This window comes from Pseudomonas sp. BF-RE-22 (genome assembly GCF_019956155.1).
Taxonomy (GTDB): domain Bacteria; phylum Pseudomonadota; class Gammaproteobacteria; order Pseudomonadales; family Pseudomonadaceae; genus Aquipseudomonas; species Aquipseudomonas migulae.
The window spans coordinates 225004-338958 of record NZ_JAHBDD010000011.1 but is presented as its reverse complement, the minus strand read 5'-3'; the positions used below and the strand labels follow the sequence as shown (position 1 = coordinate 338958).

Sequence of the window (113955 nt, the reverse complement as noted above, 5' to 3'; positions counted from 1 at the left end):
GATGCGGTACGGGATGCGCTCGCGCAGCAAGGCTTCTTCCAAAACGCGGGATTGGGCGTTGGAGCGGTACAAAATCGCAATATCGCTGCGAGCCAAGCCGGTTTTCAGCGCGCTTTCGATGGTTTCCACCACGTAGCGTGCTTCATCGTGTTCGTTGAACGCCGCGTACAGATTGATCGCTTCGCCTTCGCCGCCGTCGGTCCACAGCTCTTTGCCCATGCGCCCGGTGTTGTTGGCGATCAGGGCGTTGGCCGCCTTGAGGATACCGGCGGTGGAGCGGTAGTTCTGCTCCAGACGAATGGTTTCTGCGTCCGGGAAATCGTCGGAGTACTGATAGATGTTCTCGATTTTCGCGCCGCGCCAGCCGTAGATCGACTGGTCGTCGTCGCCCACCACCATCAGGCTGTCGCCGCCCTTGGCCAGCAGTCGCAGCCAGGCGTACTGCACGGCGTTGGTGTCCTGGAACTCGTCCACCAGGATGTGCCGGAAGCGCTTCTGATAGTGCGCCAGCAAACCCGGGTGATCGCGCCACAAGTCGAGGGCTCGCAGCAGTAATTCGGAGAAATCGATCACGCCAGCGCGCAGGCACGCGGCCTCGTAGGCCTCATAAATGCTGCGCATGGTGGCCAGGAACAGGTCGCCGCTGGCTTGAATGTGTTGCGGACGCAGACCTTCGTCTTTCTGCCCGTTGATGAACCATTGGGCCTGACGGGCCGGCCAGCGTTGCTCGTCCAGACCCAGTTCGCGAATAACGCGTTTGACCAGACGTTGCTGGTCGTCGCTGTCGAGAATCTGGAAGGTCTGGCTCAGGCCGGCTTCCTGCCAGTGCGCCCGCAGCAAGCGGTGCGCCAGGCCGTGGAAAGTGCCGACCCACATGCCGGCCGGGTTTATACCCATCAACTGCTCGATGCGATGACGCATCTCGGCAGCGGCCTTGTTGGTGAAGGTCACCGACAGGATTGAGTGGGGCGAGGCGTTTTCGACCTGGATCAACCAGGCGATACGGTGCACCAGCACTCGGGTTTTACCGGAACCAGCACCGGCCAGGACCAACTGACGACCCACGGAGGCAGCTACGGCCTGGCGTTGGGCATCGTTGAGGGAGTTCAGCAGAAGGGAGAGATCATCGCGCATCGGGGCATTCTAGGGGGCGGCGCCACACCGGGCAAACCCCGCTTTGCTTTAGCCGATGAAAGATACGCGAAGGACGACCGGTCGGTCACTGGCTGCAGGCGTTGGCGGGGCTCGCTTCCAGCGTTTTCAGGGGGTAAAAGGGTTCCGGGCTTTTGCAGAAATTATGATCTGGAGCAGTTTGGTAAGGGCATTGGCTTGTGTATGCTCCGTCCACGTTTCGGGCTCATGCTCATCATTATAAGAACAAGAACATTGCCTATGACCCTCAGCTCCGACCTGTCGGGCCCCACTGTGGAGCCCCGGGTTATCCGCAAACAGTACGCCATGGAAATGGCGGTCGAGCGCACGCGCCTGCTTTATCAAGGCTCGCTGCTGCCGACGCTGTTCATGCTGATCAATGGCCTGGTGTGTGCGGGATTGCTCTGGAGTCCGCAGCGCTACTTCCTGGTCAGCGTCTGGCTGGTGTGGCTGTTGTCGCTGGTAGCGTTGCGGGTGATTCAGGTCGCCGCTTTCGATTCGGCCATTCCCAACCGCCAGGCCCATCCGGTCTGGCGTCGCATGTTTTTGCTCGGTTCGGCCATGACCGGCCTGACCCTGGCCGGCGCCGGCATTGCCCTGGTGCCCGCCGACAATTTCATCCAGCAAGCCTGGGTGTTCGGCCTGATCGGCGCGGCAGCCCTCTCGGCCAGCGTCGCTTATGCCGTCAGCCTGCCAGCCTTCCTGTCCTTCACCTTGCCGTGCCTGTTACCGGCCATCGCCTACCTGTTCTGGGGCGGTGACGAGCAGGAGCAGGGCTGGGGCTGGTTCGGCCTGATTTTGCTGGGAGCGTTGAGCGTGGTCGCCTGGCAGGTCAATCGGCTGATTGATCGCGGGTTGTTGCGCCGCTTCCAGAATCAGGCATTGATCGAGCACTTGCAGCAGGCCCAGAGCCGCAGCGACCAGCTGAACCATGATCTTGCCAAAGAAATCGATCAGCGCCGTCGTGCCGAAGACGAGTTGCGAGAAATTCAGATTGGACTGGAAAGCCGCGTCGCCCAGCGCAGCCTGGAGCTGGATGCTGCCAACCAGGCCCTGAGCAAAAGCGAGGCGCGCCTGGCGCTGGCGTTGAAGGCCAGTGAACTGGGGCTGTGGGACTGGAACCTGCAAACCGACGAAGTCCATCACACCCATATTCAAGAGTTGTTCGGCCTGGAGCCGGAATTCGTGACGGCCATGCTGCGTCACCTCAAGCCGCGCCTGCATCCCGAGGACTTGCCATCGCTGAGGCGCGCACTGGTCGAGCACCTGAAGGGCCGCAGCGAGGACTATCAGATCGAATACCGCGTGCGCCATGGCGATGGCCATTGGGTCTGGATCGAGGACCGCGGTCGAGCGGTGGAGCGCAGTGACGGCGGTCGGGTGATCCGCATGGTCGGCACCCGCCGCGACATCAGTGCCAGCAAGATGCTGGAAGCCCAGCAGCAACTGGCGGCGACGGTGTTCGAGGCCGCCAGCGAAGGCATCATGATTTTCGATCCGAATTACGCACTTATCGCTGTAAACCAGGCGTTCAGCCGCTTAACGGGCTACGACATCGACGACATGCTCGGGCGCAATGTCGTGGAGCTGCCGTGCAGTCGCGATGCCCGTCGCCACTACGGGGCGATTCATCAGGCGCTGGAGCAACACGGCAGTTGGCAGGGCGAGCTGGTGGAAACGCGCAAGAACGGCGAGCTGTATCCGCAATGGCTGCAATTGAACGCCGTGCGCGATACGCGGGGAAATGTCAGCCATATCGTCGGCTTCTTCGCCGATCTCTCGGCGCGGCGCGAATCCGAAGAGCGCATGCGCTACCTGACTCACTACGATGAACTGACTGGCCTGGCCAACCGTTCGTTGTTCCGCGAAAGGTTGCGTGAAGCCCATCAGCGCGTGCGCCAGGGCGGGCGCAGTCTGGCGTTGTTGCACATCAATCTTGATCGCTTCAAGTTGCTCAACGACAGCCTTGGCCATGAAATCGCCGATCAGCTGTTGCAGAAAATGGCCCGGCGGCTGGTCAACGCACTGCCGGAAGCAGACACCATCGCCCGATTGTCCGGCGATGAGTTCGCCGTGCTGTTCGACGCTTACGGCAACCTTTCGAGCCTGGCGCGGGTGGCGACTCGCCTGTCGGCCAAGCTGCGTTTGCCGGTGACCGTCGAGGGGCATGAGCTGGTGGTCAGCGCGTCCATGGGCATCAGCATGTTGCCGGACAACGCACGGGAAATCTCCGCGCTGGTGAGTCAGTCGAACATGGCCATGCAACATGCCAAACACTTGGGCGGCAACAATTTCCAGTTCTACACCGACAGTCTGCAAGCCAGCACGCTTGAGCGCTTGCAGCTGGAAAACCAGCTGCGTAAAGCCATCGAAGAAAATCAACTGAAAGTGTTTTACCAACCCAAGCTTTGCCTCGCCACCGGCCGGTTGAATGCCGCCGAGGCATTGGTGCGCTGGGATCACCCGACCATGGGCCGCGTGCCGCCGTCGGACTTCATCGGCCTGGCTGAGGAAACCGGGCTTATCGGCCCGATCGGCGAATTCGTGTTGCGTCAGGCGTGCTGGCAAGCCTGCGAATGGCAGCGTCAGGGGCTGGAGCCGATCCGGGTGTCGGTCAATTTGTCGGTGCATCAGTTGCGCCAGGGCAAGCTGGTCAGTCTGGTGCGTCAGGTATTGGAAGAAACCGGCCTGGCACCGCACTACCTCGAACTGGAGCTTACCGAAAGCCAGTTGCTGGACAGCGTTGAGCACATCATCGCGACGTTCCAGCAGCTACGTGATCTTGGGGTGAAGCTGGCCATCGACGATTTCGGCACCGGCTATTCGTCCCTGAGCTACCTCAAGCGCATCCCGGTGGATTACGTGAAGATCGATCAGGCATTCATTCGCGGCCTGGGGGAGGGGAGCGTGGATGCGGCGATCACCCGGGCGATCATTGCGATGGCCCACGGGTTGTCGTTGAAGGTGGTGGCTGAAGGCGTGGAGCGGTCGGAGCAGCTTGAGTTTTTGCAGGCTGAGCGCTGTGATGAAGTGCAGGGGTATTTGATCAGTCGCCCGATAGAGGCGAGTGGGCTGGCGGACCTTCTGCGAGCGCAATCCGCCTACTGAAGGTGTGTCGCACAATCACACCTTCCCGCCACTAAAATGACGGGAAGGTGTTTATAGACTTAGTTTGTAATCAGAACTTTATCGATGTGGTGAATTTTTTCACCTTTATAGAAAATGCTCACGCCGGAAACATTGGAGTTGCCCAGTTCTTTATATTCGACAACTTTGTCTGTTTCAACTTGCAGCGAAATTTCGTTGGAGTTTTCAAGAATCAACTCCAGTCGCAGATCAAAGGATTTATCCTGAAGATCGGTCATTACCAGCTTGGGGGTAATGCCTGTGTGTGCAACGGTTACGGTGCCGAAAGCGCGGAAAGAAGCTGCGCCAGGCATACGGTCAATTTGTGCGGTCCAGTCTTTGGTTTTAATGCTCATAGTGTGTAACTCCTTTAATTAAGTTTGATTGCTTCCTGCACGATCAAGGTAACTAGGTGAAGTTGTTTTTGGAAGAGGGTTGTTATTTGCATTTGTAAGTTTGAGTGTTTTGTTTTTTGCACTTGTAGCAACTAAGACCCTGCTGCTTTGAGTGAGTCGATCAGGGAGGGTTGTTAGCCTAAGGGTGTGCTTCGGTTGCGCTGCGGCTCTGATAATGAGTGCTACATGAAGCGCGCACGCCTGAAAACGAGGGATTCGGTTGCGCATTGAGCAGGCAAAAAGCCAATTCATGTAGTATAACTACAAGCTTGCTACATCCCCGGCGCCTGCCAATAACAAAGAGTCCAGCCCCTTGAATCTGCTGCAACACATCGCCCAGTCACGCCACCTGTTACGCAAGTCGGAGCTCAAGGTCGCCGACCACGTGCTGCTTGACCCGGCGGCGGTGATGCACAGCTCCATGGCCGACCTGGCCCACAGCGTGGGCATCAGCGAGCCGACCATCGTGCGGTTCTGCCGCGCCATCGGTTGTTCCGGGTTTCAGGATCTGAAACTGAAGCTGGCGCAAAGCCTGGCGGCCGGTGCGAGCTTCGGCCAGTTCGCGATCCATGAAGACGATTCGGTCGCCGATTACAGCCTGAAAATTTTCGACACCACACTGCACACCCTGATGGAGGTTCGCGAGAAGCTCGACCCGGTGGAGTTGCAGCGCGCGGTATCGCTGATGTCCCAGGCCCAGCGTGTCGAGTTTTATGGCTTTGGCGCGTCAGGTGCGGTGGCGGCGGATGCCCAGCACAAATTCTTCCGTTTGCTGCTGACGGCAGCCGCGTATTCCGACCCGCACATGCAGGCGATGTCGGCGGTCACCTTGAAGCCGACTGACGTGGCGATCTGCATTTCCCAGTCCGGGCGTTCCAAGGATCTGTTGATTACCGCGAATCTGGTGCGTGAAAGCGGTGCCTCGCTGATCACCTTGTGTCCGAGCCAGACACCGTTGGCCGAGCTGTCGACCGTCAACCTGGCCATCGACGTGCACGAAGACACCGAAATCTATACACCGCTGACCTCGCGCATCGCTCATTTGGTGGTGATCGACGTGTTGGCGATGGGCGTAGCCATGGCGCGCGGGCCGAGCCTGGTCAACCACCTCAAGAGCGTCAAGCGCAGCCTGCGCAGCTTGCGGTTGTCGCCCAAGTCGGTGAAAGCCCTCGACGACTGATTCGTCTTGAGGGCGTCTTCGCGGGCAAGCCTCGCTCCTACGGGTATGCGCTGTCTGTAGGAGCGAGGCTTGCCCGCGAAGGCGTCCTCAAACATGACAACTTTCATCTGCCTGTAACGCACAAGCCGCCAAACCGTCATCCCTCGCGCCCATCCTGTAACTCCCGTAATCGCCTTGGGAGACTCGAAATGGCCCAGCCCTACGAAGAACGCAACAGCGCCGTCAAAACCCGTCGTCAGCAAGAAGACCAGCGCCGCATGGAATTCCGCCGCGCTATCGAAGATCGCTGCGAACGCCGCCAGTTGCTGGCCGAGATCGGTGATTTTCCCGAGCTGGAACTCAACTACTGGCAGGCAGCTCCCGCAACTTCCCGTCGAAACGCTCAACCAGGGCGCTGATCTGCACCCGTTCGCTGCGGATAAACGCAAGGAATGCGTGGGCCACCGGCGACAGCCGTTTGGCCTTGGCCTGCACCAGGCACCAGCTGCGAAACAGTGGCAGTTCTTCGACCGGTAACTCGATCAGTCCGCCGGTCGCCAACTCCAGGTTCAGGGCGTGGCGCGTCAACAGCGCGACGCCCAGACCCGCCAGCACACATTCACGCTGGGCTTCGGCCGATGCGACCTCTTGGGTCTGGTTGAAATGCACGCGCTTCTCTTTGAAATACTCTTCGCACGCCAGTCGCGTACCCGAGCCGGGTTCGCGCAGTAGCAGCGTGTAGGGTTCGAGGTCCTGCAAGCGCAACGGTCCCATATGGCACAGCGGATGATCCGGCGGCGCCACGGCCACGATCGGATTGTTGAGGAACGGCAGGAACTCCAGCCCCATGTCCTGCGGCACCATGGACATGATCACCAGGTCGTCGCGGTTGTCGGAGAGACGGCGGATCACTTGCCCACGGTTGACCACGGTCAGTTGCAGGTTCACTTCCGGATGCTGACGCTTGAACGCGGCAAACAGATGCGGCACGAAATACTTGGCGCTGGATTCCACCGCCAGTTTCAGTTGCCCCTGCAGTGATCCCTGCATGTCCGACAGCTGCATGTCGAGGTTTTCCAGGCGCCCGAAAATATCCCGGCTGGCCCGCTGAAGCGCTTCAGCCGCTTCGGTCATGTAGAGCTTTTTGCCGACGTAATCGAACAAAGGCTGACCAATCAGCTCCTCAAGTTGACGAATCTGCAGGCTCACGGCAGGTTGTGTGAGCGACATTTCGTCCGCCGCACGGCTGTAAGACCGTAAATCACAGACCTCATTGAAGATCTGCAATTGACGCAATGTCATACGCATCAATGACTTACGCATTATCTGAAAGCTCCCGCCGCAGGCTGATGCATCAACTATAAGTCTTTACTTATGCCTGACCCAATAATTAATCATTTTTGTTAATCCCTTGCGGGGGCTAGTGTGGGCCTGCGACTGAATTGAAACATTTGGTCACGCGTCGACCTGGTCTAGCAGGTCGTGGGTACCACCGGCTCAAGGGAAACTCCAAGTGATAACAAAGATCCTGATCGCCAACCGTGGTGAGATTGCCGTACGAATCGTGCGAGCCTGCGCCGAGATGGGCATTCGCTCGGTTGCGATCTATTCCGACGCCGACCGCCATGCCTTGCATGTGAAGCGTGCGGATGAAGCCCACAGCATCGGTGCCGAGCCACTGGCCGGTTACCTGAATGCGCGCAAGCTGGTGAATCTGGCGGTAGAAACCGGTTGTGATGCGTTGCATCCCGGCTACGGTTTCCTCTCGGAAAACGCTGAGCTGGCAGATATCTGCGCAGAACGCGGCATCAAGTTCATCGGTCCATCGGCTGAAGTGATTCGCCGCATGGGCGACAAGACTGAAGCCCGTCGCAGCATGATCAAGGCTGGCGTGCCCGTCACCCCGGGTACCGAGGGCAACGTCGCGGACATCGCCGAAGCCTTGGTCGAAGGCGACCGCATCGGATATCCGGTGATGCTCAAGGCGACTTCTGGTGGTGGTGGCCGTGGTATCCGTCGCTGCGACAGCCGAGAAGAACTTGAACAAGCATTCCCTCGGGTCATTTCCGAAGCCACCAAGGCCTTTGGTTCGGCGGAAGTGTTCCTGGAAAAATGCATCGTCAACCCGAAACACATCGAAGCGCAGATCCTCGGCGACAGCTTTGGCAATGTGGTGCACCTGTTCGAGCGTGACTGCTCGATCCAGCGCCGCAACCAGAAGCTCATCGAAATCGCTCCGAGCCCGCAACTGACCCCGGAACAGCGCGCCTACATCGGCGACCTGTCGGTGCGCGCAGCCAAGGCAGTGGGTTACGAGAACGCCGGCACCGTGGAGTTCCTGCTCGCCGAGGGCGAGGTGTACTTCATGGAGATGAACACCCGGGTGCAGGTGGAACACACCATCACCGAAGAAATCACCGGCATCGACATCGTGCGTGAGCAGATCCGCATCGCGTCCGGCCTGCCGCTTTCGGTGAAACAGGAAGACATCCAGCACCGCGGTTTCGCGCTGCAATTCCGGATCAACGCCGAAGACCCGAAAAACAACTTCCTGCCGAGCTTCGGCAAGATCACCCGTTACTACGCACCCGGCGGTCCTGGCGTGCGTACCGATACGGCGATCTACACCGGCTACACCATTCCGCCGTTCTACGACTCCATGTGTCTGAAACTGGTGGTGTGGGCGCTGACCTGGGAAGAGGCGATGGACCGTGGCTTGCGTGCCCTCGACGACATGCGTCTGCAAGGGGTCAAGACCACCGCCGCGTACTACCAGGAAATCCTGCGTAACCCGGAATTCCGTAGCGGCCAGTTCAATACCAGCTTCGTTGAAAGCCACCCTGAACTGACCAACTACTCGATCAAGCGCAAACCCGAAGAGCTGGCCCTGGCCATCGCCGCCGCCATCGCCGCCCACGCAGGCCTGTGAGGAATAGAACAATGAGCAAACAAATCCACGTTACCGACACAATCCTGCGCGACGCCCACCAATCGCTGCTCGCCACCCGCATGCGCACCGAAGACATGCTGCCGATCTGCGACAAGCTCGACAAAGTCGGCTACTGGTCGCTGGAATGCTGGGGCGGCGCGACGTTCGACGCCTGCGTACGCTTCCTCAAAGAAGACCCGTGGGAGCGTCTGCGCCAATTGCGCGCGGCGTTGCCTAACACCCGTTTGCAAATGCTCCTGCGTGGCCAGAACCTGCTGGGCTACCGCCATTACAGCGACGACGTGGTCAAAGCCTTCGTCGCCAAGGCGGCGGTCAACGGCATCGACGTGTTCCGCATCTTCGACGCCATGAACGACGTGCGTAACCTGCGCGTGGCCATCGAAGCGGTGAAAGCGGCGGGCAAACACGCCCAAGGCACCATCGCTTACACCACCAGCCCGGTGCACACCATCGAAGCATTCGTGAACCAGGCCAAGCAAATGGAAGCCATGGGTTGCGATTCGGTGGCAATCAAGGACATGGCCGGCCTGCTGACCCCATATGCCACAGGTGAACTGGTCAAGGCACTGAAAGCCGAGCAGTCGCTGCCAGTGTTCATTCACTCGCACGACACCGCTGGCCTGGCTGCGATGTGCCAGATGAAGGCCATCGAAAACGGTGCCGACCACATCGACACCGCGATCTCCAGCTTCGCCTGGGGCACCAGCCACCCTGGCACCGAGTCGATGGTCGCCGCCCTTAAAGGCAGCGAATTCGACACCGGCCTGAACCTGGAACTGCTGCAAGAGATCGGCCTGTACTTCTACGCCGTGCGCAAGAAGTACCACCAGTTCGAAAGCGAATTCACCGCCGTCGACACCCGCGTGCAAGTCAACCAGGTGCCGGGCGGCATGATCTCCAACCTGGCCAACCAGCTCAAAGAGCAGGGCGCGCTGAACCGCATGAGTGAAGTGCTGGCCGAAATCCCGCGCGTTCGTGAAGACCTCGGTTTCCCGCCGCTGGTAACCCCGACCTCGCAGATCGTTGGCACCCAGGCGTTCTTCAACGTGCTGGCCGGCGAGCGCTACAAAACCATCACCAACGAAGTGAAGCTCTACCTGCAAGGCGGCTACGGCAAGGCGCCAGGCACCGTAAACGAAAAACTGCGCCGCCAGGCCATCGGCAGCGAAGAAGTGATCGACGTTCGTCCGGCTGACCTGCTCAAGCCGGAAATGACCAAGCTGCGTGCCGAGATCGGCGCCGTGGCCAAGTCTGAAGAAGACGTGCTGACCTACGCAATGTTCCCTGACATCGGTCGCAAGTTCCTCGAAGAACGCGCTGCCGGCACCCTCACTCCAGAAGTGCTGTTGCCGATTCCGGAAGCGGGCGGCGTAGCCTCTGCCGGCGGCGAAGGCGTGCCGACCGAGTTCGTCATCGACGTCCACGGCGAAACCTACCGCGTCGACATCACCGGTGTCGGCGTCAAGGCTGAAGGCAAGCGTCACTTCTACCTGTCCATCGACGGCATGCCGGAAGAAGTGGTGTTCGAACCACTCAACGAATTCGTCAGCGGCGGCAGCAGCAAGCGCAAACAAGCCACGGCACCGGGCCACGTCAGCACCACCATGCCGGGCAACATCGTCGACGTGCTGGTCAAGGAAGGCGACGTTGTGAAAGCCGGCCAGGCCGTGCTGATCACCGAAGCGATGAAGATGGAAACCGAAGTGCAGGCGGCCATCGCCGGCAAAGTCACCGCCATCCACGTGGCCAAGGGCGACCGGGTCAACCCGGGCGAAATCCTGATCGAGATCGAAGGCTGAGTTAACAGCCTCGATACAACGCTTTAAACCTCGGGGGGGCATGTGCTCCCCTTTTTTTTCGCCTGTTATTCAAGGCACCACATGACCCATGTGGGAGCGAGCCTGCTCGCGATTACGGTGTGACACTCAGCCTCTTCATTGGCAGATTCTCCGCTAGCGCGAGCAGGTATGGTGATGTGTCAGTGGTTGATCAGAACGCCATCCGCCACTGACCCATTACGCCATGAGTGCGGCTATCGCTGCCCATTTCACCCGAGAGCCCCACTCCAATCGTGTTACGTGCTGAAAGCCTGAGGTCCACACCCGCATCGACCATAAATTTGTCCCGATCCTGTGGCGCACTGTAGACGCTGTAGTCGTTGCCGCCGGTGACAAGGCGTTGCCTGGTTTCTGTGTAGACCTTGCCATACGTGTGTTTCCAGCCTGCGCTGAAACGCGGCGTTAGTTGCATTCCGTTATCCAGCGTATTGAGCTTCGCCAGACGCAGGCCGAATGTGCTGCTGAAGTTTTCCTCGGATTGATCGTGGACTTTCAGCGAAGCATCGCCTCCTTTCTCAGTGAAACTGTCGCGTTGATAGCGCTGGTACCCAAGACTGGCAAACGGTTCGATGATGACGCTGACGCGGCCAAGGTTGAAACCCACCTCTGCGAAGGCTTGTTGGGTATTGGCCTCGTAACGGCCCTTGGGTCGATCCTTGAAACCGTAAAATTCGACCCGGCGCGTGCTGCTGCCATCATGGTTGTTGTAAGTCGCGCCCAAGCGCAGGGACATTGGCCCGTTCTGGCGAAGTGCGTAAGCCCCCAAGTGCCAGCTGTCCAGATTGCCGTCCAACTCGCGGCTCTTCTGGCGGGTGCGGGATTGACCGCCCATCAGACCTAGACGCCATTGCTCATCAATTTGCCAGTCGGCACCTATCACCAATCCGTGGGTGGAATGCTGCAGCGGGTCATAGTCGCGATCCAGTTTCCCACTGTGTCCCAGCGCCTGGAGCCAGACTCGGCCATTGGCATCGCTGCCGGCTGCCAGTCGAGGCGCACCATTCTGATTATTGGAAACACTGTTGCTATCGAGCTGGCGCATGGCCGAGAGCAGGGTGGCGCTTATCGGGCCGTCACTGTTCAAGGTCGCCTTGGCGAGGTTGGCGTTGCTGTCGCCGGCCAGAATTTCGAGGGCGTGGGCAGCGGTAGCTCGATCGGATCCGAGCAGGGCGGTGACGGCGGCATTGGTCGTGCTGGAGGTTTTTTGTTCGGTCTGGGTGGCCGTTGGCTCTTCAATGCTGGCACCGAACTGCTTGCCACTTTCCGTATCCGCGATGCTCTCGAAAGATACATCGTTACGTGCGTAGGTCAGGCTGACAATTCTCGGGTCGTCGTAATTCAGTTCAGGTGTCATGAAAACAAGGTTGTTTTCGATGTCGCCGAAACGCCCCACGACGTTGGTCGCCTCAATGAGGGTGTACTGGCTGGTTTGCGGGAAATCACCAGTTGCGGCAATTTTCAGGGTTGCATCGCCAAGGCTCGCCGTGCCATCGACTTTGATCGTCTCGCCTCGGCCATCGGCATTTACTTCATAGGTCAGAACTGCGGTCCTGGACAGTTTCATGTCGCCCGCTACGACAGGTGCGCCGAGTTGTCGATTGACGACGAGCCCGCCGCTTACGTCCAGCCCTCCTACACGGCCCTTGCCACTGAAGGTTCCCGACTCATACACCTCGACGTTTCCGCCGATGCTGCCGTTGTTCACCAACGTGCCTTGAGCGACTGCGCGCCCTTGGATATGTCCGTTATTGGTGAGCATCGCCTGAGGGCGCACTAAGGCACCGATCTGGAAGTCTCCGGAGTCCTTGCCGCCATTCAGGGTCCACGTACCCTGTTTGATATCCAGGCCAGCGAAATCCCGGGTTTCGCCCAATGTGCCCCCTTTGGTGTGATCGAGTCTGATGACGTTGATGCCACCACCGCCGTCCAGTCGCTTGGTCATGCCCCCTCCGGAAAGGACGCTGACCAGATCGTTACGCTCATCCAACTGCAGATTTCGCCACTCCGCGATTTTGTTGATCAAGTGGGGTTGGGTATCGGCAGCTCCGATGAACGCATCGAGTTCCATAATCAAGTCTTCGGACGTTTCGAAAGGTGCGGAAGTTTGATCGGTACTGGTTTGTTGGGCCGCCGCGAATTCAGCGCAGCCCACGGCAAGTGCTATCGAAAATGCGAGGTGTTTGGGTCGGTATTTGTGTTGAACGGGCATCGAATTCGGCCTCTTTTGACAGGAGGCCAAACTCTAAAAGGGAGGCTATATGTGCCGATGTCAGCTGCGTCCGGCAGCGATGCAGGCGGCGTCGGATGGTTGCGTGGAAAAAGAACAGCCAAATGGGGATGGCCGTATTTATCGGTTTTGCCAAGGCGCTTTTTCTTACAGGAATTCTCAACGAATGTTAGAAACGTCAGAAGTGCCCATACCCGAAGACGGTGATTTTTTACCTAACTACGACTCAAATACGCCTTCCCATAATGCCGCTCCATCCGCGCCTGAATCAGCTCCAACCCAATCGACATCACCCAGTAAATCACCGCCGCCGTCGTCAGCATCTCGATGTAGCGATAGCTCGAGCGCCCATATGACTGCGCCAGAAACATCACCTCCCAAACACCCATCACCGAGATCAGTGACGAGTCTTTGAGCATCGAGATGAATTGATTGGTGGTCGGCGGGATGATGGTGCGCATGGCTTGCGGCAGGGTGACACGCCAGAAGATCACGGTTTCGCGCATGCCCAGTGCCAGCGAGGCTTCGCGCTGGCCGTGGGGGACGCCGAGGATGCCGGCGCGGAAGATTTCGCTGAGATAGGCGCCGTAGTTCAGCGACAGAGCAATGATGCCGGCGACGACGGCGCCCGGCACGATGCCGAGTTGCGGCAGGCCGAGGTAGATCAGCAGGATCTGGATCAGCAGCGGAGTGCCGCGAAAGAACGAGGCGTAGAAACTCGCAATCCCGAAGGCCACGGCGCTTTTCGACAGCCGTGCGAGGGCGGTGATGAAGCCCAGCAGCGACGACGCGACGATTGAGCACAGGCACAAAAACAGGGTCAGCGCCGCGCCTTGCAGAAAGCCGTTCGGCGCCAGGTGCAGGCCGATCAGGTTGGGCAGCTTGTCGAGGATGATCGAGAACTTCAGGTCGAAGCTCAGGAAGAAACTGGCAAACAGACCCAGCATTGCCGCCCAGGTCAGGTACAGCCGCGTGCGAAAACCGAAGATCCGTTGCAGCCGGGACTCAGCCACCGGTTGTGGCGGCTGCGGTGGGTTGGGAAAGGAAGTCATTTGCTGATGTCGGCGCCGATCCATTTTTGCGAGAGTTTGCTCAGGGTGCCGTCCTGTTTCAGTTGCGCGAAGACGTCACGCACCTTGGCGTCCCATTGCGCATCGCCTTTTTCGATGGCCACCGAGTTCGGCTCCGAGTACAGCGGTTCGCCGGCAAGCTTGAAGCGTTTGTCTTCGGTCAGGCGTGGCTGCGCGGTGACCAGGTTGGTGAGGACCGCATCCAGTCGCACGCCAGCGCCCAGCCCCAGGTCCTGGAACGCCACGTTGTCGGTGTCGTACGGGGCGATCTGCACGTTTTCAAACGGGTACTGCAACTGCGTGTCTTCGGCGCCTTCGATCACCAGGTTTTTGTTCAGGTAGCTTTCGTAGCTGGAAGCGCTGGTGAGGCCGACTTTCTTTCCGCTCAGGTCCTTGGCGCTGTGGATGCTGTCGTCCTTGGCGTTGACCACGATCACCGCCGGCGAGGCGTAGTACTCGACCGGGAAATCAAAGACTTCGGCGCGGGACTTGCTCGGGGTCATGGAGCAGATGCAAATGTCGTAGCGCCCGCTCCAGCGGCCGGCAGCGATCACGTCCCAGGAAGGTGTTTCGAGGCGCAATTTGACCCCGAGTTTATTGGCCACGGCTTTGGCCACATCAACGTCGAAACCGTCGAGCTGGTTCTGGTCATTGAGGAACGAGAAGGGCGGATAGCTTTCCATCAGCACGCCGACCAGTTCTTTCTTTTGCTCGATGCGGTCCAGCGTGGCGCCGCCGAAGGCTTGGGTGGAGGCAGCCAGAATCGTCAGGCCCAGGGCCAGTAGTGGTTGAAGTTTCACAGTCGAGCCCTAAAAAAAAATGGTTGTTATTAACCGGATGGTGCGTATTAAATAGTTATAAGAACGACTCTGGTAGTGAGTTATTTTCATAAGCATATGAGTAAAAAGCATATGAGCGCAGCAAGCACAGTGATTCTGGATGGCGGCATGGGTCGTGAGTTGCAGCGCCGCGGTGCGCCGTTCAGACAGCCGGAATGGTCGGCGCTGGCCTTGAGCGAAGCGCCGCAGGCCGTCGAGGCGGTGCACGCGGCTTATATCGAAAGCGGCGCGAACGTGATCACCAGCAACAGCTATGCGGTGGTGCCTTTTCACATTGGCGAAGAACGTTTTGCGGCTGAGGGTCGAGCCCTCGCGGCGCTGGCCGGGGAGTTGGCCAGACGTGCGGTGGACGCTGCGGGCAAACCGGTGCGTGTGGCGGGTTCATTGCCGCCGTTGTTCGGTTCCTATCGGCCGGATTTGTTCGACGCGACTCGGGTGACGGAATTGCTCGCGCCGCTGGTCGAGGGGCTGGCCCCGCATGTCGACCTGTGGCTGGCCGAAACCCAAAGCTCGATCGTGGAAGCGCGAGCGATTCACGCCGGTCTGCCGAAGGATGGCAAGCCGTTCTGGCTGTCTTTTACCCTGAAGGATGAGGACACGGACGAAGTCCCGCGCTTGCGTTCCGGCGAACCTGTGGCCGAAGCCGCTGCGGTGGCTGCGCAGCTGGGCGTCGAGACGTTGCTGTTCAACTGCAGCCAGCCGGAAGTGATCGGTGCGGCGATTGATGCGGCGCGGGCAACGTTCGAGCGTCTGGGGGTGAAGATTCACATCGGCGCGTACGCCAATGCCTTCCCGCCGCAACCGAAAGAGGCGACAGCCAATGATGGTCTGGACCCGTTGCGCGACGATCTGGACCCGCCGGGCTACCTGCATTGGGCGGCGGACTGGAAAGAGCGCGGTGCCAGCCATTTGGGTGGGTGCTGCGGGATTGGGCCGGAGCATATTGCGGTGTTGGCCCAGAAATTGGTGTGATGCCATTCGCGGGCAAGCCTCGCTCCTACATTGGATCGGGTTGATCACAAATATTGTGGTCGACCTAAAACCCTGTAGGAGCGAGGCTTGCCCGCGAAGGCGTCCGTCCAGGCGCCGCTTATTTACCCGCGACACTCCGCCAACGTTTTCACCTGCCCCGACCCCGTCTGATTCTCATCACTCAACCACCGCTCAAACCCCGCCCCAACCACCGGCCATTCCGAATCCAGAATCGAATACCAGGCCGTATCCCGGTTTTGCCCCTTCACCACCATGTGCTGACGGAACACCCCTTCAAAACTGAACCCCAAGCGCTCAGCCGCGTACTTGGAGCGAGCGTTGCCGTTGTTGCATTTCCACTCCAGACGCCGATAGCCCAGCGCGAACGACTCTTTCGCCAGCAGATACACCGCCTCGGTACTTTTCGGCGAACGCTGCATCGGTGCACCGAAGGTGACGTGGCCGATTTCAATACGGCCCTGAGACGGAACGATCGACATCAAGCTGAGAATGCCTTGCACATCGCCGCTGGCACGGTCGATCACGCTGAAGAAATACGGGTCGCTGTTGGCCGCGTGATTGTTCAGCCAGTCGTTGAAAACGCTGCGCTCCGGGAAAGGACCGTAAGGCAAATAATCCCAGAGTTTCGGGTCGGCGCCCGGGCCTTGCAGGGCTTTGAACAAACCGTCGCCATGGCGTGCCGGGTCGAGTTTTTCCAGGCGGATGAAGCGCCCTTCGATGGTTTGCACCGTTGGCGCCGGGACGCCTTTCCAGTCTGCGAGTGAAGTCGTCATGTCGTTCTCCTTGAACCTTAAAGGGCTTTGCGGAACTGGATGAAACCAGGGCGCTCGGCGATGCGCTCGTAGAGCTGGATCGCGGTGGCGTTGGTTTCGTGGGTCAACCAGTGGACCTTGCAGCAACCGTCCGCTTTGGCGGTCGCGTAGACAAATTCGATCAGCTTGCGGCCGACGCCGGTGCCGCGGGTTTCGGGTGTTACCAACAGGTCTTGCAGGTAGCAGGAGTTTTCGATGCTCCAGTTCGACCGATGGTAGATGAAGTTCACCATGCCGACCGCCTTGCCGTCACTCCACGCCAATGCCGAATGAGTCGGTTCATTCGAGTCGAGCAGGCGTTGCCATGTGCTGTCCGTGACCGCCTCAGGCAGTTCGGTGTTGTAGAAGCGCAGGTAGGCTTGCCACAACGGCAGCCACGCAGCGTGATCATCAGCGGTGACCTGGCGGATTTCAATCTGACTCATGTTCAATCCTTAGCGCATCAAGTGGGCGAGGGCCTGGTCATGCACGTCGGGGCTGGCGGCGAGCCCCTTACGCACACCGGCGATGTCTGCGGTGCTGCGGTTCTGGCTGAGTTTGCGTTTGCCTTCCAGGCGCTGGATCGGCAGGGCAAACCCGACGATGGCCTTGAGCATGCCGTCGATGTAGTCGGCGGGTGCATCAGCGACTGTCCATGGTTGGGCGCGACCGGCTTCATGGCGATCGGTCAACGTACTGACCAGGTTAAGCAGGCGGTCGGCGTCGGTGAAAACCTCTGCGGTGCCGTAAGCGTGTACGGCGACGTAGTTCCAGGTCGGTACGACTTTGCCGTGCTCGGCTTTGCTCGGATAAAAGCCCGGGCTGATGTACGCGTCGGCACCGGCGAAAATGACCAGCGCTTCGGCACCGTTTTGCAGTGCCTTCCAGTGCGGGTTGGCCCGGGCGAAATGACCGTACAGGGTGCCATTCGGACCTTGGTCAGGGCTGAACAGCAACGGCAGGTGACTGGCTTGCAAGCCTTGCTCGTCGTGGGTAATCACCACGGCAAGACGCGTGTCGAGTATCTGCTGCTGCAGTTCATGCAAATCTTTGATGGCAAAGCCGCTGGGGTTGTACATGGAAAAATTCCTTGGCGAATGCATCCATCCTAGGCAGGCTATTGGTCTGTTGTAAGAGCCATTAACGACCAATTTCATAGGTCCATTGCCATGAGCGAAGCGCCGCTTTCCCTGTCGTTCAACCCCGCCGGTATCGAACTTGACCGCCGTCAGGGGCTTAGTCGTCAGCTCTATCAGGCCTTGCGCCTGCGGGTGCTCGACGGGCGATTGGCCAGTGGCACTCGATTGCCGGCCAGCCGGGACTTGGCGGCGGCGTTGGCGATTTCCCGCAACAGCGTGGTTCGCGCCTACGATCAGCTCTACGCAGAAGGCTTCATCGAGGGGCGTGTCGGGGACGGGACTTACGTCGCGCAATTGCCTCAAGCGGCGTTGCCCACGAAAAAACTATCCACAAAAGTATCCACAGGGTTGTCAACAGGGTTACCCACAGCCTTATCCACAAATTGGCTGGATTTACCTGTGGTTTCATCCAGTAAAGTTATCCACAGCGGAGCGCTGGGGCGCGTTGAAAAGAACCATTTGGCCACGCCGCCCAGCGGTCCGCCTCGGGCTTTTCGGGTGGGCGTGCCGGCGTTCGACCTGTTTCCCTTCGAGGTGTGGGCCAAGCTGAATGCGGCTTTCTGGCGTAAACCGGATTTGCAGCAGCTGTGTTATGGCGATCCGGCGGGCGATGCGCGCTTGCGCGGCCTGATCGCCGCTTATTTGCGCAGTTCGCGGGGGATGCAGTGCACGGCTGAGCAAATAGTGATCACCAGCGGCGCGCAGCAGGGGATTAGCCTTTGTGCACAGTTGCTCGTGGAGCCGGGCGACGGCGTGGCGATTGAAAATCCGGGGTATCGGGCGGCGGGTCATGCGTTCGCCGTGGCCGGGGCAAAATTGCATGGGGTGGCGGTGGACGGCGAGGGCATCGACTGCACCGAACTGGCCCGGCTCAGCGATTGTCGACTGGCCTATGTCACGCCTTCGCATCAATACCCGACCGGCGTGGTAATGAGCCTGGCGCGGCGTCTTGAATTACTCGCTTGGGCGGAGCGTAACCAAGGCTGGATCGTCGAGGACGACTACGATGGCGAGTACCGTTACAGCGGCGCACCCCTGGCGCCGTTGGCGGCACTCGATCGGCAGGGCCGGGTCTTGTACGTCGGGACTTTTGGCAAAGTCGCATTCCCGGCGTTGCGCCTGGGTTATCTGGTGTTGCCGCCAGCACTGGTGCAGGCGTTTTCTCAACGTCGAGCGGTGGACGTCCGGCATTCCGAAGTCAGCACCCAGGCTGTGATGGCCGAGTTCATGGCCGCCGGGCATTTCCAGCGGCACATCCGCCGCATGCGCCGTGCTGCCCTGAGTCGTCGCAATACGTTGCTGGCGGGCTGGCCGCAGAACATCCCCGGCATCGGCAGCCTGCCGAGTGTCGCGGCAGGGCTGCATCTGACGGTGGCGGTCGACTCACAGGCGCGCGAGTACGAATTGATAGAAAAAGCCGCCAGCGTCGATGTCGAGATCAATGCGCTGAGCAGCTATTGGTTGCCGGACTCGCAGAAACCGGTGGACCAGCGTGCCGGGCTGGTCCTGGGTTTCGCGGCCGTGCCCGAGGTGGCCATCAGCACCGCACTCGGACGACTGGAAAAGGTCTGGCGCCGTTAGCGGTTACGGTTCACCACGACGCAAGACTTACGATTTTGAGGCCGACGGCAGCACCTTCGCGAAAAACAGTGCAGTCGCCAGTTGTGGGCTGATTTCGCTGCGATAAATCGCAATCGCGTGGAGATCGTCATTTGCACTGCGCGCCTCGGATGCGCCGCCCAGCAGCCGTTGCTGCACGGTTTTTAGATGCGCCGCCGTGAACGTCTGGACAGGCGACGCGGGCTGCGCGTAGTGAAAGTGTGCATACCACAGAACATTTTTGCTGGTGTGGTCACGGACCTCATATTCCTCGAGGTAGTCTTTTTTACGGCTTTTGAGCAAGCGTCGGCCGGGGTTTCTGACGATATCGACCTGACCTTCGCTTTGCAGCCACTGGACCCGCTCTGCCGTCGGCGGCTGCAGTTTTGTCATGCTGATTCGCGTTGCGCGTCCCTGGCTGTAGAGGCGGGTTGCTCCGTCATTCAGCTGCTTGGCCAGTGTCACGGCAGACCCCGGACCGTCATCGGTGGCGTTGTTGGAAATCAGCGCTTCGTCGATTGCCTTGGCGGCCTCCTGCAGTCGATGGGCCTGCTGATGGAACATTTCCTCGATTTCCACGGGAATTCGCCGCGCTCCTTTTGAATGGGCGTCCGTTCGGTGGATGAACGCTTCCAGCCCGTCCAGCATTGCCTGACCTTGAACAATGCTTGTCCCCAAATTGGGTTGGACGACGGCAGGGGAAACCGGTTTCGCGGCCACTCGTTCAACCCAGACACCCGGGGTTTTCTCATGAAAGGTCGAGATGACTTTGCCTGTCAGCGTCGAGGTTACGTCGACCAGTTCTGATCCGTCCGCCACGGCATCGGCGCGTAGTTGGCCGACCACCGTGCCGTTGTAACGGGTCTTGATGATGCGTTTGACAGGAGCGGTCGGCAGACGGGAAGGACCAGGTTGCGGCTCAAGCGCCTGGCGCTCGCGCAGCAGGCTCGCCAGGTGCTTCACGGTGCGCTGTTGAAACGCGTCGATGCGTTTGCGCATCAGGTCGAGCGCGGGTTGCAGGAACTGACCGGGGAACTCGCCGGGCAGATCGATGATGCGCTGATCGGTGACCGTGAGTTGCTCCACCAGATCACTGAGCCCCTCGATTCGCTCCGGCAAGCGCAACACGTCTTCGTCAGCGGCCAGATCCAGTGAAGCCTGGATGGCGAGCGCTGCGTTTTCGACAACGCTCTCCAGCGCCGGGCGTGCTTCATGCGTGAGCGCAACCGAGGGGGCGAGGCACAATTCCTGGGCCAGTGTGATCTGGAACAGTTTGAGGTCCTGTAAATCGAACGTCGGTATGTTGGCCTTGACGTCGCGGATCACTTCCACGGCTTCTTTGCCGAGCAGGTTCAGTTGCTCGAAGCGCGATTGCGCGAATTCGATTTTGTTGATGTAGCCCTCGGTCAGATCGCTCATGTGTTGAAAGGTCTGTCGGGCGGCCTGCGTGTTTTCCGTTGGTTGTGTGTCGAGAAGATTGAGGGAGAGACGCATTTGATTGTCGAAAACAGGACGCTGGTGGTCGAACCATTTCTCCAGCAGCGATAGCTGGAAATCCAGACGGCTGATCATCGCTTTTCGGAAATTGGGAATGGCTTCGCGAGCATTGAACGCTTTCATCTGCTCAATGTTGGCGCCGATGAGTGACATCTGCGCATCGAGCATTTCAAGGTACAAGCGGCGATGGGTGTCGGTGGCGCTCGCTGCCTTCGCGTTTTTTTCAGCTTCCTTGAGTTCTGTTTCCCGGCTTTTGACCTGGCTTTCGAACGCTGTCATTTGCTGTTTCAGTTCAGCCAGACGCACTTTGTTTTGCTGTTCCAGCCGCTGCCTCTCCCTGCCCCCGCCCCGCAACCTCAGCCGCGTATCGATAAACCATTCGCCCCTGGCGTTCTTGATCAGCAACGGCCCGGTGCGCGTGGGGGACTGGCGTGAGTCAATGATTTGCACGTCGTTATTGTCGTTGAGGGTGACTTCGAACCATCGCTGGCCGACCTTCGCATACCATTTTCCGTTTAGTGAACTGAGGTGCTGGTGAGGGCCGGCCACGCTGGAGGCGACGGCCATTCCCTTGGGTTCGGCAATGGCCAGTTCATCCAGCAAGGTGCCCAACGCTACAGGTGGCAGCGCGGCGACCGCGTGCAAAGACGTCTCATGGTCGTGAGGCAGTTGATTGAGGTCGGGCAGGCGAGTGACCGTGATTTTCTGCGCAGGCTTGATGGGCGGTGTGACCGGTGGTGGCTCGAGTTTCTCGGCTAATCGCGAGACCGGTTTATGGCGAGCGGCAGCCCGATGAGCCAGTACCATGCCGAGCATCAACAGCAAATCGGTCACGGCAGACCAGGCAAGTTGGCTGTCTTCGCTTTCTGCGGCATCGGTGATTTCCTGCAAGTCGTCCATGATCTGCCAGATCCACGCGGCAACCCCGGCAGTGCGTCCGAGGAAGGGCAAGGCGACGTTGAACAGCATCCATGCGCCGTGCTTGAGCGTTTCCCAGCGAGCTTGTGCATTGGACACTGATTGACGGTCAGCCAACGTCATCATGGCGTTGGCGTTCGCTTTGAACAGCGGCGCCAGTGAATCATCATCAAGGGCTGCCGCACTGAGCGACACCGCGCCCATCTTGCCCAGCGCTGAAGTGGGATCGACCAGCAATTGGGTCAGGGTCCAGACCGAAGGCAACTCACCGGAAAACACGTACTGGGAATAGTTGAAGCGCACGTCGTCGGCCAGCCACGCCAGGACCGATTGGCGAAGGGGTTTTTCGTGCTTGATCGCGTACAGCAGATTGGCTTCGTTCGGGTACTGCGTCAGCGAGGGCACGAGCAATGGCCGGTAGAGCAGGCACGGTCCTTGATCAGTGGAGCGTGGGCCGATGACGAACATATTGGCGACTTCGTCGCCCTTGCTGTCGGCGCTTTCACTGCTGATAAAAGCCAGCGGGCGAATGACAATCTCGTGCCCGTTCACTCGGCGGTCGGCCGCGCTTTGCTGCAGGGCTGCGTTGACGAATTGGTAGCCTTGTTCATCAATGCCGGCTTCGCCGCGCATCTTGTGTTGCAGCGCCTGCAAGGGCAACTGGGTGTGCAGATGACGCGTGTAGAGCGTTTGTCGGCGCAACGATTCTCGCGAGTCATCCAGCAACTTGCGCTTGATCAGTGCCGGGTAAACCGCGCCGATATCGACCTGGGTGACGAGGTTTTCCAGGTAGGCGGGTGTCATCCAGGCGGGCACAGGGTCGCCGTTTTTGTACTGCACCGTCTTGTTGCCCAACGGAACGGCAATCAGGTTTTGCAGTGCCAATTCGATCAGCGACAACGTAACGGTCTGCGTCTTGCCGGGGACCACGAAAGTGCCCAGCACGATGAGGCTGGTGATGCTGATTTGAATGTCTTTCAGATTCAGGTCCGCTGCCGTTGGATGATCCTTGATCATCTGCTCTCGCAGGGTTTGCAGGGCAAACTCCGGCAGTGAAGCGATGCCTTCGTCGAAGGTTTTTCCAGCGTCCTGCTCTCGCAACTGCGCCAGGTCCATCAGGTGTCGGCTGTAACGGGTCAGGTCCGCTGACGATGCATTGCTCAGCCAGCCTGTCAGTAACCCCTGAACCTGGTTGAAGCGCGACGAAGGCAGGGCTTCAAATTCAGTGAAACTCTTCGCCGCCGCGCTGATTTGCGGTGAAAGCCTGGTTGGCGTAGTGCTCTGGAATGTATTGAAGGCACCGATGGCTTCGGCTTCGAGTGCGATCAGCGCACACGCTTGATGATGGAAGAAGTTGCCCTCGGGTTCATACAGTCGCCATTGCAGGGTCTGCCCGGTGCTCGACGCCCCAGGGTTTGCAAACAATGTTTCGCCCAGCGCCGCAACAGAGTCGTAACGCCTGAACCCTTCGGTAATCGAGTGGGTCAGCACCAGTGTTCGGGTGCCCAAAGTGCCCACAAACACCGCGATATCCAGAACCCGCAGATGTTTGCTCTGCGCGCTTTCAACGTGTTCAGTATCGATCAGGCAGGCCTTGGTCAGGTACTTGTCCTGTGAGCGCCGTGCTGCCCGATCCGGCTGAGTGAACACGGCAAGGGCCATTGCTTTTTGATCGGCATCCCAGTCGGTGGTCGCATCGAGGTTCCAGATGTCCTGCAGCGCCTGCGAGAGCTGATGCCAGCGTGGGGTCGAAGGGCTTGTCTGCTGATTCCAGTAATCCAGTTGCTGTTGCTGGTAGGCGATGAACAGCTGCGGTGCGAGCGTATTGATCAGCGAACCGATGGCCGTGATGTTCACCGGCAGTTGAGCCGGCGGGGCAACGCCCGGTTGCAGGGTCAGGAAATGCTCGCCATCGATGAACGTCACCGTCGAACCCGACAACCCGAGCCGCACCAATACGTCGGTGAGCGATTCATACAGATTATTGCCCGGCACGACATCGCTGCCGGTATCGACCCAGGTTGGAGTGACGACCGTGGCGAGCGTCGGATCAATCTTCAAGTGCGGGTAAAGCGCGTTGAGTGCAGGCGCCAATGCAGTCGCTGCAACCTCTCTGATCGAGGGGCCGGTGACCAGTTGGGTCAGTACATTTTCTGCACTCGGGGAAAGGGTATCGGACATGGTCGTCTCCTGATTAAGGGTGCGCTGTTGTTGATTGCGCAGCGCTGGATCAGGGGACGGTATCGGGCGGGCCCCGGTGTCTGGCGGTACATAAATATCGCAGGCAAAAAAGACCCGCATCACGGCGGGTCTTCAGTTTTCAGAGGTGGTTTCAGGTCCCTGACTTGATTTTGGTCCAGGCCCGCGTGCGCGCACGTTCGGCATCACGCGGCAGCGGTTGCAGGGTGTAAAGCGTGGCCATGGCCGTTTCGGTCGGGTACAGGTTCGGGTTGTTGCGGATCGCCGGGTCGACCAGTTCCGTGGCGTCCTTGTTCGGGTTCGGGTAGCCGACGAAGTCACTGACCGGCGCGATCACCTGCGGTTGCAGCAGGTAGTTGATGAAGGTGTAGGCGTCCTCGGTGTTCTTCGCGCCCTTCGGAATCGCGAGCATGTCGAACCAGATCGGCGCACCTTCTTTCGGCAGGCGCATGTCGACGGTCACCCCGTTCTTTGCTTCCTTGGCGCGGTTGGCCGCCTGGGAGAAGCTGCCGGAATAACCGACCGCGACGCAGATGTCACCGTTGGCGATGTCGGCCATGTATTTGGAGGAGTGGAAATACGTGACGTACGGCCGGATCTTCATCAGCAGCGCTTCAGCCTTTTCGTAGTCCGCCGGCTTCTTGCTGTTGGGGTCCAGGCCGAGGTGTTGCAGGGCCAGCGGCAGGATTTCCGACGGCGAATCGAGCAGGGCGACGCCGCACTGCTTGAGCTTGCTGATGTTCTCTTCCTTGAAGATCAGGTCCCAGCTGTCAACCGGCGCGTCGGCGCCCAGCGCGGCTTTGACCTTGTCCGGGTTGAAGCCGATCAGGATGGTCCCGTACATGTACGGCACGGCGAATTTGTTGCCGGGGTCGTTGGCTTCGATCAGCTTCATCAGCTTGGGATCGAGGTGGTTCCAGTTCGGCAGTTTGCTGCGGTCCAGCGGCTGGAAAACACCGGCCTCGATCTGCTTGGCGAGGAACACGTTGGACGGCACCACCGCGTCGTAGCCGGAGTTGCCTGTCAGCAGCTTGGCTTCCAGCGCTTCGTTGGTGTCGAAAATGTCGTAGATCAGCTTGGTCTGGGTGTTCTGCGCCTTGAAGTCTTCCAGCGCTTTGGGGGTGATGTAGTCGAACCAGTTGTAGACGCGCAACGTGCGCTCTTCGGCGTGAGCGGCCCCGCTGAGCACCGTGGCGCAGAGTGCGGGCACGATGAAACGCTTGAGTGTGTTCATTGTTGTTATTTCCCTTGGGCGCTTTCAAAACCTTCAAGAACGTTCACGGCATTGATGCCGATTTCTTCGACCGCGTAACCGCCTTCCATCACGAACAGGGTTGGCACGCCCAGCTTGGCGATGCGCTCGCCCATCGCCAGGTAATCCGGGCTGTCGAGCTTGAACTGGGAGATTGGATCGTCCTTGAACGTATCGACGCCCAGGGACACGACGACGATCTCGGCGCCGTACTTTTCGATCTCTTTGCAGGCTTGTTCCAGCGCGGCGCTCCAGGCATCCCAACCGCTGCCGGCGGGCAACGGGTAGTTGAAGTTGAAGCCTTCGCCCGTGCCTTCGCCGAGTTCGTCTTCATAACCGAGGAAAAACGGAAACTCGGCTTCCGGATGGCCGTGGATCGAGGTGAACAGCACGTCGCTGCGCTCATAGAAAATCGATTGGGTGCCGTTGCCGTGGTGGTAATCGACGTCGAGGATCGCGACTTTCTTGTGGCCCTGATCGAGGAACGCCTGAGCGGCGATGGCGGCGTTGTTGAGGTAGCAATAACCGCCCATCAAGTCGCTGGCGGCATGGTGTCCCGGTGGACGGCACAACGCGAAGGCACTGCGCGCGCCACGCTGGATTTCGGCCTGGGCGGTGAGCGCCACTTGGGCTGCGCTGTACGCGGCTTGCCAGGTGCCGGCGGTGATCGGGGCGCCGCCGTCGAAGCTGTAGTAACCCAGTTCGCCGTGCAGGCTGGTGGGTTTGATGCGGCGCAAGGTACGAGCCGGCCAGGTGTAAGGCAGCAAGTCGCCGTCGGTGTTGAACTCGGTCCAGCGTGCCCAGGCGCCTTTGAAGAAGTCGAGGTAGTCGCGGCTGTGGATGCGTGCGATCGGGTCGAGGCCGAAATCCTTCGGCGCTTCTACCGGGCCGAGCTTCTGGTTTTGCACCCGTGACAGCACATGGTCGGCGCGCGAGGGCATTTCGAAGCAGGGCTTGAGTTGCCCGTCTATCAATTCACAACGGCCGTGGTGCAGGTGGTGATCGTCCGAGTAGATCGTCAGCATTTCTTGTTCTCCGCAGGCTGATTCGGTTGAACACAGTCTTGCGGCGGATGGCGATTCGGAGAACGGCAGGAAAGGCCAAAAGGGGATCGATGTGGCCAAAATAGTTGACCGAAATTCGCCCCTTTTCGACACCGCAACGCCCCCAAACGACCCGATCCCTGTAGGAGCGAGGCTTGCCCGCGAAGCTTTTTGGCGTTCTCGAGGACGCCTTCGCGGGCAAGCCTCGCTCCTACAGGGATCGGCTCGTTCTCAAGGGCGGAACTGGCTGGGCGCCACGCCGCTCCAGCGCACAAAGGCATGGCGGAAGCTCGCGGTCTCGCTGAAGCCCAGCACTTCGGCGATCCGGTAGATCGGCATCTGGTCTTCGCAGAGCAGTTGCTTGGCCTGCTCGAATCGCAGTTCATCCAGCAATTCCTGATAACTGCACCCCAGGTCCTTGAGGTGCCGGCGCAGGGTCCGCGCCGAGCAATTCATCTGCTCGGCCAATCCTTCGAGCCCCGGTGCGGCATTCAATTGCGCGCTGAGCAACTGACGAATCCGCCCCAGCCACGCCTGACGTCCGGTGAACTCGAGGTTCTGCTTGCGGCAGCGTTCGGCCATGGCCTGATGGGTGATGACATCCGCGAGCGGCAGGGGTTGGTCGAGCCAGCGCTTGTCGAAAGCAAAGGCGTTGTCCCGCGCTTCGAAGTGCAGCGGGCAGTTGAAGTGTGCGGCGTAGGTCGCTTGATAGTCCGGCGCGGCATGTTCGAAGCGTGCGGCGATCAACGGCAGCGGGTGACCGAGCAGGTCGTCGCAGGTGACTTTCAATGACACCAGGCAGAACTCGGCATTGAACACCGCCATCGCCGGGCTCTCCCGGTAGTCGGCGGCGACGAACCAGATGCGTTCGCCGTCGTCCTCCAGGCTCAGCTCGAAAAGTGTTCCCAACAGCGCCGGAAAACGTATCGCCAGGCGCAAAGCGTCACCGAAGGTGGCACTGGTGAGCAGCGCATAACCGAGCATCCCGTAGCAGGAAACGTGCATGCGCCGACCCAGCTCCAGGCCGATGTCACGCTTGAGCGCGACCGCGTTGGCGCAGACCTGCATTTCCTGGTTGGTGGTGATGCGCGTGTCGGCACGGTTCAAGTCCGCTGCGCTGATGCCGCTCCCCGCGAGCAAGGCGTCGCTGGACAGGCCTTCGGCCTTGAAGGCGTTGAGCACCAGAGAGACTGCATTGAGAGTGGTGAGGTGGGAGTGCAGCATGAGCGGCTTCCAGCCTTGGGATGGCTGGAACGCAGCAAGTTATGTGCCCAATGAAGATCCTGTGGGAGCGAGCCTGCTCGCGATGGCGTCGGCACGTCCAGCAGCAATGTGTCTGACATACCGCTATCGCGAGCAGGCTCGCTCCCACAGGTGTCGGATGGTATCAGCTAAGTTCGCCGCAGAGGTCGAGTTCGACCAGTCGCCGCACTTCAGCGGTGTCCAGACCAGCCCCCAGCAACCCATGCAGCTTGCCGAACGCCGCTTCACGGGTCATGCCGCCACCGGACAATACACCGACACCACGCAACCGGCTGCCGGCCTCGTAAACGTCCAGCTCAACGCCACCTTCATGGCACTGCGTCACTGCAACGACCACCACGCCGTTGTCCCGTGCCCGCGAAAGCGCGGCGAGAAACTCGGGGTTGTCGCTCGGCCCGGTGCCGCTGCCGTAGCACTCAAGCACCAGGCCCTGGATGCCGCTGTTCAGCACGCCATCCAGTTGCTCGGCGCCAATGCCGGGGAACAGCGGCAACACAGCGACTTTCGCCAGTTGCTTGCTCTGGTTGTAGTTCAACGTTGCTGGCAGTGACGGGGCCTTCGCTCCGCCGCCTTGACGCTCCAGGCGCTTGAACGGATGCCGACCGAAACTGCGCACCTTGGCGCAGCGGGTTGGCGCCAGCAGCTCGCCGTGGAAGTACAGATGCACACCCGGCGCCAGACCTTGGCCCAAAGCAACCAGAGCACCACCGAGGTTTTCCCAGGCATCGCTGTCGGTCACGCCGGCCGGCAACATCGAACCGGTGAAGCACACCCGCGCATTCAGGCCGAGCAATTGAAAGCTCATGGCCGCCGCGCTGTAGGCGAGGGTGTCGGTGCCGTGCAGGATCAACACGCTGTCGCAGCCCTGAACGTCGACGGCATCGACCACTGCTTCACGCAGTTGCTGCCAATAGGTCGGGGACATGTTGGCGCTGTCGATCAGCGGCGACATCTCGCGAAAGCGCCACTGCGGCACCACCAGCTCAGGCTGGCTGTGCAGGTATTCACGCATCCGCGCTTCAAAACCGGAGGCCGGAGCCAGGCCGTGTTCGCTGGCTTGCATGCCGATGGTGCCGCCGGTGTAGAGCACCATGACGTGCTGGGCGGCAGGGTAGGTCGAGGAATTCATGGCGTTCTCCGAAACAATGACTCCCTATGTGGGAGCGGGCTTGCTCGCGAATGCGGTTGATCATTCAACATTGAAGTCGACTGACACACCGCTTTCGCGAGCAAGCCCGCTCCCACAGGAATTTCGCACTTTAACCGATCAGCGTTGCGCTGCGGGTATGCCTTGCGCTTCAGCTTCAGCCTTGGTGGCAGCAGCTGGCGGGTTGGCTGGCCAGGCGTTCAGGTCCAGGTCCAGGTCCGGGAACTTGCTCGAATCGAACACCGGTGTCTTGATGCCGGCAGCGCGCTGGTCATCGTAGTCACGCAGGATGCGCATGCCGACCTTGAACAGCAGGAACAACGCGATCAGGTTCACGAACGCGAGCAGAGTCATGGTGATGTCGGCAAACGCGAACACTGTGCCGAGGTTCTCGATCGCACCCCAGAAAATCAACACCAGTACCAGCGCGCGGTAGCCGATCAGCGCCTTGCGGTTTTCACCGATCAGGAAGCGCAGGTTGCTCTCGCCCAGGTAGTAGTTGTAGAGAATCGAGGTGAACACGAACAGCGCCAGTGCCACGGAGATGAACATCCGGCCCCAGTCACCGACCACGGCGGCCAGAGAGTTCTGGGTCAGGGCAATGCCGTCGCCTTCGAAGCCCGGGGTGTAGAAACCCGAGAGCAGGATCAGCAACGCGGTGCAGGTGCAGATTACAAAGGTATCGAGGAACACGCTGAACGCCTGAACCACGCCTTGTGAAACCGGGTGTTCAACCGACGCCACGGCCGCTACGTTCGGTGCACTGCCCAGGCCTGCTTCGTTGGCGAACACGCCACGCTTCACGCCCATGACAATGGCGCTGCCGATCAGGCCGCCGAAGGCCTGGTCCAGACCGAACGCGCTTTTGACGATGGTCATCAGCATCGCCGGTACGTGGTCGAATTGCAGCACGATCACGTAGATGGTCACGCCGATGTACACCAGGGTTTTCACCGGCACCAGCAGGTCAGCGACCTTGGCGATGCGCTTGATCCCGCCGATGAACACCAGGCCCAGCAGCACCGCCAGGGCCAGACCGGTCCAGGTGGTGTCGAAGCCGAACGCGTTGTTCAGCGAGTGAGTCACGGCGTGGGATTGCAGGCCGTTGAAGGCAAACCCGAAGGTGATCAGCAGCAGGAACGCCATGATCATGCCCAACCAGCGTTTCTGCAGGCCGTGCTGGATGTAATAGGACGGGCCACCACGGTAAGTGCCGTCGGCGTCGGCGCGTTTGTAGAGCTGGCCGAGGGAGCATTCGAAGAAGCTGCTGGACATGCCGACCAGCGCGGTCACCCACATCCAGAACACCGCACCTGGCCCGCCGAGGGTCACGGCAATGCCGACACCGGCGATGTTGCCCGCACCGACGCGGCCGGCGAGGCTGAGCATCAGGGCCTGGAAGGAGCTGAGTTGACCGGCGCTGCTTTTGAGGCTGTCGCGGAACACCGCGAACATGTGGAAGAAGTGACGCAATTGAACGAAACGCGAGCGGATCGTGAAGTAGCTACCGAGCCCGACAATGAGCACGATCAGTACTTTCCCTGAGAGGAAGTCGTTAATGACTTCGAGCATGGATTATTCCTCGCTGTTTTTTTTGTGTAGGCAAATGCTGGGCGGTCGGAAACATCGCGTTACACCGCTGTGCGCACGGCACAACAGGCGAGGCGAAGGTTCGTCCCGATTTCATATTGCGGGTTTGTTATTAGTTCGGGTTTCGCATGGGTTTGGGCCTCGTTACCGACGACCGCTCACGCGAAGAGGGGCGGCACTATACCGATGACAGTGCCGTCCGTCTGCACGATTGTGGTGCATTCGGTGAAGCGAAGCCTTTGAAACACCCGACGTTACCGGCGTCGGGCTCTTGTAGGAGCAAGCTTGCTCGCGATGCAGACGCTGCGGTCTTTCAGGTAAACCGCGTTGTCGTTCATCGCGGGCAAGCCCGCTCCCACAGGTTCTGAGTTGTTGCAAAAGAGTTAAAAAAAAGGGCCTGGGGAGTAAATCCCCAAGCCCTCAAAAGGTGAGAGGTGTCTAGTCCCTCGACCTGGTGAGCGGTGCTACAAGTAACGCGTCGGTTCAGGCTTTAAGCGGAACCAGACGTGGAGCAATCATGTTTTCCGGGCGCAGGATGTCGGCGAGCATTTCTTCGTCGAGCAGACCTTCTTCGCGCACCAGTTCCAGCACGCCACGGCCGCTTTCAAGGGCGATACGGGCGATGCGGGTGGCGTTTTTGTAGCCGATGTACGGGTTCAGTGCGGTGACCAGACCGATCGAGTGTTCGACCAGTTCACGGCAGCGCGCTTCGTTGGCAGTGATGCCGACGATGCAGTGCTCGCGCAGCATGTCCATGGCGCGTTGCAGCAGGCGGATCGAGTCGAGGATCTTGAAAGCGATCAGCGGCTCCATCACGTTCAGTTGCAGTTGGCCGCCTTCGGCTGCCATGGTCAGCGCCAGATCGTTACCGATGACCTGGAACGCAACCTGGTTCACGGCTTCCGGGATCACCGGGTTGACCTTGCCTGGCATGATCGAGCTGCCTGGCTGACGCGCCGGCAGGTTGATCTCGTTGATGCCGGTGCGTGGGCCGCTGGACAGCAGGCGCAGGTCGTTGCAGATCTTCGACAGTTTGACCGCGGTACGCTTGAGCATGCCGGAGAACAGCACGAAGGCGCCCATGTCGGAGGTGGCTTCGATCAGGTCGGCGGCTGGAACCAGCGGTTGACCGCTGATCAGGGCCAGACGCTGTACGGCCAGAGCCTGATAGCGCGGGTCGGCGTTGATGCCGGTGCCGATCGCGGTGCCGCCCAGGTTCACTTCGGTCAGCAGTTCCGGGGCCAACGTCTTCAGACGGGCCAGGTCTTCGCCCATCGTGGTGGCAAAAGCACGGAACTCTTGACCCAGGGTCATCGGCACGGCGTCTTGCAGCTGGGTACGACCCATCTTCAGGACGTGGTTGAATTCTTGACCCTTGGCCGCGAATGCCTGAATCAGGCTGTCGAGGCTGGCCAGCAGAGCGTCGTGACCCAGCAGCAGACCCAGGCGGATCGCGGTCGGGTAGGCGTCGTTGGTCGACTGCGCCATGTTCACGTCGTCGTTCGGGTGCAGGTACTGGTATTCGCCTTTCTGGTGACCCATGGCCTCCAGCGCGATGTTGGCGATGACTTCGTTGGCATTCATGTTGGTCGAAGTGCCAGCGCCGCCTTGAATCATGTCCACCACGAACTCTTCGTGGAAGTCGCCGCGGATCAAACGTGCACAGGCTTCGCTGATGGCAGCGTGCTTGGCTTCGCTCAGGTGACCCAACTCACGGTTGGCGTCAGCAGCGGCCTGTTTAACCATGGCCAGGCCGACAACCAGTTTCGGGTAGTGCGAAATCGGAACGCCCGAAAGGCGGAAGTTATTCACCGCTCGCAGGGTCTGGATACCGTAATACGCTTGAGCCGGTACTTCGAGAGCGCCAAGCAGGTCATTTTCTGTGCGGAATGATGCAGCGGAGGACATGATAGAAATCATCTCAATATGGACCCGGTCTGTGCCGGAACACCGCAAATGCTAGGCTTGTAGAGAATTTTCGGCCAATGCTGTTAAACACTGGCCTATGCATATTCGGCATAATGCCCGTGTGACGCCGTGTCTGTGGCGAACGTGTGACCTAATTTGGTGCGTGTCCGGGAGGACTTGATGAATTTGGAAAGCAAATGGCTTGAGGACTTTAGTGCTCTGGCCGCCACTCGCAGCTTCTCCCAGGCTGCCGAACGCCGCTTCGTGACGCAGCCGGCGTTCAGCCGACGGATCCGCAGCCTTGAGGCCGCGCTGGGGCTGCAACTGGTCAATCGTTCGCGCACGCCGATCGAGCTGACGGCGGCGGGGCAGTTGTTCCTCGTCACCGCGCGGACCGTGGTCGAACAGCTCGGCGAAGTGCTGCGCCATCTTCATCACCTGGAAGGCGGGCAGGGCGAAGTGATGCAGGTCGCTGCCGCTCACTCGTTGGCGTTGGGTTTCTTTCCGCGCTGGATCGCGCAATTGCGTAATGAAGGGTTGAACATCGCCACGCGGTTGGTGGCGACCAACGTTGGCGACGCGGTGCATGCCTTGCGCGAAGGCGGTTGCGACTTGATGCTGGCGTTCTACGACCCGGACGCCGCGATGCAGATGGACCCGGAAATTTTCCCGTCGCTGCACCTTGGGCACACGGAAATGTTGCCGGTGTGCGCAGCAGATGCCGACGGCAAGCCGCTGTTCGATCTGGAAGGCGAAGCCAGCGTTCCGTTGCTCGCCTACAGCGCCGGCGCCTTTCTCGGGCGTTCGGTGAACGGCTTGCTGCGCCAGCGTGCGTTGCGGTTTACCACGGTGTATGAAACCGCCATGGCCGACAGCCTGAAAAGCATGGCGCTGGAAGGGTTGGGCATCGCCTGGGTGCCGCAACTGAGTGTGCGTGCCGAACTGGCCCGCGGTGAACTGGTGGTCTGCGGCGGCCCGCAATGGCATGTGCCGCTGGAAATTCGTTTGTATCGCTGCGCACTGGTGCGCAAGGCTAACGTACGTTTGCTATGGCGCAAACTCGAAGGCGCCGCCGCCCAGACCCCCACCGGACTGTAGGAGCCGGCTTGCTGGCGATCCAGTCGACGCGGTTTGTCTGATACACCGAGTTGTCTGGATCGCCAGCAAGCCGGCTCCTACAGGGGATTTTGATTGACCTTCGAGTCAATAAAACCGGGGTTTTGCGCCGTATGACAGATGGTCGCATCGGGGGCTGTTTATCTGCTTCATTGAGGTATACTGCGCGGCCTTCGGCCGGTTCGTCCGGCCATTTTTCGTACAATCAAGCCACGCATTTTGCGTGGCTTGTTGTTTTTTGACGCGCCTGCGGGCGCCCAGAGAGAAGAGGCACGACGATGAGTGCACTGGTTGGCGTGATCATGGGCTCCAAGTCCGATTGGTCCACCCTTAGCCACACCGCCGATATGCTGGAAAAGCTCGGCATCCCTTACGAGGTGAAAGTGGTCTCTGCCCACCGCACCCCGGACCTGCTGTTCCAGTACGCCGAAGAGGCCGAGGCGCGTGGCATCGAGGTGATCATCGCCGGTGCCGGTGGCGCGGCCCACTTGCCAGGCATGTGTGCGGCCAAGACCCACCTGCCGGTGCTGGGCGTGCCGGTGCAGTCGGCGATGCTCTCGGGCGTCGATTCGCTGCTGTCTATCGTGCAAATGCCAGCAGGCATTCCGGTCGCCACTTTGGCCATCGGCAAGGCCGGCGCGATCAACGCCGCGCTGCTGTCGGCGAGCATCCTCGGCGCCAAGCACCCGCAGTTCCACGAAGTGCTGAAGACTTTCCGCGCTGAGCAGACAGACAGCGTCCTGGACAATCCAGACCCACGCATCGCCTGAGGTTGTTGACGATGAAGATCGGTGTAATCGGTGGCGGCCAGTTGGGTCGCATGTTGGCGCTGGCGGGCACTCCGCTGGGCATGAACTTCGCTTTCCTGGACCCCGCGCCGGATGCTTGCGCAGCCGCGTTGGGCGAACACCTGCGGGCCGATTACGGCGATCAGGATCACCTGCGCCAACTGGCCGATGAAGTCGATCTGGTGACCTTCGAGTTCGAGAGCGTCCCGGCTGAAACCGTGGCGTTCCTGTCGCAATTCGTTCCGGTCTACCCGAGCGCCGAAGCCCTGCGCATCGCCCGTGACCGCTGGTTCGAGAAGAGCATGTTCAAGGACCTGGGGATTCCGACCCCGGCGTTCGCCGACATCCAGTCGCAAGCCGATCTGGACGCCGCCGTGGCCTCCATCGGTCTGCCGGCCGTGCTGAAAACCCGCACCCTGGGTTACGACGGCAAGGGCCAGAAAGTCCTGCGCACCGCTGAAGACGTGGTGGGCACCTTCGCTGAACTGGGCAGCGTTGCCTGTCTGCTGGAAGGCTTCGTGCCGTTCACCGGTGAAGTGTCGCTGATCGCCGTGCGCGCCCGCGATGGAGAAACGAAGTTCTACCCGCTGGTTCACAACACCCACGACAGCGGCATCCTCAAGCTGTCCGTGGCCAGCACCGACCACCCGCTGCAAGCCTTGGCCGAAGACTACTCCAGCCGTGTGCTCAAGCAGTTGAACTACGTTGGCGTGATGGCGTTCGAGTTCTTTGAAGTCGACGGTGGCCTCAAGGCCAACGAGATCGCCCCGCGCGTGCACAACTCCGGGCACTGGACCACTGAAGGCGCCGAGTGCAGCCAGTTCGAAAACCACCTGCGCGCCGTAGCCGGCCTGCCGTTGGGTTCGACCGCCAAGGTCGGCGAGAGCGCGATGCTCAACTTCATCGGTAAAGTGCCGGACACCGAGAAGGTCCTGGCCATCGCCGATTGCCATCTGCACCACTACGGCAAGGCGTTCAAGGTCGGCCGCAAGGTCGGTCACGCCAACCTGCGTTGCGCGGACCGCGAGACGCTGGCGGCACAGATCCTCAAGGTCGAAGCCCTCATCGCCGAATAAATAGTTTCATGTGGCAGCGGCGGAACCATTCAGGGGCCGCCGTTCTCTCATGGCAGGATGCCAAAGTCTGACTAGGCTTTGGCTAGGTGTCCTGTCTCACCAATACTGTTCCTTTTTGACGGCGTCTGTTGCCATCATGCTGCGTTGCCGCTCCTCGCCATAGCGCGCTATGACTCGTCGCGGCGCCTTGCCTGACGACAACAGCCACTCGTCAAAAGAGGAACATTATTGGTGAGACAGGACACAGCCAACCAATCAGAGGGAAATGCCATGGGAATTATCGGAACCATCTTTATCGGCTTGATCGTTGGCCTGCTGGCGCGGTTCCTGAAACCGGGCGATGACAGCATGGGCTGGATCATGACCATCCTGCTCGGTATCGGCGGTTCGCTGGCGGCCACTTACGGCGGTCAGGCCCTGGGCATCTACCAGGCCGGCCAAGGCGCGGGCTTCATCGGTGCGCTGGTCGGCGCCGTGGTGTTGCTGGTGATCTACGGCTTGATCAAAAAGAACTGATTCAGGCGACAAAGTCCTCTCGGCTGCGCAGTCCGGGAGGACTAGAATGCTCGGCGACTTATCGTCCTTCCTTTACCGAGCACCTCCATGCGCCGTCTTCTACTGACTGTCCTTTTACTGGGTTCGGGCCTTGCCCATGCCGGCGAACTGCCGGAAACCGACTGGCTCGAACTGATGCCCAAGTCGGACCAGAAAGCCCTCGAGGCCATGCCCGAAATCGATCACAACTCCCCCGAAGCCAATGGCACCTTTACCGAAAAGGGTGGCATGAAGCAGAGCAAGGGCTTGCCGGCGGTGATGTACTCGACCAAGACCGTGGCGTCGATGAACGACAAGAACATCCGCATCGGTGGTTATCCGGTGCCGCTGGAGTCCGACGCCAAGGGCCGCAGCACGCTGTTCTTCCTCGTGCCGTATCCGGGCGCCTGCATCCACGTGCCGCCACCGCCGCCTAACCAGTTGGTGCTGGTGCGTTATCCGAAAGGGTTGAAGCTCAATGATATCTACACGCCGCTGTGGGTGACCGGCACGTTGAAGATCGAGAAGGTCAACAACGACCTGGCTGATGCGGCGTATGCGCTCGATGCGGCGCAAGTGCGGGTGGTGAAAGAATCGGATCTGTAGGCGGTCAAAACTGTGGGAGCGAGCCTGCTCGCGAAAGAGGTGTGTCAGTTAACATCAATGGTGTCTGACACGACGCATTCGCGAGCAGGCTCGCTCCCACATTTGGTTTTGCGGTGTTGCTTATAGCGGAGCGCTGGCGATGCTTACGCCAAGGGTATGACTCGCACCCGGCGCCAGCGTCACCACATCATCCATCACATTCGCCGTCTCGATGCACAGCATCCGTTGCCAGCCATCATCGGCCATGTCGCTGAACGCCGCTGCGCGATCAATCCACGGGTTCCAGATCACCGCCGAGCGCGAACCGCTGCTGGTCAGCTCGATGCGCCGTTCCCAGGCCGGGTCGACAATGCTCAGCTTCGCCGGGGTATTGAGGTAGATGCGATCGGTCTCGCCGGCAAAACGCAGGTCGCCGGTCTGAGTCTTGGTTTTCCAGTCTTCCAGCGTCTCGATGTACTTCAAGCCATCCAGCCCATCAACATGCACATTGCGCACATCGCTGACCGCGAAATAGCTGTGCAGCGCCTGGCTGATCGTGACTTTTTCCGAGCCCTGGTTGTGGCTGGTCAGGCTGATGTGCAGTTGCTCATCCAGACGAATGCTCAACTTCAGATCCACCTGATGCGGCCAGCCGGGGAAGCCGTCATCGGGGTAGGGCAGGACGAATTCCACCTTCAGGCTTTCACCTTCGGTTTCGATGCCGCCCAGTTCCCAGTCCATCGCCCGTACAAAACCGTGGGCGCTCGGCGGTTCGTTGCTGACGCGCATCGCCTGAACGCTCTGCGGGTTGCGCGCAAGGTTGCCGAACCACGGCCAGCACACCGGCACGCCGGCGCGGATGTTCTTGCCGGTCTTGAACACGGCCTCATCGTTGAGCCAGATCAGCGGCGGTTGGCCGGCCAATTGATAACTGAGGATGTGCGCACCTTGCTGGGCGACCAGCAATTCGGCCTGACCGTGGCGGATGCGCCAGCAGTTCAGTTCATCCAGTTTCACGGCTTCAACGTTGGGCGTGCTCATGGGGCAATTCTCGATCAGGAACAATGACTGCAATGGACCGCAAAACGCTCGCCGTGTTTAACGTGCGCGTGGCGGAACCGAACGGGTGCGACCGCTGCCGTCGATGGCCACGAACACAAACACGGCTTCAGTCACTTTACGCCACTCGCTGGACAGTGGATCGTCGCTCCAGACCTCGACCATCATTTGAATCGAGCTGCGGCCGATTTCCAGCGCCTGGGTATAGAAGGAGAGCTGAGCGCCCACCGCCACTGGCACCAGGAACGCCATACGGTCGATCGCCACGGTCGCCACGCGTCCGCCCGCGACTTTGCTGGCCATTGCGGTGCCGGCCAAATCCATCTGCGCCACCAGCCAGCCGCCGAAAATATCGCCGAAACCGTTGGTTTCACGCGGAAGCGCGGTGATTTGCAGGGCCAGGTCGCCTTGCGGGATTGGATCTTCTTGTTCGAGCTCTATCATTCCGGGGGTGCCTCTGACCCGTGACTCTTCATTGGTACTTCAGGTGAATAGCCGTCTCAGAAAAAACGATTCAGCCCCGAACATACTACGTTCGTCACGTTTTTCGTAAGGCGCCTAAAGGGAAACTCTGCGAAATCGACTGGTAGGCCAGCAGCGTCTTCGCACAGCAACCCTTTCAAACTGTTGCAAGATCCCGAGTATATCGGTCGGTAGACTCCGAGACGACCGTCCGGTTCTCATTTTGACCGTCAAATACGCACCTCTATGTGCTTTTTCGAACAATTTGCTATCGTGCCGGACCTGCCCAAGCCTCCGCCAGCGTTGTTGAGGTTGCAGATCCGACTATAAGAGAAGCCTTGCCATGACCACAGCGCCCTCGAGCATCGCGCAGCCGACCCAGCCCGCACGTCCGTTGACCCGCAATGACTACAAGACTTTATCGCTGTCCGCCCTTGGCGGTGCGCTGGAGTTCTACGACTTCATCATCTTCGTGTTTTTCGCCACGGTGGTCGGCAAGCTGTTCTTCCCGGCCGACATGCCCGAGTGGCTGCGCCTGATGCAGACCTTCGGCATCTTCGCCGCCGGTTACCTGGCGCGTCCGCTGGGCGGCATTGTGATGGCGCACTTCGGCGACCTGCTGGGTCGCAAGAAGATGTTCACCCTGAGTATTTTCATGATGGCGGTGCCGACCCTGATCATGGGTTTGCTGCCGACGTACGCGCAAATCGGCATGTGGGCGCCAATCCTGTTGCTGCTGATGCGCGTGATTCAGGGCGCAGCGATTGGCGGTGAAGTGCCCGGCGCGTGGGTCTTCGTTTCCGAACACGTGCCACAACGGCATATCGGCTACGCCTGCGGCACCCTGACGAGCGGTCTGACGGCGGGGATCCTTCTGGGTTCGCTGGTCGCCACCGCGATCAACAGCATTTACACCCCGGTGGAAGTGTCGGATTACGCCTGGCGGATCCCGTTCCTGCTCGGTGGCGTGTTTGGCCTGTTCTCGGTTTACCTGCGCCGCTGGCTGCACGAAACCCCTGTTTTCGCTGAGCTGCAACTGCGCAAGGCCCTGGCCGAGGAAGTGCCGCTGCGTGCGGTATTGCGCGACCATCGCGGCGCGATCGCGATTTCCATGCTGCTGACCTGGTTGCTGTCCGCCGCCATCGTGGTGTTGATTTTGATGACCCCGACGGTGTTGCAGACGGTCCACCACTTCTCGCCCACCACCGCCCTGCAGTCCAACAGCGTGGCGATCGTGTTCCTGAGCATTGGTTGCATCATTGCCGGCGCCCTCGCGGATCGTTTCGGCGCGGGCCGAGTGTTCGTGTTCGGCTGTGCCGCCTTGCTGGCCAGCTCCTGGACCTTCTACCACAGCCTGGCGGAGCATCCTGACTGGCTGTTCCCGATGTACGCCTTGACTGGCCTGCTGGTGGGCACCATCGGTGCAGTTCCGTATGTCATGGTCAAGGCATTCCCGCCGGTGGTGCGCTTCAGCGGCCTGTCGTTCTCTTACAACGTGGCTTACGCCATTTTCGGTGGCCTGACGCCGATGATCGTCAGCCTGCTGCTCAAGGAAAGCCCGATGGGCCCGGCGTATTACGTCGCGGTTCTGTGCGGGGTCGGAATTTTGGTGGGTGCGTATCTCTGGAAGAAGGGGCGCTGATCCCGAAATTGTCTGTAGCTGTACCGGCCCAAATCGCTAGCAGGCTAGCTCCCACATTGAAATGCATTCCAATGTGGGAGCTAGCCTGCTAGCGATTTGGGGCGCATGAATTATCCGGTAAAAACTCGAATACTGGCCTTTCATCCAATTGTCATATTTCAGCCATAGAGTGTTCACACGGCCTGCTGATACTTGGCCCCGACTAACACACCCTATCTGCTAGGAGTAAGGCATGAAACTGAAGCGTTTGATGGCGGCAATGACTTTTGTCGCTGCTGGCGTTGCGACTGCCAACGCGTTCGCCGCTGTTGACCCTGCTATCCCGAGCTACACCAAGACCACTGGTGTGTCGGGCAACCTGTCCAGCGTCGGCTCCGATACCCTGGCCAACCTCATGACCCTGTGGGCTGAGAACTACAAAAAAGAATACCCGAACGTAAACATCCAGATTCAGGCCGCTGGCTCCGCCACTGCGCCACCTGCGCTGACTGAAGGCACCTCCAACCTGGGCCCGATGAGCCGCAAGATGAAGGACACCGAACTGGCTGCCTTCGAGCAGAAGTACGGCTATAAGCCAACCGCTATCCCGGTTGCCGTGGACGCCCTGGCCGTCTTCGTTCACAAAGACAACCCGATCCAGCACCTGACCATGGAACAAGTCGACGCGATCTTCTCGTCCACTCGTCTGTGCGGTGCTAAAACCGACGTGAAAACCTGGGGTGACCTGGGTGTGACCGGCGACCTGGCCAACAAGCCGGTTCAACTGTTCGGTCGTAACTCGGTATCCGGCACCTACGGCTACTTCAAAGAAGAAGCCCTGTGCAAAGGCGACTACAAGCCAAACGTCAACGAACAACCAGGCTCGGCTTCGGTCGTGCAGTCGATCAGCTCCTCGCTGAACGGCATCGGTTACTCGGGCATCGGCTACAAGACCGCTAGCGTGAAGACTGTGGCCCTGGCCAAGAAAGGCAGCCAGGACTTCATCGAAGACACCGAAGAAAACGCCCTGAACGGCAAATACCCGCTGTCGCGTTTCCTCTACGTTTACGTCAACAAAGCCCCGAACAAGCCTCTGGCCCCGCTGGAAGCCGAGTTCGTGAAACTGGTTCTGTCCAAACAGGGCCAGGAAGTTGTAGTGAAAGACGGCTACATCCCACTGCCGGCCAAAGTTGCTGCAAAAGCACTGGCTGACCTGGGTCTGCAAGAAGGCGGCGCTGAAGTCGCAAAAAAGTAAAACCCTAGGTCCGGGTTGATCCCGGACCTGTAGGAGCAAAGCTTGCTCGCGAACGCGGTGGGTCAGTCGACATTGATACTGAATGTGAAGACCCATTCGCGGGCAAGCCTCGCTCCTACAAGGCTCAGGGTTGCCATTTCCGGCGACCCGGCCTCCCCATATTTTTGATCCACTGCCAGTTCTCGCTGGCGGCGGATTTGTTGCGTCACTGCATTGTCATCTTTCTGTCATACAGGATCGCTAGGGTGTGCGCATGAATGATCTGGCCAATTCCACCATGACTACAAATCCCCCCAAGCGAATTGATTTCAATACGCCTGAGTTGCAACGCAAGCGCCGCATCCGCGCGCTCAAAGATCGCCTGACCCGCTGGTACGTCCTCGTTGGCGGCCTTGCCGTTCTCGGCGCGATCACGCTGATCTTCTTCTTCCTTGCCTACGTCGTCCTGCCCCTGTTCCAGGGTGCCGACCTGACCGCCAAGGAATCCATCACGCCCGCCTGGATGCAGGACGCCGGCAAGCCGCTGATGATCTCCCTGGAAGAGCAGAACCAGGTCGCCATGCGGGTTTCCGACAAAGGGCAGGCACTGTTTTTCGACATCGACAGTGGCGCCGAACTCAAGCGCGTCGATCTGCCGGTTCCGGCCGGCGCTACCGTGACCTCCATCGGCGAAGACCAACCGGGCCATCCATTGGTGGCGGTGGGCTTCTCCAATGGCCAGGCGCTGGTGTTCCGTCACACCTATAAAGTCAGCTACCCGGACGGCAAGAAGACCATCTCGCCGGCCGTCGAATATCCGTACGGCGAAACCCCGATTGCGCTGAACGAGGCGGGCGGTGCGCTGGAGCACGTCAGCCTCAACGCCACCGATTCGACCCTGATGCTGGTCGGTTCCACCGGTTCGCAACTCAATGTTCTGTCGCTGACCAGCGAAGAGAACATGATGACCGGCGAAATCACCAACGAGCAGAAACGCATCGATCTGCCGCAGATGACCGAGCCGGTGAAGAACATCTTCGTCGACCCGCGCCAGCAGTGGCTGTATGTGATTAACGGTCGTGCGCAAGCCGACGTGTTCAGCCTGCGCGACAAGAGCCTCAACGGTCGCTACAAGCTGCTCGAAAACGGCGAAGCCGAGATCACCGCCAGCACCCAACTGGTGGGCGGTATCTCACTGATCCTCGGCGACTCCAAAGGTGGCCTGGCCCAGTGGTTCATGGCTCGCGACCCGGATGGCGAACTGCGCCTGAAGCAGATCCGCACCTTCCAGATGGGCACCACGCCAATCGTTGAAATCACTGCCGAAGAGCGTCGCAAAGGCTTCATCGCCCTCGACGCTTCCGGCAAACTCGGCGTATTCCACAGCACCGCGCACCGCACCTTGCTGGTGGACCAGGTCGTGGAAGGCCAGGGCCTGTTCGGTCTGTCGCCACGGGCCAACCGCGTGATCGTGGAAGCCGGCGGCAAGATTCAACCGCTGCTGCTCGACAACCCGCACCCGGAAGTGTCGTGGAGCGCGCTGTGGAGCAAGGTCTGGTACGAGAACTACGACGAGCCTAAATACGTCTGGCAATCGACCGCCGCCAACACCGATTTCGAACCGAAGCTGAGCTTGTCTCCGCTGACCTTCGGCACCCTGAAAGCCGCGTTCTACGCCATGCTGCTGGCCGCGCCATTGGCTGTCGCTGCGGCGATCTACACCGCGTACTTCATGGCCCCGGGCATGCGCCGCAAGGTCAAACCGGTGATCGAGCTGATGGAAGCGATGCCGACGGTGATCCTCGGTTTCTTCGCCGGTCTGTTCCTCGCGCCGTATGTAGAAGGGCATTTGCCGGGCATCTTCAGCCTGCTGATGCTCTTGCCGATCGGCATTCTGGTGGCCGGCTTCGTCTTCAGCCGCCTGCCTGAATCGATCCGCCTGAAAGTGCCGGACGGTTGGGAAAGCGCGATTCTGATCCCGGTGATCCTGTTCGTGGGCTGGCTCTCGCTGTACATGAGCCCGTTCATGGAGAACTGGTTCTTCGGCGGCGACATGCGCATGTGGATCTCCCACGACCTGGGCATCACCTACGACCAGCGCAACGCACTGGTGGTCGGTCTGGCCATGGGCTTTGCGGTGATCCCGAACATCTACTCCATCGCCGAAGACGCCGTGTTCAGCGTGCCGCGTGGCCTGACCCTCGGTTCCCTGGCCCTCGGTGCCACGCCGTGGCAGACCATGACCCGCGTGGTAATCCTCACCGCCAGCCCGGGCATCTTCTCGGCGCTGATGATCGGCATGGGTCGCGCGGTCGGTGAAACCATGATCGTGCTGATGGCCACCGGTAACACCCCGGTCATGGAAATGAACCTGTTCGAAGGTCTGCGCACCCTGGCGGCCAACGTCGCAGTGGAAATGCCCGAATCGGAAGTCGGCGGCAGCCACTACCGCGTGCTGTTCCTCTCGGCGCTGGTGCTGCTGTTGTTCACCTTCGTCATGAACACCCTCGCAGAACTGATTCGTCAGCGTCTGCGCAAGAAATACTCGTCGCTTTAAGAAAGGTAGAAGTCTGTGAAACAGAACTCCCTGAATGGATGGTTCAAGAGCGGCGCCCCCGGCGTCTGGATCAGCGGTGGCGCGGTGTCCATCGCGGTCATCATGACCATTGGCCTGCTGGCGGTGATTGCCGTGCGCGGTCTGGGTCACTTCTGGCCGGCTGATTTGATTCACGCCAGCTACGACGTGCCGGGCCAGGCCAATCACCTGGTCATCGGCGAAGTGGTACAGAAAGAAGAAGTGCCGCGTGCGCGCCTGAAAAGCGCCGGGCTGCCGGTGCCTGACGAAGGCCCGGAGTTCATGACCCGCGAGCTGATCAAGGTCGGCAACCGTGACTTGAACGGCAACGACTTCACCTGGATCGTCGGCGAGTGGCTGACCAACCAGAAGACGCCACCTGAGCTGATGGCCATCGAGCGTCGCGAGTGGGGCAACTTCTACGGCTACCTGGTCAACGTCAAACAGGACGGCAAGGTCATCGCTGAAGGCGAGGCTGCGTGGCCTGAGTTGCAGGCCCGAGTGGCCCGCGTCAACCAGCTCGCCTCTCAGCTCAAGACCCTGGAAAAAGTCGACATCGGCGCGATCAACTCAGGCCTCGAACGCATCCGTCTGCACGGTCGCAAACTGGAACTCGCCGGCAAGCTCGATGCCACCGCGCAAGCGGACATGGAATCCGAGCGCGCCGAGCTGAACGCACGTTATCAGGACATCGAAGCACGCCTGAACGACCTGCACGCCCAGTTCAATCGCGACAGCCTGACGGCCCGCGACGCCAACGGCAAAGAGATTGAAATCGGCATCGGCAAAGTGGTTCACGCCTATCAGCCGAACGCCATGGGGACGATGACCAAGATCGGTTTCTACTTCAGCAAGGTCTGGGAATTCCTCAGCGACGACCCGCGTGAAGCGAACACCGAGGGCGGGATTTTCCCGGCCATCTTCGGCACCGTGATGATGACCCTGATCATGGCAATGATCGTGACCCCGTTCGGCGTACTGGCGGCGGTTTACCTGCGTGAATACGCCAAGCAGAACACGCTGACGCGGATTATCCGCATCGCCGTGAACAACCTGGCGGGCGTTCCGGCCATCGTCTACGGCGTGTTCGGTCTGGGCTTCTTCGTTTACGTGCTGGGCGGCTCGGTCGACCGGTTGTTCTTCCCTGAAGCGCTGCCGGCACCGACCTTCGGTACGCCGGGTCTGCTCTGGGCTTCGTTGACCCTGGCGCTGCTGGCGGTGCCGGTGGTGATCGTGGCCACCGAAGAAGGTCTGGCGCGGATTCCTCGCACCGTGCGTGAAGGCTCGTTGGCCCTCGGCGCGACCAAGGCGGAAACCTTGTGGAAGATCGTGCTGCCGATGGCCAGCCCGGCGATGATGACCGGGATGATCCTCGCCGTGGCTCGCGCCGCCGGTGAAGTGGCGCCGCTGATGCTGGTGGGTGTGGTGAAACTGGCGCCGTCGCTGCCGCTGGATGGCAACTACCCGTACCTGCACCTTGACCAGAAGATCATGCACTTGGGCTTCCATATTTATGACGTCGGCTTCCAGAGCCCGAACGTCGAAGCCGCACGACCGCTGGTGTACGCCACAGCGTTGCTGCTGGTGCTGGTGATCGCGACATTGAACCTGTCGGCCGTTTATATCCGTAACCACCTGCGCGAGAAATACAAAGCGCTGGATAGCTAATTTAGCGCCGCTCCCTGTAGGAGCCAGGCTTGCCGGCGAAGGCGATTTCAAGGACGCCTTCGCGGGCAAGCCTCGCTCCTACAGGACGGCAACACCGCTGGCCCATTATGTGAGGCCAGCGGACAACCGAACCGAATTTGTCAGCACAGGGAGCTTCCCATGCAGCACGAAACACATACCCACGGCATCAACATGTCTGCCCTGGGCCGCGACAAACAGAGCCTGAGCCTTGCGCAGGAAACCGTGGCCATTGAAGTGCCGGGCCTGAGCCTGTTCTACGGCGACAAACAAGCGCTGTACGACGTCAGCATGAACATCCCGAAACAGCGCGTGACCGCCTTCATCGGCCCGTCCGGCTGCGGCAAGTCCACGCTGCTGCGCACCTTCAACCGCATGAACGACCTGGTCGATGGCTGCCGCGTAGAAGGCGAAATCAACCTCTACGGCAACAACATCTACCGCAAGGGCGAAGACGTGGCCGAGCTGCGTCGTCGTGTCGGCATGGTGTTCCAGAAGCCGAACCCGTTCCCGAAAACCATTTACGAAAACGTGGTTTACGGCCTGCGCATCCAGGGCATCAACAAAAAGCGCGTCCTCGACGAAGCCGTCGAGTGGGCGTTGAAAGGCGCGGCACTGTGGGACGAAGTCAAAGACCGTCTGCATGAATCGGCACTCGGCCTGTCCGGTGGTCAACAGCAACGTCTGGTGATCGCGCGCACCATCGCCGTGGAACCGGAAGTGCTGCTGCTCGACGAACCGTGCTCGGCACTCGACCCGATCTCGACGCTGAAAGTCGAAGAGCTGATCTACGAACTGAAATCGAAATTCACCATCGTCATCGTGACCCACAACATGCAACAGGCCGCTCGGGTTTCCGACTACACGGCGTTCATGTACATGGGCAAACTGGTGGAATTCGGCGACACCGACACCTTGTTCACCAATCCGGCGAAGAAGCAGACCGAAGACTACATCACTGGTCGCTACGGCTAGGAAGCTGTTGTTGCTCACTGAACTGACGCTGCGGTCCACCGCACCTTACCGGACGCTCCAAGGACGCCAACATGATTAGCAAAGAAGGCCTTACCCATCACATCTCCGCGCAGTTCAACGCTGAGCTGGAGGAAGTTCGCAGCCACCTCCTGGCCATGGGCGGGCTGGTCGAGAAACAGGTCAACGACGCGGTCACCGCGCTGATCGAGGCCGACTCCGGCCTGGCCCAGCAAGTGCGCGAGATCGACGACCAGATCAACCAGATGGAACGCAACATCGACGAAGAATGCCTGCGCATTCTGGCCCGTCGTCAGCCGGCCGCGTCCGACTTGCGTCTGATCATCAGCATCTCCAAGTCGGTGATCGACCTTGAGCGCATCGGTGACGAAGCAACCAAGATCGCCCGTCGCGCCATCCAGTTGTGTGAAGAAGGCGAAGCCCCGCGCGGCTATGTCGAGGTGCGCCACATCGGCGACCAGGTGCGCAACATGGTTCGCGATGCACTGGACGCGTTTGCCCGTTTCGATGCCGACCTGGCGTTGTCGGTGGCGCAGTACGACAAGATCATCGACCGCGAATACAAGACCGCCCTGCGTGAACTCGCCACCTACATGATGGAAGACCCACGCTCTATCTCGCGGGTCTTGAGCATCATCTGGGTGCTGCGTTCGCTGGAGCGCATCGGCGACCACGCGCGCAATATTTCCGAGCTGGTGATTTATCTGGTGCGCGGCACCGACGTGCGTCACTTGGGCCTCAAGCGCATGAAAGAAGAAGTTGAAGGCACAAGTGGTGAAACCGCTAATGTTCCGGGCAAAGTTGACGATAAGTAAGATTGCCCAAGTAAAGCGCCCGGCCTTTTGGCCGGGCGTTTTTGTTTACGGGTTTGTGAATTTGAATGCAGCACCCGCGAACGAAAAGTCCCGGCGTGACTGAAGGTTTATGGCGATGCGCCATCAGTAAAGCGGTATGCTTGCCGGGATTTTTTAAAGGGGTGATGGATGAGTAAGGTCAGTGTATTGGTCGTGGATGATGCGTCATTCATTCGTGACCTGGTGAAGAAGTGCCTGCGCAACTACTTCCCGGGGATCCGGATCGAAGACGCGGTCAACGGCAAGAAGGCTCAGGCCTTGCTGGCGCGGGAAGCGTTCGACCTGGTCCTGTGCGACTGGGAAATGCCGGAAATGTCCGGCCTGGAACTGCTGACCTGGTGCCGCGAGCAGGACAACCTCAAGACCATGCCCTTCGTCATGGTGACCAGCCGTGGCGACAAAGAGAACGTCGTCCAGGCCATTCAGGCCGGTGTATCCGGCTACGTCAGCAAGCCGTTCACCAACGAACAACTGCTGACCAAGGTCAAGCAGGCGCTGAACAAGGTCGGCAAGCTCGACACCTTGATGAACAGCGCGCCGACCAAAATGAACTCGGCGTTCGGCAATGATTCCTTGAGCGCGTTGACCGGCGGCAAGCCTGCCATGGCCAGCGTTGCACCTGCTGCTGCACCGATTGCCCGACCTGCCGCCGCTGCACCCGCGCCAGCACCCGCGGCGACTGCCCCGTCCCGTGGCCTGCTCAACAGCCCGCCGGTAAAAGCACCGGCGGCGTCTGCCGCGCCTACCGGTGGTCGTGGCCAAGGCCAATTGCGCCTGCCCAATGGCATTCAGCAATGCGTGATCAAGGCGTTGAGCCTCAAGGAAGCGCTGCTGGTGGTCAAACGCAGCGAAGCCCTGCCGCAAGTGCTCGACAGCGCCGTGCTCGATCTGGAGCAGGGCGACAACGCTGAAGTCGCCCGCCTGAACGGTTACCTGCACGCCATCGTCGCCCACGAGCAGAAACCCGACAGCGAATGGCTGCAACTGACGTTCCGCTTTGTTGACCAGGATGCGCAGAAACTGGATTACATCTCCCGTTTGATAGCACGTGGTACGGCGCAGAAGCATTTCGTTCCAGGCGCATAACCTTCGTCGCCTGACAGTCCGCCTTCGCGGGCAAGCCTCGCTCCTACGGTTAACGTGATCTGTAGGAGCGAGGCTTGCCCGCGAAGGGGCCATTAGATTCACCACACATCCCCCCGACCTGCCCATTTTGAAACATCTGCCGACTACCCGGGTCCATTGCAGCTGCTAGGCTCATCCCCAGGCCTTACTCGACAGAATCCTGCCCATGCTCGCGCGCCTGCTGTTTTGCTGTGGTCTGTTCATGGCGTCCTCTACGGCCATGGCCATGACCATCTACAAATCCACCGATGCCAATGGCGTGGTCTCCTACAGCGACCGCCCCACGAAAGGCTCCAAGGTGTTCACTTTTCGTGATCGCATGGTCGAGCACCTTGAGCGTCAGGTGTACCTCGTCATCACCAAGAAAAAAGGCGTGGACAGCGTGTACGTGCGCAACGACCTGTATGCGCCGGTACAGATCGAGTTGAGTTTCGCCGGGCTGCAGAACGTCAGCGGTGCGCCGAGCCGACCGATTCGCCGGGTCATGCCGGCGCGCAGCAGCATTCGTCTGGCGCTGCTCACGGCGACGCGGGCCGAAAGGCCGCTCGCGTACACCCCCAGATTTGAATACTTCCTGGGTGATCCCTCAGGGGCCGCCATGGCCTATCGATACCCGTTCCCCTGGCGCGGTGGACCGTTTCGGCTGAGCCAGGGCGCCAATGGCCAATACAGCCACTTCGGCCCCAAGAATCGCTACGCCATGGATATCGCGATGCCTGAGGGCACGCCGATCATTGCCGCGCGGGGCGGGGTAGTGGTGAAAACCGAGAATGCCCAGACCGGGCGCGGCAACGATCCGTCAGGCAATTTCGTGCGAGTGCTGCACGATGACGGGACGATGGGCGTGTACTTGCACCTCAAGCGAGGTTCGGTGAGTGTTCGCGAGGGGCAAAGGGTGTCGGTGGGCAGTCCGCTGGCGCTGTCGGGCAACACCGGCAACAGCAGCGGGCCGCACCTGCATTTTGTGGTACAGCGCAATACCGGGATGGGGTTGGTGTCGATTCCGTACCAGTTCAATCAACCGGTGGGGGCATTGCCCAACTTTGCGTTGGGCAAACAATGATGTGTTGCCTGGGCTGACGCCTTCGCGGGCAAGCCTCGCTCCTACAGACTCAGCGAAATCCTGTAGGAGCGAGGCTTGCCCGCGAAGGGATCGACATGGTTCCGGATCAGCCGATCAATCCAGCATCAACACCTTGGCCAAAATAATCTTCGGCCCTTTCATCTTCTTGATGATGATCCGCAAGCCTTCAACTTCCAGCACCTCTTCCTCCTCCGGCACCCGTTTCAGGGATTCATACACCAGACCGGCGAGGGTTTCGGCTTCGACGTGGTCCAGATCGATGCCCAGCAGGCGCTCGACCTTGAACAGTGGCGTATCGCCGCGAACCAGCAACTTGCCCGGCTGATACGCGAGGATCCCGCGCTCGGCCTTGCGGTGTTCGTCCTGAATGTCGCCGACCAGCACTTCCAGCACGTCTTCCATGGTCAGGTAACCGATGACATTGCCATCGGCCTCTTCGACCAGCGCGAAGTGCGAGCCACCTTTGCGGAACTGCTCCAGCAATTGCGACAGCGGCATATGGCGCGACACGCGTTCCAGCGGTCGGGTCAGCTCAGCCAGGTTGAACGACTCGGGAATGTGGTCCAGCGCGGCCAGTTCCAGCAGCAGGTCCTTGATGTGCAGCAGGCCGACGAACTCCTGGCGATCGCTGTCGTACACCGGATAACGGCTGAACTTGTGGCGACGGAACATCGCCAGGATTTCCTTGAGCGGCGCGTTGAATTCCAGCGTCACCAGGTCTTCGCGGGAGTTGGCCCAGTCGACCACTTCCAGCTCGCCCATTTCCACGGCCGAGGCCAATACGCGCATGCCTTGGTCGCTCGGGTCCTGGCCACGGCTGGAGTGCAGGATCAGTTTCAGTTCTTCACGGCTGTAATGGTGCTCGTGATGGGGGCCGGGTTCACCCTGGCCAGCAATGCGCAGGATGGTGTTGGCGCTGGCGTTGAGCAGGTAAATCGCCGGGTACATCGCCCAATAGAACAGGTACAGCGGCACGGCGGTCCACAGCGACAGCAATTCGGGTTTGCGGATGGCCCAGGATTTCGGCGCCAGTTCACCCACCACGATGTGCAGGTACGAGATGACAAAGAACGCGGCGAAGAACGACACGGCCTTGATCACTTCGGCCGACTGCACGCCGACGGCTTCCAGTAGCGGTTCGAGGATGTGCGCGAACGCAGGTTCACCAACCCAGCCGAGGCCCAGGGAGGCGAGTGTGATACCCAATTGGCAGGCCGACAGGTAGGCATCGAGCTGACTGTGAACGGTGCGCAGGATGTGCCCGCGCCAGCCGTTTTTATCAGCGATGGCCTCGACCCGGGTCGAGCGCAGTTTGACCATGGCAAATTCCGCCGCAACGAAAAATCCGTTGAGCAACACCAGGATCAGAGCAAAAAGAATCATGCCGAAGTCGGCAAAGAGTGTTGCGAGGGTCAAGCCAGGGGAAGGGTCCATGATGGAGTTTTGCGGGTTCCGTGTATTCGAAAAGGGGGTCAATGCGGTGCCTGAAGGGCAGGCACAAGTCAGCCAATGTAGCGGCTGACCGGGTGCTTGCCTAGTGGCGAATGCTGGCCGGTATCAGTCGGCCGTGCTGATGACTCGGGATTTGGTGACCTGGGCGGGCGCGAAATGGCAGGTAAACGTACTGCCGTGGCCCGGCACGCTGCTGATTTCCATCCGTGCGCGGTGGCGCAGCAGCACATGTTTGACGATTGCCAGCCCAAGCCCGGTGCCGCCGGTGTTGGAGTTGCGGCTGGAATCGACGCGGTAGAACCGTTCGGTCAGGCGCGGCAGGTGTTTGCTGTCAATACCGATGCCGGAATCCTGCACGCTCAGGTGCGCGCCTTGCTCGTCGCCCCACCAGCGAATGCGGATATTGCCTTCGGCCGGGGTGTATTTCACCGCGTTGAACACCAGGTTGGAAAACGCACTGCGCAATTCGGCTTCGCTGCCCTTGAGCAGAATCGTCGGATCGGCTTCCAGGGTGATGCGCTGGTTTTTTTGCCCGGACAGTTGCTGAGCGTCGCCCTTGATCGATTGCAGCAAGCCATCGATGGCCACGGGCTGGTTGTCCGACGGGTAATCGGTGGCTTCCAGCTTGGCCAGCAGCAGCAAGTCGTTGAGCAACGTCTGCATGCGCCCGCCTTGCTGCTGCATTTGCTGCAGGGCACGGGTCCAGCGCGGGTTCACGTCATCGACGTTGTCGAGCAGGGTTTCCAGATACCCGCAGATCACCGTCAGCGGCGTGCGCAGTTCATGGGAAACGTTGGCGATAAAGTCTTTGCGCATCTGTTCCAGCTGATGGATGCGCGTCACGTCGCGCACCAGCATCAAGTGTTCATTGTTGCCGTAACGGGTGATGTACAGCTGAATGCGCAGTCGATCATTGATCGGCGAGGGGATTTCCAGCGGCTCGGCGTAGCTGTCCTGCTCGAAATATTCCTTGAAGCGCGGATGGCGCACCAGGTTGGTCACCGGCTGGCCACTGTCCTGCGGCGTCTTGAGACCGAGCAGGGTTTCCGCGGCGCGGTTCCACCATTCGAGGTTGCCGTCGGTGTCGAGCATGATCACCGCGTCTTTCAACGCGGCGGTGGATTCCTGGACCCGGTCGATCACCGCTTGCAGGCGTCCGCGCACGCGTTGGTCGCGGCGTTGCAGGTGATAGATGCTGTCGAACACTTCGCCCCACAGGCCATAGCCATCGGGCGGCGCTTCATCGGGTTTGTGCAGGCGCAGCCACTCGTGCAGACGCAGCAATTGCTTGAGGGTCCAGGCCAGGTAAAGGCCCAGGCCCGCAGCGAGGCTCCAGCCGTAGTAGCCGGTAATCAGGCCGATCACCAGGCAGGCGGTGACCAGTAGCAGCATGTGGCGAATCAGGGTGCCATGCCAGTTTTGGTTCACTTGAACGCGCGTCCTTGTCAGCTTGTCGGGCGGGAAAGGGCTGAATCAGGCTTTGGTGGAAAACCGGTAGCCGGTGCCGCGCACGGTTTGTACCAGATTTTCGTAGGCATCACCGAGGGCTTTGCGCAGGCGACGGATGTGCACGTCGACGGTGCGTTCCTCTACATACACATTGCCGCCCCAGACCTGATCCAGCAACTGGCCACGGGTGTAGGCGCGTTCCTGGTGGGTCATGAAGAATTGCAGCAAGCGGTATTCGGTCGGGCCCATCTCGGCGGGTTTGCCGTCGATGGTCACGCGGTGGCTGATCGGGTCCAGCAGCAGGCCGCCGACTTCAATCGGCGCTTCGCCATCGGTAGGGCCGGCGCGGCGCAGCACGGCTTTGAGGCGCGCAACCAGCTCACGAGGGGAAAACGGTTTGGTGATGTAGTCGTCGGCGCCGACTTCCAGGCCCTGGATCTTGTTGTCCTCTTCGCCCTTGGCGGTGAGCATGATGATCGGGATGTCCCCGGTCAGCTCATCGCGCTTGAGGCGGCGGGCCAGTTCGATACCGGAGGTGCCGGGCAGCATCCAGTCGAGCAGGATCAGGTCCGGTTTGCGGTCGACGATGATCGCGTGGGCCTGTTGCGAGTTTTCGGCCTCCAGGCAGTCATAGCCGGCCATTTCCAACGCAACGGCGATCATTTCGCGAATGGGCGCTTCGTCGTCGACGATCAGAATGCTCCTGCCAACCATGCCTTTAATCCTCTTGTCATTTAACTGTCTTGCGCCGCATTAGATAACGGAATTATTGCAGTCGTGTGACAGTATTTTAGTCGCCCGGCGATTGTCGCGAACCTGAACTAAGCTCTAAGTCCGAATCCTGACAACCACAAAAGGAAGGTTTCCATGAAGAAATACTCGCATTCCTTCAAGGCTTTGATGCTGACCGCAGCCCTGGCGTTGCCGGCAATGGCCTTCGCGGCTGAGCCTGTGATGATGAAAGACGGTGTGATGGCGGACCACAAGGGCATGACCCTGTACACGTTCGACAAGGACACCACCGCTGGCAAGTCGGTGTGCACTGGTGAATGTGCAGAGTACTGGCCACCGTTCAAGGCGGAAGCGGGCGCCAAGGCCGAAGGTGACTGGACAATCGTCACGCGTGACGATGGCACGATGCAGTGGGCCTACAAGGGCAAACCGCTGTACTACTTCAAGAAGGACGCGAAACCGGGTGACAAAACGGGCGACAAAGTGAAGGACGTCTGGCACGTGCTCCAAGGGCCGAAGATGTAAGGCCGATCCGAAACGGCGGCCTCGTTTCCGTAGGAGCGAGGCTTGCCCGCGAAGGCGTCAGCCGCCTCACCGCACCGCGTAATCCAAAACAATCCCCACAAAAATCGCCAACCCCGCCCAATGGTTGTGCAAGAACGCCTTGAAACACCGCATCCGGTCCTTGTCACGGGTGTACCAGAACTCCCACGCAAAACAGCCCGCCGCCGCCAGCAGTCCCAGGTGGAACCACCCACCCAGCTCGAATTTCGACCCGGCCAGCAACAGGCAACCCAACGCCAACCCTTGCAAGGTCAGGATGATCACCCGGTCCGCCTCGCCAAACAGAATCGCCGTGGATTTCACACCGATCTTCAAGTCGTCGTCGCGATCAGTCATCGCGTAATAGGTGTCATAACCCACCGTCCACAGCAGGTTGGCGATCCACAGCAGCCACGCCGCTGCCGGCAGTTCGCCGGTTTCGGCGGTGAACGCCATCGGCATCCCCCAGGAAAACGCCGCGCCCAGCACCACTTGCGGGTAATAGGTGTAGCGCTTCATGAACGGGTAAGTGAAGGCCAGCGCCAAACCGCCGAACGACAACCACACCGTTGCCGCATTGGTGCACAACACCAGCAGGAAACTCACGCCCATCAGCAATGCAAAGAACACCAGCGCTTCTTTGGAGCTGATCTTTCCGCTCGGCAGCGGGCGCTGTTCGGTGCGTTTCACATGGCCATCGACCTTGCGGTCCGCCCAGTCGTTGATTACGCAACCGCCGGCGCGGGTCAGCACCACGCCGAGCACGAAGATCACCACGTTGGCCAGCGACGGCGAACCTTTGCCGGCAATCCACAACGCCCACAGCGTCGGCCACAGCAGCAGGTAAATGCCGATGGGTTTGTCCATGCGCGTCAGCTGAATGAAATCCCAGGCCCGAGGGTTCAAGCGGTTCAGGGACTTGAGCAGGCTCTGGTACATCAGCAGTTCTCCGGATGGGCGCGGGTGGCGTGCCACAAGGTCGGCAGGAAAATCTCGGCCACCAGCACGCTCAAGGCGCCACGGTCGAAGCGCGAGCGACGGCCCCACAACTCAGGTGCCCGGCACTCCACCGGCAGCCACTCCTGAGGATAGTGACAAACCTCGATGGCGCGACGCTGAAACGCCTGATCGCAAAACAGCAACTCGCCCAGCGAGCGGCTGCCCAACTCGTCCATGTGCAACCCGTCGCCCTGCAACGCGCTGCGTGCCGCCACACTGCGGGCGAACACCCAGGCTTCACCGTGGCCGCGCAGATACACCTCGCGCACCCAGCCTTCACTGTCTTCGGCCAGGTCCAGTGCCGCACATTCGTCCGCGCGCAGCGGTTGCCAGCCTTCGAAAAGCGGCGTGACGCTGAAGCTGTCATTCGACAGACGGGTCAGCCGTCGGGTCAGCGAACCTTCGTCGAACAACCAGTCGAGGGTAGACGTGTCGGGGAGCGGCGAAAGTCGGCTTTGGGGAAGCCAGAAAGGAGGTTTTGAGTGCGGCACAGTGAGTCATTATTGGCAGCAAATGAGGCGGCGAGCTTACCATGTCGGTCGGTGATTTTGATTGATCCGGCGCCCCATTGCGTCGAACAGGCTTGCATCTGCCGGGCCCGATCAGTACAAAACGCCCTGAGCCGGACGGCAGCGCTGCAACCATCGACCGTTCGCGCCGGCAATAAGCCTGAATCCTGAGGATGTACCTGAATGAAAAAGTGGCAATGTGTGGTCTGCGGCCTGATCTACAACGAAGCCGACGGCTGGCCGGATGACGGCATTGCGCCGGGCACCCTGTGGCAAGACGTGCCGGAAGACTGGCTGTGCCCGGACTGCGGCGTCGGCAAGATGGATTTCGAAATGATCGAAATCAACTAAGACATTTAGAGGAGTAAGGAATGAACGCACCTGTCGTGATCGTCGGCACCGGGCTGGCTGGCTACAACCTCGCCCGGGAGTTTCGCAAACTCGATAGCGAAACCCCGCTGCTGCTGATTACCGCCGATGACGGGCGCTCCTACTCCAAGCCGATGCTCTCCACGGGCTTCGGCAAGAACAAAGACGCCGACGGCCTGAGCATGGCCGAACCCGGCGCCATGGCCGAACAGCTGAAGGCCGAAGTGCGCACCCACACGCGCATCAGCGGCATCGATCCTGGCCACAAGCGCCTGTGGATCGGCGAAGAATCGGTGATCTACCGCGACCTGATCCTGGCCTGGGGCGCCGAAACCGTGCGCGTGCCCATCGAAGGTGATGCGGCGGACGCCGTGTTCCCGATCAACGACCTCGAAGACTACGCGCGCTTTCGTGCGGCAGCGGCCGGCAAACGTCGGGTGCTGTTGCTCGGTGCCGGTCTGATCGGCTGTGAATTCGCCAACGACCTGATCCTTGGCGGTTACGAGGTGCAACTGGTTGCACCGTGCGAACAGGTCATGCCGACCTTGCTGCACCCGGCGGCAGCCGCTGCGGTCCAGGCCGGGCTGGAAAGCCTCGGCGCACGTTTCCACCTCGGGCCGGTGCTCAACCGCTTGCAGCGTGTTGAAGAGGGTTTGGAAGCGCATCTATCGGACGGTCAGGTGATCCCGTGCGACGTGGTGGTCTCCGCCATCGGTCTGCGTCCGCGCATCGACCTGGCGGCCGCCGCCGGTGTGCAGGTCAATCGCGGCGTAGTGGTCGACCGTCACCTGAAAACTTCTCACGCCAACATCTACGCCTTGGGCGACTGCGCTGAAGTCGACGGGCTGAATCTGCTGTACGTGATGCCCCTCATGAGCTGTGCGAGAGCGCTGGCACAAACCCTAGCCGGCAACCCGACAGCCGTGAGCTACGGCCCGATGCCGATCACCGTCAAAACGCCGGTTTGCCCGTTGGTGGTTTCGCCGCCGCCACGGGGTTTGGAGGGCGTCTGGACCGTCGAAGGGCAGGGCGCTGATATCAAGGTTTTATGCCGTGATGCCGCCGGAAAACTGCTCGGTTATGCCCTGACAGGCACGGCGGTAATGGAAAAACTCGCACTGAACAAAGAACTTCCACCGCTGCTGGCGTAAATACCGGTCGTTCTGTCGGAATCACCCCGCTTTTGCCCCTACAAACGTCGCGCCGAGACTGGCGCGGCTCTTCCGTGCGTGCCATTCTCACTCCCGTCTGCCGCAGAGTAGAGCACCTGCGGCGCTTTGGGCGCTGTTCCAACGAGAACAGCACGGACATAACAACAAAAAACCGTCAAAGGGGCTTCACTAATGCGTAAACCAGAACTCGCCGCCGCCATCGCGGAAAAAGCAGATCTCACCAAAGAACAGGCCAACCGCGTTCTCAACGCCGTTCTCGAAGAAATCACCGGCGCCCTGCACCGCAAGGACAGCGTGACGCTGGTCGGCTTCGGCACCTTCCTGCAACGCCACCGCGGCGCACGCACCGGCAAAAACCCGCAAACCGGTGAGCCCGTCAAAATCAAGGCCAGCAACACCGTTGCGTTCAAGCCAGGCAAATCGTTGAAAGACAGCGTTAATCCGTAACACGCACCGACGCCCGCATAGCGGGTGAGCGGAACAAAAAATGGGCACGCCAACCAGGTTGGGTGCCCATTTTTTATGGCCACAAGACTCATGCCGGGCGCCTACGGATCAGACAACACAAGACTATTGTAGGAGCCGGCTTGCTGGCGATAGCGGTGGATCAATCAACATCAATGTTGCCTGACACGCCGTCATCGCCAGCAAGCTGGCTCCTACAGTCCTATGTACCAGCGAATTCCCCACTCCCCCCGCAGCAATTCAGTGACAAGGGCCTCCCCATCTTTTGAGCTGACAACAATCACTGTAGGAGCCGGCTTGCCGGCGATAGCGCCCGATCAATCAACATCAATGTCGCCTGACACACCGCCATCGCCAGCAAGCCGGCTCCTACAGGTTTACGTGCGTGGCGAATCAGCCGGTTCGACTTTGTTGCCTGGCGAAAATCGCCGCCATTTCCGGATCATCGAGGTGATCCAGCGCCCGCTCCACCAACAAGTGCACCCCGTCGGCCATGCGGCTGAGCGCCAGGGCTACGGAGCGGCGTGAGCCGTCCACATCGTCGGCGAGGTCGGCGGCGATGGCGCTGATGGATAGCAGGTCTTCCGAGGCGTTGGCGAGGAGGGCTTCAGTGTTGATGCCGGGGCAGACGCTGAAGAGTTGGCCGTTGCGTTTCGGTGGTTTGGGTTCGGTTGGCGGGAAGTGATGGTCGAGGGCGCGTTCGGCGGCTTCGTTGAGTTTGTTTGAGTCGGGGCTTTCGTATGGGGAAACCGGATCGGTTTCCGGTGGGTTTGGTGTGACCTTGAACATGGTTACTTTCCTTTAGTAGGGCCGTGACCATTTCGCGACTAAACGAAAAGGAGGCGGCTGTGCGCAAGTTAGTCGACCGGTAAAGTCACCAAAAACCCGGCGCGCCCAAGGGCGCCATGCGCACAGCCACCATCAAGTGCAGGCAAACACCTGACTGGATGACACTTGTGCAACCGTAGATGACTAGCCGGGCGACTAAACCCGATCACTGATGAGCAGTGACACGAACCAAGTTACCGACCGCCCCCAAGGCGCACAAGCCGGCGGATTCTGGCGTAGCCGTAGGCAACGACGCAAGGTGTTGTAGCTCTCAGGAAGTAACTTACAAGGCTTTTAAACAAGCTCGGTCAAGTGGTGTTTAAGTGGCAGAGACACTGCCACTTTTTTTCATTCGGGCAAGCGCTACACAATCGAATCAATATCCAAATGGAAGGGTTTGCCCACCGCATGCCCGCCCGTAATTGCCGCAATAGCCGCGCCATTGTCTTCCGGGGGTGACGGAATCATCGCCAGTGGATCGTGGGCAGTATTTTTCGGATGGGCTCTCCAACGTAGCAGGATTTCTTGCACCCACTCGGGCTGGTCGGCATGGCTGCCATAAACATCGGCCACGGTAACTGTGTGCTTGTGCGGCGCTTCCAGGCGAGCTTGGGTCATCCGGAGATTTTCGACTTCTTTTTCAAGATCCCTGATGTCTTGGGCATCTCGATGGGGATTGGAATAAGCGCGAGCCTGCCTTTCGATTTTCGTGCTCAATGCTTTCAGTTGCCCTTTGACGTTTTCCAGGTTGGCGCTGACCCGGTCGAATTCCGTCAAGGTCACCCGCGAACGTCTTTTTTCCTGCGCTTCCTGCCAGCGGCGCAGGGTGGCCCAGCAGCCGGGAATGTAGCTGCCAACCATCGAGTGATGGTCGCCGTCTATTATCTGCCGCAGGAATGAACCACGCTTGGGCAAGCCATTGGTCTGTCGTAGCGCCTCGGCGTAGCCATGGTCGTTGATTGTGCTGCAACCCGGTTCCCAGAGAATGGAGGATTGACGTCCATCGCCGAAATCCACCGGCATGAAGTGTCGTAACTTGCCGTGATGCCCATAGGGGTCACCCGTGAAGTTGATGATCCCGCCGATGAAGAACGCCAAACCGCCAACCGGGTGGAGGGAAAGTACCGCGCCATGAGTGGCATAGGCCGGAACCCGGTTGGACGGCGTGTTCATCCAGGTGGAAGGAACGCTCGGCACGGGGTCGTTGTGGAAGACGATGCGATGGTGGTTTAGCGGTTTTGCAGCTTCGATAAAGGTCGAGTCGGCGGCGCGGGGGGCGCCGTAGGTGTAGAGCACGATGTCTGGCGTAAATCGTTTGTCGCGTCGCAACATCTCAGACAAGATCAGCGCCACCGCCCCGCCCAGACTGTGCCCGGTAATCAGCACTTTTTGTCCGCTAAAGAACTTGTCGAGATATTTCACCACAAATGGGTAGGCTACTTTGGCAGCCCGATAAAAACCGTTGTGTACCTTGCCATCCCCCTCCTCGAAAGGTACTTGGTGGGCATCCGCATCAAGCCAGGCGTCGGGCAATTTCTCACTGGTTCCCCTGACACTAACCAATATCAACTCGTCGTGATGGCTGATAAAGGCCTGAGTGTCCGAGCTTTCCGCTAGTTTGCGATCATCGAGGAAGTGCAGCTTCGCCGGGTGTTCCTGCTCTTCACCCAACTCAGGGTCGTTGGCCTCTGGATACAATTGCGGATCGAACGGCACCACTTCCAGACGTTTGGAGTAAGGCACCTCTTCATACAGGGGGTAGAACTTCGCAGTCTGTGAGCCATCGACTTGCCATAGCTCTTCAAATTGCGGCAAGGCGTGACCGAACCAGTTGCCGCTGCTGGGCCGTAATGGAAATGACACGCTGTCGGTTGTTACGGGCTGGGTGTTCGGCTCTTGACCAAAATCGGTGTAACTCAACGTCGACATCAGCGCCAGTTGATAGAGGTTGAGTGCGCAAAAGTCGTTGCTGGTCGACAACATGGGCCGCAGCGCCCTCATCGGTCGCACTTCCAGCACATGATGCTTGTTTGGTAGAAGGGCGACGCCTTTTGGTTTGGCTGCGCTTAGGCCAACTTCCGGGGCACTGGCATTTTGTGTTGTGAAAGTTCGGGTTTTGGCCGGCTGACGGAACAAGGTGTGCACCGCCATATTGGGTGGGTTGCTACGCGAGGCCAGGGGCGGCAGATGCGCTATGTGCTTTACCAGTTCGCTCACTTCGACCTGGTAATAGGCATTGGGATCAGCGAGATTTTTTGCAGGATTTGCCAACGTGCGCATACCTGATTTTTCAGTAAAGCGGGTTTTTTCGGCGCGTACTTGTAGTTCGGTGATGGGGAGGGGGTAGTTCGGTCTTTCGCGTAAAAACGAGTATGTTTTTTCGCTCCCTTGATATGGCTGACTTAACTTAAGCAATATCGGGCCGCAGAAATGGTTGTTGACCTTTCCAGCACCGATGGCATCGAGTTTTCCCGTATAGACGGTGTCCTCGTAATCAGTAACCTCGTACGGCAAACCGGCATAAGGGGTGCCATCACCGGACTCGTCCACTAACTGAAAACTCGTTGAATGGCCACGCAAAGGGCAAGCGTGGATATTGCCACTCATAAATGGCGCATCACTCGCGGCCAAAGGTCCGATGCTCATGGGGTTTCCTCTTTGTTTTCCGTACAGCCTGGGTAAATGGTACAAATCCGCTCATCCAACATTTTGAATGTGCTGAAGTCCTTGTGATTGCCGTAGCAAAACGCATATTGGTCTTCGAAGTTGTCACCCATGCATCGCTTCCACCCACCGGGCACGTTGATCCAGGTGTCACCGATTGCCGGTCTTTCCTCATCGGCTAATTTGATCTTCAGCTTTACGGTTTTCCCTGGCAGTTGATCCAGCGTGTAAGTCGTAAAAGGACGGCCTCTGATGACATTGCCTTGTGCATCGGTTTTCCTGCAGTCGAGGATTTTTGTGATGTAGCGATTGGGGCCAACTGTGCGGAACAACCATTGGCACTGTCCGGAAAAACTACCTTCGCCTTCGGAGTTGAAGACGCCTTTGTATTTCTCAAGCAACTCATGACGCACTGCGATTGAGATAAATTCGTAGGTGGTGTAACTGCGTTTGCTATCTCTGCCGATGACTCCAATGATTTTGACCTCCACATGGTTCAACGCCAACGGGCAATTACTGACGGTCCGGTACAGCACGATCTCCGACGTGTCGTGGTATTTCATGTAGATCTTGTTGAACCCGAGCTGAGTATTTTTCCCGCCCGGCACGGTGCACGTTTGCCCTTTGGCGGGTACGTAAGTGGCGGTAAGGTCGTAGGTGAAGTCAGGCGGAAAATCGGGGACGAAGGTAAAGCTGTCCGACTTGCCGAGCGCGGAACAACCCACGGTCAAGGAAAGACAACTGCCGAAAGTCAGGCTTTGAACGATTCGTTTCAGAGGCGGGACAGCTCCTCGCCAGTACCAAGCTTTTTGACGCGTCATGGGGTTTCGTCCTTGTCTTCCGTGCAGCCTGGGTAAATGGTGCAAATCCGTTCATCCACCATCCTGAAGGTGCTGAAATCCTTGTGATTGCCGTAGCAAAACGCATGCTGGTCTTCGAAACCTTTCCCCATACAGCGCTTCCAGCCGTCAGGCACCTTCACCCATGTGTCGCCCTTATAGGGCTCCTCTTCATGGTTTAAGGAAATCTTCAGCTTTACGGTTTTCCCAGGCAACTGATCGAGCGTGTAAGTCGTAAGTGGACGAATTCTCGTGACGTTTCCTTGTGCATCAGTGTTTTTGCAGTAAAGGATTTTTATGAGGTAGCGTTCGGGGCCGACTGTGCGGAAAAACCATTGGCATTCGCCGGAGAACTCACCTACGCCGGCAGCATTGAACGTGCCTTTGTATCGACCCAACTGCTCTGAACGCACGTCAATTGCGGCGTAGTCAGAGCTTCTGTCACTGAGTACCGGGCCAAAGATGCCCGTAATCTTTATCTTCATATGACTAAACGCCAACGGGCACCCGCTCACGGTTCGGTAAAGCGGGATCTCGGAAGTCGCTTCGTATTCCATGTAGACCTTGTTAAATCCAAGCTGAGTACCTTTCCCACCCGGCACGGTGCACGTCTGCCCTTTGGCGGGCTTATAGGTGGCGGTCAGCTCGTACTTGAAGTCAGGCGGAAAATCGGGGACGAAGGTAAAGCTGTCCGACTTGCCGAACACGGAACAACCCACGGTCAAGGCAAGGCAACTCCCGAGGGCCAAGCTTTGAAAGATCCGTTTCATACCGGCGCATCTCCCTGCCAATAGAGCACTTGCTGATACACCCGCTCAAAATGCGCCGCCGAGTCCTCTTCCGGCTTCGGTTGCCATGTCCTGGGCGGCAAGTACCCCGGTGCCTTCAAGCACTGAGTCAACAAAAAATGCACCTGCTCGGGTTGCTGCCAATTCCATAAATGGGCCAGTTGAATCAGGCCCCATAACCAGTCATCCACGTTCCGCTCTGCGGCGAGCCGAGCCAGGGCCTCGGTGTGCTCACGGACCAAATAGCGGCGCGTGTTATCGAACTGCACATTCGCGTAGACAATCTCCGGCGTCGGGGTTTTCAGCCACGCCGGCTCAAGGGGCAGCGGATGTTTGCCGGGGTCAGGGTTGTCCGTGACCGTCCATTGCTCGGCGTGCCAATAACAAACGCTGGCGATCGGCCCCAGATAATCGGCGTACTGCTCCGGTTGCAGATAGCTGAGGGCGCGCCCCAGTACGCGATTATCGTGGAAGCGATACAGCGCCAGATTCGGGCGCTCACCGACCACCAGCCGGTCGCGCCAGTGAGCGACCAAAGCATCAAGGTCCGTGAGAGCGGCGCTTGCCAGCCAACCCCAATGACACTCTGGCGTATCGAGCAGCGCCTGAATGACCGGATGTTTGACGGTCACCACCTGAAAAAGAACAGGGCCTGCTTGCGCCATTGAATTCGCCGCCGTGCCTATATACAGATTGCGGTACCGCTCGGCGCCCAGTTCCTTGGTTAACGCGTTGCGCTCGTCGAGATGACCGTCTGAGTCGAGCACCAGATAGAGTTCCCGTGCGGACCGGGATTGATCGAACAGCCATTGTTCAAGGGTATTCATGCGACTTCTCCGATGCTGCATTGGCCAGCAAGACAGGCCTCGCAAAGCGGGCAGTAGTCCGCCGCCTGCTGTCGGGCGCTGGCGACGATGGACATTGGGTTGGCGATAACGGCATTGGCAGTGCGAGCCGGAGCTTGTAGCGCCTGTAACGGCTGAATACCCGCCAGTGGCGCACCGCCCTCGACGATGGCCACGCTGCTGAAAATCCCGCCCGCGTTGATGACAATGTGGTGACCTCCCGCCGTGAGCGTCAGGCTCATGCCCGCATCGATCACTACGTTGGTGGCGGTGACATGAGCCTGTTGGCCAGCCTGAATCACCAGCGAACCCGCGGACGTGGTGCTGCTGTTGCCGCTGATAGTGATCAACTCGTCACCACCGATCACCGTGCTGCGCGCGCCTTGGGTGGTGTGTAATTCCTTGCCCCTGATCAGGCTGGTGCTGTTGTTGTCCACCTGTTCGAAGCGGTCGTTGTTGATCAGGCTGTGGCTGTCGTTGAGGATCAGTTGCTCGATGTCGCGTTGTGCGCGCAGGTAGATTTTTTCCTGCCCGGTGCGGTCTTCAATCGCCAGTTCGTTGTAGCCGCCACTATGTGGCGAGCTTTGGCTGCGCAGCACCGTTCTGGTTTTGTGCTCGGGCAGTGGATGCGCGACGGACATGACCTTGTTGGCCACGCAACCGGTGATCAACGGTTGATCCGGATCGCCTTCCTGAAAAGTCACGACCACTTCCATCCCGACGCGCGGGATCGTCACCGCGCCAAATCCCTCGCCTGCCCAGCTAGACGCAACTCGTAGCCAGCAACTGCTTTTTTCGCTGTTGAGTTCTGTTCGATCCCAAGGCATTTCGACGCGAACCCGGCCGTATTCGTCGCAAAAAATTTCCTCTCCGGGCGGACCTGTGACACGAGCGGTCTGGCAGACCAACACAGGTTTTCGGGGGGGCAGAGGAGGGCGGTAGAGCACGTCTGACGGAATAGCGTTGAACCTGTTGCGGTAGCCTTGAGTGAAACCGTCCGCGGGTGGGGCGTCGCTGATGAATGCCTCTTCCAGAGATTGCGGTTGTTTCCCTTCGTGACGAAGGCTTACCAGCAACCACATGCCGTTGCAGGTTGAGCGCGGGTGTTCAGTCAGGTCGAACAAGTAACCGCTACGCAGTGTCGGCTGATTGCTTGCTCCCACGACCAACTGATAGTCGCTGCGGTGTCGCTCCAGTGCTTGGCGGACGAGCTGTTTGCCATGTTTCTCAGACTTCATCGGCAGCGGATAGCGGTAGTCTTCAAGCTCGGGGGTGAATTCTGCGGTGAAGCGACTTTCCAGCAACAGGCTCGGGCGTTCCAGGTCATAGTCGCGGCGTGTGACCGTGCTGGTGCGGGTGCTGAAACCCATGGCAAACCGGTGGACGACCGGATGCTCGGCGACCATGCCGGCGCCTTGCCGATAGGGGGTTGCGCCGAGAGTCGGTAAAAAGACCTGGTCGTCGGTGAACACCAGCAAATGACTTTCAGGCGAATGCTGGTGATGCCATGCAATACCGTCTTCAGCGCACAGACGCTGGACGAATTCGAAGTCACTTTCCCCATATTGGGTGCAAAACTCGCGCTTGACGCTGGTGCTGACATGGAAGGTAAACACATCCGTCTGCATGCCATGTTTTTGGAGAACCTGAGTGATGATTTGTGGCACGGTCAGATTCTGGAAAATCCGTTGGTTGTGGCTGAACTTTAAGTAGTAGAGGGTGGGGACCAGTGTCAGCTGATAGCGGGTCAGGCGTTTTCCAGATTCGCCCCCAACCACATTTTCGATATGGCCATGAATGCCCTCGCCGTTGAGGCCGAATTGGAGAAATGCGGGTTGGTTGAGCAAGCTTTCCAGATCGAAATCCGGATGCTCGCTGACTAGGTCAACCTGAATCGAATACAAGGCGCTGATGGTTTCCGTGCCTTCGAAGGCCAGCACTTTGAAGTCGTTGTGAACCGTCGGGATCAGGAGGGTGAAGTGGGCAACGTTGGCCGGTGCAAGCATGCGCTTATCCTTTTGCTACGTAGTCGCTCGTCCTTAAGCTGAAAGAAAAATCGGCGAAACCGAGCCATACGTGCCCGGATTAAGTCGCCAAAATGCCGGGCACGCTAACAAGGCATGCAAAGTATTGATGTAGGAAGGATCTTGAAGAGTGGTGTGATATTTCCCAGATACCCGAAGTTCCACTTTGGAACTTTGTTTTAAATTCAAAGTGGCCATCATAGTGATGGCACTTTTCTTATCGGCAGTTGTCACTCGTCGCTTTATTCATCGATGCCGTAACATTTCGGAATGCTCCTACATTTATATTTTTTAGTTTTTGGCATGCTGCGCGCCTGCCAAAGGGAGCAATCGGCAATGAATATGCGATTAATTCAGGTGAAAGAAGCGGAGGCCTCTACCTCAACGGTTTCAGGGCGTTGGGTCGAGCGCTGAATTATTAAACTGACATCAGGGATCCCCTTGCTACATATAGGGAGATCTCCTACGAGTGATAAACGCGCTTCGTCTTATTGTTTAATCGGGTGCTTGCTAGTGGCCATCATCGTGAGTACGATGCGCCCACTTTGAAAGAGCACGATCTCAATTGGATGAGACATTTCGCAGCTCTTTGATTCTGTCTCACGCCGTTGGAACTCCAATGAGCGTATGACCGTAATCCAAACTAAAGGCCATGGATGTCCTACTCAAGCAAACTTTCTGCTCATTACCTCGATCTCGCAAAAGCCTCTGTTTCCAAAGAGAATTTCGCGGGCGAGGATGTTCGCTTTTCGAGCGAATATGAGTCACTGGAAAGCGAGCTGGCCAAAGCCTCGTCCATGCACGAAAGCGGTCAGATCGACTGGCTGAAAATCCGTGAAAACAGCGAAAACCTGCTGCGCACCCAGTCCAAGGATTTGCGCGTCGGCGCCTGGCTGACCTGGGCCCTGTACCAGCGCGAATCCTTCCAAGGCCTGCTCGCGGGCCTCGGTTTGCTGCACTACCTGTGCGAAAGCCACTGGGCCGAAGTCCACCCGAACAAGGCACGTACGCGCTCCGCTGCGATCAGTTGGCTGGTGCCGCGTCTTGAGCAGGTGCTGACCGAAAACGTCGCGATCAAAGAGCAGTTGCCGATGTTCCGCCGTCTGGTGGAACACCTGGAAGGCCTCGACGCCGCGTGCACCGAGCACCTGGGTGACGACGCGCCGTTGCTGCTGCCAATCTCCCGCCGTCTGAAAAACATGGTGCAACGCGCCGCCGACAACCAGCCGGAACCAGGCGTGGTCGGTGCGGCCGTGGCTCAGGTCAAACAAGTCGCGACGCAACTGCTGACGCCCGGCGCGCCGATCGACAACGAGAAAGAAGCCCACAAAGCCCTGCGCGCGCAGCAAGAAAGCGCCCGGCCGTTGTGCGCCTGGTGGCTCAAGCAGAAAGCTACCGACCTGCGCGCCCTGCGCCTCAATCGCACGCTGTTGTGGTTGCCCATCGACGCTGTCCCCGAACGTAATGCCGAGCAGATCACCGTGCTGCGCGGTTTGCCGGCGGACAAGCTCAAGGCCTATCAGGACCGTTACGACCAGGGCAAATACGCTGACCTGTTGGTGGAACTGGAGGCGAGCCTGGCGAAGGCGCCGTTCTGGTTCGATGGCCAGCGAATGGTCTGGGAATGCCTCCAGGCACTCAACGCAGAAATGGCGATGCGCGAAGTGGAAATCCACTTCGCGCTTTTGGTTCAGCGCCTGCCCGGCATTGTCGAATTGCGCTTCCATGACGGTGCGCCGTTCGCCGATCCGTCCACTCGCGCCTGGATCAGCGCCAACGTCATGCCGCACCTGCAAAGCGCCAGTGCGCCGCGCAAAGTCGAAGTCGCCGACACCCAGCCCGCCTGGGAACTGGCCCTCGAAGAGGTCCTGCCGATTCTGCGCAAGGACGGCCTCAAGGCTGCCGTGCAAATCCTCAAGCAGGGCCTGCAAAGCGCCAACGGCGGGCGCGTGAGATTCTTCTGGCAGTTCGCCCTCGCGCGGCTGTGCTTCATGGCCAAGAAATACGAACTGGCCAAGACCCAACTCGAAACCCTCGACCAAACATTACAGGACTCAGGCCTGCACGCCTGGGAGCCCGATCTTGCGCTGGAAGTGCTGCATTTACTGCATAGCTGCTGCGAGTTGTTGCCGCAGAACCATGCCGTACGTGAACGCAAGGAAGAGATTTATCGCAGGCTGTGCCACCTCGATCTCGAAGTGGTACTCGAATAGGCCCCAGGGCCACAACCGCAAGGAGAAAAGCCATGGCCAAAGAAGGCTCGGTAGCCCCCAAGGAACGCATCAACGTCACGTTCAAACCTGCCACCGGTGGTGCCCAGGAAGAGATCGAACTGCCGTTGAAACTACTGGCAATCGGTGACTACACCCACCGCAAGGACGAACGCAAAGTCGAAGATCGCAAGCCGATCAGCATCGACAAGATGACCTTCGACGAGGTGCTGGCCAAGCAAGAGCTGCAGCTGACACTGAGCGTACCGAACCGTCTTCAGGAAGAAAGCGACACTGAAGAACTGGCCGTGAAACTGCGCGTCAACTCGATGAAGGACTTCAACCCGGCCAGCCTGGTCGAGCAAGTGCCTGAGCTGAAAAAACTGATGGAACTGCGCGACGCGCTGGTGGCCCTCAAAGGCCCGCTGGGTAACGCGCCTGCGTTCCGCAAAGCCATCGAAGGCGTTCTCGCCGACGACGAATCCCGCGGTCGCGTACTGGGTGAGCTGGGCCTGAACGCCGCAGCCCAGGACGTCTGAGTCTCCATCAGCCAAGGAAGCCAACATGAGCACGAGTGCAGCGCAGCAAAAGAGTAACGAGAACGGCGAATACAGCATTCTCGACAGCATCATCGCCGAAACCCGCCTGACCCCGGACGACGAAGCCTACGACATCGCCAAGCGCGGTGTGTCGGCCTTCATCGAAGAGCTGCTCAAGCCGCAGAACAACGGCGAGCCGGTCAAGAAAGCCATGGTTGACCGCATGATCGCCGAGATCGATGCCAAGCTCAGCCGTCAGATGGACGAGATCCTCCACCACCCGGACTTCCAGTCCCTGGAATCGTCGTGGCGTGGCCTGCAGTTGCTGGTCGACCGCACCAACTTCCGCGAAAACATCAAGATCGAAATCCTCAACGTCTCCAAAGAAGACCTGTTGGACGATTTCGAAGATTCGCCGGAAGTGATGCAGGCTGGCCTGTACAAGCACATCTACACCGCTGAATACGGCCAGTTCGGTGGTCAGCCGGTAGGCGCGATCATCGCTAACTACTTCATGTCCCCAAGCTCGCCGGACGTGAAACTGATGCAGTACGTGTCCAGCGTTGCGTGCATGTCCCACGCGCCGTTCATTGCCGCCGCCGGCCCGAAATTCTTCGGCCTGGAAAGCTTCACCGGCCTGCCGGACCTGAAGGATCTGAAGGATCACTTCGAAGGCCCGCAATTCGCCAAATGGCAGAGCTTCCGCCAGTCGGAAGACTCCCGTTACATTGGCCTGACCGTGCCGCGTTTCCTGCTGCGCAACCCGTACGACCCGGAAGAAAACCCGGTCAAATCGTTCGTGTACAAAGAAACCGTCGCCAACAGCCACGAGCACTACCTGTGGGGCAACACCGCCTACGCGTTCGGCACCAAGCTGACCGACAGCTTCGCCAAATTCCGCTGGTGCCCGAACATCATCGGCCCACAGAGCGGTGGCGCGGTTGAAGACCTGCCGTTGCACCACTTCGAAAGCATGGGCGAAATCGAAACCAAGATCCCTACCGAGGTATTGGTCAGCGACCGTCGTGAATACGAACTGGCCGAGGAAGGCTTCATCTCCCTGACCATGCGCAAAGGCTCCGACAACGCGGCGTTCTTCTCCGCAAGCTCGGTGCAGAAGCCGAAGTTCTTCGGCATCAGCGCAGAAGGCAAGGCCGCAGAGCTGAACTACAAGCTCGGCACCCAACTGCCGTACATGATGATCGTCAACCGCCTGGCTCACTACTTGAAAGTGCTGCAGCGCGAGCAACTCGGTTCGTGGAAAGAACGTACCGACCTCGAGCTGGAACTGAACAAGTGGATCCGCCAGTACGTGGCCGACCAGGAAAACCCGAGCGCCGAAGTTCGTGGCCGTCGTCCGCTGCGCGCTGCCCAGATCATCGTCAGCGATGTCGAAGGCGAGCCTGGCTGGTACCGCGTCAGCCTGAACGTGCGCCCGCACTTCAAGTACATGGGTGCCGATTTCACCCTGTCGCTGGTTGGCAAGCTGGACAAAGAGTAAGCGGAGCTAACTCATGACTGGATACGGCAGCCTTTTCGAACGCCTGGGTGGCGACGCGGACAAACGCGTCGGCTGGAGCCGCGAGGTTTCCGCCATGGCGTCCGTGGCTGCCCATCTGGCCAAGATGCTCAGCACCCGTGCGGGCAGCGTGCAAACGCTGTCCGATTACGGGCTACCCGATCTCAATGACATGCGCCTGAGCCTGCACGACTCCCTGAGTCAGGCCCGCCTGGCCATCGAAAGCTTCATCGAAGCCTACGAACCGCGCCTGAGCAACGTGCGTGTCATCTCCCTGCCGCGTGACAACGATCAGCTTCGTCTGTCCTTCAGCATCGAAGGCCTGCTGGAAGTTGATGGTTTCAAGCGCCAGGTCAGTTTCGCCGCGCGCCTGGATGGCAGCGGTCAAGTAAAGGTCACTTAAGGAGATTCGTATGTCCGGCAAACCAGCAGCACGCGTATCCGACCCCACCGCTTGCCCGCTCCCCGGCCACGGCACCAACCCGATCGCCGCCGGTTCCGGCGACGTCTTCTTCGACGGCCTCGCGGCCGCCCGCCAAGGCGATGCCTCGGCGTGTGGTGGTGCGATGTCGGGCGGGTTGGCGACGACGGTTTTGATTAACGGGAAACCGGCTGCGACGGTGGATTCCGTTGGGACTCATGGCAACAAGGTTACGGCCGGGTCCGGGACGGTGATTATCGGGAATTCGCATTCGCCGGTGCCGTTTGTGGCGCCGTTGCCGTTAATGCTGTTTACCCACACTCAGCATGTAGTGATGGAAGATCAGGATGGAAATCCTCTGCAGGATATTCCCTATCAGATCACTACGGCTAAAGGTCAGGTCATCTCTGGCCAGAGCGATGCGATGGGAAGAACCCAGTTAGTCGGTGGTAAGGAAGGTGAAGCCTTCGACTTTCACGCTGCGATTGGTGGGGCAATGGTATGAGTGCAGAAGTTCTATCTACATTAATGGCGCGCTCAATTGCACTTACCCCAAAGGAAGACAAAGCACCAAAAAAAGTTACTTACAAGGTGTTCTGGAAAACAACTGCTTTCTGGACTGATGCGGATATTGCTGACTATCACAAAGAAGCACCAGAGATAGCAGAACGGCTTATCGTAGAAAAATACTGGACTAAAGAGGGGGCGGTTAGCGGAAATAAATTCACCTGTGAAGATTTCGCACTCAGATTGCTTTGTGAATTTTCCTCTAGTCGCGGGTTGCCGATTAAGCTAAAAACCGGAGTAAGAACCTATAGAAATATGGAGAACTACTCTGCCGCTGAGCATGATCGCTACCTATCGCACATGTATGGTTTCTGCGAAATGGTCATGTTGACTTACGGCGCCCCAGATATGCAGCGAGTTGGCGAAAATACGTTATCGGTCGAGACAGCCGAGGCCTTGCTACCTGGAGATATCCTCGCTCAAGCATTGGACCGGCCCAAGGACATCGCCCACCACGTTCAAATTACCGTGAGTGTCAACGAGTCGAAAATCGAAATTAGGCAGGGCAACACAAGCGGAGTAAGCGTCCGTCCTTTCACTACGGTTCAAAAATGGCTTGGATCAAACATGGCTGATCCGCAAAACTCGGGCTACGCGGGAATGCCGATAGAGAAAGGATATTACACAAAGCATGCGGTGGGTTGGACTTACCGTAATGAAAGTACAGGGGCAATGGCTGAAGATTTCCTGAAGAAATTCCTGTTTTATAGGTGGAATTTTATGGAGTTCAACAAATGACTTTTCGAGACTATTTGGCAAGCGTTGCTGATAGCGATTTTTTTGGTGTGTTGGCGATTTTATGTTCGTTAGTGGCGCTGCTGGGGTTGTTTAGACAAGTCAGAGAAAGGCGCCTCCATAAAATTATGATGTATGTGTGTGTGCTGATAGTGCCGGTGATTCATATCATTGGTACTTATTACTTAAATCAGCCGCCGGCCTGAATGAGCCAGTTTTGTGAGTGGGGGGCGCGCAAAAAAAGGGTCTGTCCCCATTATCAATTTTGCTGATGACAAATTGGAAATAGACGAATGAAGATTCTGAAAAGACTAGCCATCTCACTCGCTATTATCTTTGTTCTGCTCGTAGTGGCGGTGTTTGCTCTGCTGGAGCGTGATGACGGAAAGGGGCCTGTATTGAAAGATCATCCAAATGCTTTTTGGAGCGGGGCGGAAGACGGTGGCTCCTTCTTTGAAATTACACAGTCGAGCCCCCCAAGCTACTACGTCGAATTACGCCATGAAAGCGGTGATATCTGGTCCAAAGGCTGGGTGACACATGTGAAGAAGGACGGGAGCCAGCTTTCTAACGAAGATTTTATGGGGTACGACGGAGGTGATGAAGTTTACTTGCAGGACGAAACTGCATTGAAGTTGAACCCGGCGTTGGTGAAGTAACATGACAGCATGCGCATTCCTTAACTTAACGGAAAAGGGGGCTGTCCTTAATGTTTGCTGGGTTTCAGGTGAGCAGCGCCGGCTCGAATTGGCAAAGACCCTCTATTCGCGGAGGCTTGCGTTGATGAGTAGTGCAACAAAAGTCAAAACTATGATCATCATGGCAGCCGCATTGATCGTACCGTTTGCATTGCTCGAAATTTATGCGGTTGTCCGGTTTGGATTTGCTGAACCTTATAGTTATTTGCTTTCCGTTCCATTGGGAGTGATTTCGTTCTTACTATTGCAGTTCGCTATTGGTTATGGGGTGGTTAAGGGGTGGGCGGTCTGCAGAATGCCTGGTAACTACTATTTATTGGTGCTTTGGATAGTCAGCTTGTTGGCGATATTTGTGCTTCCTGTGTGTTATTCAGGTGGGCCAATGTCGTGATTAGGTATTTTTATTTTTTTGTCTCTGCAATTTTGCTTTTTATGTCATTCACTGACCCAAAAACCAGATGGTTAGTGAGTGGTGCTGATGTTTACGGAAGTTTGTTTGTTTTTTGTGCGGTGCTTTATATCCCGCTGATGGCATGTGTTTTTTATTATTTTGTAAAAACAGTGGTAGTTGTTTTTAAGTCGAAGCGCTTACAAGGTGGATTTCATTCCTTGGTCGCTACCGCTGTAGGTGTTGTTACGCTTTATAGCTTCAATCACTGGGTGTTCAATGAAATTTACTAATGATCCAGCGCAGAACATCCAGAAAAGTGGAAGTTGCGCTTGTCCGAATTTTTTCAGGGTTGTGCTCTGGGTACCGTTATTGGTGTTGCTGCTTCTCATATTGATTGAGCAGAGCAACGAAAACGCGTCGGTTTTGAACTGGCATCAGATGCTGTTGATCTACGTCCTCGCATTCGGAGTCCCGGCCTATACCGCTTTCGCCCTGTGGGCAACGCGTGAGCTGAGCGGAAAAACCGAACAGCAGATCATCAAAAAAATCTGGTGTGCGCCGCTGATGTTCATCCCGTTTTACGCCGTCCCCTGGGTGATTTATGGGCTGGTAAACGCATTGATGGGTGATATGGCTGGCTTCGCAATGACGTTGGGCTGGCTGGCTTTTTTACCGTACCTGCTCATCGCCGGCTACGTGATTTCCGGTGTGACAGTCGCGCTCTACAGGACAGTTTTTTCATGAGATCCACCACCAGGAAGGTACCCCGTGTCCTTTAACCACTACTACCAAAGCGAACTCACCGCACTTCGCCAGTTAGGTCGTCGATTCGCCGAGCGTAGCCCGGCGTTGGCGCCTTTCCTCGGTCAGGCCGGCCGAGATCCAGACGTGGAGCGGTTGCTGGAGGGTTTTGCATTCCTGACCGGTCGCCTGCGTCAGAAGCTCGACGATGAACTGCCAGAGCTCAGCCATTCCCTGATGCACCTGCTGTGGCCCAACTACATGCGGCCGCTGCCAGCGTTCAGCATTTTGCAGTTCGCCCCGTTGAAGCGTTCGGGGCCCGCGTTGAGGGTCGAGCGCGACACGCCAATCGAGAGCGTGCCGATCGATGACGTGCGTTGCCGCTTCCGTACCTGCTACCCGACCGAAGTCTTGCCGCTGGATCTGGCCGCGCTGAATTACTCGGTGAAGGGCGACGGTTCGCTGTTGAGCCTGCGTCTGGAGATGAGTGCTGACGGTCACCTCGGTGAGTTGGAACTGAGCCGCCTGCGTCTGCACTTCGCCGGTGAGCGCTACATCAGCCAGATGCTGTACCTGAGCCTGCTGCGCAATCTGGAAGGCATCGAGCTGATCCCGCTGGACGGCGCCGGCAAGCCCATCAACGGTGTCAACGGCACGCCGATGGCGTTCAAGATGCCCGGCGACCGTGTGCAGCCGGTGGGTTTTGCCGAAGAAGAAGCGTTGATCCCGTATCCGCTGAACACCTTCCGCGGCTATCGCTACTTGCAGGAATACTTCGCCTTCCAGGACAAATTCCTCTTCGTCGACATCAACGGTCTGGATCTGCTCAAAGCATTGCCGGAAGACACGCTCAAGCAGATGCGCGGCCTCGAATTGCGCTTCGACATTCGCAAGAGCGGCATCATGCGCATGCGTCCGACGCTGGATAACGTGAAGCTCTATTGCACGCCCATCGTCAACCTGTTCAAGCACGACGCCTTGCCGATCCGCCTCGACGGCAAGCAGGACGAATACCTGCTGCTGCCCGCCGAATTCGATCTGCAAAATTGCGGCGTGTTCTCGGTGGAAACCGTGACCGGCTGGAAGCCCGGCGGCCTCGGTTATCAGGAGTACGTGCCGTTCGAATCCTTCGAGCACGACCCGAGTTTCGACGTGCCCAACAGCCGTCCGCATTACAGCATTCGCCAGCGTTCCTCCTTGCTGCACGACGGCCTCGACACCTACCTGAGCTTCGGCATCCGCCACACCGAAGCCCATGAAACCCTGTCGATCGAGCTGATGTGCACCAACCAGAACCTGCCGCGCAAGCTCAAGCTCGGCGACATCTGCATGGCCTGTGAAGAGACGCCGGAGTTTTTGAGCTTCCGCAACATCACCCCGGCCACGTCGAGTTTCGCGCCGCCGCTGAACCGCGACTTCCTCTGGAAGTTGATCAGCAACATGTCGCTTAACTATTTGTCCCTGGCCGACGTCAATGCGTTGAAGGTGATTCTCGAAACTTACGATTTGCCGCGCTACTACGACCAACACGCGGAAAAAGTCAGCAAGCGCCTGCTCGGCGGGCTCAAGTCGATCAAGCACCACCACGTCGACCGGTTGCACCGAGGGTTGCCGGTTCGCGGGTTGCGCACCGAGCTGACCATCGACCCGGAAGGGTATATCGGCGAGGGCGACTTGTTCGTTTTCGCTTCGGTTCTCAACGAGTTTTTCGCGCTTTACGCCAGTCTCAATTCGTACCACGAGCTGCGGGTAAAAAGCACACAGGGAGAGGTGTACCAATGGACACCACGTATGGGCCTGCAGCCGCTTCTTTAAGCGGACTGACCCGAGGAATACGCGAGTACTCGCTGTTTCAGGCCGTGCTGCTGGTGATTGACCGGCTGCGCGAGGCCCACCCGCACCTGAGCGAAGACGACCTGTACGACCAGCTGGAATTCCAGGCCAACCCGAGCCTGGGTTTCCCTGGCAGCGACGTTGATCGCGTGGAGTTTTTCCAAGAGCACGGGCACATGCGTGCGCGCCTGCGGTTCAACCTGATCGGCCTGGTCGGCTCCGGTTCGCCGCTGCCGGCGTTCTACGGCGAACAGGCGTTGGGCGACAGCGAAGACGGCAACCCGACCCGCAACTTCCTCGATCTGTTTCACCATCGCCTGCAACGGCTGATGCTGCCGATCTGGCGCAAGTACCGCTACCGCGCAAGCTTCCAGAGTGGTGCCCTCGACCCGTTTTCGGCGCAGCTGTTTGCCTTGATCGGCCTTGGCGGCGAAGAGATCCGCAAGGCCCAGGAACTGAACTGGAAACGCCTGCTGCCGTACCTCGGCTTGCTCAGCTTGCGGGCGCACTCGGCGGCGCTGATCGAAGCGGTGCTGCGTTACTACTTCAAGCACGCCGAGCTGACCATCGAGCAATGCATCGAGCGCCGCGTGGAAATTCTCGACGAGCAGCGCAACCGTCTGGGCCGCGCCAACAGCCTGCTCGGCGAAGACCTGGTGCTGGGCGAACACGTGCGCGACCGCAGCGGCAAATTCCGCATTCACATCCGCGAACTCGACTGGCAGCGCTTTCACGAATTCCTGCCAATCGGTTTCGGCTACCAGCCGTTGTGCGCGCTGGTGCGGTTCACCCTGCGTGACCCGCTCGACTACGACATTCGCCTGGTGTTGCGCCAGGAAGAAATCCGCGAACTGCGCATCGGTGAGCAGAACGCCTGTCGCCTGGGATGGACCAGTTGGCTGGGCCGCGAAAAAGCGGACGGCGTGGTGACCTTGGGCAGCAAAATTCATTAAGGACAGATGACCAATGATCAACGTAGACCTGCAACAACTTATCCAGGCGCTGGACGCCGAAACCCGTCGTGATCTGGAAAGTTCTGCCGAACGCTGCGTCGCCCGTGGCGGCAGCAAGATACTCGTCGAAGATCTGCTGCTGGGCCTGCTGGAGCGCCCGCAAGGCCTGCTCGCACGCGCGTTGCAAGATGCCGAAGTGGATGCCGGTGAGCTGAGCGCCGCGCTGCAATCGCGAGTCGAGCACAGCGCCTCGCGCAACCCGGTGTTCGCCCCGGAACTGGTGCAGTGGCTGCAAGATGCGTTGCTGGTGGCCAACCTTGAACTGGGCCAGAGCCAGGTCGAGCAAGCCGCGTTGATCCTCGCGCTGCTGCGCAATCCGATGCGCTACGCCGGCAGCCGCTACCAGTCGTTGCTGGCCAAGCTGAACATTGAGCGCCTGAAAGAATTTGCCCTGTCGCAGAAAGAGCAACCGGCCACCGGTAAGCCTGCCGTACCGGGCGAATCACTGCTGCAGCGCTTCACCCACAACCTGACCCAACAGGCCCGCGACGGCAAACTCGACCCAGTGCTGTGCCGTGATGGCGCGATCCGGCAGATGGTCGACATCCTCGCCCGTCGCCGCAAAAACAACCCGATTGTGGTCGGCGAAGCTGGCGTCGGTAAAACCGCGATTGTCGAAGGTTTGGCTTCGCGCATTGCCGCCGGTGAAGTGCCGCAAGTGTTGAAAGGCGTCGAGCTGCTGTCGCTGGACATGGGCCTGTTGCAGGCCGGCGCCAGCGTCAAAGGTGAATTCGAGCGTCGCCTCAAAGGCGTGATCGACGAAGTCAAAGCCTCGCCGAAACCGATCATCCTGTTCATCGACGAAGCCCACACGTTGATCGGCGCGGGCGGCAATGCCGGCGGTTCCGATGCGGCCAATTTGCTCAAACCAGCCTTGGCCCGTGGCGAGTTGCGCACCATCGCCGCCACCACATGGGCGGAGTACAAGAAGTACTTCGAAAAAGACCCGGCCCTGGCCCGTCGTTTCCAACCGGTGCAACTGCACGAACCGACCGTCAGCGAAGCGGTGACCATCCTTCGTGGTTTGGCTCAGGTGTACGAGAAGAGCCACGGCATCTACCTGCGCGACGACGCGGTGGTGGCGGCGGCGGAATTGTCCGCCCGTTACCTCGCAGGCCGTCAGCTGCCGGACAAAGCCGTCGATGTGCTCGACACCGCCTGCGCCCGTGTTCGCATCAGCCTCGCCGCTGCCCCGGAAAGCCTTGAACGTCTGCGTGGCGAACTGGCTGAAGGGGGCCGTCAGCGCCAGGCGCTGCGTCGTGATGCTGAAGCCGGTTTGTTGATTGATCACGAAGCGCTGGATGCTTTGGAAGATCGTCTGGCCGCCGCCGAAGACGAAATGGTCGCCCTCGAAACGCTGTGGACCGAGCAGAAAGAACTGGCCGAGCGCTTGTTGGATCTGCGTCAGCAACTGGCCAAGGCTCGCGAAGCGGCTGCCGTCGAACCGACCGTCACGGTTGAAGAAGACGCCGAAGGCACCGTGATCGAAACCCTTGAAACGGTGAATGACGTCGCGTCCCTCGAAACCGCGCTCAACGAAACTCACAAAGCCCTGACCGATGCTCAGGTCAAAGAACGCCTGGTCAGCTTCGAAGTCTGCCCGCGTCTGGTCGCCGAAGTCATCAGCGCCTGGACCGGCGTGCCGCTGGCGCAACTGGCCCGCGAACACAACGCCAAGGTCGCCAGTTTCGCCACCGACCTGCGCACGCGCATCCGTGGTCAGGAACAAGCCGTGCACGCACTGGACCGCTCGATGCGCGCCACCGCTGCCGGCCTGAACAAACCGGATGCACCGGTGGGCGTGTTCCTGCTGGTGGGCCCGAGCGGCGTCGGCAAGACCGAAACCGCGCTGGCCCTCGCCGATTTGCTGTACGGCGGTGATCGTTTCATCACCACCATCAACATGTCCGAGTTCCAGGAGAAGCACACCGTGTCGCGCCTGATCGGTGCACCGCCGGGCTACGTCGGCTACGGCGAGGGCGGCATGCTCACCGAAGCCGTGCGGCAGAAGCCGTACTCCGTTGTGTTGCTCGATGAGGTCGAAAAGGCTGACCCGGACGTGCTCAACCTGTTCTACCAAATCTTCGACAAAGGCGTGGCCAACGACGGCGAAGGCCGCGAGATCGACTTCCGTAACACGCTGATCCTCATGACCTCGAACCTGGGCAGCGACCGCATCAGCGACCTTTGCGAAAACGGTGCACGGCCAACTGCCGAAGTGCTCGAAGAAACCATTCGCCCGGTGCTCAGCAAGCACTTCAAACCGGCGCTGCTGGCGCGGATGCGTGTGGTGCCTTACTACCCGGTCGGCGGCCCGGTGCTGCGTGAGCTGATCGAAATCAAACTCGGTCGTCTGGGCGAGCGCCTGAACCGTCGTCAGCTGGATTTCACCTACTCGCAAGACCTCGTCGATCACCTGGCCGAGCGCTGCACCCAAAGCGACAGCGGCGCGCGTCTGATCGACCACTTGCTGGACCTGCACGTACTGCCGCTGGTGGCCGACCGCTTGCTCGACGCGATGGCAACCGGTGAAAGCCTCAAGCGCGTCCACGCGACGCTCGACGGTGGCGCCAGCGTGACCTGCGAGTTCGCCTGAGGTGGGTGTGATGTTCACTCAAGTGCCGCAGCCGCTGGTGTATGCCGAAGCGTTGCTGGCGCAGTTCGCCAGCCTGTCGCGCGCGGCGGACGGCGCTGCGCTGCTGGGTGACTTCGTGCGCGGGGTGGCGGAACTCAGCGGTTGCGAGTTGACGCAGCTGTACCTGCTGGACGCGACCCACACGTGCCTGGGGATGAACGCCGAGTGCCTGAACGGCATTCTGCAGCCGCGCGAATCGGCAAGCTTGCCGGCGGATTACAACGGTGAACAACTGCTGCAATTCGCCCTGTGCCAGAACCGCGTGGTGAGCCTCGGCGAACTGAGCGGCAGCCTGCACGAAACCAGTTTCCTGCCGCCGCAGGCCACGCCGTGGCAGTCGCTGCTGTGCGTGCCGCTGGTCAATCAGCAGAAGGCGGTCGAAGGTTTGTTGCTGTGCGCCAGTCGTCGGCACATGGACCTGCAAGGCTTCGCCGATTCCCTCGGGCAACTGGGGTCGTTTGTGCTCGGCCAACTGCATCTGCTGCAACGTCTGCGTCAGCCGGTCGGTGATGCACGGCCATTGAAAGCCAGCATCCCGAGTGCCAGTGGTTACGGCTTGATCGGCAAGAGCAAGGCCATGCGCGAAACCTATTCGCTGATCAGCAAAGTCCTGCACAGCCCCTACACCGTGCTGCTGCGCGGCGAGACCGGCACCGGCAAGGAAGTGGTCGCACGCGCCATTCACGACTGCGGCCCGCGCCGTTCCCAGGCGTTCATCGTGCAGAACTGCGCGGCGTTCCCCGAGAACCTGCTGGAAAGCGAACTGTTCGGCTACCGCAAAGGCGCGTTCACCGGCGCGGATCGCGACCGCGCCGGGCTGTTCGACGCGGCCAACGGCGGCACCTTGTTGCTCGATGAAATCGGCGACATGCCGTTGTCGCTGCAAGCCAAGTTGCTGCGCGTGTTGCAGGAAGGCGAGATCCGCCCGCTGGGTTCCAACGACACCCACAAAATCGATGTACGCATCATCGCCGCGACGCACCGGGATTTGTCGGTGCTGGTCAGCGAAGGCAAGTTCCGCGAGGACTTGTATTACCGCCTTGCGCAATTCCCGATCGAGTTGCCGGCCCTGCGTCAGCGCGAAGGCGACATCCTTGATCTCGCCCGGCACTTCGCCGACAAGGCCTGCTCGTTCTTGCAGCGTGATGTGGTGCGTTGGTCCGATGCGGCGCTGGATCACCTGTCCGGTTATGCGTTCCCCGGCAACGTGCGCGAACTCAAAGGCCTGGTCGAGCGCGCGGTGTTGCTGTGCGAGGGCGGCGAGTTGCTGGCCGAGCATTTCTCCCTGCGCATGGAAGCCGTGCCGGAAGACAACAGCCTGAACCTGCGCGAACGCCTGGAGCAGGTCGAACGCAGCCTGCTGCTCGATTGTCTGCGCAAAAACGACGGCAACCAGACCCTCGCCGCCCGCGAACTCGGGCTGCCGCGTCGTACGCTGCTGTACCGCCTCGGGCGCCTGAACATCAATCTCGGTGACTTCGATGGCTAGGCAAATGACCGTCGATTTCACCTCATTCGCTTCTGATAGCGCCGCCCGAACGGGCCGGCGCTTTGTGCTTTGTCTACCCCTGGAGACCCTCTGATGTCTGTTCGTCACTGGCAAGCCGTCCTGCTGACCCTCGTCGTTCTATGCGGCCTTGGCGGCTGCAGCGGCAATTACAAATTCAACGACAACACCTATCGCCCATTGGGTGATCCGCAGGCGGTCAATCGCGGCAAGTGACCGCAAGGAGTATCACCATGGAATTGGTTTTCGAAATGCTGAACACCAAGCAGTTCGTGCCCACGGAGCTGTGCCAGAAGACCTTCAAGCAGGCCGGCGGCGTGATTGGCCGGGGCGAGGATTGCGACTGGATCATCCCGGACCGCAAGCGTCACCTGTCCAATCACCATGTGGACATCAGCTTTCGCGAAGGGACGTTCTTCCTGACCGACACCAGCAGCAACGGTGTCCAGGATGGCGGCAGCGGCGCACGCCTGCGCAAGGGCGAACCGATGCGCATCGAGCATGGCAGCACCTACGTGCTGGGTGATTTCGAGATCCGTGCGCGGCTGGTGCGCGACCCGGCGACCTTCGACGTTGAAGTCGGTCGCCCACAAGCGGCGGGCAGCATCATCCCGGATGACGCGTTCCTTGACCTCGATCCGCTGAACGCCCTTGATCAACAAGAGCGCGTGTACTCGGAAATCGAAGAGCTGATCACCCCGAGCACCACGATCGAGGACACCCGTCAGCGCGCCGACTATGCGCGCATCGACATGGAAAGCCTGATGGTGCCGGAGTTGATCAACGCCCCCGCCGAACCCGCACCAAGCCCTGTCGCAAAAGCGCCTGAGCGCCAGAGCGAAGGTTTCTGGGAGCACTTCGGTGCAGCGCTGGGCGTGGACCTCAAAGGCCTCGACCACGACGCCCGCGAAGCCCTGGCGCTGAACGCGGCACGCCTGCTCAAGCAAAGCGTCGGCGGTTTGCAGCAGAGCCTGCGCACCCGCAGCGAACTGAAAAACGAACTGCGTCTGGCCCAGACCACCGTGCAAGGCACGAACAAGAACCCGCTGAAATTCGCCGTCGATGCAGGTGAAGCGCTGGGCATTCTGTTGCAGTCGAACAAGCCGGGCCAATTGCCGGCCGAACAGTCGATTTCCCGTGCGTTCCGCGATTTGCAGGCGCATCAGGTGGCTTTGCTGACCGCCAGCCGCGCCGCCGTTCGCGGCACCCTGGAGCACTTCTCGCCGCAACAATTGACCCTGCGTTTCGAGCGCGACAACAAGCCGTTGCTGGCCACGTCTGGCAGCCGCTGGAGAGCGTACGGTCGTTATCACCAGGCCCTACGTCAGGACGATGACTGGAGCGAGCGCCTGTTGGCCCGCGACTTCGCTCAAGCCTACGAAGAACAGATCCGTCTGATTTCCACCCTTCACACCGACCACCAAGGATGATGCGCATGTCTCGCTGCTCGACCGCTTTTTTCAAGATGCTGACTGCGTTCGCGGTGCTGGTGCTGCTGGCCGGTTGTTCGTCGCTGTCGCCGTATTCCAAAGTCACCAAGGTCAACCTGAAGCTCACCGGCAGCGATCAGCTGAACCCGGACCTCAACGGGCGCCCGTCGCCGGTTGTCGTGCGTCTGTTCGAGCTCAAGCACCCGGTGACATTCGAGAACGCCGACTTCTTCAGCCTGTACGAGCGCGCCAAGGAATCCCTGGCCCCAGACCTGGTGGCCAGCGAAGAACTCGAACTGCGCCCGGGCGAAACCATCGAGCTGAAACTCAGCGTGGAGGAGGGCAGCCGTTACGTCGGGATCCTCGCGGCCTACCGCGACCTGCCGGAAACCAAATGGCGCTACACGGTGCAAGTCACCCCGCTGGAAGTCACCGAGGCTGACCTGACCCTCGACCAGGCCGGTATTCGCAACAGCAACGAAAAGCTCGCCAAGGCGGATGACTGATCATGAATTCCCATAAAGTCATTTGGCAGGAAGGCATGCTGCTGCGTCCGCAGCACTTCCAGCACAACGATCGCTACTACGACCACCAGATGAAAACCCGCACGCAGTTGTTGGGCAGTTACACCTGGGGTTTCCTCAATCTCGACATCGATTTGCAGTTCCTCAACATGGGCAAACTGGTGATCAGCCAGGCCTCGGGGATTCTGCCGGACGGCAGCCTGTTCGAACTCGGCGGCAACACCGAGCCACTGGCGCTTGACGTGCCGCCGAACACCGGCAACACACCGATTTACCTGGCGCTGCCGCTGGTCACCGGTAACCACATCGAGTCGCGCCGCCCGGAGCAATCCGACGTGCTGGCGCGCTACACCGCGTATGAAGCGGAAGTGGCCGACTCCAACGCCGGCGACGATTCCGCCAGTCAGGTCAGCTGCGGTCGCCCGGATTTCAAACTGTTGCTCGGCGAGCAGCAGAGCGATCAGGCCTACGTGAAGCTGAAGATCTGCGACGTGCTCGACACCACGCCCGACGGCGTGATCAGCCTCGATCCGGATTTCGTGCCGACCTACATTCAGGCGCATTCCTCCAGCTATTTGCTGTCGTGCCTGAAAGAAGTGATCAGCATGCTCGGTCACCGGGGCGACACCATCGCCGAGCGCATCCGCTCCAATGGCAAGGTCGGTGGCGCGGAAGTCGGCGACTTCATGATGCTGCAACTGATCAACCGCACCGAGCTGTTGCTGCGTCACTACCTCGGTCTGGAACAGGTTCACCCGGAAGAGTTGTACCGCACGCTGCTGACCATGCTCGGTGATCTGGCGACCTTCTCCAGCGACAGCAAACGCCCGCGTCTGGACAGCCGTTACCAGCACAGCGATCAGGGCGCGAGCTTCCGCAAACTGATGGAAGCGATCCGTCAGGTGCTGTCGATGGTGCTCGAACAGCACGCCATCGAACTGGTCCTGCAAGCACGTCAGTACGGGATCATCGTCTCGCCGCTGCACGACCACAAACTGCTGGGTTCGGCGTCGTTCGTGCTCGCGGCCAGTGCCAACTGCGATTCCGAAGAACTGCGCCACCGCTTGCCGGCGCACCTCAAGGTCGGCCCGGTGGAGCGCATCCGTCAACTGGTCAACCTGCACCTGCCGGGCATCAAGGTCAAACCGTTGCCGGTGGCCCCACGGCAGATCGCGTTCCACTCCAACAAAACCTATTTCATCCTCGAACTCAGTTCCGAAGACCTGGCACAACTGGAGCGCTCCGGCGGCTTCGCGTTCCACGTGTCCGGCGAATTCGCCGAGCTTGAATTGAAATTCTGGGCCATCAGGAACTGACCGACATGATCAAGGACATGGAACACCATCAGGACGATAAAACCGTCTTGCTCGACCGCCAGGGCCACGGCCCGGCGCAAAGTCCGCTGACCGACTTCGCCGCACCGCCGCGTTTCGAACAACTCGAAGAGCGGATGATCTACGCCGCGCGCCTGCGCCCGGCAGAGACCTTCAACATCAGCCTCAATTCGCTGGTGGCCGCCGGTTCCGACCTGTTGTCGGAAGTGGTTCGCCTCAAGCACAGCGACAGCCGCGAAGACATGTACGCGCTCAACGAGCGCCTGACCGCCGGGCTGAAACTGTTTGAAGTGCGTGCGCTGCACAACGGCGCCGAAAGCAGCCAGGTGATGGCTGCGCGTTACGTGCTCTGCACCGTGGTCGACGAAGCCGTCGTGACCACGCCGTGGGGCAACGAAAGCGAGTGGTCGCAGATGAGCCTGCTCAGCAGCTTTCACAATGAAACCTTCGGTGGCGAGAAGTTCTTCCAGCTGCTGGATCGCCTGTCGAAAAACCCGGTCAAGCACCTGCCGATGCTGGAGCTGATGTACCTGTGCCTGTCCCTCGGTTTCGAAGGCAAGTACCGCGTGCAAGCGCGCGGCATGCTCGAACTCGAAGGCATCCGCGACGCCTTGTACCGGCAGATTCGTCAGCTGCGCGGCGACGTGCCGCGTGAACTGTCGCCGCATTGGGAAGGCTTGAACGACCAGCGTCGCAGCCTGGTGCGCATCGTGCCGGCGTGGATGGTGGTGCTGTTCACCGTGGTCTGCCTGGTGGTGATGTATTCGGGGTTCGCCTGGGTCTTGGGCGAGCAGCGCGACACCGTTCTGCAACCTTATCAGCCGCTGGATTCCGCCGCGGCCCAGCCGCTGTCGCAGCCGTAAACAGGGACGTGTGATGAAAAAGTTTTTCAAGAAAGTCGGCGCGTTCGTGCGCCAGACCTGGGTCTGGACCTTGCTGCTGGTGCTGTTCGTCGCGCTGCTGGTCTGGTTTGTCGGGCCGCTGTTGGCCGTCGATGACTACAAGTTCTGGGAAGGTTCGACCTCCCGCCTGCTGACCATCAGTGTGCTGTTCCTGATCTGGGGCCTGACCATGGTCTTCGTCAGCTGGCGTGCCGGTGTGCGCAAGAAAGCGGTCGAAGAGACTGAGGATGGTCAGGATCGTATCCGCCGTGAAGAGTTGATCGACGAAGAGCAGAAGGAGTTGAAGGAGCGTTTCAAGGACGCCCTGAAAACCCTGAAGACCTCGAGCCTCTATCGCGGCCGCAGCGAGCGCTGGCGCAGCGATTTGCCGTGGTACTTGCTGATCGGCCCGCAGGGCAGCGGCAAGACCAGCCTGCTGGACTTCTCGGGCCTTGAGTTTCCGATCAACAAGATCGACCGCAAACTGACCCGCGACACCCTCGGCACCCGTCATTGCGACTGGTATTTCGCCGACCACGGTGTGCTGATCGACACCGCCGGACGTTACCTGACCCAGGCGGATGCCGAAGTCGACGGCAGCGCCTGGAGCACTTTGCTCGACCTGCTGCGCAAGCGTCGTCGCAACCGTCCGTTGAACGGCGTGCTGGTGACCATTCCCGTGGAATTGCTGCTGGGCGCTAACGAGCAGGATCTGGAGACGCTGGCGCGTCAGGTGCGTGCGCGCCTGCAAGACGTGCATCAGAAACTGCACGTCGATGTGCCGATCTATCTGGTCCTCAGCAAGGCTGACCAGTTGCTCGGTTTCGACGAGTTCTTCGACCAGCTGACCCGCGAAGAAAGCGATCAGGTGCTCGGCACCAGCTTCCGCAAAGAGCAGAGCGGCACCGACGTCACCGTGCTGCGCGCCGAGTTCGAAGAGCTGCTGCGTCGCCTGAACAGCCAGGTGATCATGCGCATGCACCAGGAGCGCGACACCCAGCGCCGTGGCCGCATCCTCGACTTCCCGCATCAACTGGGGCAGATCGGCGAGCGCCTGTGCCTGTTCGTCGACATGGCGTTCACCGGCAACCGTTATCAGCGTGTCAGCCAGTTGCGCGGTTTCTACCTGACCAGCGCACCGCACCTGACCCAGGAAATGGACCAGACCACCGCCGGCATCGGCGCCAATCTGGGGATCAACTCCGGCGTATTGCCGACCCTGCGCAGTGGCCGTTCGCGGTTCATTCACCATTTGCTCAGCCGGGTGATTTTCCCCGAGGCCGATCTGGCCGGTCTGGACAAGCGTGAACGCAGCCGCATCCATTGGGGCCAGCGTGCGTTGTACGTCGGTGCATTGGCGGCGTTGGGCCTGTTCGGCCTGCTATGGGCGAGCGGTTTCTCGGCCAACTATGAGCGCCTGGAAAACCTGCGCAACCTGGCACAAACCTGGACGCAACAGCGCTCGGCCTTGACCGCCCGTGATGATTCGATGGCGGTGCTGAAGACCCTCGACACCAGCTACGCGGCGACCCAGGTGTTCCCGAAGAAGGGCGATGTGGGTTACCACGAGCGTGGCGGCCTGTATCAGGGCGAAGACGTCAACCCGGTGGTCAAGGCGGCTTACGAGCGCGAGCTCGAAAAGCAATTGCTGCCGAAGGTCGCGACCCTGCTGGAAGGGCAGATCCGCGCCAACATGAAGGACCGCGAACGCCTGCTCAACAGCCTGCGCGCGTACCTGATGCTGAACATGAAAGACCGCCGCGATGCGGTGTGGCTCAAGGATTGGGTCGCGACTGACTGGTCCCTGCGTTACGCCGGCAACACGGCGGTGCAGAACGGTCTGAACACGCACTTCGAGCGCTTGCTCAAGCTTCCGTTTATCTACCCGCTGAACGATCAACTGGTGGCTCAGGCGCGTCAGGTATTGCGCAGCGAGTCGCTGGCCAACGTGGTTTACCGGATGCTGCGCGAGCAGGCCCGAGACCTGCCGGAATACCGTTTGAGCCAACACCTGGGCCCGCAAGGTGCGCTGTTTGTCGGCACCGATTACGTTATCCCGGGCTTCTACACCCAGCAGGGTTATCAGCAGTATTTCTCGGTGCAGGGCAGTGCGCTGGTCACCGATATCCTGCGTGACAACTGGGTGCTGGGCGAAGGTTCGGGCATCAGCGGCATGGACTTGCGTCGCCTGATGGTCGAACTGGAGCAGCTGTATTTCCGCGACTACGCCAACTTCTGGAGCGAAGCCGTGGGCCAGGTTGCACTGCCTCCGATCAGCGATTTCAGTGAGGGCGCCGAGCAACTGGCGGGCCTGACCTCGGCCAACTCGCCGGTGCTGCAACTGCTGGTGGAAGTGCGCGAGAACACCCGGTTCCCGGCAGAAGCCGAGGCGGTCGATCAAGCGGCTGATGCCGCTGCAGCACTGGGCGAGCAGAAAGGCAAGTTGGGCAAGCTGGGCAAACTGGCGTCTGCCGCCGCGGACAAAGCCTCGGACATGGCCGCGATCAAAAACCTGCCGGACACCGCGAAGAAATCCCTGCAACGCCGCTTCGAACCGCTGCACCGTTTGCTGGATGACAACAACGGCCCGGCCGCTGATTTGACCCCGGCGCTGACGGCGCTCAACGACCTGCAAATGCAACTGTCGAGCCTCGCCCGCGCCAGTGCGCCGGAGCAGGCCGCGTTCGAAATGGCCAAGACCCGCATGAGCGGCCAGCGTGATGCGCTGAGCAACCTGCGCAATGCCTCGAACCGCCTGCCGCGCCCGGTCAGCGTGTGGTTCAACGTGCTGGCCGAAGACACCTGGCGTCTGGTGCTCAACGATTCCTACCAGTACCTGAACCAGCGTTATCAAAGCGAGCTGTACAGCTTCTACGGCAAGGCGATCAACAAGCGTTATCCGTTCAGCGCCCACAGCACCAGCGACGTGGCGATCAGCGACTTCCGCGAGTTCTTCAAGGCGCAGGGCATTGCCGATCGCTTCTTTGATACCTACATGCGTCCGTTCGTGAGTGGCGATCCGGGCAACTACCGTCTGCGCAGCATTGACGGTCACAGCATGCCGATCTCCAAGGTCTACCTCGACCAGATGGCCGCGGCCCAAGTGATCCGCCAGAGCTTCTTCTCGATCAACCCGGCGGAACCGCAAGTGCAGTTCAAACTGGAGCCGTACACCCTCGACCCGGCTGTCAGCCGTTCCGAGTTCAAGTTCGGCGACAAGACCATCGAATACCGTCACGGCCCGATTGTGCCGGTGTCGTTCAAATGGCCGACCGACGCCGAAGACGGTCGCACCAGCCTGGTGATGGACAAGATGGCGGGCCGCCCGATCGGCATCGAGAAGAACTCCGGCCCGTGGTCGCTGTTCCGTCTGTTCGACCTGATGCAGACCGAGTACCTCAGCGGTCGTGACGTGCTGGTGCTGAAGGCGGACGTCGGTGGCCTGCGCGCCAACTACTTGCTGACCAGCCAGCGCACGCCGAACCCGTTCGACATGGGCGTGCTGCGCACCTTCCGCATGCCGGTGCAGCTCTGATGCTGGTTGCCAGTTCCTGGCGCAGCGCTGCGCGCACCGATGCCGGCAAGGTTCGGGCGCGCAACGAAGATGCTTTCCTCGACTGTCCGCAGCAGGGGCTGTGGGTGGTCGCGGACGGCATGGGCGGTCATCAGGGTGGCGACGTTGCCAGCCAGTTGATCGTCGCCAGCCTGGCGGAATTGCCGGCGCAGGATGACTTCGACGAACGACTCAAAGGTATTCGCCAGTGCCTGCACTGGCTGAACCGCCGCTTGGGTCAGGAGTTGACCGTCACCGCCGGGCGCCACGACAGCATCATGGGCAGCACCGTCGTGGCGCTGCTGGTGGAAGGCAATCGCGCGGCCTGCATTTGGGCTGGCGACAGCCGTTGCTACCTGTGGCGCGGCCAGCGTTTGTACCAGCTGTCCAAGGACCATTCGCTGCAACAGCAACTTATCGACGAGCAACAGATGAGCGTCGAAGACGCCAGTGCCCATCCCGCCGCGCATGCCTTGACCCGTGCGGTCGGGGCGGCCGAGCAGCTGACGCTGGACGTGCTCGAACTCGAGGTTTACCCCGGTGATGCGTTTCTGTTGTGCAGCGATGGTTTGTACAACGGGCTGAGCAGCGATGCCTTGGGTAGCGCCCTGAGCCTGACCGCGCCGCATGTCGCGCTTGAGCGTCTGTTCGATGGCGCGCTGCGTGGCTCGGCCCGGGACAACCTGACTGCCGTGGTGATCCGCCAATGAGCCAACTCATGCCGCCGCTCGACGACCTGCTGATGAGCGAAGAGCAAGCCAATAACCTGACTTACTTTGCGTTTGCCAAGTCGCATCAAGCGGAGCCCGCGTTGGCGCCGACCAAGGCCAGCGTCGGTGAACTGCCAGACGTGCTGGCAGGCCGTTACCGCATCGAGCGTCTGCTCGGTGCCGGCGGCATGGGCGCAGTTTACCGTGCACGGGACTTGCTGAGCGAACAGTTCGGCGATCCCGACCCTTACATCGCGCTGAAAATCCTCAGCGAAGAATTTGCCGAATCGCCGGACGCCAGCGCCTTGCTCTACAGCGAGTTCGCCCTGACCCGACGACTGCGCCATAACAATGTGTTGCGACCGCACACCTTTGAAGTGGACACCGATTGCCAGCGCGCCTTCATCACCATGGAACTCATGCGTGGGCTGACCCTGGACAAACTGCTCTGCGAGCGACCACTTGGCCTGCCGTGGAACGAACTGCGCGACATCGCGCTGCCGCTGCTCGACGCACTGGCCTACGCCCACGCTCGCGGCGTGCTGCACGGCGACATGAAGCCGAGCAACGTGATGCTCAGCGAAGAAGGCGTGCGTCTGTTCGACTTCGGTCTGGGCCAGGCCGAGGAGGGCATCCTGCCCGGCCTGCCACACCTGAGCCGCGACCGCTTCAACGCCTGGACCCCAGGCTATGCCGCACCGGAACTGCTCGAAGGCCAGCCGATGTCCGCCAGCGCCGACGTCTACGGCGTGGCCTGCGTGCTTTACGAATTGGCGGGCGGCAAACACCCGTTCCGCCGCTTGCCCTCGACCCAGGCCCGTGACGAACACCTGGAACGCGAGCTGCACGCCCCGAAAAATCTACCGAAACACTGCTGGCCAGCCCTGCGAACGGCGCTGGCATTCGATGCGGCCGATCGAACGATCACCGCCGCACAACTGCGTGACGCCATGGGCGCCACTTTGTCTTTGCTGCAACGTCTGCGACTTCGGGCGTAACGGATGACTACCGAACAGGGAGCAAGCAATGTTCAACCCAGCTAACGAAACGCACTTCAGCCTGACTGTCGAAGACTATGTGGGCGACCTGCAAGTGCTGTCGTTCACCGGCACCGAAGGCATCAGCCAGCCGTATCGCTTCGACATTGAACTGGTCAGCGAAAACCCCGATCTGGATCTGGAAAAGCTCTTGCACAAGCAGGCATTTCTCGCATTAGATCCGCAGGGCAGCGGCATCCACGGCCAGATCTACCGCGTCGCCCAAGGCGATGCCGGCAAGCGCCTGACCCGCTACAAAGTCTCCCTGGTGCCGCACCTGCAATACCTGCATCACCGCACCAACCAGCGCATCTACCAGCAGATGTCCGCGCCAAAAATCATCGCGCTGATCCTCGAAGAACACGGCATCAAGGGCAACGCCTACAGCTTCCAGCTCAGCCAGCCGTGCCCGGATCGCGACTACTGCGTGCAGTACGACGAAACCGACCTGCACTTCGTTCAGCGCCTGTGCGAAGAAGAAGGCATTCACTACCACTTCCAGCACAGCGCCAAAGCTCACTTGCTGGTGTTCGGTGACGACCAGACCGTGTTCCGGAAACTCGGCCAGCCGACGGCCTATGTGCAAGGCAGCGGCATGGTCGCCGACGAACCAGTGATCAAAGGCTTCAAACTGCGCCTGGAAACCCGCACCAGTCGCACCACCCGCCGCGACTACGACTTCGAAAAACCACGCCTGCAACTCGAAGCGGCCTACAAGCCCGATGTTCAGAGTGACGAACCAGACCTCGAAGACTACGACTACCCCGGCCGCTTCCTCGACCGTGCGCGCGGCAAATTCCTCAGTCAGCGCGTCCTCGAACGCCACCGCGCCGACTACCAGCAAGCCGAAGGCCACGGCGACCAGACCCGCTTGATCAGCGGCCACTTCCTGGAAATGTCCGACCACCCGCGCACCGAGTGGAACGACCTCTGGCTGCTCACTGAAATCGTCCACGAAGGCAAACAGCCGCAAGTCCTCGAAGAGTCCGTGACCAGCGACACCACCGACAACAAAGACGACTTCCACCAGGGCTACCGCAACCGCTTCCTCGCCACTCCGTGGGCCGTGTTCTACCGCCCCGCACTGCAACACCCGAAACCGCGAGTACTCGGAAGCCAGACCGCCAAAGTCACCGGCCCCGCCGGCGAAGAAATCCACTGCGACCAATACGGCCGCATCAAAGTGCAATTCCACTGGGACCGCGAAGGCCAGGCCGACGACAAAACCAGCTGCTGGATGCGCGTCTCCTCAAGCTGGGCCGGCGACCGCTACGGAGCCATCGTCATCCCGCGCATCGGCATGGAAGTGCTCGTCACCTTCCTCGAAGGCGACCCCGATCAACCGTTGGTGACTGGTTGCCTGTACCACAAGGAAAACCAGGTTCCCTACGACCTGCCGGCGAACAAGACGCGCAGCGTGTTCAAAACCCTCAGCTCGCCGGGTGGCGGCGGGTACAACGAACTGCGGATTGAGGATAAAAAAGGCGCGGAGCAAATCTTCATCCATGCCCAGCGGGATTGGGATGAAAACATCGAGCACGACCAGAAGATTCGCGTCGGCAATGAGCGGCACGACACGGTGGTGAAGAACACCTACACCGAACTCAAGGCTGAAGAGCATCGCACCACGATTGCTGATCGCAAGGTGGAAACGCGGGTGGATGATCACCTGACGATTGGGCAGAACCAGCATGTCAAACTCGGCACCGCACAACTGACCAGCGCCGGGAAAGAGATTCACCTGAAGGCTGGGGCGAAAATCGTCATCGAGGCCGGCTCGGAGCTGACCATCAAGGGAGGCGGCAGCTTCATCAAACTGGATGCCGGCGGCGTGACCGTGGTCGGACCGATCGTGAAGATCAATGCCGGCGGCTCGGCAGGCTCGGGGACCGGGATCGGCATCAAACCGCCGATACTGCCGGGCGCAGCGGACAAGGACATCGCCGGCGCAGTGCCGCCTCAGGCTCTCGGCAACGCACCGATGGCGCCGCCCCCGGTTTGCAAGGAATGCCTGGCCCGGGCCAAACGTAACGCCCAGGCCCTGGCCGCACGATAAAGGACGACTTCATGTACACAAGCAACGTGCACTGGCTGGATGAGTTATGGGTCAACGCCCTGCAACTGAAACAGTCGCACCTCGACCTGTTGATCGACGCCACCGGCCTCGACTACCCGCTGCTGCAAGAACTGGCGGAGCAGCCCGACGGGCCAAAACTGGCCAAGCTGTTTGAAAACACCCCGGAAGTCGCCATCGCCGATTTCGGCCCGCTGCTGCTGCGCGTCGACACGGCCCAACGCGCCTGGCTGAAAACCTTCATCAGCGCCGTCGACTGCAACAAACACGTCGTCGCCCTGTTCAGCCCTTGGGCGTTCGATGCGCTGGCCGAACACCTGCGCGGCTACACCCAGGCAAAATGGAACCAGGGCCGCTCCGAAGGCGTGCTGCGCTACTACGATCCGCGCATGCTGCTGCCCGTCGCGGAAACCCTGACCCCGGTACAAAGCAACGCCTTCCACGCCGCCGTCATCTCCTGGCACTGGCTCGACCGCGACCAACACCCACAAAGCCTGCCCGGCAACTACGTCCGCCACGCCCTCACACCGGCCAACGGCCCCGTCATGTTCGACCACCCACAAGTCGCCAACCTGCTCGCCTGGACCGAAGCCGACGCCTACCGCGTCGACCGCTGCGCCGTGCCGCAAAACTACGGCTTGAGCCGTAATGAGGGGCTTATTCGCCATTTGTATCGCAGCCAGATCGCGGCAAATCAGAAGGGGTTGAAGGAGCCGGAAGAGCGGGAACCGTTTATTGAACAGTGGCTGGTGGAGAACTCGCCGTTTGTGATTGATGAGCCGCCGAAGGCGTTGATTTGATGGAGGGGCTTGCTCGTGGGCTGGGGGGGATGAGTTCTTCCTGGCGGGTTCGTGGGTGGGTGTTAGGGGGTGTGGTGATGTTGAGTGGTTGCAGCAGTGCTCCATCGAAAATGCTGGCGGTACCGGTGACTGGATACAACCATACTTCTTCTGCCATCAATCGCTTTACTGTGAATGGTGCAAGTGGTGCAAACGTAGAGCCTCATCAGGGCGGTGGTAGCGAAGTTTGTTGTGGGGCTGTGCCAAGAGCATGGACTCCAGGTTTGAGAGCTATTGTTGAATGGGAGAAAGACCCTAATGCAAGACCTTCTGCCAAATGGCCACCAATTGGTACGGACGCTTACCGTGCAGAATATAAAAAGCATGCGGTGCAATATACCCAGCATTCAGTAACTGTCGATATTCCAAAATACGAAACGGCGGGTGCTTTGAAGGTGCATTTTCTTCCATGTGATCAAGTTCGCGTGTCAGCTGACAACATTAAACGCGGAGATCCAGCCTATCCGTATAACTTTTCAATGAATATGGAGGAGCCTAAGGTATGTCAATAATGAATGATGTAGTTAAAGAAGTACGCTTGTTTGCGACTGCTATGCAAGACGTTTTTGTGCGGAAACTTTGCTTGGGGCTAAGAAGAATCAGTTCCAATATGGTGGCGCGATCATTAGTTCTTGTATTCAGCATGTTCGGTGTAAGCGCTTGCAATGCTGGCCCTGAAATGGTGTCTGCACCGATTACTGGTTATAACCACACCTCCGCGGAAATTATACGGTTTAGTATTAATGGTGCGGGTGGTCCCCGGATTCCACCAAATGCTGGTGGAGGAGCTGAAGTTTGCTGTGGCGCACTCCCTCTTCAGTGGAATCCGGGAGTTAGAGCAATCATTGAGTGGGACAAAGACCCAAATCCATACGGCCCCATTAAGCGTGACCAATACGGACAAATTCTAAAAGAGGCATTGGTTCGTCACTCCGCTGGTTATTCTCACCATACAGCAACGGTTGAAATTCCGAAGTATGCCGAGCAACTTTGTGCCTTGCAAGTTCACTTCCTACCCTGCGATCAAGTAAAAGTATCCACGACTTGTTTTACTCCAGAAAACCCAAATTATCCAGACAAGGCGTACTTTAAAGTTAAGGAGCCGGCCACATGTTCGAATCATTAATGGGGCCGGACGCCCCTTCGCCGGATAGTGCGTTAGTTGCTCCGAGTTTTCCTCTTGCGCGTCGACTGCCAAATGATCCAAGTCAGCTAACCAAGAATATACAATTGCAAAAAAAAGACGAGCGTGCATTTGGTAGTCAGCAACGTAAGCTCATTCAAGCCAAGGGGGGAGCGGATAGTGGTACGCCCTGCTGTAAAACGCTGCATATCACATTAGCTTTCGATGGTACCAATAACAACGATCAGGCGGACGGAGCGTCAACACCTAATTCACGGAGTAACATTGCGCGTCTTTTTCATGCCAGTTTGGGGGCACTGCCCGATATGGTACGAGAAGGGTTTGTGAAATATTACTGTCCTGGGGTTGGTACGGTATTTCCGGATGTTGAAGAGTTTGTCCCTGATAACAGTGGATTAGTTGGTGCGAGTGGTGGCGAAAATCGTATTAATTGGGCACTTACGAGATTGCTTGATGCGTTAAAGCAAAGTGTGGGAGATGGGAGGCTGCCGATCGATATAACCAAACGAATGCTAAAAGACATGGCGACGAATGGTTACGCAAATACCTTCGGCTTAGGTTTATTCGAAAGCGGAGAAAAGAAACGCGAAACAACGTTGCGAAAACCAATTCAGGATCTTCAGGATAAACTGAAAAAGCGAGATGACTCTGGAGAGAAACCGCATATTTTAGCTATGCGACTTTATGTTTACGGGTTTTCCCGAGGGGCTGCTGAAGCCCGAACTTTTGTCAATTGGTTACAGACGCTCGTTCGTTGCGAAAATGAAAACGGTGCCGTTGAGTACCGATTTGCGGGACTACCAATATCGATCAACTTTCTAGGTGTTTTTGACACCGTCGCCGCAGTTGGACTTGCCGACAGTGTTCCATTTGCAGCAGGGCATATGGACTGGGCTGATGGCACTATGCGCCTTCCCGACGAAGCAGAATCCCTTTCTCAGAGCACAGCGCTACCTGATGATTGTACTTATCTAAAACGCTGCGTTCATTTGGTTTCTGGCCATGAGCAGCGAGCAAGCTTTCCATTGGATTCAATACGCCGCCGCCCAAAATCAGCAGACGGCAGTCGTGATAAAAGTAAAGCTTCAAGTTATCGACAAGGAACAGTTGAGTACATATATCCTGGGGTTCATTCGGACGTAGGTGGCGGGTACTCTCCAAATGACCAAGGGAAGGCAACCGCTGGGTCAGACCATGTCTTATCCCAAATTGCTTTGCAGCACATGTACGCCGAAGCGTTCATGGCGGGCGCTCCACTGCTAGTTCCAGGGCCCGCGGTGCAAGAAGGGGTTCATGACCAATGGAGAATGATGGCAACAGAACTTGAGGGTGAGTTTTTAATCTCCGAAACGCTCATCAAACGCTTCAACGCATGGCAAGCACAAGGCCAAAGTGGTCCGCTAGAGGACATGATGAAACGTGAGCACGCTCTGATCACTGGATGGCGAATTGATCGGTATGCTGGCGGTGTAGAAAAACAATCATTTTTTAAAAATGCCGCTCCGGATATGCCACAGGCCAAGATTGATGCTTGGGAGGACCTGGAAAAGCGCCACAACGCTGAAACTACTGCGGCTGCACAGGGCAAGCCAGCGCCAACATACACAGAGGAACAGGAAAAAGAGCACCAGCTGAATATTCAAATTGTCGGCAAGGACAAGTATGAAAATGCGCGCTGGGAAAAAGTGTTCGAGCCGCCGCTAGACCACCGGCAGTTGCTCGGCGCCGCAGCCGAATTCCGTCATGACTATCGAAGAGAGTGGGGCTTGGTCGGTGACGGTCATACGAGTGTGGCAGTGATCGATATGTTGCTTGGCGGTACGGTGTATCTGATCAATGAAGAAGACGAAGCCGAGGAGTATGCGTACCTTTACAAAGAAGGGACGGCTCGTTACGAAAAAATGTTCAGTTCACCGAACAAACCGAGAACAGGTCAGGAAAACCTCGTAGCGCTTTTCGATGATCAGGTTCACGACTCTCGTGCTTGGTTTATGAACACTTCCGGGATTGTGCCCCGCGAGCCGTTTACGGATTACTTCCGAATTCGTTTGGTGCATTTCGATAATGAGTCGAATAAGCAGTTGTCTCTGCTAGCCACAGCGGGTCGAGTGATTGGACTCGGTATTGCTGTTGCCAGTGTCGGCCTGAGCATCAAGAAAAAAGACCCTCGCATGCTGTTGGGGCTCTTTTTGCCGTCGTTAGCACTTCCAGTGCTCAGCGGCAAAGTAGGTGTGGGTATTTCGGAGTTGCCGCAAATCAGTGCCTTCGATCCGCTGACCGGGATTGCACTGCCAATGCTGGATAGCCTCGACTCGTTACGAACGTTCACTAAAGAGCCGGGAGATTTGGTTGCCAAAGCCGCAGCCTTGCCACCGCTGAAACCATTGACCGAAGCCACCGCGAACACCCCGGCGCTGCAGAAAATTCTGGTAGCCCATCAGGCGCTTGAAGCAGTCGAAGCTGCTCGCAAGAAAGACGTGGGTGCATTGGCCGGTATGCTGGCCAATGCGGCGAACGAAGAGGACAAGCCTGGTGGCTGGCTCGACTTGGTGGCTGATCAGGCCAGCAATTTGAAGTCGTCTGAAAAGAACGTGTAGCTGTACAAAGATAAGGGCGGCTCTGGTGAGCCGCCCTTTTAGTTTGGTGCCCAATTACCCTGGCAAAGCCTGTTTTGAAGTGAAGTAACCAAAGGCCTGCCCGGGTTTCTGAGCCAGAAAAGAACACGGCCCCGATTGTTGGCAACATCAATCGGGGCCGTTTTTGTTTGCTTGGTTAGCCAGTTCAGCTTCACGCCTTGGCGCGATGCTCTTCCGAGGGCGGCGAATCAATGTGGTCCAGCGCTCGCTCCACCAACAGATGCACGCCGTCCGCCATTCTGCTGAGTGCCAGGGCGACTGAGCGGCGGGAGCCTTCTACACCGTCGGCCAGGTCGGCGGCGATGGCGCTGATGGACAGCAGGTCTTCGGAGGCATTGGCCAGGAGGGTTTCGGTGTGGAGATTGGGAGCGACGATGAAGAGCGCACCCTTGCGGGATTTCGATGGTTTATCCGGTGCTGTGCCGAAGTGATGGTCGAGGGCACGCTCGGCGGCTTCGTGGAGTTTTTTGGAATCCAAGGATTCGTAGGGGGAGGTGGTTTCGTGTTCTGGAGGATTGGGTGTTGGCTTGATCATGGATGCAGCTCCTGGAATTAAGAGACCGACACCGTTTCGCTTTGCACTTCGAAAGAGGTGGCAGCTGTGCGTTGGTGTGCAAGACCGATCCAGGAACCGGCAGACCCGAAGATCTCCGACGCACAGCCGCCATAACGACCCGCGAGCATAGGAAAACACTCGACGAATAGCCATAAGCAATTGCGCACCTGGGTTCGGACTTGCACGTCCGTATCACCGATTTTGCGGCGACGGAGAGAGACTATCGGTGAAGCCTATCCCTGCCTAGTTCATGAACAACGCCGCATGTTGAAGGAAATATCCGATAGCCCCGAGCGTAGAAAGACCAAAAAACCTCAGCTTTTAAACAACAGCGTTTCGTCAATGACTTGGTAGTCATCAGCGTCAAAAACTACGGCATCTTCTTCTAACACTGCACAATAGTGGCGTTCTCGCTCGAAGCCGCTACACTGCGCCGGCCGTTCATTTTTCTCTTGAGGCTGTGCGCATGAAATTTCGTTTTCTTCTGTGGATGCTGGGTTTGTTGATGGGTAAGGCCAGTCGGACTAATCCTGCGTTTCAGCAGCAGTTGGGTGACAAGGAGTTGGTGTTTCAGCTACAGACACTGGACGGGAAAGTGGCGCGGCATTTCTTTGTGAAGGATCAGCGCATTACCAGTAAGTCGGGCGTGTATGCCGAGCCGGCGTTTGCGATTGCGTTTAAAGATGCGGCGTATGGCTTTGCCACGATGCAGGCGAAGAACAAGCAGTTGGCGTTTATGACTGGGATTCAGGACAAGTCGATTCAGATCAAGGGCAACCCGGCGTTGGTGATCTGGTTTCAGGGGTTGACCAAGTATTTGAAGCCGCGGAAGGCGAAGGCTAAAGCCAAGGTTTGAGGTGGTCAGTTGGACTGGGGTGGATTCATCGCGAGCAGGCTCGCTCCCACAGGGATCACCTAAATCCTGTAGGAGCGAGGCTTGCCCGCGAAGCTTTTAGGCTTGGGTGAATTGCGAGGCCAGTTCGCGCAGCAGCACTTCAGCCTCAAGCACTTTGCTGACGACGTCGTTGGCTTTGTCGCGAGTCAGGCCGACGCGTTCCAGCAGGGCATCCGGGATATCTTCATCCGGGCCGGAGCCGATGCCGCGGCTACGCAGCAGGCGCACGGACAGGCACACGAGGTTCGGGTATTCAGCGTAGGCGCCGTCGTAGCTTGGGTCGTGCTGGAAGCGCAGCGCGGTGGCCAACTCATCGGGCATGTCCCAGTAGCGCATCAGCCATGAGCCGATCTGTTCGCGGCTGATGCCGAGCAGGTGTTGCTCGACGTAGCTGTGGCACAGGTGCGGGTTGACCTCCAGGTGGCGGCAGATCAGCGAGAAGTGCGGCGGGAACACGTGGGCCAGCAGCAGGTAGCCGAAGTTGTGCAGCAGGCCGGCGAGGTAGGTCAGGCCGGCTTCCGGGCGCTGGGCGCGCGGCATGGCGCGGGTCAGGCCTTCGATGACGGCGGCGGTGTAGATCGATTGCTGCCAGTACGGCGTGGTGTGTTGCGGGTGGTCTTTGGGCAGGCTGAGGGTTTTGCCAAGGGCCAGGCCCAGCGCCAGGTTGATCACCAGGTCGAAACCCAGCACACGGACGATGGCGTCTTCAACGGAGCGAATCTTGCCCGGCGAGGCGTAGTACGGCGACGCCGCCCAGCTCACGACTTGTGCGGCCAGGGCCGGGTCGGTTTCGACCACGCCGGTGATGTCGTCGATGGTGGCGTTGGGGTCGACGCGCAGTTTGATGATTTTCTGCGCGGTCTCGGCCAGCGGCGGAATTTCGATGGTGGCTTCCAGGCGCTGCTGGATGCGTCGCGCGGTGAACGCCTGGACGGCCTGGGTGATTTCCTCGCGGTCATCGTCGGGGCGGTCGAGGTTCGGGCGGATGCTGCTCACGTTCTCGCCGAAGTTGGCGGCGCTGGCCTTGGTCAGCATGGTCTTGAAGGCTTCGCTGGTGATTTCCAGCAGCACGCCCGGCTCGCCCGAGTTGATCAGCAACTTCGGTTCGCGCAGCAGGCTTTCTTCGTACAGGCAGGGCGAGCTGGTCAGCGCCGGCAGGCCGGGCAGCAGGCTCAGGTTGTGTTTGCCGAGCATCTTTTCCAGGCGCTCGGTTGACACGGCGGCGAGGCGGCGGCCGGTCAGTTCGGCGAGGCGGTTGAGGTCGAGCAACTGGCTTTGCGGGAACAGCACCATCAGCGCGCCCACGGCGTCGTCGAGCAGCACCGCTTGCACTTTGCGCGAGGCGTTCAGGCCGTGGTGGTCGAGGACTTCTTCGTAGGCGATGCCCAGTTTGGCGAGCAGCAGCCGAATAACAGACGGAGCGTGCGGGGTTTCAGGGACGAGGGCAGCTTCAGTCATGGTCTGTATCCGTATTCAAACAATTGCAGGAGTATAACCAGCTTGTTTAAGGGCAGGGTCCAGAAACTGCGACGGTGCTCACACTTGGCCGTATTGCTGCCCGTGGCGCAGCCAGCGGTCGAGCAGCGGGCTTACGTGATCCGGCCAGCGCTCCAGCAATGCCTGGGCGGCGTCGCGCACGGCGGGCAGTAGATCGGCGTCGCGCATCAGGTCGGCGACCTTGAATTGCAGCAGACCGGTCTGGCGTGTGCCGAGCATTTCGCCGGGGCCGCGCAGTTCCAGGTCTTTCTCGGCGATGACAAAACCGTCGTTGGTTTCGCGCATGATGCCCAGGCGCTGGCGGCCGATCTGTGACAACGGCGGATGGTAGAGCAGCACGCAATGGCTGGCGGCGCTGCCCCGACCGACACGACCGCGCAATTGGTGCAACTGCGCGAGGCCGAGGCGTTCGGGGTTTTCGATGATCATCAGGCTGGCGTTCGGAACGTCCACGCCGACTTCGATCACGGTGGTGGCGACCAGCAGTTGCAGGTTGCCGGCCTTGAATTCGGCCATCACGGCGGCTTTTTCCACGGGCTTCATGCGGCCGTGAATCAACCCGACCTTCAACTCGCCGAGGGCGGCGGTAAGGTCCTCAAAGGTGGTCTCCGCCGCCTGGCAGGTCAGCTCTTCCGACTCTTCGATCAGCGTGCACACCCAATAGGCCTGACGCCCTTCGGCACAGGCGCCGCGCACCCGTTCGATGACTTCGACGCGCCGGGTGTCGGTGACCAACACGGTGTTGACCGGGGTTCGGCCGGGCGGCAGTTCGTCGAGGATCGAGGTGTCGAGGTCGGCGTAGGCGCTCATCGCCAGTGTGCGTGGGATCGGCGTGGCGGTCATGATCAGTTGATGCGGACACATGCGCCCGCCGACGCCTTTCTGCCGCAGCGCCAGGCGCTGTTGCACGCCGAAACGGTGTTGTTCGTCGATGATCACCAGCGCGAGGTTCTTGAACTGCACTTCGTCCTGGAACAGCGCGTGGGTGCCGACCACCATGGGCGTGCCGCTGGCGATCTGTTCCAGCGCGGCCGCGCGGTTCTTGCCTTTGAGCTTGCCGGCCAGCCACGCGACTTCAATGCCCAGCGGTTCGAGCCAGCGCTTGAAGGTGATGAAATGCTGCTCGGCGAGGATCTCGGTCGGCGCCATCAACGCCACTTGGTAACCGGCTTCCAGCGCTTGCAGCGCGGCAAGGGCGGCGACCACGGTTTTGCCCGCGCCGACGTCGCCCTGAATCAAGCGCAGCATCGGTTCGTGCTGGCTGAGGTCGTAGGCGATTTCGTTGCCGACGCGTTGTTGGGCGCCGGTTGGGTTGAAGCCGAGATTGGCCAGGTATTGGGCCGGCAATCGGCTGGCTTTCGGCATCGCCGGCGCGCGCAGGGAACGCATGCTTTCGCGCAGACGCTGCTGCGAGAGTTGATGGGTCAGCAGTTCTTCAAAGGCCAGACGGTGCTGCGCCCAATGATGGCCGAGGGCGAGTTCGTCGACATCGGCATCGGCCGGCGGGTGATGCAGGTAACGAATCGCGTCGGCCAGCGGCGCCAGTTGATAGTCCCGCGCCAGTTCGTTCGGCAACCAATCCGGCAGGCTGGTTGGGCCGAGCATCGTCAGGGTTTGCATGCAGAGCTGGCGCAAGCGTTGCTGGGTCAGGCCTTCGGTGAGCGGGTACACCGGCGTCAGGGTTTCATCCACGGGCGGCGGCTCGTCGCCGGTGAGGGCGCGGTATTCCGGGTGGTAGATTTCCAGTCCCGACGCACCGGGCCGCGCTTCGCCGTAGCAGCGAATCCGCGTGCCACGTTTGAGGCCTTCTTTCTGGGCGTTGCTGAAATGGTAGAAGCGCAGGCTGAGCCCGCCGGTGCCGTCCTGCAAGCGCACGACCAGGCTACGGCGCCGGCCCATGACGACATCGGCGCCGCTGACGGTGCCTTCGATCACGGCATCTTGCCCCGGTCGCAGGTGGCCGATCGGGACTACGCGAGTGCGGTCCTGATAACGCAGCGGCAGGTGAAACAGCACGTCCTGGAGATTCTCCAGGCCAACCTTGGCCAGTTTTTCGGCCATGGCCTCGCCGACACCCTTGAGTGCCGTGACCGACACTTGCGACAACTCGGTCATGACAGCGACTTAAGCCGCAGCCACCGGCGCGGGCGGCTTGGCCACCGAGCACAGGCGAATGGAGTCAGCGAGGATCTCAATGGCCTTCGGACGCGGGAAGCTCGCACGCCAGGCGATGGCCACGGTGCGGAACGGCACCGGGGCGGTCAGTGGGCGCACTTCAATTACACCGGGGGCGTAGTGATGGCTGTCCACGGCCGACAGCGGCAGGATCGAAATCCCGAGCCCCGAGGCGACCATGTGGCGAATGGTTTCCAGCGAGCTGGATTCCACCGTGGTGTGCTTGGCGCCGTCGTTGCCTTTGGTCAGCGTCGGGCAGGCTTCCAGCACTTGATCGCGGAAGCAGTGGCCTTCGCCAAGCAGCAGCAGGCTCTTGTCGTTGAGCAGGGCGGCGTCGATGGATTCTTTTTGCGTCCACGGGTGCTGGGCCGGCATCAGGACGTAGAACGGCTCGTCGTAGAGCTGCAGGGTCAGGACGTCGGCTTCGTTGAACGGCAGGGCGATGATGATCGCGTCGAGTTCGCCGTTGCGCAGTTTGTCGCGCAGCACGTGGGTGAAGTTTTCTTCGATGTACAACGGCATCTGCGGGGCGACCCGGTGCAGTTGCGGAATCAGGTGCGGAAACAGGTACGGGCCGACGGTGTAGATGGCGCCGACTTTCAGCGGGGCGGTCAGCTGGTTCTTGCCGGCCTGGGCCAGTTCGCGGATGCCTTGGGCCTGTTCCAGGACTTTTTGGGCCTGGGCCACGATGCCTTCGCCGACCGGGGTCAGGCGCACGGCGCTCTTGCTGCGCTCGAAAATCAGCACACCGAGTTCGTCTTCAAGCTTTTTCACGCCCACCGACAGGGTCGGCTGGCTGACGTGGCAACGCTCGGCCGCGTGGCCAAAGTGCTGCTCTTGGGCGAGGGTAACGATGTAGCGTAATTCTGTAAGAGTCATAGCGAGCGTCCATGAAGTTGCGGGCCAAGCATACCGGCTGCAATCGATAGACGCACGTTATCAGAGAGAGTGTGTCGAGTGACACCGGGTAATGCCGGTTTGCCGCTGGCGGATATGCAAAAGGCACCTTTTGGGTGCCTTTTACAAATCTTGTTGCCGCCGCAGAATCTGTAGGAGCGAAGCTTGCTCGCGAAAGCGGTATGTCAGTCGAATCATTCGTGAATGACATACCGTTTTCGCGAGCAAGCTTCGCTCCTACAGGGTTCTCTTTAGCGGCGGCGTTCCAGCGAGTAAACAAACGGTGCAACAATTTCGATGGAGCCGTTGTTCAGCATGTCGGCCGGTGGCTTGGGCAGCGGTTGGGCACGCTTGATCATTTCCAGGGTGGCCCGGTCCAGATCGGCGTTGCCCGAACGGCCCACCAGTTCGAACGACAACACGTTACCTTCGCCGTCCACCACGAAGCGCAGACGGTTCAAACCTTCCTTGCCCCGCGCCTGTGCACTGGCCGGGTACTTTTTGTACTTGGCCAGGTGCGCCAGCAGGGTGCCTTGCCAACTGGCCTTGGCGGCTTGCTGCGCAGGTGATGGACCCGGTGCCGGTTGAGCGGATTTCTCCGACGGTGCCTGGGTCGGTTGCGCTTCGCTCGGTTTTTCCTCGGACGGTTTTTCCTTCGGCGGCTCCGGCTTTTTCTCCACAGGCTTGGGCGGTTGAGGCTTGGGCTTGGGTTTGACCGGCTTCGGTACGGTGATTTCTGCCTTAGGCACTTCGGCCAGTTTCGGAATCGGCAGTTCTTCCACCGGTGCAGGTGGTTGTGGCGGCGTTATCACCTTCGGCGGTGCCGGAGGAGGCGGTGCCGGAACCGGCGCCAACTCGACCATCATCGCCTGCGGCGGCAGCTCGATAGGTGGGCGCGACGTCAAGTTCAGCGCCAGCGCAATGGCCAGCGCATGGACGCCCAGCACCACGGCCAGGCTACCGCCGTAACGCGTCAGCTTATGGCGCGTCGTGATCATTTCTTCACTGCCGTCTCGAGTCCGACCAGACCGACCTTCAGGTAGCCGGCAGCGCGCAGGTTGTCCATCACGCTCATCAGGTCGCCGTAGTCCACGCCTTTATCGGCCTGGAAGAAGATCGTCGTGTCTTTCTTGCCCTGGGTCTTGGCGTCGAGCGTGGCGCCGAGTGCTTCGGCTTTCACTTCGTCTTCGCCGAGGAACAGGCGCTGGTCAGCTTTGACGCTGAGGAACACCGGTTTCTCTGGCCGCGGCGCCGGTTTGGCGCTGGAGGCAGGCAGGTCGACCTTGATGTCCACGGTGGCCAACGGAGCGGCCACCATGAAGATGATCAACAGCACCAGCATCACGTCGATGAACGGCGTGACGTTGATTTCGTGGTTCTCGGCCAGATCGTCGTCTGCGCCTTCTTTCAAATGCAGGCCCATGGCCGATTACCCCACTTTCACCATGTGCGGTTGCGAGCTGCGCTCAGGCTGGTGGTCGAGGTCGCGGCTGACCAGCAACAGGACTTCTGCCGAGGCGTCGGACACTTGCGCCTTGTAGCCGGCGATGGAGCGGGCGAACACGTTGTAGATCACAACGGCTGGAATCGCGGCCACCAGGCCCAGCGCGGTGGCCAGCAAGGCTTCGGCGATGCCGGGAGCCACGACGGCGAGGTTGGTAGTCTGGGTTTTAGCGATGCCGATGAAGCTGTTCATGATGCCCCACACGGTGCCGAACAGGCCCACGAACGGCGCGGTAGAGCCGATGGTGGCGAGTACGCCGGTGCCGCTGCTCATGTTGCGACCGCAGGCTGCGACCAGGCGCTCGAGACGGAAGGCGACGCGTTCCTTGATGCCTTCTTTCTCACGGCTGTTGGTCGACAGGTGCATCTCTTCCAGCGCATCGTGCACCAACAGGTTGGCGAGGGTGCCGGGCTTGGCTGCCGTTACACTGGCTTCCTTGAGGGTGGCCGCCTTCTTCAGGTGGACGATTTCAGTGCGCAGACGACGCTTGGCGCCCATCAGCTCGAAGCCCTTGGCGATCCAGATGGTCCAGGTGATGATCGACGCGATGGCGAGGCCGATCATCACGATTTTCACGATGATGTCGGCGTTCTGGTACATGCCCCACGGCGACAGGTCATGGGCCATGCCCAGGCTGTTGTCGGCTTCGAGGACTTGCGGCGCGTCTTCACCAGCGGCGTCTACGGCCTGGGCCGGATCGGTGGCAACCGGTGCTGCGTGTTCGGCAGAGTGCTCGGCGGGCGCAGTGGCAGCGGCTGGGGTGGCCGGGGCTTGTGCGTCAGCGAAGGCGGCGGTTGGCGCCAGCATCAGGCTGAGCAACAGGGCGGCCACCGCGCTCCAGGCGCGAGGTCGATTGGTTGGCGAAGCGGGGAATTGATTGCGTGTCATGCTGGCCGGACCTGAGAGGAAAAGACGGTAAATGTTCTTCCAGGCCTCGAAGGCCGAGAACAAAAGTGGCGGGCATTATTGCAAGTAATTCTTGTTAACAGAAGTAATAGAGTATCTTTTTTTCCTTCATTGCTAGCCGCTCGTCCATTGCCGGCGCTAGTCTGTGGCTTTCCGATAGGAGTTTTTTGATGTCCGCGCCCTCTGTTTTGATCGCCGGCTGCGGTGATGTCGGCAGTCGTCTGGCTACACAATTGCTCGCTTGCGGGTGGGAGGTCCATGGTCTGCGCCGTGACGTCTCGCGCCTGCCCGAGGGGGTGATTGGCGTTGCCGGCGACTTGTTCAACAAAGACTGTCCGCAAACCTGGCCGGTCGGTGCGGTGGACTACCTGGTGTATTGCGCGGCAGCCACCGTTCACGATGAAGCCGGTTACCGAGCCGCTTATGTCGAGGGCTTGCAGCATGTGATCGAGTGGCTGGACGACTACGGACAGGTGCCCAATCGCCTGCTGTTCGTTTCCAGTAGCAGCGTTTACGGCCAGCAGGACGGCGAGTGGGTCGACGAAACGTCGCCGACCATCGCTGCCGGCTATTCAGGCCGACTGATGCTGGAGGCGGAGCAAGTGGCGCTCAACAGTGGCATCCCGGCAAGCATCGTGCGTTTGACCGGCATCTACGGCCCGGGCCGCGAATGGCTGCTGACGCAGGTTCGTCGCGGATATCGCGTGGCGATTGATCCGCCGTTGTATGGCAATCGGATTCACGTGGATGACGCGGCTGGCTTGATGGCGTTTCTGCTTGAGGCGGATCGGCGCGGTGTGGCGTTGGATGACGTTTATATCGGCGTCGACGACGCGCCTGCACCGCTGGCCGAAGTGGTGGACTGGTTGCGCGAATATTTGGGCGTGACTGAATGGGCTGACGATGCGAGTGTGCGGCGCACGGGCAGCAAGCAGTGCAGCAATGCGCGGGTGAAGGCCTTGGGTTGGGTGCCGAAGTACCCGAGCTATCGCGAAGGGTACGCCGCCATTCTCGAAGGCCGCTGCTGATTTCCAGGCCCCACATACAACTGTAGGAGCCGGCTTGCTGGCGATGAGGCCGTAACATCCAACATCTCTGTTGGCTGATACACCGCCATCGCCAGCAAGCCGGCTCCTACATTGGTTTTGCGTGGGGCTTGCGGGTTACTGCTTTTCCAGCAACCACTTGCGATCACCCGGCGTGAACTGCGGCATTTCGTCTGCCTGCGCGGTGTTCACAGCCTGGAGGATCTCAAGTTCCTTGCCCTTGCGCGCAAAGATCCAGGTGTTGCCCTGGCCCTTGAGCTGCAACCACATGTTGTCGTTGCCGCCGCTCATCGATGCGCAATCGCCCGCCAGACACAGCGCGTAGCGATCCGCACCCGGCAAACCGGTTACCTGGCCGTCGGCCTGGAACTGCACTGAGCTGCCTTCACCAGGACCGCTGACGACTTTCCAGCTACCGCCCATGTAGGCGGAATACAGCGCGCGTTCGAAGCTGGCACCCATCGGTGCGCCATCCGGCACCGGGATCAACGCGCGGTCGAAGACCTGTGCGGGTTCGTTGTCGCTGGCGACTTGGGCCAGTTGCTTGCCGTCACGCTTCAGCTCACTGGCGGAACTGCCGTAGAAGTCGACTTTCCAGGCGCCGGACGCTTCGCCCAGCAGCTTGCCTTCGACGTTCTCAAAACCGTTGGTGTAGCGGGCCTGACCGGCCTTGGTGTTGACGTCCCATTCCAGGTTCGGACCATAAGCCTGGAGCGCTTCGCGCAGGGGGCCGCCTTTGGACGCAGCATCGATCGCCACCTGATTGATCCAGGTGCCGCTGATGTCGCGGTCGGCAGGGTTGCTGGCACATCCGCCCAAGAACAGGGCGACCAGCGAGACAGCAAGCGCAGTGCGCATGGTGGAATCCTTTCAAAACGCTTTTTATACATACGGCATTGGCGCAGCCTTTCGGGCTGCGCCGAACGCATTACTCGATGACCAGAATGGCATCCATTTCAACCTGCGAACCCTTTGGCAGGGCGGCTACGCCGATGGCGGCGCGGGCTGGGTATGGCTGGTCAAAGTACTTGCCCATGATCTCGTTGACCTTGGCGAAGTGGCTCAGGTCGGTGAGGAAGATGTTCAGTTTGACGATGTCCTTGAACGAACCGCCAGCGGCTTCGGCCACGGCTTTCAGGTTCTCGAACACCTGGACGGTCTGGGCTTCGAAGCCTTCAACCAGTTCCATGGTTTTTGGGTCCAGAGGAATCTGACCCGACATGTAAACGGTGTTGCCAGCCTTGATCGCCTGGGAGTAAGTGCCGATGGCGGCCGGGGCCTTATCGCTGGTGATAACAGTCTTGGTCATGAATGACTCCTTGTAATAGGTTGGCTTAGGCGCGCATGCGGGTGATGCGGATCACCCCGGTCAGTGCGCGCAGTTTCTTGATCACGCGAGCCAGATGCACACGGTCGTGCACGCTGACCACCAGTTGGACCACGCTGATGCGACCATCGCGTTCGTCCATGCTGATTTTTTCGATATTGCCGTCGGCCGCGTTGACGCTGCTGGCCAACAGTGCGATCAAGCCGCGCTGGTGTTCCAGCTCGACGCGCAGCTCGACGTTGAATTCGCCGGTGACATCCTTGGCCCACGAGAGCTGGATGCATTTTTCCGGATTGTGGCGGATTTCGCTGATGTTGCGGCAGTTGTCCAGGTGCACAACCATGCCTTTGCCCGCCGACAGGTGACCGACAATCGGGTCGCCCGGGATCGGCGTGCAGCACTTGGCGTAGCTGAGCACCAGACCTTCGGTGCCGCGAATCGCCAGCGGGCCTTCCGCGCTTGGCAGCTGTTCGCCTTCGCCGAGCAGGCGACGGGCAACCACGTAAGCCATGCGATTGCCCAGGCCGATGTCTTCGAGCAGGTCTTCGATCAGTTCGAGGCGGTACTCGGTAAGCATCGCTTTGACGCGTTCGGCCGGGACTTTGTCCAGGGCGCTGTCGAAACCGTTGAGGACCTTGTTCAGCAGGCGTTCGCCGAGGCTGATGGATTCGGAGCGGCGTTGCAGTTTCAGTGCGTGGCGGATATGGGTTCGCGCCTTGCCGGTGACCACGAAGTTGAGCCACGCCGGGTTCGGCCGCGCGCCGGGGGCACTGACGATCTCGACCGTGGAGCCGCTTTGCAGCGGTTCGGACAACGGCGCGAGACGACGATTGATCCGACAGGCAATGCAGCTGTTGCCCACGTCGGTGTGCACCGCGTAAGCAAAGTCGACCGCCGTGGAGCCTTTGGGCAGCTCCATGATCCGGCCTTTGGGCGTGAACACGTAGACCTCGTCCGGGAACAGGTCGATCTTCACGCTTTCGATGAATTCCAGCGAGTTGCCGGCGCGTTGCTGCATTTCCAGCACGCCTTTGACCCACTGGCGGGCGCGGGCGTGAGTGCCTTTTGGCTGCTCGTCGCCGCTGGATTTGTACAGCCAATGGGCGGCGATGCCGTTGTTGGCCATCTCTTCCATTTCACGGGTGCGGATCTGGATCTCGATCGGAACACCGTGCATGCCGAACAACGTGGTGTGCAACGACTGGTAGCCGTTGGCCTTGGGGATCGCGATGTAATCCTTGAAGCGCCCCGGCAGCGGTTTGTACAAATTGTGTACAGCACCCAGCACGCGGTAGCAGGTATCGACCTTGTCGACGATGATCCGGAACGCGTAGACGTCCATGATCTCGTTGAAGGCCCGACGTTTGCCGCGCATTTTCTTGTAGATGCCGTAGAGGTGTTTCTGACGACCGCTGACTTCGCCCTGAATGCCATCGATGGCCAGGCAGTGGCCGAGGGATTCTTCGATCTTGTTGACGATTTCCTTGCGGTTGCCCCGGGCGCGTTTGACCGCCTGGTTGATCCGCGCGGAACGCATCGGGTGCATGGCCTTGAAGCCGAGGTCTTCGAATTCTATGCGGATGGCGTGCATGCCCAGCCGGTTGGCGATGGGCGCATAGATTTCCAGGGTTTCCTTGGCGATCCGCCGACGTTTTTCGCCGGACAGGACTTCCAGCGTGCGCATGTTGTGCAGGCGGTCGGCGAGTTTGACCAGGATCACGCGAATGTCGCGCGCCATGGCCATGGCCATTTTCTGGAAGTTTTCGGCTTGTGCTTCGGCCTTGGTCTCGAAGTTCATCTGGGTCAGCTTGCTGACGCCATCGACCAGTTCGGCCACGGTTTCGCCGAACTGCGCTTGCAGCGCTTCCTTGGCAATACCGGTGTCTTCGATCACGTCATGCAGCATCGCAGCCATCAAACTCTGATGGTCCATGTGCATGTCGGCAAGAATATTCGCCACCGCAAGAGGATGCGTGACGTACGCCTCGCCACTGCGGCGGCGTTGGCCGTCGTGGGCTTGTTCGGCGTAGAAGTACGCTCGGCGGACCAGGTTGACCTGGTCCTTGCCGAGGTAGGTCGATAAGCGATCGGCGAGGGCGTCTATGCTCGGCATGATGACTCCTGCCGTTCGCTGTGACCCCGCGCCGTGCTACGTCGACCAGGCATAGGCTTAGACGGCCTCGTTGGACTCGTCCTCGAACGCTGCGAACAGCGGTTCATCCTGGACGATTTCTTGCTCGGCGATGAACTCGTAGCTCATCAGGCCTTCAGCGATTTCACGCAGCGCTACAACGGTAGGCTTGTCGTTTTCCCACTGAACCAGCGGCTCTTTGCCACCGGTGGCCAGTTGACGGGCACGCTTGGTAGAGAGCATGACCAGCTCAAAGCGGTTTTCCACGTGTTCTAGGCAGTCTTCAACGGTTACGCGGGCCATGGTATTCCTCGGAGCGAATGCAATATGCGCGCTGCCCGGTTGGGCGAGCGGACTCAACAGTTTAAAAAATCACCAGCGATTAGGGAAGCGCTGATTTTTTGACCAAGCCCTTCAACGCGCTGCAAGTGCCAATGTAAAGCCCTTGCAGCGGTTTTGGGAAGAGCTGTTTAGCCGAGCAATTCAGCCAAAAGTTTGCCGTTGCGCTGCTGCTGACGCTTCTGATGCAGCTGATTGGCACGGAAAATCGCCTGCAAATCGCGCAGGGCATGGGCGAAATCGTCGTTGATGATCAGGTAGTCGTAGTCAACGTAGTGGCTCATCTCGCTGACGGCTTCACGCATGCGGCCGTCAATGATCTCGTCGCTGTCCTGGCCGCGATTGGTCAGGCGCTGGTGCAAGGCCTGCAGGGACGGCGGCAGAATGAAGATCGAGCGGGCCTGGGGCATCAACTTGCGCACTTGCTCGGCGCCTTGCCAGTCGATTTCCAGAATCAGGTCGTGGCCTTCGTCCAGGGTCTGCTGCAGGTGGCTTTGCGAAGTGCCGTAGAGGTTGCCGAATACTTCGGCGCGCTCGAGGAAATCGCCGTGCTCGATCATCTTCACGAACTCGCCGCGTTCGACGAAGTGATAGTTCACGCCGTCCACTTCACCGGGGCGCATGGCGCGGGTGGTGTGGGAGACCGAGACGCGGATCTCCGCATCAGCGTCGGTCAGGGCTTTGACCAGGCTGCTCTTGCCCGCGCCCGAAGGGGCGGAAATGATGTACAGGGTGCCGGTGCTGTGGGTCATGTCGGGTTTGCCTTACTCAATATTCTGCACTTGTTCGCGCATCTGCTCGATCAACACCTTGAGGTTGACCGCCGCCTGAGTGCTGCGCGGGTCGAAGGCTTTGGAGCCCAGTGTGTTGGCTTCGCGGTTGAGCTCCTGCATCAGGAAGTCGAGGCGCCGGCCGGCAGCGCCGCCGGACTTGAGTACCCGGCGAACTTCGATGATATGAGTGCTCAGGCGATCCAGTTCTTCGGCGACGTCGCTCTTCTGAGCGAGCATGACCATTTCCTGCTCCAGACGCTGCGGGTCCATTTCCGCCTTCATGTCGGCAAAGCGGTCGAGGACTTTCTGGCGCTGGGTGGCGAGCATCTGCGGGACCAGCTCGCGCAGGGTCACCACGTCTTCTTCAATGGACGTCAGGCGATCGTTGATCAACCGTGCCAGCTCCGCGCCTTCGCGCTCGCGGCCAGCCTTGAGTTCCTTCAGGCCTTCGTTGAACAGCGCCAGCGCTTCGGCATTCAGGGCTTGCGGGTCGGTGGCATCGCCCACCAGCACGCCGGGCCAGGCCAGGACTTCCAGCGGGTTCAGCGCGGCCGGGTTCTTGATCAGGCCGGCGATGGTCTCGGCGGCCGCAACCAATTGCGCGGCGCGCTCGCGATCCACTTGCAGGGGTTTATCGGTGTTCTCTTCGGTGAAGCGCAGGGTGCATTCGAGTTTGCCTCGAGAGATGCCTTGGCGCAGCGCTTCGCGGACCGCGCCTTCGAGATCGCGAAACGACTCCGGCAGACGCAAGTGCGGTTCCAGGTAGCGGCTGTTGACCGAGCGCAGTTCCCAGCTCAGGGTGCCTTGGACGCCGGCTTTCTCGACGCGGGCGAAGGCGGTCATGCTGTGCACCATGGAGGTACCTCGCAATGCAGGTCGATGCGTTACCAAAGGTTTCGCGGACCCGCTATCTGTGAATTAAAGCCGACAGGCAGCAAAGGCGCAGGATTGTAGCGCAGTGGGGCGGATGCGCCCAAACACACGGTGTGACAAAGGGCTGCAGGCCGTCGGTAAAGCACTGCTCCAAGCTCAAGCCAGAGCCTTCAATCGTCGGGCGGATTTTTTAGAAGTGCCCAGTATTGGCGCGCGGCTCTATAATGCTCGGCAGTTTTCCGTCCCCCGTACAGGTATTCCCTATGAAACGTCCAAGTGGTCGCGCTGCCGATCAGCTCCGCTCGATCCGCATTACCCGCAACTACACCAAACACGCCGAGGGATCCGTACTGGTCGAATTCGGTGATACCAAAGTCATCTGCACCGTCAGCGTCGAAAACGGCGTGCCGCGTTTCCTCAAAGGTCAGGGCCAAGGCTGGTTGACCGCCGAATACGGCATGCTGCCGCGCGCCACCGGCGAGCGTAACCAGCGTGAAGCGAGCCGCGGCAAGCAAGGCGGCCGCACCCTGGAAATCCAGCGTCTGATCGGTCGTTCGCTGCGCGCCTCGCTGGACATGTCCAAGCTGGGCGACGTCACCCTGTACGTCGACTGCGACGTGATCCAGGCTGACGGCGGCACTCGCACCGCGTCCATCACCGGCGCGATGGTTGCGCTGGTCGATGCCTTGAAAGTGATCAAGAAGCGCGGCGGCCTGAAAGGCGGCGACCCGCTCAAGCAAATGATCGCCGCCGTTTCGGTGGGCATGTACCAGGGCGAGCCTGTGCTCGACCTCGACTACCTGGAAGACTCGGCTGCCGAGACCGACCTGAACGTGGTGATGACCAGCACTGGCGGCTTCATCGAAGTTCAGGGCACTGCCGAAGGCGCGCCGTTCCAGCCTGAAGAGTTGACCGCTATGCTTGAACTGGCGAAGAAAGGCATGACCGAAATCTTCGAACTGCAAAAGGCTGCACTGGCTGACTGACCGGAACCATCCCAGACAAGGAGGACAACATGAGTGACGAGCAAGAGCTGCTTCCCGTCCCGAGCAAAGAAGTTCGGCAATGGGCGATGTTTTGTCACCTGTCCGCCTTGCTGGGGATCTGGATTCCGTTCGGCACGCTGATCGGCCCGCTGATTCTCTGGCAGATGAAGCGCGAGATGGACCCGTTTGTCGATGCGCAGGGCAAGGAGGCGCTGAACTTTCAGATCACCGTCGCCATCGCTTCGGCCATCTGCTTCTTGCTGATGGTGTTGATCATCGGGTTCTTCCTGTTTGGGTTGCTGGCGATCGGTGCGTTGGTGTTGACGATCATTGCTGGCGTGAAGGCCAATGAAGGGGTGCCGTATCGGTATCCGTTTACCTGGCGGTTGATCAAATAATCACCGCGGTCCCGTAGGAGCGAGGCTTGCCCGCGAATTGAGGTGCCTCGGTCTGTCAGGAAAACCGCGTGATCGTTCTTCGCGGGCAAGCCTCGCTCCTACAGAAAGCGAATCAGCGCCCACAAAAAAGCCGACACTGCTGTCGGCTTTTTTGTGTCTGTGTAACGACGTCTAGATGGTCAGCGTCCAGTCGTAGTCCACGATCAGCGGTGCATGCTGCGAAAACCGTGGCTGACGTGGCAAACGAGCGCTACGTACAAAGCGGCGCAGGCCCGGCGTCAGTATCTGGTAATCGAAGCGCCAGCCCAGGTTGAGCATCTCAGCCTGCTCATTGTCCGGCCACCAGCTGTACTGATCACCTTCACGGCTGACTTCGCGCAGGGCATCGACATAACCCATGTTGCCGACAATCTCGTCCATCCAGGCACGCTCAGGTGCCAGGAAGCCCGGGGATTGCTGGCTGTCGCGCCAGTTCTTGATATCCAGCTTCTGTTGCGCCACGTACAGCGAGCCACAGTAAATGTACTCGCGACGTTTGCGTCGCTGTTTATCCAGATAACGGGCGAAGTCGTCCATTAGCTTGAACTTCTGGTTCAAGTCTTCATCGCCGTTCTGCCCCGAAGGGAGCAGCAAGGTCGCGATGCTGACCTTGTCGAAATCGGCTTGCAGGTAGCGCCCGTAGCGGTCGGCCGTCTCGAAACCGAGACCGCTGATGACTGCCTTCGGCTGCAACCGCGAATACAAAGCCACGCCACCCTGGGCGGGAACTTCGGCTTCGCAGGCATAAAGGAAGTAGCCATCCAGTTGGAAGGCTGGATCGTCCAGTTCAAAGGCGGAGGCGCGGGTGTCCTGCAGGCAGATGACGTCGGCATTCTGTGCTTGCAGCCAACTGAGCAAACCTCGCTCCACTGCAGCCTGAATACCATTGACGTTCACACTGATGATCCGCATAAATGGCCCCAAAAATCGCGTGCGTGTATGATACACGGCGTCAACCTAATTAGCTAAATCCGTGGTATTTGGGGTTTTTTTCATGCAAGCGTATCAGCGCGATTTCATTCGTTTTGCCATCGATCGCGGCGTTTTGCGCTTCGGTGAGTTCACCCTGAAGTCCGGGCGTACCAGTCCATACTTCTTCAATGCCGGCCTGTTCAACTCGGGTTCGGCCCTGGCGCAGCTGGGGCGTTTCTACGCGGCGGCCATCGTCGAGAGCGGCATTCCCTTCGACGTATTGTTTGGCCCGGCCTACAAAGGCATCCCTTTGGCGGCGACCACCGCAGTGGCCCTGGCTGAACATCACGACCGTGATTTGCCATGGTGCTTCAACCGCAAAGAGGCCAAGGCCCACGGCGAAGGCGGCAGCCTGGTCGGCGCGCCATTGACCGGCGATGTGCTGATTATCGACGACGTGATCACCGCTGGCACCGCGATCCGCGAAGTGATGCAGATCATCGCTTCCCAGGACGGCGCCAAGGCTGCGGGCGTGCTCATCGCCCTGAACCGTCAAGAGCGTGGCAACGGCGAGTTGTCGGCGATCCAGGAAGTGGAGCGTGATTTCGGCATTCCGGTGATCAGCATTGTTTCGCTGAATCAGGTGCTGGAATTCCTGGCCGATGACCCGCAGCTCAAGCAGCACCTGCCAGCCGTAGAAGCCTACCGCGCCCAATTCGGCGTCTGACACCGACATTGTAGGAGCGAGGCTTGCCCGCGAAGGCGGTCTCGCAGTCACATCCCTGTTGAATGTGACGACCCCTTCGCGGGCAAGCCTCGCTCCTACAAGGGATCGCGCAGGCAAAAAAAGACCCCGTTCAGCCAGGCTGAGCGGGGTCTTTTTGTATGCGCTATCGCTTAGTGACGCTTGCGATTGCTGATCAAAGTACCCACGCCGGTATCGGTGAAGATTTCCAGCAAGATCGCGTTCGGCACGCGACCATCAATGATCAGCGAGCTGCCCACGCCTCCCTGAACCGCTTCCAGTGCGCAACGGATCTTCGGAAGCATGCCGCCGTAGATCGTGCCGTCGGCGATCAGGTCGTCGACCTGCTGAGTGCTCAGGCCGGTCAGGACCTGGCCCGACTTGTCCATCAACCCGGCGATGTTGGTCAGCAGCATCAAC

General features: G+C 59.6%; 100 protein-coding genes (2 of these 100 cut by a window edge). 56 read left to right on the top strand and 44 right to left on the bottom strand.

Going from position 1 to position 113955, the window contains the following annotated elements; translation table 11 throughout:
• A protein-coding gene (gene uvrD, locus KGA82_RS08105) for a DNA helicase II (protein ID WP_008027451.1) crosses the window boundary here: on the bottom strand, window positions 1–1134 show its 5' portion. Its footprint begins 1050 nt before the window's first position; the window shows 1134 of its 2184 coding nt (coding positions 1–1134); its start codon is at window positions 1132–1134; its stop codon lies off the left edge, out of view.
• Between the two features lie 258 nt (window positions 1135–1392).
• Here uvrD and KGA82_RS08100 point away from each other — a divergent pair, with 258 nt between their 5' ends.
• Window positions 1393–4260, top strand: coding sequence for an EAL domain-containing protein (locus tag KGA82_RS08100; RefSeq protein ID WP_223450089.1), 2868 nt, complete (start codon window positions 1393–1395; stop codon window positions 4258–4260).
• A 59-nt stretch (window positions 4261–4319) separates the two neighbouring features.
• On the opposite strand, the gene KGA82_RS08095 is transcribed toward KGA82_RS08100, so the two are convergent.
• Window positions 4320–4634, bottom strand: coding sequence for a hypothetical protein (locus KGA82_RS08095; protein ID WP_223450088.1), 315 nt, complete (start codon window positions 4632–4634; stop codon window positions 4320–4322).
• A 352-nt stretch (window positions 4635–4986) separates the two neighbouring features.
• Here KGA82_RS08095 and hexR point away from each other — a divergent pair, with 352 nt between their 5' ends.
• A complete protein-coding gene (gene hexR / locus KGA82_RS08090) occupies window positions 4987–5853 on the top strand; it encodes a transcriptional regulator HexR (RefSeq protein ID WP_008027445.1) in 867 nt (288 codons plus the stop codon).
• 188 nt (window positions 5854–6041) lie between these two features.
• Window positions 6042–6251 carry a PA3496 family putative envelope integrity protein gene (locus KGA82_RS08085; protein ID WP_008030742.1) on the top strand — a complete coding sequence of 70 codons (210 nt, stop codon included), beginning with the start codon at window positions 6042–6044 and terminating at the stop codon, window positions 6249–6251.
• Here the strand turns inward: KGA82_RS08085 and KGA82_RS08080 are convergent.
• Window positions 6193–7155 (bottom strand): LysR family transcriptional regulator, encoded by a 963-nt coding sequence (locus tag KGA82_RS08080; RefSeq protein ID WP_008038154.1) that lies wholly within the window; start codon window positions 7153–7155, stop codon window positions 6193–6195. The two genes, KGA82_RS08085 and KGA82_RS08080, sit on opposite strands and share 59 nt — an antisense overlap.
• A gap of 190 nt (window positions 7156–7345) precedes the next feature.
• Here KGA82_RS08080 and KGA82_RS08075 point away from each other — a divergent pair, with 190 nt between their 5' ends.
• Together KGA82_RS08075 and oadA are read left to right on the top strand one after the other, a co-directional pair.
• Window positions 7346–8761, top strand: coding sequence for an acetyl-CoA carboxylase biotin carboxylase subunit (locus KGA82_RS08075; protein WP_008030739.1), 1416 nt, complete (start codon window positions 7346–7348; stop codon window positions 8759–8761).
• Between the two features lie 11 nt (window positions 8762–8772).
• Window positions 8773–10581: a sodium-extruding oxaloacetate decarboxylase subunit alpha gene (gene oadA / locus KGA82_RS08070; protein WP_008038148.1), complete on the top strand. Its 1809-nt coding sequence runs from the start codon at window positions 8773–8775 to the stop codon at window positions 10579–10581.
• Window positions 10582–10771: 190 nt separating this feature from the next.
• On the opposite strand, the gene KGA82_RS08065 is transcribed toward oadA, so the two are convergent.
• The 3 genes from KGA82_RS08065 to KGA82_RS08055 form a co-directional block, all read right to left on the bottom strand.
• Window positions 10772–12829, bottom strand: coding sequence for an autotransporter domain-containing protein (locus KGA82_RS08065; protein WP_223450087.1), 2058 nt, complete (start codon window positions 12827–12829; stop codon window positions 10772–10774).
• Between the two features lie 233 nt (window positions 12830–13062).
• Window positions 13063–13899, bottom strand: a complete 837-nt coding sequence (locus KGA82_RS08060; RefSeq protein WP_008030736.1) for an amino acid ABC transporter permease — start codon at window positions 13897–13899, stop codon at window positions 13063–13065.
• Entirely contained in the window at window positions 13896–14717 is an 822-nt protein-coding gene (locus KGA82_RS08055) for an ABC transporter substrate-binding protein (RefSeq protein WP_223450086.1), read from the bottom strand. Before KGA82_RS08055 ends, KGA82_RS08060 begins: the two co-directional genes overlap by 4 nt.
• Window positions 14718–14828: 111 nt before the next feature.
• On the opposite strand from KGA82_RS08055, the gene KGA82_RS08050 reads away from it, so the two are divergent.
• Complete coding sequence (locus KGA82_RS08050) at window positions 14829–15728, top strand: homocysteine S-methyltransferase family protein (protein WP_223434119.1); 900 nt, start codon at window positions 14829–14831, stop codon at window positions 15726–15728.
• Between the two features lie 122 nt (window positions 15729–15850).
• Here the strand turns inward: KGA82_RS08050 and KGA82_RS08045 are convergent, their stop codons facing one another.
• From KGA82_RS08045 to KGA82_RS08035, 3 genes are read right to left on the bottom strand one after another with little or no spacing between them, the layout of a single operon-like run.
• Window positions 15851–16522: a GNAT family N-acetyltransferase gene (locus KGA82_RS08045; RefSeq protein ID WP_008030727.1), complete on the bottom strand. Its 672-nt coding sequence runs from the start codon at window positions 16520–16522 to the stop codon at window positions 15851–15853.
• Between the two features lie 17 nt (window positions 16523–16539).
• A complete protein-coding gene (locus KGA82_RS08040; protein WP_008030725.1) occupies window positions 16540–16986 on the bottom strand; it encodes a GNAT family N-acetyltransferase in 447 nt (148 codons plus the stop codon).
• Between the two features lie 9 nt (window positions 16987–16995).
• A complete protein-coding gene (locus KGA82_RS08035; RefSeq protein ID WP_223450085.1) occupies window positions 16996–17619 on the bottom strand; it encodes an FMN-binding negative transcriptional regulator in 624 nt (207 codons plus the stop codon).
• Between the two features lie 90 nt (window positions 17620–17709).
• Between KGA82_RS08035 and KGA82_RS08030 the strand changes: the two genes are divergently transcribed.
• Complete coding sequence (locus tag KGA82_RS08030) at window positions 17710–19260, top strand: PLP-dependent aminotransferase family protein (RefSeq protein WP_223434116.1); 1551 nt, start codon at window positions 17710–17712, stop codon at window positions 19258–19260.
• 27 nt (window positions 19261–19287) lie between these two features.
• Here KGA82_RS08030 and KGA82_RS08025 read toward each other — a convergent pair whose 3' ends face one another.
• The 7 genes from KGA82_RS08025 to aspA form a co-directional block, all read right to left on the bottom strand.
• The gene (locus KGA82_RS08025) at window positions 19288–23874 is read right to left on the bottom strand and encodes a dermonecrotic toxin domain-containing protein (RefSeq protein ID WP_223450084.1); all 4587 of its coding nucleotides are present in this window, start codon (window positions 23872–23874) and stop codon (window positions 19288–19290) included.
• Between the two features lie 151 nt (window positions 23875–24025).
• Window positions 24026–25126, bottom strand: a complete 1101-nt coding sequence (locus KGA82_RS08020) for a polyamine ABC transporter substrate-binding protein (RefSeq protein WP_008038136.1) — start codon at window positions 25124–25126, stop codon at window positions 24026–24028.
• Window positions 25127–25131: 5 nt separating this feature from the next.
• On the bottom strand, window positions 25132–26169 hold the full coding sequence (locus KGA82_RS08015; protein WP_223450083.1) for a histone deacetylase family protein: 1038 nt from the start codon (window positions 26167–26169) through the stop codon (window positions 25132–25134).
• Window positions 26170–26418: 249 nt separating this feature from the next.
• Window positions 26419–27411: an AraC family transcriptional regulator gene (locus tag KGA82_RS08010; RefSeq protein WP_008030718.1), complete on the bottom strand. Its 993-nt coding sequence runs from the start codon at window positions 27409–27411 to the stop codon at window positions 26419–26421.
• A 163-nt stretch (window positions 27412–27574) separates the two neighbouring features.
• Entirely contained in the window at window positions 27575–28579 is a 1005-nt protein-coding gene (locus KGA82_RS08005) for an asparaginase (protein WP_223450082.1), read from the bottom strand.
• Window positions 28580–28717: 138 nt separating this feature from the next.
• Window positions 28718–30169, bottom strand: a complete 1452-nt coding sequence (locus KGA82_RS08000) for an alanine/glycine:cation symporter family protein (protein WP_008030716.1) — start codon at window positions 30167–30169, stop codon at window positions 28718–28720.
• Window positions 30170–30670: 501 nt separating this feature from the next.
• Window positions 30671–32095 (bottom strand): aspartate ammonia-lyase, encoded by a 1425-nt coding sequence (gene aspA / locus KGA82_RS07995; protein WP_008030715.1) that lies wholly within the window; start codon window positions 32093–32095, stop codon window positions 30671–30673.
• A 180-nt stretch (window positions 32096–32275) separates the two neighbouring features.
• On the opposite strand from aspA, the gene KGA82_RS07990 reads away from it, so the two are divergent.
• The 5 genes from KGA82_RS07990 to KGA82_RS07970 all read left to right on the top strand — a co-directional run bounded on the left by KGA82_RS07990 (window position 32276) and on the right by KGA82_RS07970 (window position 36215).
• A complete protein-coding gene (locus KGA82_RS07990) occupies window positions 32276–33193 on the top strand; it encodes a LysR substrate-binding domain-containing protein (RefSeq protein ID WP_223450081.1) in 918 nt (305 codons plus the stop codon).
• A 296-nt stretch (window positions 33194–33489) separates the two neighbouring features.
• On the top strand, window positions 33490–33981 hold the full coding sequence (purE, locus tag KGA82_RS07985; RefSeq protein ID WP_008030713.1) for a 5-(carboxyamino)imidazole ribonucleotide mutase: 492 nt from the start codon (window positions 33490–33492) through the stop codon (window positions 33979–33981).
• An 11-nt stretch (window positions 33982–33992) separates the two neighbouring features.
• A complete protein-coding gene (locus KGA82_RS07980; protein WP_008030711.1) occupies window positions 33993–35075 on the top strand; it encodes a 5-(carboxyamino)imidazole ribonucleotide synthase in 1083 nt (360 codons plus the stop codon).
• A gap of 270 nt (window positions 35076–35345) precedes the next feature.
• Entirely contained in the window at window positions 35346–35591 is a 246-nt protein-coding gene (locus tag KGA82_RS07975; RefSeq protein ID WP_008030708.1) for a GlsB/YeaQ/YmgE family stress response membrane protein, read from the top strand.
• A gap of 87 nt (window positions 35592–35678) precedes the next feature.
• Window positions 35679–36215, top strand: coding sequence for a DUF3299 domain-containing protein (locus tag KGA82_RS07970; protein WP_008030706.1), 537 nt, complete (start codon window positions 35679–35681; stop codon window positions 36213–36215).
• A 120-nt stretch (window positions 36216–36335) separates the two neighbouring features.
• Here KGA82_RS07970 and KGA82_RS07965 read toward each other — a convergent pair whose 3' ends face one another.
• Window positions 36336–37235: a D-hexose-6-phosphate mutarotase gene (locus KGA82_RS07965; RefSeq protein WP_223450080.1), complete on the bottom strand. Its 900-nt coding sequence runs from the start codon at window positions 37233–37235 to the stop codon at window positions 36336–36338.
• Between the two features lie 57 nt (window positions 37236–37292).
• Window positions 37293–37697, bottom strand: a complete 405-nt coding sequence (locus KGA82_RS07960; protein ID WP_007896491.1) for an acyl-CoA thioesterase — start codon at window positions 37695–37697, stop codon at window positions 37293–37295.
• A gap of 361 nt (window positions 37698–38058) precedes the next feature.
• Between KGA82_RS07960 and KGA82_RS07955 the strand changes: the two genes are divergently transcribed.
• From KGA82_RS07955 to KGA82_RS07920, 8 genes are all read left to right on the top strand, one after another.
• A complete protein-coding gene (locus KGA82_RS07955) occupies window positions 38059–39357 on the top strand; it encodes an MFS transporter (RefSeq protein ID WP_223450079.1) in 1299 nt (432 codons plus the stop codon).
• Window positions 39358–39589: 232 nt separating this feature from the next.
• Entirely contained in the window at window positions 39590–40591 is a 1002-nt protein-coding gene (locus KGA82_RS07950) for a phosphate ABC transporter substrate-binding protein PstS (protein ID WP_008038131.1), read from the top strand.
• Window positions 40592–40844: 253 nt separating this feature from the next.
• Entirely contained in the window at window positions 40845–43127 is a 2283-nt protein-coding gene (locus KGA82_RS07945; RefSeq protein WP_008030700.1) for an ABC transporter permease subunit, read from the top strand.
• A 15-nt stretch (window positions 43128–43142) separates the two neighbouring features.
• Window positions 43143–44813, top strand: coding sequence for a phosphate ABC transporter permease PstA (pstA, locus tag KGA82_RS07940; RefSeq protein ID WP_008030699.1), 1671 nt, complete (start codon window positions 43143–43145; stop codon window positions 44811–44813).
• A 159-nt stretch (window positions 44814–44972) separates the two neighbouring features.
• On the top strand, window positions 44973–45806 hold the full coding sequence (pstB, locus tag KGA82_RS07935; protein ID WP_008030698.1) for a phosphate ABC transporter ATP-binding protein PstB: 834 nt from the start codon (window positions 44973–44975) through the stop codon (window positions 45804–45806).
• 71 nt (window positions 45807–45877) lie between these two features.
• Window positions 45878–46639, top strand: a complete 762-nt coding sequence (gene phoU, locus KGA82_RS07930) for a phosphate signaling complex protein PhoU (protein ID WP_084317714.1) — start codon at window positions 45878–45880, stop codon at window positions 46637–46639.
• Window positions 46640–46807: 168 nt separating this feature from the next.
• Window positions 46808–47764 (top strand): response regulator, encoded by a 957-nt coding sequence (locus KGA82_RS07925; RefSeq protein WP_223450078.1) that lies wholly within the window; start codon window positions 46808–46810, stop codon window positions 47762–47764.
• A 205-nt stretch (window positions 47765–47969) separates the two neighbouring features.
• Window positions 47970–48866 (top strand): peptidoglycan DD-metalloendopeptidase family protein, encoded by an 897-nt coding sequence (locus tag KGA82_RS07920; RefSeq protein ID WP_192417719.1) that lies wholly within the window; start codon window positions 47970–47972, stop codon window positions 48864–48866.
• A 114-nt stretch (window positions 48867–48980) separates the two neighbouring features.
• Here KGA82_RS07920 and KGA82_RS07915 read toward each other — a convergent pair whose 3' ends face one another.
• From KGA82_RS07915 to phoB, 3 genes are all read right to left on the bottom strand, one after another.
• Window positions 48981–50321 (bottom strand): hemolysin family protein, encoded by a 1341-nt coding sequence (locus KGA82_RS07915; protein WP_008030693.1) that lies wholly within the window; start codon window positions 50319–50321, stop codon window positions 48981–48983.
• A gap of 123 nt (window positions 50322–50444) precedes the next feature.
• Window positions 50445–51731 (bottom strand): phosphate regulon sensor histidine kinase PhoR, encoded by a 1287-nt coding sequence (gene phoR, locus KGA82_RS07910; RefSeq protein ID WP_219739792.1) that lies wholly within the window; start codon window positions 51729–51731, stop codon window positions 50445–50447.
• Window positions 51732–51812: 81 nt separating this feature from the next.
• Window positions 51813–52502 (bottom strand): phosphate regulon transcriptional regulator PhoB, encoded by a 690-nt coding sequence (phoB, locus tag KGA82_RS07905; RefSeq protein WP_007896474.1) that lies wholly within the window; start codon window positions 52500–52502, stop codon window positions 51813–51815.
• A gap of 153 nt (window positions 52503–52655) precedes the next feature.
• On the opposite strand from phoB, the gene KGA82_RS07900 reads away from it, so the two are divergent.
• On the top strand, window positions 52656–53045 hold the full coding sequence (locus tag KGA82_RS07900; RefSeq protein WP_192228182.1) for a hypothetical protein: 390 nt from the start codon (window positions 52656–52658) through the stop codon (window positions 53043–53045).
• 66 nt (window positions 53046–53111) lie between these two features.
• On the opposite strand, the gene ubiA is transcribed toward KGA82_RS07900, so the two are convergent.
• Together ubiA and KGA82_RS07890 are read right to left on the bottom strand one after the other, a co-directional pair.
• Window positions 53112–54002, bottom strand: a complete 891-nt coding sequence (gene ubiA, locus KGA82_RS07895; protein WP_223450077.1) for a 4-hydroxybenzoate octaprenyltransferase — start codon at window positions 54000–54002, stop codon at window positions 53112–53114.
• Window positions 54002–54553, bottom strand: a complete 552-nt coding sequence (locus KGA82_RS07890) for a chorismate--pyruvate lyase family protein (protein WP_008038114.1) — start codon at window positions 54551–54553, stop codon at window positions 54002–54004. Before KGA82_RS07890 ends, ubiA begins: the two co-directional genes overlap by 1 nt.
• A gap of 201 nt (window positions 54554–54754) precedes the next feature.
• Here KGA82_RS07890 and KGA82_RS07885 point away from each other — a divergent pair, with 201 nt between their 5' ends.
• The 3 genes from KGA82_RS07885 to KGA82_RS07875 all read left to right on the top strand — a co-directional run bounded on the left by KGA82_RS07885 (window position 54755) and on the right by KGA82_RS07875 (window position 56559).
• Entirely contained in the window at window positions 54755–54922 is a 168-nt protein-coding gene (locus tag KGA82_RS07885) for a rubredoxin (protein WP_007954349.1), read from the top strand.
• Between the two features lie 20 nt (window positions 54923–54942).
• Window positions 54943–56091 carry an NAD(P)/FAD-dependent oxidoreductase gene (locus KGA82_RS07880; RefSeq protein WP_223450076.1) on the top strand — a complete coding sequence of 383 codons (1149 nt, stop codon included), beginning with the start codon at window positions 54943–54945 and terminating at the stop codon, window positions 56089–56091.
• Window positions 56092–56283: 192 nt separating this feature from the next.
• On the top strand, window positions 56284–56559 hold the full coding sequence (locus KGA82_RS07875; protein ID WP_003213368.1) for an HU family DNA-binding protein: 276 nt from the start codon (window positions 56284–56286) through the stop codon (window positions 56557–56559).
• A gap of 411 nt (window positions 56560–56970) precedes the next feature.
• Here the strand turns inward: KGA82_RS07875 and KGA82_RS07870 are convergent, their stop codons facing one another.
• The 6 genes from KGA82_RS07870 to KGA82_RS07845 form a co-directional block, all read right to left on the bottom strand.
• Entirely contained in the window at window positions 56971–57366 is a 396-nt protein-coding gene (locus KGA82_RS07870; protein ID WP_223450075.1) for a DUF6124 family protein, read from the bottom strand.
• 402 nt (window positions 57367–57768) lie between these two features.
• Window positions 57769–60051, bottom strand: coding sequence for a lipase family protein (locus tag KGA82_RS07865; RefSeq protein WP_223450074.1), 2283 nt, complete (start codon window positions 60049–60051; stop codon window positions 57769–57771).
• Window positions 60048–60845, bottom strand: coding sequence for a hypothetical protein (locus KGA82_RS07860; RefSeq protein WP_223450136.1), 798 nt, complete (start codon window positions 60843–60845; stop codon window positions 60048–60050). Before KGA82_RS07860 ends, KGA82_RS07865 begins: the two co-directional genes overlap by 4 nt.
• A gap of 41 nt (window positions 60846–60886) precedes the next feature.
• Complete coding sequence (locus KGA82_RS07855) at window positions 60887–61678, bottom strand: hypothetical protein (RefSeq protein ID WP_223450073.1); 792 nt, start codon at window positions 61676–61678, stop codon at window positions 60887–60889.
• Entirely contained in the window at window positions 61675–62523 is an 849-nt protein-coding gene (locus KGA82_RS07850) for a DUF4123 domain-containing protein (protein WP_223450072.1), read from the bottom strand. The genes KGA82_RS07855 and KGA82_RS07850 overlap by 4 nt, the downstream gene beginning before the upstream one ends.
• Entirely contained in the window at window positions 62520–64547 is a 2028-nt protein-coding gene (locus tag KGA82_RS07845) for a type VI secretion system tip protein VgrG (RefSeq protein WP_223450071.1), read from the bottom strand. The genes KGA82_RS07850 and KGA82_RS07845 overlap by 4 nt, the downstream gene beginning before the upstream one ends.
• A 674-nt stretch (window positions 64548–65221) precedes the next feature.
• On the opposite strand from KGA82_RS07845, the gene tssA reads away from it, so the two are divergent.
• From tssA to KGA82_RS07710, 27 genes are all read left to right on the top strand, one after another.
• Entirely contained in the window at window positions 65222–66778 is a 1557-nt protein-coding gene (tssA, locus tag KGA82_RS07840) for a type VI secretion system protein TssA (protein ID WP_008030680.1), read from the top strand.
• A 32-nt stretch (window positions 66779–66810) separates the two neighbouring features.
• Entirely contained in the window at window positions 66811–67314 is a 504-nt protein-coding gene (gene tssB, locus KGA82_RS07835; RefSeq protein ID WP_008030679.1) for a type VI secretion system contractile sheath small subunit, read from the top strand.
• A 25-nt stretch (window positions 67315–67339) separates the two neighbouring features.
• The gene (gene tssC / locus KGA82_RS07830; RefSeq protein WP_008030678.1) at window positions 67340–68815 is read left to right on the top strand and encodes a type VI secretion system contractile sheath large subunit; all 1476 of its coding nucleotides are present in this window, start codon (window positions 67340–67342) and stop codon (window positions 68813–68815) included.
• 13 nt (window positions 68816–68828) lie between these two features.
• Entirely contained in the window at window positions 68829–69236 is a 408-nt protein-coding gene (tssE, locus tag KGA82_RS07825) for a type VI secretion system baseplate subunit TssE (RefSeq protein WP_008038101.1), read from the top strand.
• 10 nt (window positions 69237–69246) lie between these two features.
• On the top strand, window positions 69247–69759 hold the full coding sequence (locus tag KGA82_RS07820; protein WP_008030675.1) for a PAAR domain-containing protein: 513 nt from the start codon (window positions 69247–69249) through the stop codon (window positions 69757–69759).
• Window positions 69756–70559, top strand: a complete 804-nt coding sequence (locus tag KGA82_RS07815) for a hypothetical protein (RefSeq protein WP_008030674.1) — start codon at window positions 69756–69758, stop codon at window positions 70557–70559. The genes KGA82_RS07820 and KGA82_RS07815 overlap by 4 nt, the downstream gene beginning before the upstream one ends.
• Window positions 70556–70762: a hypothetical protein gene (locus KGA82_RS07810; RefSeq protein ID WP_008030673.1), complete on the top strand. Its 207-nt coding sequence runs from the start codon at window positions 70556–70558 to the stop codon at window positions 70760–70762. Before KGA82_RS07815 ends, KGA82_RS07810 begins: the two co-directional genes overlap by 4 nt.
• Before the next feature lie 87 nt (window positions 70763–70849).
• Window positions 70850–71215: a hypothetical protein gene (locus KGA82_RS07805; RefSeq protein ID WP_223450070.1), complete on the top strand. Its 366-nt coding sequence runs from the start codon at window positions 70850–70852 to the stop codon at window positions 71213–71215.
• Window positions 71216–71339: 124 nt separating this feature from the next.
• On the top strand, window positions 71340–71645 hold the full coding sequence (locus KGA82_RS07800; protein ID WP_223450069.1) for a hypothetical protein: 306 nt from the start codon (window positions 71340–71342) through the stop codon (window positions 71643–71645).
• 276 nt (window positions 71646–71921) lie between these two features.
• Window positions 71922–72389: a hypothetical protein gene (locus tag KGA82_RS07795; RefSeq protein WP_223450068.1), complete on the top strand. Its 468-nt coding sequence runs from the start codon at window positions 71922–71924 to the stop codon at window positions 72387–72389.
• Between the two features lie 24 nt (window positions 72390–72413).
• Window positions 72414–74201, top strand: a complete 1788-nt coding sequence (gene tssF / locus KGA82_RS07790) for a type VI secretion system baseplate subunit TssF (protein WP_223450067.1) — start codon at window positions 72414–72416, stop codon at window positions 74199–74201.
• Window positions 74165–75172: a type VI secretion system baseplate subunit TssG gene (gene tssG, locus KGA82_RS07785; protein ID WP_008030662.1), complete on the top strand. Its 1008-nt coding sequence runs from the start codon at window positions 74165–74167 to the stop codon at window positions 75170–75172. Before tssF ends, tssG begins: the two co-directional genes overlap by 37 nt.
• A 13-nt stretch (window positions 75173–75185) precedes the next feature.
• The gene (tssH, locus tag KGA82_RS07780) at window positions 75186–77828 is read left to right on the top strand and encodes a type VI secretion system ATPase TssH (protein WP_223415122.1); all 2643 of its coding nucleotides are present in this window, start codon (window positions 75186–75188) and stop codon (window positions 77826–77828) included.
• 10 nt (window positions 77829–77838) lie between these two features.
• The gene (locus KGA82_RS07775; RefSeq protein WP_223450066.1) at window positions 77839–79356 is read left to right on the top strand and encodes a sigma-54 interaction domain-containing protein; all 1518 of its coding nucleotides are present in this window, start codon (window positions 77839–77841) and stop codon (window positions 79354–79356) included.
• Between the two features lie 93 nt (window positions 79357–79449).
• The gene (locus tag KGA82_RS07770) at window positions 79450–79590 is read left to right on the top strand and encodes a hypothetical protein (RefSeq protein WP_008030659.1); all 141 of its coding nucleotides are present in this window, start codon (window positions 79450–79452) and stop codon (window positions 79588–79590) included.
• 17 nt (window positions 79591–79607) lie between these two features.
• Complete coding sequence (gene tagH / locus KGA82_RS07765) at window positions 79608–80804, top strand: type VI secretion system-associated FHA domain protein TagH (RefSeq protein WP_223450065.1); 1197 nt, start codon at window positions 79608–79610, stop codon at window positions 80802–80804.
• A 5-nt stretch (window positions 80805–80809) separates the two neighbouring features.
• A complete protein-coding gene (tssJ, locus tag KGA82_RS07760; protein ID WP_008030657.1) occupies window positions 80810–81310 on the top strand; it encodes a type VI secretion system lipoprotein TssJ in 501 nt (166 codons plus the stop codon).
• 2 nt (window positions 81311–81312) lie between these two features.
• The gene (gene tssK, locus KGA82_RS07755; protein WP_008030656.1) at window positions 81313–82644 is read left to right on the top strand and encodes a type VI secretion system baseplate subunit TssK; all 1332 of its coding nucleotides are present in this window, start codon (window positions 81313–81315) and stop codon (window positions 82642–82644) included.
• A 5-nt stretch (window positions 82645–82649) separates the two neighbouring features.
• Window positions 82650–83525, top strand: coding sequence for a type IVB secretion system protein IcmH/DotU (gene icmH / locus KGA82_RS07750; RefSeq protein ID WP_008030654.1), 876 nt, complete (start codon window positions 82650–82652; stop codon window positions 83523–83525).
• Between the two features lie 13 nt (window positions 83526–83538).
• Window positions 83539–87078 carry a type VI secretion system membrane subunit TssM gene (gene tssM / locus KGA82_RS07745; protein WP_008038087.1) on the top strand — a complete coding sequence of 1180 codons (3540 nt, stop codon included), beginning with the start codon at window positions 83539–83541 and terminating at the stop codon, window positions 87076–87078.
• A complete protein-coding gene (locus tag KGA82_RS07740; protein WP_008030650.1) occupies window positions 87078–87806 on the top strand; it encodes a PP2C family protein-serine/threonine phosphatase in 729 nt (242 codons plus the stop codon). The genes tssM and KGA82_RS07740 overlap by 1 nt, the downstream gene beginning before the upstream one ends.
• Window positions 87803–88804, top strand: a complete 1002-nt coding sequence (locus KGA82_RS07735; RefSeq protein ID WP_223450064.1) for a serine/threonine-protein kinase — start codon at window positions 87803–87805, stop codon at window positions 88802–88804. The genes KGA82_RS07740 and KGA82_RS07735 overlap by 4 nt, the downstream gene beginning before the upstream one ends.
• 28 nt (window positions 88805–88832) lie before the next feature.
• Complete coding sequence (gene tssI, locus KGA82_RS07730; RefSeq protein WP_223450063.1) at window positions 88833–90899, top strand: type VI secretion system tip protein TssI/VgrG; 2067 nt, start codon at window positions 88833–88835, stop codon at window positions 90897–90899.
• An 11-nt stretch (window positions 90900–90910) separates the two neighbouring features.
• Complete coding sequence (locus tag KGA82_RS07725; RefSeq protein WP_223450062.1) at window positions 90911–91717, top strand: DUF4123 domain-containing protein; 807 nt, start codon at window positions 90911–90913, stop codon at window positions 91715–91717.
• A gap of 29 nt (window positions 91718–91746) precedes the next feature.
• Window positions 91747–92268 carry a DUF3304 domain-containing protein gene (locus tag KGA82_RS07720; RefSeq protein WP_223450061.1) on the top strand — a complete coding sequence of 174 codons (522 nt, stop codon included), beginning with the start codon at window positions 91747–91749 and terminating at the stop codon, window positions 92266–92268.
• Between the two features lie 98 nt (window positions 92269–92366).
• Window positions 92367–92882 carry a DUF3304 domain-containing protein gene (locus KGA82_RS07715; RefSeq protein ID WP_411737509.1) on the top strand — a complete coding sequence of 172 codons (516 nt, stop codon included), beginning with the start codon at window positions 92367–92369 and terminating at the stop codon, window positions 92880–92882.
• The gene (locus tag KGA82_RS07710; RefSeq protein ID WP_223450059.1) at window positions 92867–95497 is read left to right on the top strand and encodes a T6SS phospholipase effector Tle1-like catalytic domain-containing protein; all 2631 of its coding nucleotides are present in this window, start codon (window positions 92867–92869) and stop codon (window positions 95495–95497) included. Before KGA82_RS07715 ends, KGA82_RS07710 begins: the two co-directional genes overlap by 16 nt.
• A 190-nt stretch (window positions 95498–95687) precedes the next feature.
• On the opposite strand, the gene KGA82_RS07705 is transcribed toward KGA82_RS07710, so the two are convergent.
• The gene (locus KGA82_RS07705) at window positions 95688–96071 is read right to left on the bottom strand and encodes a DUF6124 family protein (protein ID WP_223450058.1); all 384 of its coding nucleotides are present in this window, start codon (window positions 96069–96071) and stop codon (window positions 95688–95690) included.
• A 487-nt stretch (window positions 96072–96558) separates the two neighbouring features.
• Between KGA82_RS07705 and KGA82_RS07700 the strand changes: the two genes are divergently transcribed.
• On the top strand, window positions 96559–96948 hold the full coding sequence (locus KGA82_RS07700) for a hypothetical protein (RefSeq protein ID WP_008030620.1): 390 nt from the start codon (window positions 96559–96561) through the stop codon (window positions 96946–96948).
• Between the two features lie 96 nt (window positions 96949–97044).
• On the opposite strand, the gene KGA82_RS07695 is transcribed toward KGA82_RS07700, so the two are convergent.
• The 6 genes from KGA82_RS07695 to exbB all read right to left on the bottom strand — a co-directional run bounded on the left by KGA82_RS07695 (window position 97045) and on the right by exbB (window position 103948).
• Complete coding sequence (locus KGA82_RS07695; protein WP_008030618.1) at window positions 97045–98445, bottom strand: aminoacyl-tRNA deacylase and HDOD domain-containing protein; 1401 nt, start codon at window positions 98443–98445, stop codon at window positions 97045–97047.
• 78 nt (window positions 98446–98523) lie between these two features.
• Window positions 98524–100599 carry an ATP-dependent DNA helicase RecG gene (gene recG, locus KGA82_RS07690; RefSeq protein ID WP_223450057.1) on the bottom strand — a complete coding sequence of 692 codons (2076 nt, stop codon included), beginning with the start codon at window positions 100597–100599 and terminating at the stop codon, window positions 98524–98526.
• A 9-nt stretch (window positions 100600–100608) separates the two neighbouring features.
• On the bottom strand, window positions 100609–101538 hold the full coding sequence (locus KGA82_RS07685; protein ID WP_008030615.1) for a hydrogen peroxide-inducible genes activator: 930 nt from the start codon (window positions 101536–101538) through the stop codon (window positions 100609–100611).
• Window positions 101539–101807: 269 nt separating this feature from the next.
• Entirely contained in the window at window positions 101808–102554 is a 747-nt protein-coding gene (locus KGA82_RS07680) for an energy transducer TonB (protein ID WP_223450056.1), read from the bottom strand.
• A complete protein-coding gene (exbD, locus tag KGA82_RS07675) occupies window positions 102551–102979 on the bottom strand; it encodes a TonB system transport protein ExbD (protein WP_008030611.1) in 429 nt (142 codons plus the stop codon). The genes KGA82_RS07680 and exbD overlap by 4 nt, the downstream gene beginning before the upstream one ends.
• A gap of 6 nt (window positions 102980–102985) precedes the next feature.
• On the bottom strand, window positions 102986–103948 hold the full coding sequence (gene exbB, locus KGA82_RS07670) for a tonB-system energizer ExbB (RefSeq protein WP_223450055.1): 963 nt from the start codon (window positions 103946–103948) through the stop codon (window positions 102986–102988).
• Between the two features lie 188 nt (window positions 103949–104136).
• Between exbB and KGA82_RS07665 the strand changes: the two genes are divergently transcribed.
• Window positions 104137–104994, top strand: coding sequence for an SDR family oxidoreductase (locus KGA82_RS07665; RefSeq protein ID WP_223450054.1), 858 nt, complete (start codon window positions 104137–104139; stop codon window positions 104992–104994).
• Between the two features lie 135 nt (window positions 104995–105129).
• On the opposite strand, the gene KGA82_RS07660 is transcribed toward KGA82_RS07665, so the two are convergent.
• The 6 genes from KGA82_RS07660 to KGA82_RS07635 all read right to left on the bottom strand — a co-directional run bounded on the left by KGA82_RS07660 (window position 105130) and on the right by KGA82_RS07635 (window position 110437).
• Window positions 105130–105870 carry a hypothetical protein gene (locus KGA82_RS07660; RefSeq protein WP_008030606.1) on the bottom strand — a complete coding sequence of 247 codons (741 nt, stop codon included), beginning with the start codon at window positions 105868–105870 and terminating at the stop codon, window positions 105130–105132.
• 70 nt (window positions 105871–105940) lie between these two features.
• The gene (locus KGA82_RS07655) at window positions 105941–106321 is read right to left on the bottom strand and encodes a RidA family protein (RefSeq protein ID WP_003229509.1); all 381 of its coding nucleotides are present in this window, start codon (window positions 106319–106321) and stop codon (window positions 105941–105943) included.
• Between the two features lie 25 nt (window positions 106322–106346).
• Window positions 106347–108452: a bifunctional GTP diphosphokinase/guanosine-3',5'-bis pyrophosphate 3'-pyrophosphohydrolase gene (gene spoT / locus KGA82_RS07650; protein ID WP_008038056.1), complete on the bottom strand. Its 2106-nt coding sequence runs from the start codon at window positions 108450–108452 to the stop codon at window positions 106347–106349.
• Window positions 108453–108509: 57 nt separating this feature from the next.
• Complete coding sequence (gene rpoZ / locus KGA82_RS07645; RefSeq protein WP_008030604.1) at window positions 108510–108773, bottom strand: DNA-directed RNA polymerase subunit omega; 264 nt, start codon at window positions 108771–108773, stop codon at window positions 108510–108512.
• A 167-nt stretch (window positions 108774–108940) separates the two neighbouring features.
• Window positions 108941–109561 (bottom strand): guanylate kinase, encoded by a 621-nt coding sequence (gmk, locus tag KGA82_RS07640; RefSeq protein WP_192420542.1) that lies wholly within the window; start codon window positions 109559–109561, stop codon window positions 108941–108943.
• Window positions 109562–109573: 12 nt separating this feature from the next.
• Window positions 109574–110437: a YicC/YloC family endoribonuclease gene (locus tag KGA82_RS07635; RefSeq protein ID WP_008030602.1), complete on the bottom strand. Its 864-nt coding sequence runs from the start codon at window positions 110435–110437 to the stop codon at window positions 109574–109576.
• Between the two features lie 281 nt (window positions 110438–110718).
• Here KGA82_RS07635 and rph point away from each other — a divergent pair, with 281 nt between their 5' ends.
• Together rph and KGA82_RS07625 are read left to right on the top strand one after the other, a co-directional pair.
• The gene (rph, locus tag KGA82_RS07630; protein WP_008030600.1) at window positions 110719–111441 is read left to right on the top strand and encodes a ribonuclease PH; all 723 of its coding nucleotides are present in this window, start codon (window positions 110719–110721) and stop codon (window positions 111439–111441) included.
• Between the two features lie 29 nt (window positions 111442–111470).
• Entirely contained in the window at window positions 111471–111839 is a 369-nt protein-coding gene (locus tag KGA82_RS07625; RefSeq protein WP_008038052.1) for a DUF4870 domain-containing protein, read from the top strand.
• Window positions 111840–112010: 171 nt separating this feature from the next.
• On the opposite strand, the gene KGA82_RS07620 is transcribed toward KGA82_RS07625, so the two are convergent.
• Window positions 112011–112790, bottom strand: coding sequence for an exodeoxyribonuclease III (locus tag KGA82_RS07620; RefSeq protein ID WP_008030595.1), 780 nt, complete (start codon window positions 112788–112790; stop codon window positions 112011–112013).
• An 82-nt stretch (window positions 112791–112872) separates the two neighbouring features.
• Between KGA82_RS07620 and pyrE the strand changes: the two genes are divergently transcribed.
• On the top strand, window positions 112873–113517 hold the full coding sequence (pyrE, locus tag KGA82_RS07615) for an orotate phosphoribosyltransferase (protein ID WP_008038033.1): 645 nt from the start codon (window positions 112873–112875) through the stop codon (window positions 113515–113517).
• 170 nt (window positions 113518–113687) lie between these two features.
• Here the strand turns inward: pyrE and argB are convergent, their stop codons facing one another.
• Window positions 113688–113955, bottom strand: the end of a protein-coding gene (gene argB, locus KGA82_RS07610; protein WP_008030582.1) for an acetylglutamate kinase. Its footprint extends 638 nt past the window's final position; only the last 268 of its 906 coding nucleotides appear in the window; its start codon lies beyond the right edge, outside the window — the gene reads right to left on this strand; it ends in the stop codon at window positions 113688–113690.

What these genes read in the sequence shown, in the direction of transcription:
- aspA (WP_008030715.1), bottom strand. Translation starts at nt 32,095, where the DNA reads ATGTCCTCCGCTGCATCATTCCGCACAGAAAATGACCTGCTTGGCGCT.
- tssK (WP_008030656.1), top strand. Translation starts at nt 81,313, where the DNA reads ATGAATTCCCATAAAGTCATTTGGCAGGAAGGCATGCTGCTGCGTCCG.
- KGA82_RS07695 (WP_008030618.1), bottom strand. Translation starts at nt 98,445, where the DNA reads ATGACTGAAGCTGCCCTCGTCCCTGAAACCCCGCACGCTCCGTCTGTT.
- KGA82_RS07715 (WP_411737509.1), top strand. Translation starts at nt 92,367, where the DNA reads ATGGTGGCGCGATCATTAGTTCTTGTATTCAGCATGTTCGGTGTAAGC.
- KGA82_RS07805 (WP_223450070.1), top strand. Translation starts at nt 70,850, where the DNA reads ATGAAGATTCTGAAAAGACTAGCCATCTCACTCGCTATTATCTTTGTT.
- KGA82_RS07735 (WP_223450064.1), top strand. Translation starts at nt 87,803, where the DNA reads ATGAGCCAACTCATGCCGCCGCTCGACGACCTGCTGATGAGCGAAGAG.
- tssE (WP_008038101.1), top strand. Translation starts at nt 68,829, where the DNA reads ATGACTGGATACGGCAGCCTTTTCGAACGCCTGGGTGGCGACGCGGAC.
- KGA82_RS07965 (WP_223450080.1), bottom strand. Translation starts at nt 37,235, where the DNA reads ATGAGCACGCCCAACGTTGAAGCCGTGAAACTGGATGAACTGAACTGC.
- KGA82_RS07725 (WP_223450062.1), top strand. Translation starts at nt 90,911, where the DNA reads ATGTACACAAGCAACGTGCACTGGCTGGATGAGTTATGGGTCAACGCC.
- exbD (WP_008030611.1), bottom strand. Translation starts at nt 102,979, where the DNA reads ATGGGCCTGCATTTGAAAGAAGGCGCAGACGACGATCTGGCCGAGAAC.
- KGA82_RS07820 (WP_008030675.1), top strand. Translation starts at nt 69,247, where the DNA reads ATGTCCGGCAAACCAGCAGCACGCGTATCCGACCCCACCGCTTGCCCG.
- KGA82_RS07900 (WP_192228182.1), top strand. Translation starts at nt 52,656, where the DNA reads ATGAAGAAATACTCGCATTCCTTCAAGGCTTTGATGCTGACCGCAGCC.
- KGA82_RS08050 (WP_223434119.1), top strand. Translation starts at nt 14,829, where the DNA reads ATGAGCGCAGCAAGCACAGTGATTCTGGATGGCGGCATGGGTCGTGAG.
- KGA82_RS07975 (WP_008030708.1), top strand. Translation starts at nt 35,346, where the DNA reads ATGGGAATTATCGGAACCATCTTTATCGGCTTGATCGTTGGCCTGCTG.
- KGA82_RS07880 (WP_223450076.1), top strand. Translation starts at nt 54,943, where the DNA reads ATGAACGCACCTGTCGTGATCGTCGGCACCGGGCTGGCTGGCTACAAC.
- KGA82_RS08095 (WP_223450088.1), bottom strand. Translation starts at nt 4,634, where the DNA reads ATGAGCATTAAAACCAAAGACTGGACCGCACAAATTGACCGTATGCCT.
- KGA82_RS08085 (WP_008030742.1), top strand. Translation starts at nt 6,042, where the DNA reads ATGGCCCAGCCCTACGAAGAACGCAACAGCGCCGTCAAAACCCGTCGT.
- KGA82_RS07665 (WP_223450054.1), top strand. Translation starts at nt 104,137, where the DNA reads ATGTCCGCGCCCTCTGTTTTGATCGCCGGCTGCGGTGATGTCGGCAGT.
- KGA82_RS08000 (WP_008030716.1), bottom strand. Translation starts at nt 30,169, where the DNA reads ATGCTCGAAGTCATTAACGACTTCCTCTCAGGGAAAGTACTGATCGTG.
- KGA82_RS08035 (WP_223450085.1), bottom strand. Translation starts at nt 17,619, where the DNA reads ATGTACAACCCCAGCGGCTTTGCCATCAAAGATTTGCATGAACTGCAG.
- KGA82_RS07855 (WP_223450073.1), bottom strand. Translation starts at nt 61,678, where the DNA reads ATGAAACGGATCTTTCAAAGCTTGGCCCTCGGGAGTTGCCTTGCCTTG.
- KGA82_RS07800 (WP_223450069.1), top strand. Translation starts at nt 71,340, where the DNA reads ATGAGTAGTGCAACAAAAGTCAAAACTATGATCATCATGGCAGCCGCA.
- purE (WP_008030713.1), top strand. Translation starts at nt 33,490, where the DNA reads ATGAGTGCACTGGTTGGCGTGATCATGGGCTCCAAGTCCGATTGGTCC.
- pstB (WP_008030698.1), top strand. Translation starts at nt 44,973, where the DNA reads ATGCAGCACGAAACACATACCCACGGCATCAACATGTCTGCCCTGGGC.
- tagH (WP_223450065.1), top strand. Translation starts at nt 79,608, where the DNA reads ATGGAATTGGTTTTCGAAATGCTGAACACCAAGCAGTTCGTGCCCACG.
- KGA82_RS07925 (WP_223450078.1), top strand. Translation starts at nt 46,808, where the DNA reads ATGAGTAAGGTCAGTGTATTGGTCGTGGATGATGCGTCATTCATTCGT.
- KGA82_RS08015 (WP_223450083.1), bottom strand. Translation starts at nt 26,169, where the DNA reads ATGCTGACGATCTACTCGGACGATCACCACCTGCACCACGGCCGTTGT.
- recG (WP_223450057.1), bottom strand. Translation starts at nt 100,599, where the DNA reads ATGACCGAGTTGTCGCAAGTGTCGGTCACGGCACTCAAGGGTGTCGGC.
- KGA82_RS08020 (WP_008038136.1), bottom strand. Translation starts at nt 25,126, where the DNA reads ATGAACACACTCAAGCGTTTCATCGTGCCCGCACTCTGCGCCACGGTG.
- ubiA (WP_223450077.1), bottom strand. Translation starts at nt 54,002, where the DNA reads ATGTACCAGAGCCTGCTCAAGTCCCTGAACCGCTTGAACCCTCGGGCC.
- KGA82_RS07710 (WP_223450059.1), top strand. Translation starts at nt 92,867, where the DNA reads ATGTTCGAATCATTAATGGGGCCGGACGCCCCTTCGCCGGATAGTGCG.
- KGA82_RS07960 (WP_007896491.1), bottom strand. Translation starts at nt 37,697, where the DNA reads ATGATAGAGCTCGAACAAGAAGATCCAATCCCGCAAGGCGACCTGGCC.
- KGA82_RS07945 (WP_008030700.1), top strand. Translation starts at nt 40,845, where the DNA reads ATGAATGATCTGGCCAATTCCACCATGACTACAAATCCCCCCAAGCGA.
- gmk (WP_192420542.1), bottom strand. Translation starts at nt 109,561, where the DNA reads ATGACCCACAGCACCGGCACCCTGTACATCATTTCCGCCCCTTCGGGC.
- tssH (WP_223415122.1), top strand. Translation starts at nt 75,186, where the DNA reads ATGATCAACGTAGACCTGCAACAACTTATCCAGGCGCTGGACGCCGAA.
- KGA82_RS07655 (WP_003229509.1), bottom strand. Translation starts at nt 106,321, where the DNA reads ATGACCAAGACTGTTATCACCAGCGATAAGGCCCCGGCCGCCATCGGC.
- KGA82_RS08005 (WP_223450082.1), bottom strand. Translation starts at nt 28,579, where the DNA reads ATGAATTCCTCGACCTACCCTGCCGCCCAGCACGTCATGGTGCTCTAC.
- KGA82_RS07955 (WP_223450079.1), top strand. Translation starts at nt 38,059, where the DNA reads ATGACCACAGCGCCCTCGAGCATCGCGCAGCCGACCCAGCCCGCACGT.
- KGA82_RS07810 (WP_008030673.1), top strand. Translation starts at nt 70,556, where the DNA reads ATGACTTTTCGAGACTATTTGGCAAGCGTTGCTGATAGCGATTTTTTT.
- KGA82_RS07990 (WP_223450081.1), top strand. Translation starts at nt 32,276, where the DNA reads ATGAATTTGGAAAGCAAATGGCTTGAGGACTTTAGTGCTCTGGCCGCC.
- KGA82_RS07740 (WP_008030650.1), top strand. Translation starts at nt 87,078, where the DNA reads ATGCTGGTTGCCAGTTCCTGGCGCAGCGCTGCGCGCACCGATGCCGGC.
- KGA82_RS07660 (WP_008030606.1), bottom strand. Translation starts at nt 105,870, where the DNA reads ATGCGCACTGCGCTTGCTGTCTCGCTGGTCGCCCTGTTCTTGGGCGGA.
- KGA82_RS08030 (WP_223434116.1), top strand. Translation starts at nt 17,710, where the DNA reads ATGAGCGAAGCGCCGCTTTCCCTGTCGTTCAACCCCGCCGGTATCGAA.
- KGA82_RS08100 (WP_223450089.1), top strand. Translation starts at nt 1,393, where the DNA reads ATGACCCTCAGCTCCGACCTGTCGGGCCCCACTGTGGAGCCCCGGGTT.
- tssB (WP_008030679.1), top strand. Translation starts at nt 66,811, where the DNA reads ATGGCCAAAGAAGGCTCGGTAGCCCCCAAGGAACGCATCAACGTCACG.
- tssC (WP_008030678.1), top strand. Translation starts at nt 67,340, where the DNA reads ATGAGCACGAGTGCAGCGCAGCAAAAGAGTAACGAGAACGGCGAATAC.
- KGA82_RS08045 (WP_008030727.1), bottom strand. Translation starts at nt 16,522, where the DNA reads ATGACGACTTCACTCGCAGACTGGAAAGGCGTCCCGGCGCCAACGGTG.
- KGA82_RS08010 (WP_008030718.1), bottom strand. Translation starts at nt 27,411, where the DNA reads ATGCTGCACTCCCACCTCACCACTCTCAATGCAGTCTCTCTGGTGCTC.
- KGA82_RS08025 (WP_223450084.1), bottom strand. Translation starts at nt 23,874, where the DNA reads ATGTCCGATACCCTTTCCCCGAGTGCAGAAAATGTACTGACCCAACTG.
- KGA82_RS07795 (WP_223450068.1), top strand. Translation starts at nt 71,922, where the DNA reads ATGAAATTTACTAATGATCCAGCGCAGAACATCCAGAAAAGTGGAAGT.
- tssI (WP_223450063.1), top strand. Translation starts at nt 88,833, where the DNA reads ATGTTCAACCCAGCTAACGAAACGCACTTCAGCCTGACTGTCGAAGAC.
- KGA82_RS08065 (WP_223450087.1), bottom strand. Translation starts at nt 12,829, where the DNA reads ATGCCCGTTCAACACAAATACCGACCCAAACACCTCGCATTTTCGATA.
- KGA82_RS07815 (WP_008030674.1), top strand. Translation starts at nt 69,756, where the DNA reads ATGAGTGCAGAAGTTCTATCTACATTAATGGCGCGCTCAATTGCACTT.
- KGA82_RS07885 (WP_007954349.1), top strand. Translation starts at nt 54,755, where the DNA reads ATGAAAAAGTGGCAATGTGTGGTCTGCGGCCTGATCTACAACGAAGCC.
- KGA82_RS07620 (WP_008030595.1), bottom strand. Translation starts at nt 112,790, where the DNA reads ATGCGGATCATCAGTGTGAACGTCAATGGTATTCAGGCTGCAGTGGAG.
- KGA82_RS07920 (WP_192417719.1), top strand. Translation starts at nt 47,970, where the DNA reads ATGCTCGCGCGCCTGCTGTTTTGCTGTGGTCTGTTCATGGCGTCCTCT.
- tssJ (WP_008030657.1), top strand. Translation starts at nt 80,810, where the DNA reads ATGTCTCGCTGCTCGACCGCTTTTTTCAAGATGCTGACTGCGTTCGCG.
- KGA82_RS08080 (WP_008038154.1), bottom strand. Translation starts at nt 7,155, where the DNA reads ATGCGTAAGTCATTGATGCGTATGACATTGCGTCAATTGCAGATCTTC.
- KGA82_RS08060 (WP_008030736.1), bottom strand. Translation starts at nt 13,899, where the DNA reads ATGACTTCCTTTCCCAACCCACCGCAGCCGCCACAACCGGTGGCTGAG.
- KGA82_RS08040 (WP_008030725.1), bottom strand. Translation starts at nt 16,986, where the DNA reads ATGAGTCAGATTGAAATCCGCCAGGTCACCGCTGATGATCACGCTGCG.
- KGA82_RS07875 (WP_003213368.1), top strand. Translation starts at nt 56,284, where the DNA reads ATGCGTAAACCAGAACTCGCCGCCGCCATCGCGGAAAAAGCAGATCTC.
- KGA82_RS07635 (WP_008030602.1), bottom strand. Translation starts at nt 110,437, where the DNA reads ATGGTGCACAGCATGACCGCCTTCGCCCGCGTCGAGAAAGCCGGCGTC.
- oadA (WP_008038148.1), top strand. Translation starts at nt 8,773, where the DNA reads ATGAGCAAACAAATCCACGTTACCGACACAATCCTGCGCGACGCCCAC.
- KGA82_RS07865 (WP_223450074.1), bottom strand. Translation starts at nt 60,051, where the DNA reads ATGAGCATCGGACCTTTGGCCGCGAGTGATGCGCCATTTATGAGTGGC.
- KGA82_RS07625 (WP_008038052.1), top strand. Translation starts at nt 111,471, where the DNA reads ATGAGTGACGAGCAAGAGCTGCTTCCCGTCCCGAGCAAAGAAGTTCGG.
- KGA82_RS07700 (WP_008030620.1), top strand. Translation starts at nt 96,559, where the DNA reads ATGAAATTTCGTTTTCTTCTGTGGATGCTGGGTTTGTTGATGGGTAAG.
- KGA82_RS07980 (WP_008030711.1), top strand. Translation starts at nt 33,993, where the DNA reads ATGAAGATCGGTGTAATCGGTGGCGGCCAGTTGGGTCGCATGTTGGCG.
- phoR (WP_219739792.1), bottom strand. Translation starts at nt 51,731, where the DNA reads ATGCTGCTACTGGTCACCGCCTGCCTGGTGATCGGCCTGATTACCGGC.
- KGA82_RS07845 (WP_223450071.1), bottom strand. Translation starts at nt 64,547, where the DNA reads ATGCTTGCACCGGCCAACGTTGCCCACTTCACCCTCCTGATCCCGACG.
- phoB (WP_007896474.1), bottom strand. Translation starts at nt 52,502, where the DNA reads ATGGTTGGCAGGAGCATTCTGATCGTCGACGACGAAGCGCCCATTCGC.
- KGA82_RS07680 (WP_223450056.1), bottom strand. Translation starts at nt 102,554, where the DNA reads ATGATCACGACGCGCCATAAGCTGACGCGTTACGGCGGTAGCCTGGCC.
- KGA82_RS07720 (WP_223450061.1), top strand. Translation starts at nt 91,747, where the DNA reads ATGAGTTCTTCCTGGCGGGTTCGTGGGTGGGTGTTAGGGGGTGTGGTG.
- KGA82_RS07775 (WP_223450066.1), top strand. Translation starts at nt 77,839, where the DNA reads ATGTTCACTCAAGTGCCGCAGCCGCTGGTGTATGCCGAAGCGTTGCTG.
- KGA82_RS07970 (WP_008030706.1), top strand. Translation starts at nt 35,679, where the DNA reads ATGCGCCGTCTTCTACTGACTGTCCTTTTACTGGGTTCGGGCCTTGCC.
- pyrE (WP_008038033.1), top strand. Translation starts at nt 112,873, where the DNA reads ATGCAAGCGTATCAGCGCGATTTCATTCGTTTTGCCATCGATCGCGGC.
- spoT (WP_008038056.1), bottom strand. Translation starts at nt 108,452, where the DNA reads ATGCCGAGCATAGACGCCCTCGCCGATCGCTTATCGACCTACCTCGGC.
- KGA82_RS07685 (WP_008030615.1), bottom strand. Translation starts at nt 101,538, where the DNA reads ATGACTCTTACAGAATTACGCTACATCGTTACCCTCGCCCAAGAGCAG.
- KGA82_RS07705 (WP_223450058.1), bottom strand. Translation starts at nt 96,071, where the DNA reads ATGATCAAGCCAACACCCAATCCTCCAGAACACGAAACCACCTCCCCC.
- KGA82_RS07915 (WP_008030693.1), bottom strand. Translation starts at nt 50,321, where the DNA reads ATGGACCCTTCCCCTGGCTTGACCCTCGCAACACTCTTTGCCGACTTC.
- rpoZ (WP_008030604.1), bottom strand. Translation starts at nt 108,773, where the DNA reads ATGGCCCGCGTAACCGTTGAAGACTGCCTAGAACACGTGGAAAACCGC.
- icmH (WP_008030654.1), top strand. Translation starts at nt 82,650, where the DNA reads ATGATCAAGGACATGGAACACCATCAGGACGATAAAACCGTCTTGCTC.
- KGA82_RS07850 (WP_223450072.1), bottom strand. Translation starts at nt 62,523, where the DNA reads ATGAATACCCTTGAACAATGGCTGTTCGATCAATCCCGGTCCGCACGG.
- tssG (WP_008030662.1), top strand. Translation starts at nt 74,165, where the DNA reads ATGGACACCACGTATGGGCCTGCAGCCGCTTCTTTAAGCGGACTGACC.
- tssM (WP_008038087.1), top strand. Translation starts at nt 83,539, where the DNA reads ATGAAAAAGTTTTTCAAGAAAGTCGGCGCGTTCGTGCGCCAGACCTGG.
- exbB (WP_223450055.1), bottom strand. Translation starts at nt 103,948, where the DNA reads ATGACACGCAATCAATTCCCCGCTTCGCCAACCAATCGACCTCGCGCC.
- rph (WP_008030600.1), top strand. Translation starts at nt 110,719, where the DNA reads ATGAAACGTCCAAGTGGTCGCGCTGCCGATCAGCTCCGCTCGATCCGC.
- KGA82_RS07950 (WP_008038131.1), top strand. Translation starts at nt 39,590, where the DNA reads ATGAAACTGAAGCGTTTGATGGCGGCAATGACTTTTGTCGCTGCTGGC.
- phoU (WP_084317714.1), top strand. Translation starts at nt 45,878, where the DNA reads ATGATTAGCAAAGAAGGCCTTACCCATCACATCTCCGCGCAGTTCAAC.
- KGA82_RS07770 (WP_008030659.1), top strand. Translation starts at nt 79,450, where the DNA reads ATGTCTGTTCGTCACTGGCAAGCCGTCCTGCTGACCCTCGTCGTTCTA.
- tssA (WP_008030680.1), top strand. Translation starts at nt 65,222, where the DNA reads ATGTCCTACTCAAGCAAACTTTCTGCTCATTACCTCGATCTCGCAAAA.
- KGA82_RS07870 (WP_223450075.1), bottom strand. Translation starts at nt 57,366, where the DNA reads ATGTTCAAGGTCACACCAAACCCACCGGAAACCGATCCGGTTTCCCCA.